The sequence below is a fragment of the Bacillus sp. SIMBA_008 genome, from assembly GCF_046535495.1.
Taxonomy (GTDB): domain Bacteria; phylum Bacillota; class Bacilli; order Bacillales; family Bacillaceae; genus Bacillus; species Bacillus subtilis.
Genome location: NZ_JAWRWL010000002.1, coordinates 57672 through 173014, shown reverse-complemented (window position 1 = coordinate 173014; position 115343 = coordinate 57672). Strand labels below are relative to the sequence as shown.

56 protein-coding genes and 1 pseudogene (2 of these 57 cut by a window edge) are annotated in these 115343 nt (G+C 44.7%); 48 read left to right on the top strand and 9 right to left on the bottom strand.

Translation table 11 applies throughout. The features are described from left to right. The 20 genes from yfmF to mutL form a co-directional block, all read left to right on the top strand. Positions 1-1256, top strand: the 3' portion of a protein-coding gene (gene yfmF / locus SB658_RS06305; protein ID WP_032725709.1) for an EF-P 5-aminopentanol modification-associated protein YfmF. It extends 25 nt beyond the left edge of the window; 1256 of the gene's 1281 nt are visible here — the last part of the coding sequence; its start codon lies beyond the left edge, outside the window; the stop codon is at positions 1254-1256. Further along, positions 1253-2539 carry an EF-P 5-aminopentanol modification-associated protein YfmH gene (gene yfmH, locus SB658_RS06300; RefSeq protein ID WP_003244823.1) on the top strand — a complete coding sequence of 429 codons (1287 nt, stop codon included), beginning with the start codon at positions 1253-1255 and terminating at the stop codon, positions 2537-2539. Before yfmF ends, yfmH begins: the two co-directional genes overlap by 4 nt. A 54-nt stretch (positions 2540-2593) precedes the next feature. Further along, positions 2594-3322: an elongation factor P 5-aminopentanone reductase gene (ymfI, locus tag SB658_RS06295; RefSeq protein WP_038828260.1), complete on the top strand. Its 729-nt coding sequence runs from the start codon at positions 2594-2596 to the stop codon at positions 3320-3322. A gap of 80 nt (positions 3323-3402) precedes the next feature. After that, entirely contained in the window at positions 3403-3660 is a 258-nt protein-coding gene (locus tag SB658_RS06290; RefSeq protein WP_003245199.1) for a DUF3243 domain-containing protein, read from the top strand. A 129-nt stretch (positions 3661-3789) separates the two neighbouring features. Then, a complete protein-coding gene (locus SB658_RS06285) occupies positions 3790-4581 on the top strand; it encodes a DUF3388 domain-containing protein (protein ID WP_003220998.1) in 792 nt (263 codons plus the stop codon). Positions 4582-4599: 18 nt separating this feature from the next. Continuing rightward, positions 4600-5514: a cell shape determination protein RodZ gene (gene rodZ / locus SB658_RS06280; protein WP_144500769.1), complete on the top strand. Its 915-nt coding sequence runs from the start codon at positions 4600-4602 to the stop codon at positions 5512-5514. Between the two features lie 49 nt (positions 5515-5563). Continuing rightward, the gene (gene pgsA, locus SB658_RS06275) at positions 5564-6145 is read left to right on the top strand and encodes a CDP-diacylglycerol--glycerol-3-phosphate 3-phosphatidyltransferase (protein ID WP_003244753.1); all 582 of its coding nucleotides are present in this window, start codon (positions 5564-5566) and stop codon (positions 6143-6145) included. Between the two features lie 17 nt (positions 6146-6162). Further along, a complete protein-coding gene (locus SB658_RS06270; protein ID WP_003231847.1) occupies positions 6163-7413 on the top strand; it encodes a competence/damage-inducible protein A in 1251 nt (416 codons plus the stop codon). Between the two features lie 172 nt (positions 7414-7585). Next, a complete protein-coding gene (recA, locus tag SB658_RS06265) occupies positions 7586-8632 on the top strand; it encodes a recombinase RecA (protein ID WP_003245789.1) in 1047 nt (348 codons plus the stop codon). Between the two features lie 167 nt (positions 8633-8799). Continuing rightward, positions 8800-9975 carry a serine hydrolase domain-containing protein gene (locus SB658_RS06260; RefSeq protein WP_032725712.1) on the top strand — a complete coding sequence of 392 codons (1176 nt, stop codon included), beginning with the start codon at positions 8800-8802 and terminating at the stop codon, positions 9973-9975. A 275-nt stretch (positions 9976-10250) separates the two neighbouring features. Next, positions 10251-11813, top strand: a complete 1563-nt coding sequence (rny, locus tag SB658_RS06255) for a ribonuclease Y (RefSeq protein ID WP_003221010.1) — start codon at positions 10251-10253, stop codon at positions 11811-11813. A gap of 68 nt (positions 11814-11881) precedes the next feature. Then, complete coding sequence (gene ymdB / locus SB658_RS06250) at positions 11882-12676, top strand: 2',3'-cyclic-nucleotide 2'-phosphodiesterase (RefSeq protein WP_029726483.1); 795 nt, start codon at positions 11882-11884, stop codon at positions 12674-12676. Positions 12677-12875: 199 nt separating this feature from the next. Next, on the top strand, positions 12876-13136 hold the full coding sequence (gene spoVS, locus SB658_RS06245; RefSeq protein WP_003154135.1) for a stage V sporulation protein SpoVS: 261 nt from the start codon (positions 12876-12878) through the stop codon (positions 13134-13136). 265 nt (positions 13137-13401) lie between these two features. Next, the gene (gene tdh, locus SB658_RS06240) at positions 13402-14445 is read left to right on the top strand and encodes an L-threonine 3-dehydrogenase (RefSeq protein ID WP_029726482.1); all 1044 of its coding nucleotides are present in this window, start codon (positions 13402-13404) and stop codon (positions 14443-14445) included. Between the two features lie 12 nt (positions 14446-14457). After that, complete coding sequence (locus SB658_RS06235) at positions 14458-15636, top strand: glycine C-acetyltransferase (RefSeq protein WP_015715903.1); 1179 nt, start codon at positions 14458-14460, stop codon at positions 15634-15636. Between the two features lie 147 nt (positions 15637-15783). Continuing rightward, entirely contained in the window at positions 15784-17313 is a 1530-nt protein-coding gene (miaB, locus tag SB658_RS06230; RefSeq protein ID WP_014664026.1) for a tRNA (N6-isopentenyl adenosine(37)-C2)-methylthiotransferase MiaB, read from the top strand. Position 17314: 1 nt separating this feature from the next. Then, positions 17315-17746, top strand: coding sequence for a regulatory iron-sulfur-containing complex subunit RicA (gene ricA, locus SB658_RS06225; RefSeq protein ID WP_003231834.1), 432 nt, complete (start codon positions 17315-17317; stop codon positions 17744-17746). 261 nt (positions 17747-18007) lie between these two features. Next, on the top strand, positions 18008-18553 hold the full coding sequence (gene cotE / locus SB658_RS06220) for an outer spore coat protein CotE (RefSeq protein WP_003231833.1): 546 nt from the start codon (positions 18008-18010) through the stop codon (positions 18551-18553). A 132-nt stretch (positions 18554-18685) separates the two neighbouring features. Further along, positions 18686-21262, top strand: a complete 2577-nt coding sequence (gene mutS / locus SB658_RS06215; protein ID WP_064671396.1) for a DNA mismatch repair protein MutS — start codon at positions 18686-18688, stop codon at positions 21260-21262. A gap of 15 nt (positions 21263-21277) precedes the next feature. After that, entirely contained in the window at positions 21278-23161 is a 1884-nt protein-coding gene (mutL, locus tag SB658_RS06210) for a DNA mismatch repair endonuclease MutL (protein ID WP_144500768.1), read from the top strand. A gap of 396 nt (positions 23162-23557) precedes the next feature. Here mutL and SB658_RS06205 read toward each other — a convergent pair whose 3' ends face one another. Continuing rightward, positions 23558-24013 (bottom strand): regulatory YrvL family protein, encoded by a 456-nt coding sequence (locus SB658_RS06205; RefSeq protein WP_080332252.1) that lies wholly within the window; start codon positions 24011-24013, stop codon positions 23558-23560. Positions 24014-24167: 154 nt separating this feature from the next. Continuing rightward, positions 24168-24725, bottom strand: coding sequence for a hypothetical protein (locus SB658_RS06200; RefSeq protein ID WP_144500767.1), 558 nt, complete (start codon positions 24723-24725; stop codon positions 24168-24170). Positions 24726-24845: 120 nt separating this feature from the next. On the opposite strand from SB658_RS06200, the gene SB658_RS06195 reads away from it, so the two are divergent. The 16 genes from SB658_RS06195 to SB658_RS06120 all read left to right on the top strand — a co-directional run bounded on the left by SB658_RS06195 (position 24846) and on the right by SB658_RS06120 (position 101452). Beyond that, the gene (locus SB658_RS06195) at positions 24846-25463 is read left to right on the top strand and encodes a TetR/AcrR family transcriptional regulator (protein ID WP_015715907.1); all 618 of its coding nucleotides are present in this window, start codon (positions 24846-24848) and stop codon (positions 25461-25463) included. Positions 25464-25652: 189 nt separating this feature from the next. Next, the gene (locus SB658_RS06190) at positions 25653-26330 is read left to right on the top strand and encodes an MBL fold metallo-hydrolase (RefSeq protein WP_015715908.1); all 678 of its coding nucleotides are present in this window, start codon (positions 25653-25655) and stop codon (positions 26328-26330) included. 110 nt (positions 26331-26440) lie between these two features. Further along, complete coding sequence (locus SB658_RS06185) at positions 26441-26707, top strand: hypothetical protein (RefSeq protein WP_120363368.1); 267 nt, start codon at positions 26441-26443, stop codon at positions 26705-26707. Then, the gene (fabD, locus tag SB658_RS06180) at positions 26704-27570 is read left to right on the top strand and encodes an ACP S-malonyltransferase (protein WP_015715909.1); all 867 of its coding nucleotides are present in this window, start codon (positions 26704-26706) and stop codon (positions 27568-27570) included. Before SB658_RS06185 ends, fabD (SB658_RS06180) begins: the two co-directional genes overlap by 4 nt. Before the next feature lie 502 nt (positions 27571-28072). Then, the gene (locus SB658_RS06175) at positions 28073-29047 is read left to right on the top strand and encodes an acyltransferase domain-containing protein (protein ID WP_015715911.1); all 975 of its coding nucleotides are present in this window, start codon (positions 28073-28075) and stop codon (positions 29045-29047) included. Then, positions 29044-31347, top strand: a complete 2304-nt coding sequence (gene fabD / locus SB658_RS06170; protein ID WP_015715912.1) for an ACP S-malonyltransferase — start codon at positions 29044-29046, stop codon at positions 31345-31347. Before SB658_RS06175 ends, fabD (SB658_RS06170) begins: the two co-directional genes overlap by 4 nt. Before the next feature lie 61 nt (positions 31348-31408). Beyond that, entirely contained in the window at positions 31409-31657 is a 249-nt protein-coding gene (locus tag SB658_RS06165) for an acyl carrier protein (protein WP_003231809.1), read from the top strand. Then, positions 31635-32882 carry a polyketide biosynthesis malonyl-ACP decarboxylase PksF gene (gene pksF, locus SB658_RS06160; protein ID WP_003245287.1) on the top strand — a complete coding sequence of 416 codons (1248 nt, stop codon included), beginning with the start codon at positions 31635-31637 and terminating at the stop codon, positions 32880-32882. Before SB658_RS06165 ends, pksF begins: the two co-directional genes overlap by 23 nt. Next, entirely contained in the window at positions 32883-34145 is a 1263-nt protein-coding gene (gene pksG, locus SB658_RS06155) for a polyketide biosynthesis 3-hydroxy-3-methylglutaryl-ACP synthase PksG (RefSeq protein ID WP_015715913.1), read from the top strand. After that, a complete protein-coding gene (locus tag SB658_RS06150) occupies positions 34133-34912 on the top strand; it encodes an enoyl-CoA hydratase/isomerase (RefSeq protein ID WP_074794251.1) in 780 nt (259 codons plus the stop codon). Before pksG ends, SB658_RS06150 begins: the two co-directional genes overlap by 13 nt. Positions 34913-34943: 31 nt before the next feature. Further along, entirely contained in the window at positions 34944-35693 is a 750-nt protein-coding gene (locus tag SB658_RS06145; protein WP_015715915.1) for a polyketide synthase, read from the top strand. Between the two features lie 46 nt (positions 35694-35739). After that, on the top strand, positions 35740-50865 hold the full coding sequence (pksJ, locus tag SB658_RS06140; RefSeq protein ID WP_144500765.1) for a polyketide synthase PksJ: 15126 nt from the start codon (positions 35740-35742) through the stop codon (positions 50863-50865). Then, a complete protein-coding gene (gene pksL, locus SB658_RS06135) occupies positions 50849-64459 on the top strand; it encodes a polyketide synthase PksL (protein ID WP_144500764.1) in 13611 nt (4536 codons plus the stop codon). The genes pksJ and pksL overlap by 17 nt, the downstream gene beginning before the upstream one ends. Positions 64460-64474: 15 nt before the next feature. Beyond that, on the top strand, positions 64475-77272 hold the full coding sequence (pksM, locus tag SB658_RS06130; protein ID WP_410601357.1) for a polyketide synthase PksM: 12798 nt from the start codon (positions 64475-64477) through the stop codon (positions 77270-77272). Positions 77273-77339: 67 nt separating this feature from the next. Next, positions 77340-93761 (top strand): non-ribosomal peptide synthetase, encoded by a 16422-nt coding sequence (locus SB658_RS06125; RefSeq protein ID WP_144500804.1) that lies wholly within the window; start codon positions 77340-77342, stop codon positions 93759-93761. 59 nt (positions 93762-93820) lie between these two features. Further along, entirely contained in the window at positions 93821-101452 is a 7632-nt protein-coding gene (locus SB658_RS06120; protein WP_144500762.1) for a beta-ketoacyl synthase N-terminal-like domain-containing protein, read from the top strand. 44 nt (positions 101453-101496) lie between these two features. On the opposite strand, the gene SB658_RS06115 is transcribed toward SB658_RS06120, so the two are convergent. The 4 genes from SB658_RS06115 to aprX form a co-directional block, all read right to left on the bottom strand. Further along, positions 101497-102714, bottom strand: a complete 1218-nt coding sequence (locus SB658_RS06115) for a cytochrome P450 family protein (protein WP_144500761.1) — start codon at positions 102712-102714, stop codon at positions 101497-101499. Between the two features lie 229 nt (positions 102715-102943). Beyond that, a complete protein-coding gene (gene ymzB / locus SB658_RS06110; RefSeq protein WP_003231786.1) occupies positions 102944-103300 on the bottom strand; it encodes a protein YmzB in 357 nt (118 codons plus the stop codon). A 78-nt stretch (positions 103301-103378) separates the two neighbouring features. After that, positions 103379-104203 (bottom strand): MBL fold metallo-hydrolase, encoded by an 825-nt coding sequence (locus SB658_RS06105; protein ID WP_029317822.1) that lies wholly within the window; start codon positions 104201-104203, stop codon positions 103379-103381. A gap of 111 nt (positions 104204-104314) precedes the next feature. Continuing rightward, positions 104315-105643: a serine protease AprX gene (gene aprX / locus SB658_RS06100; RefSeq protein ID WP_144500760.1), complete on the bottom strand. Its 1329-nt coding sequence runs from the start codon at positions 105641-105643 to the stop codon at positions 104315-104317. Positions 105644-105867: 224 nt separating this feature from the next. Here aprX and SB658_RS06095 point away from each other — a divergent pair, with 224 nt between their 5' ends. From SB658_RS06095 to SB658_RS06085, 3 genes are all read left to right on the top strand, one after another. Next, positions 105868-106101, top strand: a complete 234-nt coding sequence (locus tag SB658_RS06095; RefSeq protein WP_014476869.1) for a hypothetical protein — start codon at positions 105868-105870, stop codon at positions 106099-106101. Positions 106102-106380: 279 nt separating this feature from the next. Further along, positions 106381-107088: a poly-gamma-glutamate hydrolase family protein gene (locus tag SB658_RS06090; RefSeq protein WP_003245758.1), complete on the top strand. Its 708-nt coding sequence runs from the start codon at positions 106381-106383 to the stop codon at positions 107086-107088. Between the two features lie 69 nt (positions 107089-107157). Then, on the top strand, positions 107158-107610 hold the full coding sequence (locus SB658_RS06085) for an OsmC family protein (protein WP_003231775.1): 453 nt from the start codon (positions 107158-107160) through the stop codon (positions 107608-107610). A gap of 13 nt (positions 107611-107623) precedes the next feature. Here the strand turns inward: SB658_RS06085 and ebrB are convergent, their stop codons facing one another. The 3 genes from ebrB to SB658_RS06070 form a co-directional block, all read right to left on the bottom strand. Then, the gene (gene ebrB / locus SB658_RS06080; protein ID WP_014476870.1) at positions 107624-107977 is read right to left on the bottom strand and encodes a multidrug efflux SMR transporter subunit EbrB; all 354 of its coding nucleotides are present in this window, start codon (positions 107975-107977) and stop codon (positions 107624-107626) included. A 13-nt stretch (positions 107978-107990) separates the two neighbouring features. Beyond that, complete coding sequence (ebrA, locus tag SB658_RS06075; protein ID WP_015483253.1) at positions 107991-108308, bottom strand: multidrug efflux SMR transporter subunit EbrA; 318 nt, start codon at positions 108306-108308, stop codon at positions 107991-107993. 134 nt (positions 108309-108442) lie between these two features. Next, a complete protein-coding gene (locus tag SB658_RS06070) occupies positions 108443-108724 on the bottom strand; it encodes a hypothetical protein (protein ID WP_015715926.1) in 282 nt (93 codons plus the stop codon). Between the two features lie 88 nt (positions 108725-108812). On the opposite strand from SB658_RS06070, the gene SB658_RS06065 reads away from it, so the two are divergent. The 9 genes and pseudogenes from SB658_RS06065 to SB658_RS06025 form a co-directional block, all read left to right on the top strand. After that, on the top strand, positions 108813-109226 hold the full coding sequence (locus SB658_RS06065) for a YmaF family protein (protein WP_080332238.1): 414 nt from the start codon (positions 108813-108815) through the stop codon (positions 109224-109226). A 99-nt stretch (positions 109227-109325) separates the two neighbouring features. Further along, complete coding sequence (gene miaA / locus SB658_RS06060; protein WP_124059880.1) at positions 109326-110270, top strand: tRNA (adenosine(37)-N6)-dimethylallyltransferase MiaA; 945 nt, start codon at positions 109326-109328, stop codon at positions 110268-110270. Positions 110271-110309: 39 nt separating this feature from the next. Further along, positions 110310-110531 (top strand): RNA chaperone Hfq, encoded by a 222-nt coding sequence (gene hfq / locus SB658_RS06055; protein ID WP_003221097.1) that lies wholly within the window; start codon positions 110310-110312, stop codon positions 110529-110531. Between the two features lie 195 nt (positions 110532-110726). Next, positions 110727-111000, top strand: a pseudogene (locus SB658_RS06050) (YmzC family protein). Between the two features lie 81 nt (positions 111001-111081). Further along, the gene (locus SB658_RS06045; RefSeq protein ID WP_003245262.1) at positions 111082-111312 is read left to right on the top strand and encodes a hypothetical protein; all 231 of its coding nucleotides are present in this window, start codon (positions 111082-111084) and stop codon (positions 111310-111312) included. Positions 111313-111555: 243 nt separating this feature from the next. Continuing rightward, on the top strand, positions 111556-111948 hold the full coding sequence (nrdI, locus tag SB658_RS06040) for a class Ib ribonucleoside-diphosphate reductase assembly flavoprotein NrdI (protein ID WP_124059881.1): 393 nt from the start codon (positions 111556-111558) through the stop codon (positions 111946-111948). Beyond that, a complete protein-coding gene (nrdE, locus tag SB658_RS06035; protein ID WP_014479842.1) occupies positions 111908-114010 on the top strand; it encodes a class 1b ribonucleoside-diphosphate reductase subunit alpha in 2103 nt (700 codons plus the stop codon). The genes nrdI and nrdE overlap by 41 nt, the downstream gene beginning before the upstream one ends. A gap of 17 nt (positions 114011-114027) precedes the next feature. Beyond that, positions 114028-115017 carry a class 1b ribonucleoside-diphosphate reductase subunit beta gene (nrdF, locus tag SB658_RS06030; protein WP_003231754.1) on the top strand — a complete coding sequence of 330 codons (990 nt, stop codon included), beginning with the start codon at positions 114028-114030 and terminating at the stop codon, positions 115015-115017. Between the two features lie 49 nt (positions 115018-115066). Next, positions 115067-115343, top strand: partial view of a hypothetical protein gene (locus SB658_RS06025; RefSeq protein ID WP_003245105.1) — the start only. 344 nt of this gene lie beyond the right edge of the window; only the first 277 of its 621 coding nucleotides appear in the window; it begins with the start codon at positions 115067-115069; its stop codon lies off the right edge, out of view.

Here is a 115343-nt window from a genome sequence, read left to right as displayed (position 1 = left end):
CAAAGCACGGCGGTTTAACCGCACACATTGTAGAAACAGAAAAATTCAAAACCGTCTCGCTTATTTTTAAGATGCTTGCGCCGCTGACAAAGGATCAAGTCACCAAAAGAGCGCTGCTCCCGCATGTGCTTCTTCGCGGAACGAAAAGCCATCCGAAAACCGCAGAATTGCGTTCATACCTGGATGAGCTGTACGGCACGTCAGTATCGGCTGATCTTACGAAAAAAGGAGAGCGGCACGTCATTACGTTCAGGCTTGAAATCCCAAATGAAAAATATTTAAAAGACCAAACGCCGCTACTTGAGAAAGGGCTCCAGCTTCTTGCAGAAATCGTCTTTTCACCTGCTTTGGAGGGAGACGCTTTTCAGTCACAATATGTGGCTCAAGAAAAACGGACGCTTAAGCAAAGAATCCAAGCCGTCTATGATGATAAAATGCGCTATTCGAATTTAAGGCTGATACAGGAAATGTGCAAAAATGAGCCTTACGCGCTTCATGTCAATGGTGAAATCGACGATGTCGATGACATTACGGCAGAGCAATTATACGAAACATACCAAAGCGCTATCCAAAAAGACCAGCTTGATTTATATGTAGTTGGCGATGTGGACAGTAACCAGGTACATTCGGCAATTGATAAGTATTTCAAAACAGAAGAGCGAACTCTTGGCACGATTGAAAACAATCACGCTGATGAAAAAGTTCAGCCAAAAGAAGTAATTGATGAAGAGGATGTCAAGCAAGGAAAACTGAATATCGGCTACCGCACCAGCATCACTTATACAGATCAGGATTATCCTGCTTTACAAGTGTTTAACGGATTGTTCGGCGGATTCTCTCATTCTAAACTTTTCATTAATGTTCGGGAAAAAGCCAGTCTTGCTTACTACGCGGCTTCGCGTATAGAAAGTTTTAAAGGCTTGTTAATGGTGATGTCAGGCATTGAAGTGAAAAATTATGAACAGGCGGTTTCGATTATTGCTGAGCAATTCCAGGCAATGAAAAATGGCGATTTCAGTGAGCAGGATATAGCACAGACAAAGGCTGTCATTCGAAATCAAGTGCTGGAAACGATTGATACAGCATACGGTTTATCTGAGTTTTTATATCAGCAGGCCGCTGCTCAAGTCGAGATTCCTATCGAAGACTTTCTTGCCAATATTGAGAATGTCACAAAAGAGGATATCATTAAAGCCGGCGAAAAGATTCAGCTTGATACGACTTATTTCTTAAAAGGGACGGAGGGTGCATCTTGATCAAACCAATCGAATATGAACAGCTTCAGGAGACGCTGTATCATGAAAAAATGTCCAACGGCCTTGATGTTTACGTTTTGCCGAAAAAAGGCTTCAACAAGACATATGCGGTCTTTACAACAAAGTACGGCTCGATAGATAACCGGTTTGTCCCTTTAGGTAAAAACGAGATGGTTCACGTGCCGGACGGGATTGCTCACTTTCTTGAGCACAAGCTGTTTGAGAAAGCGGACGGAGACGTTTTTCAAGATTTCAGCAAACAGGGGGCTTCTGCCAATGCGTTTACGTCATTTACAAGAACGGCTTACCTTTTCTCAAGCACATCAAATGTTGAACGCAATTTAGAGACGCTTATCGATTTCGTACAGGACCCATATTTTACTGAAAAAACGGTTGAAAAGGAAAAAGGGATTATCGGGCAGGAGATTAATATGTACGACGATAACCCTGATTGGAGGCTTTACTTCGGGGTCATTGAAAACATGTACAAAGAGCATCCTGTCAGAATTGACATAGCGGGAACAGTGGAAAGCATTTCACATATTACAAAAGACCTTCTTTATGAATGCTATGAAACGTTTTATCACCCGAGTAACATGCTCCTTTTCATTGTCGGACCTGTAGATCCTGAAGCGATTATTTCTCAGGTAAGAGAAAACCAGGGGAAAAAGCCGTATACTGATCAGCCGGAGATCAAACGGGAAGAAGTGAAAGAGCAAGAAGCGGTTTTCCGAAAAGAAAAAGAGATCAAAATGAACGTGCAGGGACCGAAATGCCTTGTTGGGCTGAAATCCAAAAATCCGTTTAAATTAGGCAAAGAGCTCTTAAAGCATGAACTTTCAATGAACTTATTGCTTGAAGCTCTTTTTGGCAAAAGCTCTGCCCAGTATGAATCACTTTATGAAAAAGGATATATTGACGAAACGTTTAGCTTTGATTTTACTGCTGAATATGGGTTTGGTTTTGCGGCGATCGGCGGAGATACGCCTGAGCCTGATCAGTTAGCTGAAGACATTTCAAGCATGCTTTTGCGCGCCGGTGAACTGATTACTGCTGAAAAGATTGAACTTGCCAGAAAGAAAAAGATCGGCACATTCTTAAAAGCGCTGAATTCCCCTGAATACATCGCCAATCAATTTACCCGTTATGCGTTCTTGGATATGAGCCTGTTTGACGTTGTAACGGTACTCGAGCAGATTACCCTCGAGGATGTCCAGAACGTAATACAAGAGGAAATTGCTGCAGACAGACTGACTGTCTGCAAGGTTGTTCCTAAATCATAAACAAAACATCCCTCCAGTGTGAGGGGTGTTTTTCTGCGGAAAGAAGGAAAGAGGATGAACAAAACAGCACTAATCACCGGAGCAAGCGGCGGCATTGGCAAAAGCATCAGCGAAACCCTTGCGGCTAAGGGATACAATCTGCTGCTGCATTACAATACAAATCAATACGCGGCAGCGGAGCTTGCTGAAAAACTAAGTCAGATGTTTGGCGTAAATGCGGAGATATTACAAGCTGATCTGTCCGCGCAAGATGGAGCAGATAAGCTGACAAGTTCAATTGTTCAGCCGATTGATGCGATTGTTTTAAACAGTGGAAGAAGCCATTTTGGGCTGATTACGGATGTAGATAACGCAACAGTCCAGGAAATGGTTCAGCTTCATGTGGCGAGTCCGTATATGCTGACGAGAAACCTTCTGCCAGGCATGATTCGGAATAAATCGGGAGCGATTGTGGCTGTCAGCTCGATTTGGGGAGAGACTGGAGCATCCTGTGAAGTACTGTACAGCATGGCAAAAGGAGCTCAGCATTCATTTGTAAAAGGATTGGCTAAGGAGCTGGCGCCAAGCGGAATCAGAGTAAACGCAGTAGCGCCAGGTGCAGTTGATACAAATATGATGAATCAATTCACCGCGGCTGAAAAAGAAGAGATCGCTGATGAGATTCCGATCGGCCGGCTGGCCCGGCCGCAAGAAATTGCTGATGCAACAGCTTTTCTCCTGTCTGAAAAAGCGTCATATATCACCGGCCAAATTCTGTCGGTGAATGGCGGCTGGCACTGCTGACACGAAAATATTCGGTGTATAGTTTCTTTTGTGAAGGACACAATAATCTTGTAACTTCACATGAAATGGAGGAAACAAGCATGTCAGTATTAGAAAACTGGGATAGCTGGAAAAACTTCCTTGGCGACCGTCTGAACTATGCGCAAGATAAAGGTATGAGCCAGGATACGATTACAGATCTTGCGACAGAAATCGGCAGCTACTTGGCTAATGAAGTGGAATCTAAGAACGAGCAGGAAAAAGTGCTGGCAGATCTTTGGAGTGTAGCATCAAAAGATGAACAGCACGCCATTGCCAATATGATGGTTAAGCTTGTTGAAAATAACAGCACTCACTAGGAAGAGAGGGGATTTTTCCTCTCTTTTTTATGTTTTCCTCATCACAGCAACATTCTTCTTTCTAATTAGAGAAAAATGCTTTATGATAAAGGAAGGTAAAATTTTGCCACAATGAAGGGGGTATATCATTTGGCAAAGCTCGAATGGTATTTTGAATATGAAATTCAAGTGAACCGCCCCGGACTGCTCGGGGATATTTCATCTCTTCTTGGGATGCTTTCTATCAACATCGTAACGATAAACGGCGTCGATCTTTCCAGAAGGGGAATGCTCCTCAGGTGCCGCCATATAGATCAAATTAAACGATTAGAATCAATCTTAAAAACGATGGAAACAATTAAAGTAACGAAGCTTAGAGAACCGAGGCTTCGCGACCGACTTGCCGTACGCCACGGCCGTTATATTCAACGGGATGCCGATGACAAGAAAACGTTCCGCTTTGAACGGGACGAGCTTGGCTTATTAGTCGATTTTATGGCCGAATTGTTCAAAAAAGAAGGCCATAAATTAATCGGAATCAGAGGTATGCCGCGTGTCGGGAAAACGGAATCGATTGTAGCCTCTAGTGTGTGTGCAAGCAAAAGGTGGCTGTTTGTGTCATCAACCTTGCTGAAGCAGACCATAAGAAGCCAGCTGATTGCCGATGAATACAGCACTGAAAATGTCTTTATCGTTGACGGAATTGTGTCAACACGAAGAGGATCGGAACGCCATCTCCAGCTGGTCCGAGAAATCATGCGGCTGCCTGCAACAAAAGTGGTGGAGCATCCGGACATATTCGTTCAAAATACAGAGTATACACTAGATGACTTTGATTATATTATTGAACTGAGAAATGACCCTGATGAGGTTATTACATATGAACATGCCGAGGAACCCCAAATGTTTGATCAATCCGGGTTTTCAAGCTTTGATTTTTAAAATTGGAAGGTGTTTGTTGTGACTGAACTAGGAATCCGGCTCAAAGAAGCCAGAGAGGAAAAAGCAATGTCATTGGATGATCTCCAAGCGGCAACAAAGATTCAAAAAAGGTATTTAACCGCCTTGGAGGAAGGAAACTATGACATTATTCCGGGGAAGTTTTATGTTCGGGCATTCATCAAGCAATATGCAGAAGCCGTTGGGCTTGATGCGGATCAGCTGTTTGAGGAGCATAAAAAAGATATCCCTAATACGTATCATGACGATGTGTCTGAAAAGATCTCCGGCATGAATCTTCAAAAGGAAATTCCGAAGCCAGCATCTAAGGCGCTGGAGCTGCTGCCAACGATACTTGTTATTCTCGGCGTGATTGTCGTGATTGCCATTGTGTACGCGATCATTCAGTTTGCCAATCACAAAAACAGTGATGATCACAATGCGGCATCAGAAAAAGCAATTACGCAAAGTGAGAGCAAGTACGAAATCCCTAAAGATTCAACGCTGAAAGAGAATCAAAATAACAGCTCTGAAAAAGAGACAGACACTAAAAAAGAAACGAAAGAAAACGAAGATAAGAAAAAAGAAAATGACAGTGATAAGCTGGAGATTAAAGCTGCTGGCACTGAAGGATCGTTAACGACTTATGAAGTGTCCGGCGCTGATAAAATCGAGCTGGAACTGAAGGCATCAGACAGCTCCTGGATTCGAGTGCGCGATGAAAACAGCAGCTCTTTAAAAGAAGGAACGCTGAAAAAAGACGAGACCTATAAAAAAGACATAACTGATCAGAAACAAGTTGATATCCGCACCGGATATGCACCTAATCTGAAAATAAAAATCAACGGTAAGGTTCTTTCATATGAACTTGATCCGAAAAAAGTGATGGCACAAACTATAAAGATTGTAAATAAAAAGGAAGAAAAGTCATCTTAATTACCAGATGACTTTTCTTCACGTCCGAGTATGAAATTGGAGGGGCTTTATGTTTAACTTACCAAATAAAATCACACTAGCTAGAATCGCATTAATCCCAATCTTCATGATTATCATGCTGGCGCCGTTTGACTGGGGCAGGCTCGAAGTTGGAGACGAATCGATCCCGGTCGCACATTTGGCGGGGGCCATTCTATTTATTATTGCATCTACAACAGACTGGGTGGACGGGTATTATGCCCGAAAATTGAATCTCGTAACAAACTTCGGGAAATTTCTTGATCCGCTTGCGGACAAACTGCTGGTATCCGCAGCGTTAATTATCCTTGTTCAATTTGATCTCGCTCCAGCTTGGATGGTCATTGTGATTATCAGCAGGGAGTTTGCCGTGACAGGTTTAAGGCTTGTCTTAGCCGGAACAGGAGAAGTCGTAGCTGCTAACATGCTTGGTAAAATCAAAACCTGGGCACAGATTATTGCGGTATCCGCATTGCTTCTTCATAATCTTCCATTTGAACTTGTGTCATTCCCGTTTGCAGACTTGGCACTGTGGGTAGCCGTCTTCTTTACTGTCGTCTCAGGATGGGAATATTTCTCTAAAAACTGGGAAGCGTTAAAAACATCTAACTAAGAAAGAAGGACTTCGTCATGGAATTTCCAAAAAAAGCAGAAATAATTGCAGTCGGTTCAGAGCTGCTGCTTGGCCAAATCGCCAATACAAATGCTCAATTTATCAGCAAACAGCTCGCTGAAATCGGGGTCAACGTATTTTATCATACAGCGGTCGGAGATAACCCGGAGCGGCTGAAGCAGGTCATCCGCATTGCTGAAGAACGCTCTGACTTCATTATTTTTTCAGGAGGGCTTGGACCCACAAAAGATGATCTGACGAAAGAAACGATTGCAAATACGCTGGGACGTCCGCTTGTGTTAAATGATGAGGCATTCCAATCCATTGAGGACTATTTCAAACGAACAAAACGCACGATGTCACCTAATAACCGAAAACAGGCGCTTGTGATCGAAGGCTCTGACGTGCTGGCGAATCACTTTGGAATGGCCCCGGGAATGCTCACAGAGCATGAATCGCGCTATTATATGCTTCTTCCTGGACCGCCGAGCGAATTGCGTCCAATGTTTGAAAACGAGGCAAAGCCTCTTCTGCTGAAAAAGATGGGTTCAAATGAAAAAATTGTGTCAACCGTTCTTCGCTTTTTCGGTATCGGTGAATCTCAGCTTGAAGCCGATTTGGAAGATATTATTGATGCGCAAACCAATCCGACAATTGCGCCTTTGGCGGCTGATGGAGAGGTGACGCTGCGTCTGACAGCCAAACACGCCGATGAAAAGGAAACAGAGCGTCTGTTAAAAGAAACAGAGGCCGTTATCTTAGAGCGTGTCGGTGAATTTTTCTATGGTTACGATGATACTTCTCTTGTAAAAGAGCTATCTATAGCGTGCAAGGAAAAAGGCATTACAATTTCTGCGGCAGAAAGTTTTACCGGAGGGCTGTTTTCTGAATGGCTGACGGATCATAGCGGTGCCTCAAAATTATTTGCCGGGGGCGTTGTTTGCTATACAAACGACGTGAAGCAGAATGTGCTTGGTGTCAAGAAGGAAACATTAGATCGTTTTGGGGCGGTCAGCAAGGAGTGCGCATCCGAACTGGCTAAGGGTGTTCAAAAACTCACTGGCAGCGATATCGGCATTAGCTTTACTGGTGTAGCAGGACCTGATGCTCAAGAAGGGCATGAGCCTGGGCATGTGTTTATCGGCATTTCCGCAAATGGTAAAGAAGAGGTTCACGAGTTTCACTTTGCGGGCTCCAGAACGGGGATCAGAAAACGCGGCGCTAAATACGGCTGCCATTTAATCTTAAAGCTTTTAGAGCAAAAATAATATTTTCAGCACATTATCCTCCTAAGAAAACATGATTTCTCTGATACATTATGATATTTTGATAGGAATCACGCCAAGAAAAAATCCGAATATGCGTTCGCTTTTTTCTTGGCAAATCCCTTCAAACAGGGTATAGTATATGTAGTGGTAACATAAAGGAGGAAAAAATAGAATGAGTGATCGTCAGGCAGCCTTAGATATGGCTCTTAAACAAATAGAAAAACAGTTCGGCAAAGGTTCCATTATGAAACTGGGAGAAAAGACAGATACAAGAATTTCTACTGTACCAAGCGGCTCCCTCGCTCTTGATACAGCACTGGGAATTGGCGGATATCCTCGCGGACGGATTATTGAAGTATACGGTCCTGAAAGCTCAGGTAAAACAACTGTGGCGCTTCATGCGATTGCTGAAGTTCAGCAGCAGGGCGGACAAGCCGCGTTTATCGATGCGGAGCATGCGTTAGATCCGGTATACGCGCAAAAGCTCGGTGTTAACATCGAGGAGCTTTTACTGTCTCAGCCTGACACAGGCGAGCAGGCGCTTGAAATTGCGGAAGCATTGGTTCGAAGCGGGGCAGTTGACATTGTCGTTGTCGACTCTGTAGCCGCTCTCGTTCCGAAAGCGGAAATTGAAGGCGACATGGGAGATTCTCATGTCGGTTTACAAGCACGCTTAATGTCTCAAGCGCTTCGTAAGCTTTCAGGGGCCATTAACAAATCGAAGACAATCGCGATTTTCATTAACCAAATTCGTGAAAAAGTCGGCGTTATGTTCGGGAACCCAGAAACAACTCCTGGCGGCCGTGCGTTGAAATTCTACTCTTCCGTGCGTCTTGAAGTGCGCCGTGCTGAACAGCTGAAACAAGGCAACGACGTAATGGGGAACAAAACGAAAATCAAAGTCGTGAAAAACAAGGTGGCTCCGCCGTTCCGTACAGCCGAGGTTGACATTATGTACGGAGAAGGCATTTCAAAAGAAGGCGAAATCATTGATCTAGGAACTGAACTTGATATCGTGCAAAAAAGCGGTTCATGGTACTCTTATGAAGAAGAGCGTCTTGGCCAAGGCCGTGAAAATGCAAAACAATTCCTGAAAGAAAATAAAGATATCATGCTGATGATCCAGGAGCAAATTCGCGAACATTACGGCTTGGATAATAACGGAGTAGTGCAACAGCAAGCTGAAGAGACACAAGAAGAACTCGAATTTGAAGAATAAAAATAAAATAAGTTTCAAATGATACAAAAGGCTGAGTGAAAAACTCAGCTTTTTTGTATTTTGCAAAAAAATGATAAAAATATTGCTTTTTTTGACAACTTTTTTATGGCTTTATTCGTCTAACAAAACGTGTGCAAAATGGAATTTATTTTGGGAGGAAAAAATGAATGACAAGCCCAACCCGCAGAAGAACTGCGAAACGCAGACGGAGAAAACTAAATAAAAGAGGAAAACTGTTGCTTGGTCTTTTAGCAGTGATGGTTTGCATTACGATTTGGAATGCTCTTCATCGGAATAGTGAAGAAAACGAACCATCTCAAGAAACTGCAGCGGTTTCAAATACCGATCAGAAAAAAGAGGTCAAAAAGAAAACTGCCAAAAAATCAGAGGAACAAATCAAAACAGTGGATCGAAATCAAAAAATCAGCAATTATTTAGAAGAAATCGGTTTCAGTGGAACAGCCATGATTGTCAGAAATGGAGAAATCGTAACAAATAAAGGTTTTGGCTATGCTGACCGTAAACACTACATTCAAAATAATCCATTGACATCTTTTTATGTCGGTTCATCACAAAAAGCGCTGATTGCAACTGCTATTTTGCAGCTAGAGGAAAAGGGGAAACTTCAGACAAGTGATCCGGTAAGTACGTATTTACCTCACTTTCCTAACGGACAAACGATTACTTTGAAGAATCTGCTTACACATACATCGGGGATAAACGGACATATTGAAGGAAACGGCGCCATTACGCCGGACGATTTAATAAAAGACATAGAACTGCAGGGAATCAAACGTCAGCCGGGCGTATGGGACTACAAGGATTCCAACTATTCTGTTCTCGCTTATATTATTGCTGAAGTAAGCGGTGAGTCCTATGAACAGTACATAAAGAATCATATTTTTAAACCTGCGGGAATGACGCATGCAGGCTTTTACAAAACATATGAAAAAGAACCTTATCCTGCTGTCGGGTATAAGATGAAGGGCGGCAAAACAGTTACACCGTATATACCTGATCTATCTCAGCTGTATGGAGCCGGTGATATTTATATGAGCGCTATAGATATGTACAAATTTGACCAAGCGCTGATAGACGGAAAACTGTATTCGCAAAATAGCTATGAAAAGATGTTTACGCCAGGGAGCAGCTCCACATACGGCATGGGATTTTATGTTGCTCCCGGAAGCTATTCAAACCATGGTGTTATGCCGGGCTTCAATATCTTGAACAGCTTTAGCAAATCTGGGCAAACCATTGTTATTTTGTTCTCAAACATTCAAAATAATGCTAAATTGGGCCAAGTGAACAATAAAATATACCAGCTTCTGAATCAAGAATGATTGGCGTTCTTCTTTTGGATGAATTGCATTCGGAACGTGAAAAGACGACTGGCCTGCAAACGTTAAGATGGCAAGCTTGACAAGTATTTCCGACACATTTACAATGAAGTTGTAACATTTGTTTTTTTAACATGATTGTTAAACCATTTAAACTTGACAAGGGCGATGAACACACTCATTCCCTGTGAAGGTTCTGTATGTTGAGAAAACTAGACAATGTACATGCCGACACTTTTTAAGCAACAACCAAGTTCATAGCAAGAGGAGGTGAAAGTATGACCCCAATTATGATGGTTCTCATCTCCATTTTGCTGATTCTACTCGGTTTAGTTGTTGGCTACTTTGTTCGTAAAACCATTGCCGAAGCGAAAATTGCGGGCGCACGCGGTGCAGCCGAGCAAATTCTTGAAGATGCGAAGCGTGATGCTGAAGCACTGAAAAAAGAAGCTCTGCTTGAAGCAAAGGATGAAATCCACAAACTTCGAATAGATGCTGAACAGGAAGTTCGTGAAAGACGAAATGAGCTTCAAAAACAAGAAAACCGTTTACTCCAAAAGGAGGAAAACCTTGATCGCAAACATGAGGGAATTGATAAACGGGAAGCGATGTTGGAGAAGAAAGATCATTCTCTGAATGAACGACAACAACATATTGAAGAGATGGAAAGCAAAGTGGATGAGATGATTCGTATGCAGCAGTCAGAGTTGGAACGAATTTCGAGTCTGACTCGTGATGAAGCAAAACAAATCATTCTTGAGCGGGTTGAAAACGAGCTTTCACATGACATCGCCATCATGACAAAAGAAACTGAAAACCGTGCGAAAGAAGAGGCGGATAAGAAAGCGAAAAACATTCTTTCACTCGCCTTACAGCGCTGCGCAGCGGACCACGTTGCCGAAACAACGGTATCAGTTGTCAATCTTCCAAATGATGAGATGAAAGGACGTATCATCGGACGGGAAGGGCGTAACATTCGTACGCTTGAAACGCTGACAGGAATTGACCTGATTATTGATGATACGCCTGAAGCTGTCATTCTTTCCGGATTTGATCCGATCAGACGTGAGACAGCCAGAATTGCTCTTGATAAACTCGTTCAGGATGGCCGTATTCATCCGGCACGGATTGAAGAAATGGTTGAAAAATCTCGCCGCGAGGTCGATGACTATATTCGTGAGATGGGTGAGCAAACGACATTTGAGGTTGGCGTTCACGGCCTCCACCCAGATCTCATCAAGATCCTCGGCCGCTTAAAGTTCCGTACAAGCTACGGTCAAAATGTGCTTAAGCATTCCATGGAAGTCGCATTCTTGGCCGGTCTAATGGCATCGGAGCTTGGTGAAGACGCAAAGCTTGCTAAACGTGCGGGTCTTCTTCACGACATCGGGAAAGCAATTGACCATGAAGTAGAAGGAAGCCACGTTGAAATCGGGGTAGAGCTTGCGACCAAATATAAAGAGCACCCAGTCGTGATTAACAGTATTGCATCACACCACGGGGATGAGGAGCCGACTTCCATTATCGCTGTGCTGGTAGCTGCAGCAGATGCGCTTTCCGCTGCAAGACCTGGCGCAAGAAGTGAGACGCTCGAGAATTATATTCGAAGACTTGAAAAACTCGAAGAAATTTCTGAGTCCTACGAAGGTGTTGAAAAATCATTTGCCATTCAGGCTGGACGCGAAGTGCGTATTATGGTGAAGCCGGATTCAATTAATGATCTTGAGGCTCATCGACTGGCGCGAGATATCCGCAAGCGAATTGAGGACGAGCTCGATTATCCAGGTCATATTAAGGTGACAGTAATCAGAGAGACTCGAGCCGTAGAGTATGCAAAATAAAGTGATGCGCTAAGCATCACTTTATTTTTTTGACGGCAAGGAATTTTCAAGAAGAAAGGATTTACAAAATGAGAATTTTATTTATCGGAGATGTTGTCGGTTCACCGGGCCGTGACATGGTCAAAGAATATGTACCAAAGCTAAAAACAAAATATAAGCCTCACTTTACCATTATTAATGGTGAAAACGCCGCACATGGAAAAGGCCTGACGGAAAAAATTTATCACAGCTTAATCCAGTCCGGCGCAGATGCAATCACAATGGGGAACCACACATGGGACAAAAAAGAAATATTTGATTTTATAGATGACGTTCCGAACTTGGTTCGCCCGGCAAACTTTCCTGAAGGAACACCGGGGAAAGGGATCACATATGTGAAAGCAAACGGCAAAGAACTAGCAGTCATTAATTTGCAGGGACGTACGTTTTTGCCGCCGCTTGATGACCCGTTTTTAAAAGCGGATGAATTGATCGCAGAAGCTGCGAAAAGAACACCGTACATTTTTATCGACTTTCATGCCGAAGCGACAAGTGAAAAGCTCGCACTTGGCTGGTATGCGGATGGAAGGGCGTCGGCTGTAGTAGGAACTCATACACATGTGCAAACAGCGGATAACCGCATTTTGCCGAAGGGAACGGCATATATTACTGATGTGGGAATGACTGGCCCGTATGACGGTATACTGGGGATGGACAGAGAGACGATTATTAAGCGATTCAAAACGAACCTTCCAGTCCGGTTTACTGTCGCTGAAGGAAAAACAACGCTCAGCGGAGTTGTCATTGACATTGACGATCAAACGAAAAAAGCCGTGAAAATTGAGCGTATTTTAATCAACGATGATCACATGTTCTTTGAATAGTTGAACATATGGTTATTTTATAAAAATATTAAAAAGAAAAGCAGGAATATAGCAACTCCTTAGTGAATATAGTAAAAATGGAAGGTAGCCCGCTATTTTTGAAAAGCATTGTGGGGATGGCTTTTTGGATAGCAACATCTAATAATGATTGTTCTAATGAACACTCACTTATCCATTGTAAAACTAAGGGGGAGCAGAAATGGAAATCTTAAAAGTTTCAGCAAAATCGAGTCCAAATTCAGTGGCAGGTGCGCTTGCAGGCGTGTTGAGAGAGCGAGGAGCCGCCGAGATTCAAGCGATCGGAGCGGGTGCATTAAACCAGGCTGTAAAAGCTGTGGCGATTGCCAGGGGATTTGTGGCGCCTAGCGGCGTTGATTTGATTTGTATTCCGGCTTTTACAGATATTCAAATCGATGGGGAAGAAAGAACAGCGATTAAATTAATCGTGGAGCCTCGCTAAAAACAAATAAAGCATTCTCAACCTGTTTGCGTAATGCAAACAGGTTGTTTTTCATTTATTGTGATATTTTCTCCCGATAGTATTTTTAGCACATAAATGAGCGAATATACAAAATCAGAAATGAGCTAAAACGTTTCAAAAAAAATTTCCGCCCATTTTTCAAGACAGATACTTTTGTCCTTCTGGAAAAGACAGTGCTGTTTACGCTTATTCCATATCATGGTACAATCCGAATATAACAAGAATTTTTCAAGGAGGATTGTACATGCAGAGTGGAAAGATGAAAGCTCTAATGAAAAAGGACGGGGCGTTCGGTGCTGTGCTTACTGAAGTTCCCATTCCTGAGATTGATAAACATGAAGTCCTCATAAAAGTGAAAGCCGCTTCCATATGCGGCACGGATGTCCACATTTATAATTGGGATCAATGGGCACGTCAGAGAATCAAAACACCCTATGTTTTCGGCCATGAGTTCAGCGGCATCGTAGAGGGCGTGGGAGAGAATGTCAGCAGTGTAAAAGTGGGAGAGTATGTGTCTGCGGAAACACACATTGTCTGTGGTGAATGTGTCCCTTGCCTAACAGGAAAATCTCATGTGTGTACCAATACTGCTATAATCGGAGTGGACACGGCAGGCTGTTTTGCGGAGTATGTAAAAGTTCCAGCTGATAATATTTGGAGAAATCCCGCTGATATGGACCCGTCGATTGCTTCCATTCAAGAGCCTTTAGGAAATGCAGTTCATACCGTACTCGAGAGCCAGCCTGCAGGAGGAACGACTGCAGTCATTGGATGCGGACCGATTGGTCTTATGGCTGTTGCGGTTGCAAAAGCAGCAGGAGCTTCTCAGGTGATAGCAATTGATAAGAATGAATACAGGCTGAGGCTTGCAAAACAAATGGGAGCGACTTGTACTGTTTCTATTGAAAAAGAAGACCCGCTCAAAATTGTAAGCGCTTTAACTAGTGGGGAAGGAGCAGATCTTGTTTGTGAGATGTCGGGTCATCCCTCAGCGATTGCCCAAGGTCTTGCGATGGCTGCGAATGGCGGAAGATTTCATATTCTCAGCTTGCCGGAACATCCGGTGACAATTGATTTGACGAATAAAGTGGTATTTAAAGGGCTTACCATCCAAGGAATAACAGGAAGAAAAATGTTTTCAACATGGCGCCAGGTGTCTCAGTTGATCAGTTCAAACGTGATCGATCTTGAACCTGTTATTACCCATCAGTTTCCGTTAGAGGAGTTTGAAAAAGGTTTCGAACTGATGAGAAGCGGCCAGTGCGGAAAAGTAATTTTAATTCCATAAAGGGGGATAAACATGACGAAGGAATTTGATTTTTTAAAAGCAGAGCTTGATAGTATGAAAGAAAACCATACATGGCAAGACATAAAACAGCTTGAATCTATGCAGGGTCCATCTGTCACAGTGAATCACCAAAAAGTCATTCAGCTATCTTCTAATAATTACCTCGGATTCACTTCACATCCTAGACTCATCAATGCCGCACAGGAGGCCGTTCAGCAGTATGGAGCCGGCACCGGATCAGTGAGAACGATTGCCGGTACATTTACAATGCATCAAGAGCTTGAGAAAAAGCTGGCAGCCTTTAAAAAAACGGAGGCGGCACTTGTATTCCAATCAGGCTTCACAACAAACCAAGGCGTACTTTCAAGTATTCTATCAAAAGAGGACATTGTCATCTCAGATGAATTGAACCATGCCTCTATTATTGACGGAATTCGACTGACAAAGGCGGATAAAAAGGTGTATCAGCACGTCAATATGAGTGATTTAGAGCGGGTGCTGAGAAAGTCAATGAATTATCGGATGCGTCTGATTGTGACAGACGGCGTATTTTCCATGGATGGCAACATAGCTCCTCTGCCTGATATTGTAGAGCTCGCTGAGAAATATGACGCATTTGTGATGGTGGATGACGCCCATGCATCCGGAGTACTTGGCGAAAACGGCAGGGGAACGGTGAATCACTTCGGCCTTGACGGCAGAGTTCATATTCAGGTCGGAACATTAAGCAAGGCAATCGGAGTGCTTGGCGGCTACGCTGCAGGTTCAAAGGTGCTGATCGATTATTTGCGCCATAAAGGCCGTCCATTTTTATTCAGCACATCTCATCCGCCGGCTGTCACTGCAGCTTGTATGGAAGCAATTGATGTCTTGCTTGAAGAGCCGGAGCATATGGAGCGCTTGTGGGAGAATACTGCCTATTTTAAAGCAATGCTTGTGAAAATGGGCCTGACTCTCACGAAGAGTGAAACGCCGATTCTTCCTATTTTAATAGGTGATGAAGGTGTGGCAAAGCAATTTTCAGATCAGCTCCTTTCCCACGGTGTTTTTGCCCAAAGTATCGTTTTCCCGACTGTAGCAAAGGGAAAAGCCAGAATTCGCACGATTATAACAGCAGAGCACACCAAAGATGAACTGGATCAGGCGCTTGATGTCATCGAAAAGACGGCAAAGGAGCTCCAGCTATTGTAACAAGAGGAAGAGTTTACTCTTCCTCTTTTGATTCCTTATTGATTATTATTCTCAATGAGTGTACAATGATAGGTTGCCAGTTGTGCAGAGCTTCAATAACCTTTATACTGAAGGGTGGAAGTTTGGTTTGAAAGGAGAAAATATGACATGAATGAAAAACAAAAATTAGAGAGCGGACAAGTTAATCCATCGGACAAAAAATCCGAGAAGGATTACAGCAAGTACTTTGAAGCTGTTTACATTCCGCCTTCTTTAAAAGACGCGAAAAAACGAGGCAAGGAAGCCGTTACTTATCATAATGACTTTAAAATTTCTGAACAATTTAAAGGATTGGGAGACGGAAGAAAGTTCTATATCCGTACGTACGGCTGCCAAATGAATGAACACGATACAGAGGTTATGGCAGGGATCTTTATGGCGCTCGGTTACGAAGCGACAAACTCTGTTGACGATGCCAATGTCATTTTGTTAAATACATGTGCAATCCGTGAAAATGCTGAAAACAAGGTGTTTGGTGAGCTCGGGCACTTAAAAGCACTGAAAAAAAACAATCCCGATCTGATTTTAGGCGTGTGCGGCTGTATGTCCCAAGAGGAATCAGTCGTGAACCGTATTTTGAAAAAACATCCGTTTGTCGATATGATTTTCGGAACGCATAACATTCATCGCCTGCCGGAGCTTTTGTCAGAAGCATACCTTTCAAAAGAAATGGTTGTAGAAGTTTGGTCTAAGGAAGGGGACGTTATTGAAAACCTTCCGAAAGTCCGAAATGGAAAAATTAAGGGCTGGGTCAATATCATGTACGGCTGTGACAAATTCTGTACGTATTGCATTGTGCCTTACACACGCGGGAAAGAAAGAAGCCGCCGCCCTGAAGATATCATTCAGGAAGTGAGAAGGCTCGCAAGTGAAGGCTATAAGGAAATTACTCTGTTAGGCCAAAACGTAAACGCGTATGGAAAAGACTTTGAAGATATGACGTACGGACTTGGTGATTTGATGGATGAACTGAGAAAAATCGATATCCCGAGAATCCGTTTTACAACGAGTCATCCGCGCGACTTTGACGACCGCCTCATTGAAGTGCTGGCAAAAGGCGGAAATCTGCTTGATCACATTCATCTTCCGGTTCAATCAGGAAGCTCAGAAGTTCTGAAGCTGATGGCCCGCAAATATGACAGAGAGCGTTACATGGAGCTGGTGCGAAAAATTAAAGAAGCAATGCCAAACGCTTCATTGACAACGGACATTATCGTCGGATTTCCAAATGAAACGGACGAACAGTTTGAAGAAACGCTTTCTCTATACCGTGAAGTGGAGTTTGACAGCGCCTATACGTTCATTTACTCTCCGCGTGAGGGCACTCCGGCTGCTAAGATGAAAGATAATGTACCGATGCGTGTGAAAAAAGAACGCCTGCAGCGTCTGAACGCGCTGGTGAATGAAATTTCTGCTAAAAAAATGAAGGAATACGAAGGCAAGGTTGTCGAAGTATTAGTTGAGGGTGAAAGCAAAAATAACCCTGATATTCTTGCCGGCTATACGGAAAAAAGCAAGCTTGTCAATTTCAAAGGGCCGAAGGAAGCCATCGGCAAAATCGTCCGCGTGAAAATCCAGCAAGCGAAAACATGGTCGCTTGACGGAGAAATGGTAGGAGAAGCAATCGAGGTGAAATAAGATGACGCTCTACTCAAAAAAAGACATTGTGCAGCAGGCACGAAACCTTGCAAAAATGATCTCTGAAACAGAAGAGGTTGATTTTTTCAAACGGGCTGAAGCGCAAATCAATGAGAATGACAAAGTGTCCACAATCGTTAATCAGATTAAAGCCCTGCAAAAGCAGGCTGTCAATCTGAAGCATTATGAAAAGCATGAAGCGCTCAAACAAGTAGAAGCAAAAATTGACGCGCTGCAAGAAGAGCTTGAAGAGATTCCTGTTATCCAGGAATTCAGAGACTCGCAGATGGAAGTAAATGACCTATTGCAGCTCGTTGCACACACCATTTCCAACCAAGTCACAAATGAAATCATCACATCAACCGGAGGCGACCTGCTGAAAGGGGAAACCGGTTCAAAGGTGAAGCATTCAAATAACAGTTGTTCTCTCTAAACACGGTGCCTTTACAGGCCCGTGTTTTTTTATCATTTGTGCGGTTAAAAATAAACTAAATAATCTATGTACCAAATGTTCAATTGGTTTTTCTGTGCTCAGCCGCGTATAAACTTTATCGCACTTATAAGTAAAGTTTCTAGGCACCCCTGCATACAATGGAACAGAAACTTTGTATTTTTATATTTTATTTATAAAAATGCACACTAGACAAATGCCCAGCATAAGATAACACGAAGAAGAACAAGGAGGCATGCCGGAATGTCTGAATACAGGGAAATTATTACGAAGGCAGTAGTAGCGAAAGGCCGAAAATTCACCCAATGCACCAACACCATCTCGCCTGAGAAAAAACCGAGCAGCATTTTGGGTGGTTGGATTATTAACCACAAGTATGACGCTGAAAAAATTGGAAAAACGGTAGAAATTGAAGGGTATTATGATATAAACGTATGGTACTCTTATGCGGACAACACAAAGACAGAGGTTGTCACAGAACGGGTAAAATATGTAGATGTCATTAAACTCAGATACAGAGACAATAATTACTTAGATGATGAGCATGAAGTGATTGCCAAAGTGCTTCAGCAGCCAAACTGCCTTGAAGTGACCATTTCGCCGAATGGAAATAAAATCGTTGTGCAGGCAGAAAGAGAATTTTTGGCGGAAGTGGTAGGGGAAACAAAGGTAGTTGTTGAGGTCAATCCTGACTGGGAAGAGGATGACGAGGAAGATTGGGAAGATGAGCTTGATGAAGAGCTTGAAGACATCAACCCGGAGTTTTTAGTGGGAGATCCTGAAGAATAAAAAAGGGACTAGGGGAGACAGTACCCCCAAGTCTCTTTTTTATATTGATATATCATTCTTTTATCACTTTTTGTTTATGTTATAATGAAGGTTGGAAAATAGAAACGTTGATACATAGTGAGGGATTAAACAATGGCCGGTTATACGCCTATGATACAGCAATATTTAAAAATAAAGGCAGAGCACCAGGATGCCTTTTTATTTTTTCGCCTGGGTGATTTTTATGAAATGTTTTTTGAGGACGCCAAAAAAGCGTCACAAGAGCTGGAAATTACGTTAACGAGCAGAGATGGCGGTGCGGCTGAAAAAATACCGATGTGCGGTGTGCCGTATCATTCTGCTTCCGCGTATATCGAACAGCTTATTAAAAAAGGATACAAAGTGGCGATCTGTGAACAGACGGAAGATCCGAAAGCCGCAAAGGGCGTTGTGAAAAGAGAAGTGGTTCAGCTGATTACGCCCGGAACTGTAATGGACGGCAAAGGCATCCATGAATCGGAAAATAACTTTATCGCATCTGTTTCAGCCTGCTCGAACGGATACGGACTTGCGCTGTCTGATTTAACAACGGGAGAAAATTTGGCTGTTTTGATTGAACGGCTTGAAGACGTCATATCAGAAATTTATTCAGTCGGCGCACGGGAAATCGTGGTTTCAGGAAGCTTGGATGCCGATACAGTGGCACAGCTGAGAGAGCGGTGCGGTGCAACGATTTCAATTGAAGACGGAGAAACAGACGAACACGTAACGATCATTGAGCACTTAAATAATGAAGATATAACAAAAACATTTATGCGCTTATATACGTATCTGAAAAGAACCCAAAAGCGCAGCCTTGATCATCTTCAGCCCTTGCAGGTGTATGAGCTTGAGGAAGCGATGAAAATTGACTTGTACTCAAAGCGTAATCTGGAGCTGACCGAAACAATCCGTTCAAAAAATAAAAAAGGCTCCCTTTTGTGGCTGCTGGATGAAACAAAAACGGCAATGGGAGGCCGGCTGCTTAAACAGTGGATTGACCGGCCGCTTATCAGAGTCAATCAAATCGAAGAGCGCCAAGAAATGGTGGAAACATTGATGTCCCATTTCTTTGAACGGGAAGATCTGCGTGAACGTTTAAAAGAAGTATATGACTTAGAACGCCTTGCCGGCCGCGTTGCATTCGGAAATGTCAATGCCCGGGATTTGATTCAGCTGAAGGAATCGTTAAAGCAAGTTCCTGGCATCAAACAGCTGGTTGCTTCACTGGCTCATGACAAGGCCAAGGAACGTGCAAAGCGCATTGACCCTTGCGGGGATGTACTTGAACTGCTGGAAGAAGCGCTGTACGAAAACCCTCCTTTATCGGTAAAAGAAGGGAACCTGATTAAAGATGGTTATAATCAAAAGCTTGATGAATATCGTGATGCAAGCAGAAACGGAAAAGACTGGATTGCCCGCTTGGAACAGCAGGAGCGGGAATACACAGGCATTCGCTCTTTAAAGGTCGGCTTTAATAAAGTTTTCGGTTATTACATTGAAGTGACTAAAGCAAACTTGCATTTGCTTGAGGAAGGGCGTTATGAGCGGAAGCAGACGTTAACCAATGCAGAGCGCTACATTACACCTGAATTAAAAGAAAAAGAAGCGCTCATTTTAGAGGCGGAAAATAACATCTGTGAGCTGGAGTACGAGCTGTTTACCGAGCTGCGCGAGAAAGTGAAGCAGTATATTCCGCGGCTGCAGTTGCTTGCAAAACAGATGAGCGAGCTGGACGCACTGCAATGCTTTGCGACAATCAGTGAAAATCGCCACTACACGAAACCAGAGTTCTCTAAAGATGAAGTCGAAGTGATTGAAGGCAGACACCCGGTTGTTGAAAAAGTCATGGACAGCCAGGAATATGTCCCGAACAACTGTATGATGGGCGATAACAGACAAATGCTTCTCATTACAGGTCCAAACATGTCAGGGAAAAGCACGTATATGAGACAAATCGCGCTCATTTCCATTATGGCGCAAATCGGCTGCTTTGTACCCGCGAAAAAAGCGGTGCTTCCGATTTTTGATCAAATTTTTACGCGAATCGGCGCTGCAGATGATTTGATTTCCGGACAAAGTACATTTATGGTAGAAATGCTTGAAGCGAAAAATGCGATTGTCAACGCGACGAAAAACAGCCTCATTCTGTTTGATGAAATCGGGCGGGGAACGTCCACTTATGACGGCATGGCGCTGGCACAGGCGATTATTGAATATGTTCACGATCATATCGGCGCCAAGACGCTGTTCAGCACACACTATCACGAGCTGACCGTTCTTGAGGACAAGCTGCCCCAGCTGAAAAACGTTCATGTTCGCGCTGAAGAATATAACGGAACGGTTGTCTTTCTTCATCAAATTAAAGAAGGTGCCGCTGATAAAAGCTATGGTATCCATGTAGCTCAGCTTGCCGAACTGCCGGGAGATCTGATTGCGCGCGCTCAAGATATTTTAAAAGAGCTTGAGCATTCAGGAAACAAACCGGAAGTGCCGGTGCAGAAACCTCAGGTGAAAGAAGAGCCGGCACAGCTGTCCTTTTTTGACGAAGCGGAAAAGCCGGCTGAAACACCAAAGCTTTCAAAAAAAGAAAAGCAAGTGATCGATGCTTTCAAATCACTTAATATACTGGATATGACACCGCTTGAAGCGATGAATGAAATGTACAAGCTGCAAAAGAAATTACATTAAAACGGGGTGATGAATGTGGCAAAAGTCATCCAACTGTCAGATGAGCTTTCAAATAAAATAGCGGCGGGCGAGGTTGTGGAACGGCCCGCCTCAGTCGTCAAAGAATTGGTGGAAAATGCGATCGACGCTGACAGCACAGTCATTGAAATCGATATTGAGGAAGCAGGCCTTGCATCCATTCGGGTCTTGGATAACGGCGAAGGAATGGAGAATGAAGATTGCAAGCGAGCTTTCCGCCGCCACGCAACGAGTAAAATAAAAGATGAAAATGATTTATTCAGGGTGAGAACGCTCGGTTTCAGGGGAGAAGCTCTGCCGAGTATCGCGTCAGTCTCTCATCTGGAGATTACAACAAGCACTGGTGAAGGAGCTGGGACGAAGCTCGTCCTCCAAGGAGGAAACATCATTTCCGAATCGCGTTCCTCAAGCAGGAAGGGAACTGAAATTGTCGTTTCCAACCTGTTTTTTAACACACCGGCCCGTTTGAAATATATGAAAACCGTTCATACAGAGCTTGGAAACATTACGGATGTGGTTAACCGTATTGCTCTGGCGCATCCAGAGGTATCGATCCGCCTGCGCCATCATGGGAAAAACCTGCTTCAAACGAACGGAAACGGAGATGTGCGCCATGTACTGGCAGCGATTTACGGCACGGCTGTCGCCAAAAAAATGCTTCCGCTGCATGCGAGCTCCTTGGATTTTGAAGTAAAGGGATATATCGCCCTCCCAGAGATTACACGGGCGTCGAGAAACTATATGTCGTCTGTGGTCAATGGCCGTTACATTAAAAATTTCCCGCTCGTCAAAGCGGTTCATGAAGGCTATCATACGCTTCTGCCGATCGGACGCCATCCGATTACTTTTATAGAAATTACGATGGACCCGATTTTAGTCGATGTCAACGTGCATCCATCGAAGCTTGAGGTCCGGCTCAGCAAGGAAACAGAGCTTCATGACTTAATTCGTGACGGAATTAAAGATGTATTTAAACAGCAGCAGCTGATTCCGAGTGCCCAGCTCCCGAAAAAATCGGCACCTGTAATCAAAAATGAGCAGCAGTTCATAACCTTTGATGAAAAGCCTCCGGAAAAAAAAGTTCCGGAAAAATCGACTGCGTCATCTTATTCACCAATGAAGCTCAGCTCAGTCGTGAAAGAGCCGTTTGATGCGGAGGAAGAATTGCCTCCTCTCCAATTTGATGCTCCTCCTATCGTTGATCAGGAACAAACCCTTGAGGTGTCCGATGTTTCAGAAGAACTGCCTGAAACATTTGAGCAGGAATGCCATGAGGAACAGCAGCAGCCAGCGTCTGAGCGGGTTCCGATTATGTACCCGATCGGCCAGATGCACGGGACTTATATATTGGCACAAAACGAAAACGGCCTATATATTATCGACCAGCACGCCGCCCAAGAACGTATTAAATATGAGTACTTCCGTGAAAAGGTGGGGGAGGTTGAGCCTGAGGTGCAGGAGATGATTGTACCGCTGACGTTCCACTACTCCACAAATGAGGCTTTGATTATTGAACAGCACAAAGAAGAGCTCGAAAGCGTCGGTGTCTTTTTAGAGTCATTCGGCTCTAACAGTTACATCGTCCGCTGCCACCCAGCCTGGTTTCCAAAGGGAGAAGAAGCAGAGCTTATAGAAGAAATCATTCAGCAGGTGCTCGACTCCAAAAATATAGATATTAAAAAACTCCGCGAGGAAGCGGCGATTATGATGAGCTGCAAAGGCTCCATCAAAGCAAATCGCCACCTCAGAAACGATGAAATCAAAGCGCTTCTGGACGACCTCCGAAGCACATCAGACCCATTTACATGCCCGCACGGCCGCCCGATCATCATACACCATTCCACTTATGAGATGGAAAAGATGTTCAAACGCGTGATGTAGCGGGGGTGGTAAGCATTGATCCATTCTCTGAATGGATCAATGCTTTTTTTGTACTCCTTCGAGTGTCAGATTATAAGAAACGGTTGTAAACGTGTGAGCAGTGTTAACGCATTATACTTCATGGTTCCTCTGTATAACAAAATTTCCATTTACAGACAATTGGGATTAATGTATATTTTGGGTGAGGGGGTGGAAGCACATGGCATGTGGTCCGAAGATCATTATCTTTTTGGATGAACTTGATGATCCGAATGTAAGAATCATTTTAGAATGCAGAATTTAATTACAACATTGTGTTTTGCTCCCTGTTCGTGTGAACAGGGAGTTTTTTCGTTTATATAACTGGTGATGTCCAAATATAAGGTGTTATGAATTCTCCATATCTGCCATCGCATTTTAAGCTGCTTCTCTATTAGGCTGGTCATCAAAAGCAAGTTCAGTGAAAGCCATCACTGCTGATATCACAACAAGCAAGATATCTGGAATATAAATAGACTGCATAAAGTAATCTGCAAAACAGATCGTTATAAGATTGCTGATAAAATACAGTATAAAAGCAAAAAGTGCAGTCTTTTTCAATGAAAGTGATTTTGCCAAAATGATAGAGATAATCTTTGTGAGTGGGTCTATGATTAAACCTACAGCAAAGCAGGCTAAAATAAATAAAGCTAATGTTTGATTGGAAGCGTATGTGATGCCCAGTATGGAGAATAAGCCTTTCATCCCGAAGAAAAAGCCGCCGAAGATGACTGCAAGCGCCATGGCCGCGATAAAAGTGATAGATACAATTCCGATTAATTTTGATCTGAGGTTAAAATCTTTAGAGTGCTCGTTCTGTTCTTTATGGTTCAAGTATGACACTCCCTTCACCTGCTTACTCATACAAACAGCACCCTTGAATCAGCCCAAAATATCTATAAGTCTATTTTCTGACGAAAATAGTATAGCATATTTTAACAAAACCAAAAAAGGCCCTTTCCACTGGGGAAGGGCCTTTTTCATCATGTTAACTCTTGAGATTCGCCGAAGCTTTCTCTTTTTTTGGCCAAATAAAATAGCTGGCTGTAATGAGAAAGTCAATGCCTATAATGACAGTCCACAGTTTAAGAATGCCGCTCAATGCCTCGGTTCGGGCAGAGTCATTGATAAAATAGATCATCCCTCCCAATAGTCCCGCACCAATTAAGTAGGCCAGCACATGTCTTAGCCAGCCTTTCGCACCGTGCTTGGCATGGTCCATTCCAAAACGTTTCAGCGGTTTTGTTCCTTTTTTTGTCACATAATATTGAAACTTTTCATCTGCCCATTGAATCATTTGTTTCCCATAAGCGATCGATATACCGATGTAAACAGCTGCAATCCCATGGGCTGCGGTCGCTGAGGCTCCGCGGTAAAGGTCCACACCAGTTACCGCTAACAAGATCAAATCGATAACTGGAGTTAAGGCAAGGAATAGCAGTCCTAATGTATGTCGTTTGAATACGTAGCGTACAGCAAGCCCCAAAACAATGACAACCCAAAACGCAATTTCACAGAAAACAATCATCCATGCGATACCGTTCAATCCATCCCCCTCTTTTCAATACAGTTGTATTATTTAAATAATATGTTACCATCTTTGTTTTTGCAACACAACTGTATTATAAAAATTGCCCTCTCATTTTTTTCTTGTTACAATAAAGCTATGCCAAAACAAATTGACCATGAGAAAAGAAGAAAACAAATTGCAGAAGCAACGTGGCGCGTCATTTTAGAACGAGGGATGGAGGGAGCATCAGCCAGAAATATTGCAAAGGAAGCAGGATTGTCATTAGGTGCGCTGCGCCATTATTTCTCTACACAGGATGAATTGCTTGCTTTTGCAATGAAACTTGTCCAAGAAAAGGTGACGGCCCGAATTAAGGACATTGCAGTGAGGGATTTGCTCCCTAAGAAAAAAGTGTTGCAAATTTTGCTTGAAATGGTCCCAACGAATGAAGAAACGATTAGAGAGATGGAGGTTTGGTTTGCTTTTACTGCTTATGCCAGACATAAAAAGGATATGTTTGATGCGAATCATGACGGGATTTTCAGCGGCATGCGGAATCTGATTGCCTATTTAGATGAATCCGATTTACTGAAGCAGAATGCTGATAAAGACATTGAAGCTGAGAGACTTTACGCGCTTGTTGACGGCTTGGCTTTACATGCCATGCTTGACCCTGTGCGCGTGAATAAAGACCGAATCAAGCGGGTCATTATGCAGCATGTAGAGTCAATTTGCGTGGAAGATACACGTGAGACACAAAAACGACATCCTTAAGGCACTAGTGCGAAATGCGATTCTTGTTGGGCATGCGTCCAAAAGAGTCGCTTTTTTATATTCAAAGAACAAGGATCTCTGAAAAAAATGGAAAACAAGCATGCTGTTTGGTAAAGTGGAATGAAAGACGGACTGAGGGGTGAACACTGGTCCATCGTTTAAGAACTTTACATGATAGGGATGGTATAAATGAATCTTACTTACAAGGTGCATCCAATTAAAACAAGGTATCAGGGCTGGACGAATTATTGCTATATCATTGAAGATATTGTAAGCAGATCTGCAATTGTTGTTGATCCCTCATGGGAATTGAGTAAGATAACCACTACACTTTCTGAAATCGAAGCGGAATTAAAGGCAGTCGCATTGACACACTCTCATTATGATCATGTAAATCTGGTAGACCCGCTGACGAAGATGTTTAACGCTCAAGTTTATATGTCAAAAAAAGAAATTGATTATTATCAATTCCGATGCAGAAATTTAATTAGCCTAGATGATCATCAGACAATCAGCATAGGAAACACAAGAGCACAATGCCTTCTCACACCGGGGCATACAGCCGGCGGAATGTGTTATTTGTTTTCTGAGAGTATTTTTACCGGAGATACGGTGTTTACAGAAGGGTGCGGCATATGTGAGGATGATGGCAGCTCTGCGGAAGAGATGTTTGATAGTATTCAAAGAATAAAGTCGGAGGTTTCACCCCATGTACGGGTGTATCCTGGTCACTCATTTGGCAAATTGCCCGGCCATTCGATAAAGGATCTTTATCAGCATAATATTTACTTTCAAATTGATAAGAAAGAATATTTTGTGAAATTTCGCACTCGTAAAAACCAAAAAGGTATTTTTGATTTTAAATAATCCTTCTGAATCTATTATCCTATTTTTCTTCGAATATCTAAATGATTTTTATTTTCGAAAATGATTACATAGATGGGTGTTATTTATTTTGAAAACTCATTTGAAAGAAAATGAAGCGCATTATCATGATATGGCGCCCTATACGTAATCCGGGTCTTTTTTCTTATGTTCTGTTATATCTCCTGATCCTTTATTCCTCAATGGAAAAAAGCAGAAAAACAATCGAGCAAACTGTAGGAAAAATTAACTTGACGGATAATATTTACAGAGGTTACCATCAACATGAACATGCTACTATTTATCCGGTCATCACTATTATAAAGTCATACAGAAGTGAAACACATCTACTAATCGGAAGGGTGGCTTTGAGAGAATGATCACATATGTTTTTCCAGGTCAGGGTTCACAGAAACAGGGAATGGGCAGCGGCCTATTCGATGAATTTAAAGAACTGACGGATCAGGCAGATGAGATCTTAGGATATTCAATCAAACGTCTTTGCCTGGAAAATCCTTATTCCAATTTAAACAAAACGCAATTTACTCAGCCGGCGTTATATGTGGTAAACGCACTAAGCTATCTGAAAAAAATCAAGGATGAAGAAGTTAAACCTGACTTTGTCGCCGGGCACAGCTTGGGTGAATACAATGCGTTATTTGCAGCTGAAGCCTTTGATTTTAAGACAGGTTTACAGCTTGTCAGAAAAAGAGGCGAACTGATGAGTCAGATAAGCAACGGCGGTATGGCAGCTGTTATGGGACTAAATGAAGAGCAGGTTGCAAAGGCTCTGAAAGAATATCATTTACATGATGTTGATATCGCTAATGTGAATGCCCCATATCAAATTGTAATTTCAGGAAAAAAAGATGAGATTGAAAAAGCCGCATCTCTTTTTAAAACGATGACTGAAGTTACAATGGTACTCCCCTTAAACGTAAGCGGCGCGTTTCATTCCAGATACATGAATAAAGCAAAAGAAGAATTCGAGGAATTCCTTCATGCCTTTTATTTTTCGCCTCCGTCTATCCCGGTTATTTCTAATGTGTATGCCAAACCGTATACATACGAATTCATGAAACAGACGCTGGCTGATCAAATTAATCACTCAGTGAAATGGACTGACAGCATAAGATACTTAATGAAAAAAGGCCATATGGAGTTTGAGGAGGTAGGGCCTGGAAATGTTTTAACTGGGTTAATTCATCGCATAAAGAAAGATGCGGAAGCAATGCCCCGCTAAAGCATTTGCCCCTATGGCCGTGTACCTCATCAATCAGGTCTAAACACAGATTTCCTTTCATTTAAGGTATAAAGTTTTAAAGATTCAATCGTTCGATTGACACTGTTTCTAATTGAATAACTTTATATACTGTTACATAAAGAGGCTGATAAATTAAGTTAGACATTTGAACTATGTCAGCCGGTCTGTCAAACCATCGCTCCCACATCTAGATGGTCCATTTTTTAACCTCACCCACCAATCATAGAGTCGATGTTCTTTGCTGATCCTGTTATCATGTTACATCAATTTTGAGATATCAACATACATCTACGATCACATCATAAATGAACCGCATCCAGAGCACCAATAGCAATCCTTCCAAGTTGAATCTCCTTTACTTTTTCACATATGTCTTTTCCATTTATTAATTTCATTTCAATCGCTGCTATGTGCTTTACAACATACATGGAAATAAGAAATCCAATAGCCGTCATAAATATAAAAAAAGAAGGTTATACACATGAATGAACCGCTTGTTTTTATGTTTTCCGGGCAAGGTTCCCAATACTATCACATGGGGAAAGAACTATTTAAGGAAAATACCGTGTTTCGCCAATCTATGCTTGAAATGGATGACATTGCAGCACGGCGAATTGGCACATCCATTGTTGAAGAAATCTACCATCCAGGTAAACGTATGTCAGATCCGTTTGACAGTATTTTTTTTTCCCACCCCGCCATTTTTATGATTGAGTATTCCTTATATAAGGTTTTGGAAGACAGGGGAATCTCTCCTGATTACGTATTGGGATCAAGTCTGGGAGAATTCGCAGCAGCGGCAGTTTCTGGTGTGTCAGACGCAGAGGATATACTGGATTGCATACTTGAACAGGCTATTATCATCCAGAATTCCTGCGATAAAGGAAAAATGGTTGCCATTCTTGACAAACCGCAATTGCTGAATGATCATCCGCAACTGTTTGGAAATAGTGAACTCATTTCTATCAATTATGATTCGCACTTCGTCATTTCTGGTGAAGAAGATCATATAAGGAAGATTATGGAGGATTTAAAGGAGAAGCAGATTCTTTGCCAGCTGCTTCCTGTGTCCTATGCCTTTCATTCTTCGCTTATTGATCCGGCAGAGAGTGCCTATGCAGAATTTTTAAGATCAAAATCTTTTAAAAAACCGTCAATACCGATTGTATCGAGCTTAACGGGAAGCTGCCTTCACGTAATGGACGAGAATTTCTTTTGGAATGCGGTCAGAAAGCCAATGATGTTTCGTGAAGCGATTCGATATTTGGAAAGCCAGCATACATGCAAGTTTATCGATTTAGGGCCATCCGGCACCTTAGCTGCTTTTGTGAAACAGCTGATTCCGGGTGATTCAGCTGACCGTTGCTGCTCAATCATAACACCATTTCATCAGGAGCTGAAAAATCTGAATACGGTTGAGTATTTCCGTACACCAGAAAGGAAGTTTACAAGATGATTACATATGTCTTTCCAGGGCAAGGCTCCCAGCAAAAGGGGATGGGACAAGGGCTATTTGAACAGTATCAGCATTTGACAGATCAAGCAGATCAAATATTGGGCTATTCAATAGAGAAGCTATGTACCGAAAAATCATATCTGGATTTAAATCATACTGAATACACGCAGCCGGCTTTGTATGTTGTTAATGCACTCAGTTACTTGAAGAGAGTGGAGGAGACCGGCAGAAAACCTGATTTTGCGGCAGGACACAGCTTAGGAGAATACAATGCGCTGATGGCAGCCGGTGCATTTGATTTTGAAACCGGATTAAGGCTCGTCAAAAAAAGAGGAGAATTGATGGGACGAATTACAGGGGGCGGAATGGCTGCTGTGATCGGCCTGAGTAAGGAACAAGTTACAGCCGTTTTAGAAGAGCACCGTCTTTATGACATTGATGTGGCAAATGAAAATACGCCCCGGCAAATTGTGATTTCTGGCCCGAAAAACGAGATTGAGAAAGCTCGGGCTGTTTTTGAAAACACCAAGGATGTAAAGCTGTTTCATCCATTAAATGTGAGCGGAGCTTTTCATTCCAGATATATGAATGAAGCCAAACAGGTATTTAAGCAATATATTGACTCATTCCAGTTTGCACCTTTGGCGATCCCGGTTATCTCCAATGTCTACGCAGAGCCATACCATCAAGACAGATTAAAAGATACATTATCTGAACAAATGGACAACACAGTGAAATGGACGGACAGCATTCGTTTTCTGATGGGAAGAGGAGAAATGGAGTTTGAAGAGATTGGGCCTGGAACTGTTTTAACTGGTCTCATTCATCGGATTAAAAATGAAGCTGAACCATTGACATATATACCGAAAAAAAACCCCGCGATCAGTGCGCATCTAAAGGAGCAACGCAATGTTCAAGCTGGGATTACGGCAGAATCTTTAGGAAGTGCTGAATTTAAACAAGATTATCATCTTACATATGCTTATCTTGCAGGGGGAATGTACCGCGGCATTGCTTCGAAAGAAATGGTAGTAAAGCTGTCAAGAGCGGGAATTATGGGGTTCTTTGGCACAGGAGGTCTGAGCCTGAAAGAGGTTGAAGATGCGATCCATGCTATACAAGGTGAATTAGGGAAAGGACAAGCCTATGGCATCAATCTAGTCCACAATATGAAACATACTGAATCAGAAGAAAAAATGATCGATCTTTTATTGAGGAATCAAGTGAGCATTGTGGAGGCTTCAGCATTTTTAAGTGTCACTCCTGCATTAGTAAGGTACCGCGCAAAAGGAGTGAAACGAAATCAAAATGGTGACGTTATATGCTCAAATCGTCTCATAGCAAAAATATCACGGCCGGAAGTTGCAGAATCATTTCTGAGTCCTGCGCCTGAGAATATGCTGCAAAAGCTTTTAGGAGAAAATAAAATCACTATGAACGAAGCTGAGTTGTTGCGGTGTATTCCGATGGCTGACGATATTTGTGTAGAAGCTGATTCAGGTGGTCATACAGATGGCGGTGTAGCATACAGCCTGATGCCGGCGATGACATCTTTAAGAGATGAAATGATGAAAAAATATCAATACCGGAAAAAAATAAGAGTTGGTGCAGCTGGAGGAATTGGAACACCTGAGGCAGCGATGGCGGCTTTTATGCTAGGAGCTGATTTTATTCTAACAGGCTCAATCAATCAATGTACGGTTGAGGCGGCAACAAGTGATAAAGTAAAGGATTTGCTTCAGCAGATGAATGTACAAGATACAGCCTATGCGCCTGCAGGTGATATGTTTGAATCGGGCAGTAAAGTGCAGGTGCTAAAGAAAGGCGTGTTCTTTCCCGCACGGGCAAACAAGTTATATGAACTGTACCAGCGGTATGGGTCTATACGTGAGCTGGATGCAAAGATGCTGGCCCAGCTTGAGGAGAAATACTTTAAACGCAGTATAGAAGACATATATAAAGATATTGCATTGCATTATCCCGCTGCAGACATTGAGAAGGCTGAACAAAATCCGAAGCATAAAATGGCTTTGATTTTTCGATGGTATTTCAGATACAGCTCAAAATTGGCAATCAGCGGAAGCGAACATTCGAAGGTCGATTATCAAATTCACTGCGGTCCCGCGCTGGGAGCCTTTAATCAATGGGTCAAAGGATCGCAATTAGAAAATTGGCGAAACCGCCATGTGGATGAAATCGGGAAAAAATTAATGACAGAAACGGCAGTATTGCTTCATGAACGGATGCAATCGATGTATCAGCCGTCGCATGAAACAGACAACATAAAAATAAAAGTTTGAATATTATGAAAATATACCTATAAAAATCATTAAAATAATCCCTTGAAGGAGAGAGCGCATTATGGATAAACAGAGAATCTTTGAAGTACTAATCACCAATATTTGCGAGGTGCTTCCTGAATTAGACGGACACAGATTTGAGCCTGAAGATCAGTTAGTTGAGCTAGGAGCTGACTCTGTAGACAGAGCTGAAATTATCACGATGGTGCTAGAGGATTTATCGCTAAAAATCCCTCGCATTGAGCTATCCGGGGTGAAAAACATCGGTGAATTAGCTGAGGTGCTTTATGACAAAGTGCAATCTGCCTGAGGTGGTGGTGACCGGTGTAGGCGTTACGGCCTCTATCGGTCAAGGGAAAGAGGACTTTGCTTCCTCGCTGCTGTCCGGCAGACATGCCTTTGATGTCATGAAGCGTTCAGGCAGACAAAAAGACAGCCGGTTTATCGGAGCCGAAATTGCGTCATTGTCTTATCCTGACCGACTCTCTAAAAAAATGTTGCGAAAAGCATCATTCTCCAGCCGCGCTGCATTGGTAACTCTCACAGAGGCTTGGGAGGAGGCTGAATTGGACGATGCAGATTCCTCACGTATCGGACTGGTTGTTGGCGGATCAAATTTTCAACAGAGAGAAAACTTTGAAGTTTATGAAAGGTATCAAGACCGCTCCGGTTTTATTTCTCCGGCGTATGGTCTGTCTTTCATGGACAGCGATCTTTGCGGGATATGTACAGATCAGTTTGGCATCACGGGATTAGCATATACGGTGGGAGGAGCTTCGGCCAGCGGCCAGTTAGCAGTCATTCATGCGATTCAGCAAGTCCTGTCAGGCGAAGTTGATACTTGCATAGCACTTGGTGCTTTAATGGATCTTTCTTATATGGAATGCGAGGCGCTAAGGGCTTTAGGCGCTATGGGGACGGACAAATATGCTGATGAACCTGAAAATGCGTGCCGTCCTTTCGATCAAAACAGAGACGGGTTTATCTATGGAGAATCGTGCGGTGCATTGGTAATAGAACGAAAGGAGACGGCTTTACGAAGAGGTCTAAAACCTTATGCAGCATTGTCTGGCTGGTCAATCAAACTGGACGGAAACCGGAATCCTGATCCTTCATTAGAAGGAGAGATTCATGTCATCCAGAAGGCACTGGAGCGTGCCAGGCTTTTACCAGAAGATATTGATTATATTAATCCTCATGGAACAGGCTCTTTTATTGGAGATGAAATAGAATTAAAGGCGCTCCGTGCATGCCGGCTTTCCCATGCTTATATCAATGCAACAAAATCGATAACCGGACACGGGCTTAGTGCGGCGGGCATCGTAGAGATTATTTCTGTTTTGCTGCAAATGAAAAAATCTGCCCTGCATCCGAGCAGGAATTTGGATCATCCAATCGATGATTCCTTTCATTGGGTAAATGAGAAATCGATTTCATACCGCATCAAAAATGCGCTGAGCTTAAGCATGGGGTTTGGCGGAATGAACACCGCGGTTTGTATACAAAACATTGAGAAATGTGGAGGCGAATCATAAATGGTTTCAGCCGGAATAGAAGCGATGAATGTCTTTGGCGGAACGGCATACCTTGATGTCATGGAGCTGGCCAAATACAGACACTTAGATACTGCGAGATTTGAAAACTTATTAATGAAAGAAAAAGCGGTAGCACTGCCTTATGAAGATCCCGTGACCTTCGGAGTCAATGCAGCTAAGCCGATTATTGATGCTTTATCTGAAGCAGAGAAGGACCGGATTGAATTGCTGATCACTTGCTCTGAATCCGGGATCGACTTTGGGAAATCGTTAAGTACATATATCCATGAATATTTAGGTCTCAACCGCAACTGCCGTTTGTTTGAGGTTAAACAGGCGTGTTATTCAGGGACAGCGGGATTTCAGATGGCGGTGAATTTTATATTATCCCAGACTTCTCCGGGTGCCAAAGCACTGGTTATCTCCAGTGATATTTCACGTTTTTTAATCGCTGAGGGCGGAGACGCTTTAAGCGAAGATTGGTCTTATGCGGAACCGAGCGCCGGAGCGGGAGCGGTGGCCGTTTTAGTTGGCGAAAATCCCGAGGTGTTTCAGATAGATCCCGGAGCAAATGGTTATTACGGCTATGAAGTGATGGACACGTGCCGCCCCATTCCCGACAGTGAAGCGGGAGATTCTGATCTGTCTTTAATGTCATATTTGGATTGCTGCGAACAGACCTTTCTGGAATATCAAAAGCGTGTACCGGGTGCCAATTATCAGGACACGTTTCAATATCTTGCTTACCATACGCCCTTTGGCGGGATGGTGAAAGGCGCGCACCGGACAATGATGCGTAGGGTAGCGAAGGTGAAAACATCCGGGATTGAGACGGATTTTTTAACTCGGGTAAAACCAGGGTTAAACTACTGTCAACGAGTTGGAAATATTATGGGGGCAGCCTTGTTTCTGGCATTGGCCAGCACGATAGACCAAGGGAGGTTTGATTCGCCTAAACGAATTGGCTGTTTTTCCTATGGATCCGGCTGCTGTTCTGAATTCTACAGCGGAATTACAACTCCGCAAGGCCAGGAGCGTCAGCGAACATTTGGTATTGAGAAGCATTTGGATCACCGGTATCAGCTCTCCATGGAAGAGTATGAGCTATTGTTTAAGGGGAGCGGGATGGTGCGGTTTGGGACGCGCAATGTAAAGCTGGACTTTGAGATGATACCGGGCATCATGCAGTCCACTCAAGAGAAGCCGCGCTTGTTTTTAGAAGAAATTTCTGAGTTTCATCGGAAGTACAGGTGGATCTCGTGACCTATCAAACGATAAAGGTCCGCTTTCAAGCGTCGGTTTGCTATATTACCTTTCACCGTCCTGAAGCGAATAATACGATTAATGACACGCTGATAGAAGAATGCTTGCAAGTGTTAAATCAATGTGAAACATCAACGGTGACGGTTGTCGTTTTAGAGGGGCTTCCCGAGGTGTTTTGTTTTGGAGCTGATTTTCAAGAAATCTATCAGGAAATGAAAAGGAGCAGAAAACAGGCAAGCTCCCAAGAGCCTCTCTATGATTTGTGGCTGAAATTGCAGACCGGCCCTTATGTCACGATTTCGCATGTCAGGGGAAAAGTGAATGCCGGCGGTATTGGATTTGTATCTGCCACAGATATTGCCATTGCTGATCAGACGGCGTCATTCAGTCTCTCTGAGCTGCTATTCGGCCTGTACCCTGCTTGTGTTTTACCGTTTCTGATCCACCGTATCGGCCGGCAGAAAGCGCATTATATGACGCTTATGACAAAGCCGATTTCCGTTCAGGAAGCCAGTGAATGGGGGTTAATAGATGCTTATGATGCTGAAAGTGACGTGCTGCTGAGAAAGCATTTATTGCGTTTGCGGAGGCTGAATAAAAAAGGAATCGCACATTATAAACAGTTTATGAGCTCACTTGATCATCAAGTCAGTCGTGCGAAAGCCACCGCTTTAACTGCAAATCAAAACATGTTTTCTGATCCTCAAAACCAAATGGGAATCATCAGGTATGTTGAAACAGGACAATTCCCATGGGAGGATCAGTAACCGTTTCAATCAGAACCGTTAGGAGGACATCATGACGCATTCTGTTGTAGAGCTTATCGAAATTGAATCCGCCATTATTCAGGTCAAGATGCAAGATCGCACTCATAAAAACGCGTTTTCACAAGAACTTACAGACGGTTTAATTCAAGCGTTTGAATACATACGGCAGAACCCCAAATACAAAGCGGTTATTTTGACAGGATATGATAATTATTTTGCTTCAGGAGGAACGCAAGAAGGACTGCTTCGAATTCAGCAGGGATTGACCAAGTTCACTGATGACAATCTTTATTCTCTGGCGCTGGATTGTGAGATTCCAGTTATTGCGGCAATGCAGGGCCATGGAATTGGAGGCGGCTTTGTCATGGGGCTCTTTGCTGACATTGTCATTTTGAGCAGAGAAAGCGTGTATACGGCTAATTTTATGAAATACGGATTTACGCCTGGAATGGGCGCTACCTTTATCGTTCCTAAAAAATTGGGTTTCAGCCTGGCCCAAGAAATATTATTGAATGCGGGCAGCTACCGCGGAGCTGATCTTGAAAAAAGAGGGGTTCCCTTTAAGGTGCTGCCCCGTGCAGAAGTGTTAGATTATGCAGTGGAGCTGGCGCAAGAACTGGCGGAAAAGCCGAGAAATTCACTGGTTACACTGAAAGATCATTTGGTTGCCCCGCTTCGCGATCAGCTGCCACGCGTCATTGAACAGGAATTGATGATGCATGAGAAAACATTTCATCATGAAGAAGTCAAAAGTAGAATCAAAGGTTTATATGGTAATTAACTGAAAATATATATAAAAATTTTGCAGGTGAAATGGAGGCAGCGTGATGAGAAATAATGATAATATCCGCATATTAGCTAATCCTTCTGTCAGTCATGGTGAGCCTTTACATATATCTGAAAAGCAGCCGGCAACAATACCTGAAGTTTTATACAGAACTGCGGCGGAGCTTGGGGATACAAAGGGAATCATTTATTTGCAGCCGGATGGAACTGAAGTTTACCAATCATACAGACGATTATGGGATGATGGACTGCGCATTGCAAAAGGGCTTCGCCAATCAGGCCTGAAAGCAAAAAAAAGCGTGATTTTGCAGCTTGGTGACAATTCACAGCTTCTCCCTGCGTTCTGGGGGTGTGTGTTAACAGGGGTTGTTCCGGCTCCATTAGCCGTTCCGCCAACGTATGCTGAATCGAGCAGCGGCACTCAAAAGCTGAAAGACGCATGGACGCTTCTTGACAAGCCAGCGGTGATTACGGATCGGGGGATGCACCAGGAAATGCTCGATTGGGCAAAAGAACAAGGGCTTGAAGGGTTCAGGGCAATTGCTGTAGAGGATCTGCTCAGCGCTGAAGCGGACACAGATTGGCATCAATCCAGTCCTGAAGACTTAGCGCTTTTATTGCTGACTTCAGGCAGTACGGGAACGCCCAAAGCAGTTATGCTTAATCATCGTAACATTATGAGCATGGTGAAAGGGATTATTCAAATGCAAGGCTTCACCAGAGAGGATATTACGTTTAACTGGATGCCGTTTGACCATGTCGGAGGGATCGGAATGCTGCATTTGCGGGATGTTTATCTTGGCTGTCAGGAAATTAACGTCTCAAGCGAAACAATCTTAATGGAGCCGTTAAAATGGCTGGATTGGATTGATCATTACCGAGCTTCTGTTACGTGGGCGCCGAATTTTGCGTTTGGTCTGGTTACTGATTTTGTAGAAGAAATAAAAGATAGGAAATGGGATCTGTCTTCAATGCGATACATGCTCAATGGCGGTGAAGCAATGGTAGCCAAGGTAGGGCGCAGAATACTTGAGCTTTTAGAACCACATGGACTGCCTGCTGACGCCATCCGACCTGCATGGGGAATGTCCGAAACTTCATCGGGTGTTATTTTTTCTCATGAATTTACCCGGGCTGGAACAAGTGATGATGATCATTTTGTTGAAATAGGCTCTCCAATCCCCGGCTTCTCTATGAGAATTGTGAATGACCATAATGAATTGGTTGAAGAGGGCGAGATCGGCCGTTTTCAAGTCTCGGGTCTTTCTGTTACTAGCGGTTATTACCAGCGGCCTGATTTGAATGAGAGTGTGTTTACAGAAGACGGCTGGTTTGAAACCGGAGATCTTGGCTTTTTGCGAAACGGGCGCTTAACCATAACAGGACGTACGAAAGATGCAATTATCATTAACGGCATTAATTATTACAGTCATGCAATTGAGTCTGCAGTTGAAGAATTATCTGAAATTGAAACTTCTTATACTGCTGCTTGCGCTGTCCGTCTGGGCCAGAATTCAACAGATCAGCTGGCTATCTTCTTTGTTACTTCCGCAAAATTAAATGATGAGCAGATGTCTCAGCTTCTTAGAAACATACAATCCCATGTCTCACAGGTGATCGGAGTCACCCCGGAATATTTGCTGCCTGTACAAAAAGAAGAGATTCCAAAAACGGCTATCGGTAAGATCCAGCGCACCCAGCTAAAAACTTCATTTGAAAATGGAGAGTTCGATCACTTGCTACATAAACCCAATCGGATGAACGATGCGGTCCAGGATGAGGAGATACAGCAAGCAGACCATGTGAAAAGAGTAAGGGAAGAAATACAGAAGCATCTGCTCACCTGTTTGACTGAGGAGCTGCATGTTTCCCGCGATTGGGTGGAGCCAAATGCAAATATCCAAAGTCTTGGTGTGAATTCTATCAAGATGATGAAGCTCATTCGATCGATCGAGAAAAACTATCATATCAAACTAACAGCCAGAGAGATACATCAATATCCTACAATTGAACGCTTAGCCAGCTATCTATCAGAACATGAAGACCTCAGCAGCTTGTCTGCTGACAAAAAGGGCACGGACACATATAAAACCGAACCGGAAAGGAGTCAGGCAACTTTTCAGCCTCTCTCTGAGGTTCAAAAAGGATTATGGACATTGCAAAAAATGTCACCCGAAAAAAGTGCATATCACGTACCTCTCTGTTTTAAATTTTCGTCAGGGCTTCACCTTGAAACATTACAGCAGGCTTTCGGCCTTGTATTGACTCAGCACCCAATCTTAAAGCACGTCATCCAAGAGAAAGACGGAGTGCCATTTCTTAAAAATGAGCCAGCACTTTCAATTGAAATCAAGACAGAAAACATCTCAAGTATGAAAGAGTCTGATATTCCTGCTTTTCTTAGAAAGAAAGTAAAGGAACCGTATGTAAAGGAAAACAGCCCGTTAGTGCGTGTCATGAGCTTTTCCAGATCTGAACAAGAGCATTTTTTATTAGTTGTCATTCACCATTTGATTTTTGACGGAGTTTCGTCTGTCACATTTATACGCAGTCTGTTTGATACCTATCAGCTTCTTTTAAAAGGACAGCAGCCGGAAAAAGCTGTTTCTCCTGCCATTTATCATGATTTTGCGGCATGGGAGAAAAACATGCTTGCCGGCAAAGACGGTGTGAAGCATCGTACATATTGGCAGAAACAGCTATCGGGAACTTTGCCGAATCTTCAGCTGCCTAAGGTCAGCGCAAGTTCAGTCTCTGAGTTTAGAGAGGATACATACACCAGGCGGCTGTCCAGCGGCTTCATGAATCAGGTCAGAACGTTTGCGAAAGAGCATTCTGTAAATGTCACGACGGTATTCTTAAGCTGCTATATGATGCTGCTTGGCCGTTACACAGGCCAAAAAGAACAGATCGTCGGCATGCCGGCCATGGTGAGGCCGGAAGAAAGATTTGATGATGCCATTGGACATTTTCTCAATATGCTCCCGATTCGGAGTGAGCTGAACCCGGCAGACACTTTTTCTAGCTTTATTTCAAAATTGCAATTAACGATATTGGATGGACTTGATCATGCAGCATATCCTTTTCCAAAAATGGTGAGGGATCTGAATATTCCTCGCAGTCAAGCAGGTTCACCGGTATTTCAAACCGCTTTTTTCTATCAGAATTTTCTTCAATCCGGAAGCTATCAAAGCTTGCTGAGCCGCTATGCTGACTTCTTTTCTGTCGATTTCGTTGAGTATATTCACCAAGAGGGCGAATACGAATTAGTATTTGAACTGTGGGAAACAGAAGAAAAAATGGAGCTGAACATCAAGTACAATACTGGGCTGTTTGATGCGGCTTCTATATCCGCCATGTTCGACCATTTTGTTTATGTAACAGAGCAGGCGATGTTGAATCCTTCTCAGCCTTTAAAAGAGTATTCTTTATTACCTGAGGCAGAGAAGCAGATGATTCTCAAAACATGGAACGCCACAGGAAAAACGTATCCATATATAACTTTTCATGATTTGTTTGAGCAGCAGGCGAAAAAGACGCCTGATAGAGCGGCTGTCAGCTATGAAGGTCAAACATTGACGTATCGGGAGCTTGATGAAAGAAGCACACAGCTGGCCATTTATTTGCAGGCGCATGGAGTGGGTCCTGACCGTCTGGCGGGGATCTATGTGGATCGATCGCTGGACATGCTAGTGGGTTTATTAGCGATCCTCAAGGCTGGGGGAGCGTATGTGCCGCTAGACCCGTCCTATCCGGCTGAACGATTAGAATACATGCTTGAGGACAGTGAAGTTTTCATTACACTGACGACATCGGAATTAGTAAATACGTTGAGTTGGAACGGTGTCACAACAGCTCTTTTAGATCAAGATTGGGATGAAATTGCTCAAACAGCCTCTGATCGAAAAGTGCTTACACGCACTGTCACGCCGGAGAACTTGGCATATTGCATTTATACATCCGGCAGCACAGGAAAGCCAAAAGGTGTCATGATACCGCATAAAGCTTTGACAAACTTTCTCGTTTCGATGGGGGAAACACCAGGTCTTACGGCAGAGGATAAAATGCTTGCTGTCACAACCTACTGTTTTGATATCGCAGCTCTGGAATTATTTTTGCCTTTAATAAAGGGCGCACACTGCTATATTTGTCAAACGGAGCATACAAAAGACGTTGAAAAGCTGAAACGGGACATCCGCACGATCAAACCGACAGTGATGCAGGCAACCCCCGCTACGTTGAAGATGCTCTTTTATTCAGGCTGGGAAAATGAAGAGAGCGTGAAAATTTTATGCGGAGGCGAAGCATTGCCTGAGACATTAAAACGATATTTCTTAGATACGGGCAGCGAAGCCTGGAATATGTTCGGGCCAACCGAAACAACTATCTGGTCAGCGGTTCAGCGCATTAACGATGAATGCTCTCATGCCACGATAGGAAGGCCAATCGCCAATACACAAATCTATATTACGGATTCTCAGCTCGCGCCAGTGCCGGCAGGTGTCCCGGGTGAGCTATGCATTGCAGGAGACGGTGTGGCGAAGGGCTACTACAAAAAGGAAGAATTAACGGATTCGAGATTCATTGACAACCCTTTTGAGCCTGGGTCTAAGCTTTATAGAACGGGAGACATGGCCCGCTGGCTTCCGGGAGGGCGAATTGAATATATAGGCCGCATCGATAATCAAGTAAAAATCCGCGGATTCCGTATTGAACTTGGTGATATTGAAAGCAGGCTTAGTGAGCATCCCGGCATTCTGGAATGCGTTGTGGTCGCAGATATGGATAACCTGGCTGCCTATTATACAGCTAAACATGCAAATGCTTCTCTCACAGCGAGAGAACTGCGTCATTTTGTGAAAAACGCTTTGCCTGCCTATATGGTGCCTTCTTATTTTATTCAGCTTGATCATATGCCGTTAACCCCGAACGGAAAGATAGATAGAAACAGCCTTAAGAATATCGATTTATCAGGGGAGCAGCTAAAGCAAAGGCAGACCTCTCCTAAGAACATTCAGGATACTGTTTTTACCATTTGGCAGGAAGTGCTGAAAACGGGTGACATTGAATGGGATGACGGATTTTTCGATGTGGGCGGGGATTCGCTTCTCGCGGTCACTGTGGCTGATCGCATCAAACATGAACTATCCTGTGAGTTTTCTGTCACAGACCTGTTTGAGTATTCAACGATTAATAATATCAGCCAGTACATCACTGAACAGCGAATGAGCGCAAGTGACCATGTGCCGATAGAACCGCCAGCTCATATAGAAGATCAGTCTACCGAGATGAGTGATCTCCCGGACTATTATGACGATAGTGTGGCGATTATTGGCATATCGTGTGAATTTCCAGGGGCAAAAAATCATGATGAATTTTGGGAGAACCTCAGAGACGGCAAGGAGAGCATTACGTTTTTCAGTAAAAAAGAGCTTCAGCGCTTTGGCATTTCAAAGGAGATAGCGGAGAATGCCGACTATGTCCCGGCTAAAGCTTCAATTGAGGGGAAAGACAGATTTGATCCAAGCTTCTTTCAAATCTCTCCTAAAGACGCTGAATTTATGGACCCTCAGCTTCGGATGCTGCTGACTCATTCGTGGAAAGCAATAGAAGATGCCGGTTATGCTGCGGGACAGATTCCGCAAACCAGTGTCTTTATGTCGGCAAGCAATAATTCTTATCGCGCGCTGTTACCGTCAGATACAACAGAGAGCCTGGAGACGCCGGACGGCTATGTTTCGTGGGTGCTTGCACAGAGTGGGACGATTCCGACAATGATTTCTCATAAGCTCGGGCTGAGAGGGCCAAGCTATTTCGTTCATGCCAACTGCTCATCATCTCTGATTGGATTGCATTCTGCCTATAAAAGCCTGCTGTCGGGTGAATCTGATTATGCTTTAGTTGGCGGTGCAACGCTGCATACCGAGTCAAATATCGGATATGTGCATCAGCCGGGGCTGAACTTTTCGAGTGATGGACATATTAAAGCTTTTGACGCTTCAGCTGACGGAATGATAGGCGGTGAGGGTGTTGCTGTTGTATTGCTGAAAAAAGCAGCTGATGCTGTAAAGGACGGGGATCATATCTATGCCTTGCTGAGAGGCATTGGTGTAAATAACGACGGCGCTGACAAAGTCGGCTTTTATGCTCCAAGCGTTAAAGGCCAGGCTGACGTGGTCCAACAGGTCATGAATCAAACGAAGATACAGCCTGAATCCATCTGCTATGTAGAAGCACACGGGACCGGAACGAAGCTGGGGGACCCGATCGAGCTGGCGGCTTTAACAAACGTTTACAGGCAATATACAAATAAAACGCAATTTTGCGGCATTGGGTCGGTGAAAACCAATATCGGACATTTAGATACAGCCGCCGGTCTTGCGGGCTGCATTAAGGTCGTGATGAGTCTTTATCATCAAGAGCTTGCACCGAGTATCAATTATAAGGAGCCGAATCCAAATACAGACTTAGCCAGCTCTCCTTTTTACGTCGTCGATCAAAAGAAAACGTTAAGCCGTGAGATCAAAACGCACAGGGCTGCACTTAGCTCGTTCGGGCTTGGCGGGACAAATACCCATGCCATTTTTGAACAATTCAAAAGGGATTCAGATAAGAGAAAGATAGACGGAACCTGCATCGTCCCGATCTCGGCGAAAAATAAAGAGAGGCTGCAAGAGTATGCAGAAGACATTCTGGCCTATTTGGAAAGAAGAGGGCTTGAGAACAGCCAGCTGCCTGATTTTGCGTATACCCTTCAGGTGGGGCGCGAAGCGATGGAGCATCGCGTTGTCTTTATTGCCGATCATGTAAATGAGTTAAAACAGAGGCTCACAGATTTTATCAATGGAAAAACAGCGATTGAAGGCTGTTTTCAAGGAAGTAAGCACAATGCCAGGGAGGTTTCATGGCTGACGGAGGATGAGGACAGCGCTGAACTCATACGTAAGTGGATGGCCAAAGGAAAGGTAAACAAGCTTGCAGAAATGTGGAGCAAGGGAGCACATATAGATTGGATGCAGCTTTACAAGGGTGAGCGCCCAAACAGAATGAGTCTGCCGACTTATCCATTTGCAAAGGAACGATACTGGCCGTCGCAGGATGACCGCAAACCGGTGGCGCAGATATCCGGAAATCAGACAGGGATCGGCTCTATTCATCCATTGCTTCATCAGAATACATCTGATTTTTCTGAACAGAAATTCAGTTCGGTTTTCACTGGTGACGAATTTTTCCTGAGAGACCATGTGGTAAGAGGAAAGCCTGTGCTTCCTGGTGTTGCGTACCTTGAAATGGCGTACGCGGCTATAAACCAGGCGGCAGGAAGTGAATTTGGCCAAGATGTCAGAATCAGATTGAATCATACAGTCTGGGTTCAGCCTGTTGTGGTTGACAGACATTCAGCTCAAGTGGATATCAGTCTCTTTCCTGAAGAAGATGGAAAAATCACCTTTGACATTTACAGTACACAGGAAGACGGGGACGACCCTGTTATTCATAGTCAAGGCAGTGCGGAGCTGGCATCTTCCGCCGAAACGCCAGTCGCAGATCTCGCTGAAATGTCACGCCGCTGCGGCAAAGGAAAGATATCGCCTGATCAATTTTACGAAGAAGGCAGAAGCAGAGGAATGTTCCATGGTCCGGCCTTTCAAGGAATTAAGAATGTGAATATAGGAAACAGAGAGGTTTTGGCGCAGCTGCAGCTTCCAGAAATCGTTTCTGGAACGAATGAACAGTTTGTGCTGCACCCAAGTATCATGGACTCCGCCTTGCAGACAGCAACAATATGCATCATGAAGGAATTGACGGATCAAAAGCTGATTTTGCCATTTGCGCTTGAGGAGCTTGAGGTGATCAAAGGCTGTTCTTCTTCTATGTGGGCTTATGCTCGCTTAAGTGACAGCGACCGCTCCGGAGGGGTTGTCCAGAAAGCGGATATTGATGTCATTGACGAGAGTGGAAGCGTATGTGTCAGGATCAAAGGATTCTCAACGAGAGTATTAGAAGGAGAGGTTCATCCTTCAAAGCCTTCATCACGGCACGAACGCTTAATGCTTGAACCGGTGTGGGAAAAACAGAATGAAGAACGAGAGGACGAAGATCCTTCGTACACGGAGCATATCATTGTTCTCTTCGAAACTGAACGAAGTGTCACAGACAGCATAGCCTCCCACATGAAAGATGTCCGTGTGATTACTCTGAATGAAGCTGAAGGACATATTGCTGAACGTTATCAATGTTACACGCAGAACATTTTTGAACTCCTGCAAAGCAAGGTCCGTGAGCTTTCTGCAGGCCGTATCATCATTCAAGCGATTGTTCCGCTGGAAAAAGAGAAGCAATTGTTTGCCGGCGTTTCTGGTCTGTTTAAAACAGCAGAAATAGAGTTCAGCAAACTGACTGCTCAGGTCATCGAAATTGAGAAACCTGAAGAGATGATAGACCTTCACCTCAAGCTGAAAGACGACAGCCGGAGACCATTTGACAAACAGATTCGATATGAGGCTGGACACCGTTTTGTGAAAGGCTGGAGGGAAATGATGCTTCCTTCAGCTGATACGCTTCACATGCCGTGGAGAGACGAGGGTGTTTATCTAATCACAGGCGGAGCAGGAAGCTTAGGCCTTCTGTTTGCAAAGGACATTGCCAATCGAACTGGCCGGTCTACTATTGTGCTGACGGGACGATCTGTTTTAAGTGAGGATAAGGAAAACGAGCTGGAGGCTCTTCGAAGCATCGGAGCGGAGGTTGTCTATCGAGAGGCTGATGTAAGTGATCAGCATGCGGTTCATCATCTTTTTGAGGAAATCAAAGAAAGATATGGCACTCTCAATGGAATTATTCACGGTGCAGGCAGCATTAAAGATCACTTCATCATTCATAAAACGAATGAAGAGTTTCAAGAAGTATTGCAGCCAAAAGTGAGCGGGTTGTTACATGTAGACGAATGCAGCAAGGATTTCCCATTGGACTTTTTCATTTTCTTCTCATCTGTTTCGGGATGTTTAGGAAACGCTGGACAAGCCGATTATGCGGCAGCCAATTCGTTTATGGATGCATTTGCTGAATACCGCCGTTCTCTTGCGGCATCAAAAAAGAGATTCGGCTCCACCATTTCCTTCAATTGGCCGTTATGGGAAGAAGGCGGTATGCAAGTCGGCGCTGAAGATGAAAAGAGAATGCTGAAAACGACGGGAATGGTCCCGATGCCGACAGATAGTGGCTTGAAAGCATTTTATCAAGGGATAGTATCTGATAAGCCGCAAGTTTTTGTGATGGAAGGACAGCTTCAGAAAATGAAACAAAAACTGCTTTCCGCAGGATCGAAAGCCAAGCGGAACGATCAGAGAAAGGCGGATCAGGATCAAGGACAAACTAGAAAGTTGGAAGCAGCCTTAATCCAGATGGTTGGCGCAATTTTGAAAGTAAACACAGACGATATCGATGTCAACACAGAGCTGAGTGAGTACGGATTCGACTCAGTTACATTCACTGTCTTTACAAACAAGATCAACGAAAAATTTCAGTTGGAGCTAACACCGACCATTTTCTTTGAATATGGTAGCGTCCAAAGCCTGGCTGAATATGTAGTTGCTGCGTATCAGGGCGAATGGAATCAAGATGCTACTGCTAAAGGCATAGATGAAAGAACAAACTCATTGCACAGTTTAAACAGCCTGGAGGCATCATTAAGCAACATGGTCAGTGCAATTTTAAAAGTAAATAGTGAAGATATTGATGTCAATACAGAGCTGAGTGAATACGGATTTGATTCCGTTACATTTACGGTCTTTACAAACAAGATTAACGAAGAATTTCAGTTGGAGCTAACGCCGACCATTTTCTTTGAATATGGAAGCATCCAAAGCCTGGCTGAGTATTTGACTGCTGAACATGAGGACACCCTGGTTCAGGAGCGCGAAAAACCAGAGGGGCAGGAAGAGTTACAGACAAAATCCCCTGAAGCGCCGAAAATCACATCACGTAGAAAGCGCCGCTTTACACAGCCTGTTATTGCAAAAGCAGAAAGAAACAAAAAGCAGGCTGCCGATTTTGAGCCGGTTGCAATTGTCGGCATCAGCGGCCGATTCCCTGGCGCTATGGATATAGACGAATTTTGGGAAAACCTAGAAGAAGGAAAAGACAGCATCACAGAAGTTCCAAAAGATCGATGGGATTGGCGGGAGCATTATGGAAACCCAGACACTGACGTCAATAAAACCGACATCAAATGGGGCGGGTTTATTGATGGTGTCGCAGAGTTTGATCCGTTGTTTTTTGGTATTTCGCCGCGAGAAGCTGATTATGTAGACCCTCAGCAGCGCTTGTTAATGACATACGTGTGGAAGGCACTGGAAGATGCGGGTTGCTCGCCGCAAAGCCTTTCGGGTACAGGGACCGGTATCTTTATCGGTACGGGAAACACCGGTTATAAAGATCTATTCCATAGAGCGAATCTTCCAATTGAAGGCCATGCTGCTACAGGTCATATGATTCCTTCGGTAGGCCCGAATAGAATGAGTTATTTTTTAAATATTCATGGTCCGAGCGAACCAGTAGAGACGGCTTGTTCCAGTTCTCTTGTAGCCATTCACCGTGCTGTGACTGCGATGCAAAACGGTGATTGTGAGATGGCGATCGCTGGAGGCGTGAATACGATCTTAACCGAGGAGGCGCATATTAGCTACAGCAAGGCGGGGATGCTCAGCAAAGACGGCAGGTGTAAAACCTTCTCTGCCGATGCGAATGGCTATGTCAGAGGTGAAGGGGTCGGAATGGTCATGTTGAAAAAGCTGGAAGATGCCGAGCGCGACGGAAATCATATTTACGGCGTTATTCGGGGGACAGCGGAAAATCACGGCGGAAGAGCCAATACCCTGACATCGCCTAATCCGAAAGCACAAGCTGATTTGTTGGTGCGTGCATATCGCCAAGCAGGCATAGATCCAAGCACTGTCACATATATCGAAGCACATGGAACAGGGACGGAATTGGGCGATCCGATTGAAATAAATGGGCTGAAAGCCGCGTTTAAGGAATTATCCAATATGAGAGGCGAGAGCCAGCCGGATGTTCCGGATCACCGTTGCGGCATCGGCTCAGTTAAAAGCAATATCGGTCATTTAGAGCTAGCAGCAGGTATTTCGGGTTTGATCAAGGTGCTTTTGCAAATGAAGCATAAAACGTTAGTGAAAAGCTTGCATTGCGAGACGCTTAACCCTTATCTTCAGCTGACTGACAGTCCGTTTTATATCGTTCAGGAAAAACAGGAATGGAAGTCTGTCACAGATCGTGACGGAAACGAGCTTCCACGCCGTGCGGGAATCAGTTCGTTTGGGATTGGCGGAGTAAACGCGCATATTGTGGTTGAAGAATATATGCCAAAAGCCAATTCAGAACACACGGCTACAGAACAGCCAAACGTAATGGTGCTGTCGGCTAAAAATAAAAGCAGGCTGATGGATCGTGCTTCGCAATTGCTTGAGGCGATTCGCAATAAAAAATATACAGATCAGGATTTGCACCGCATCGCTTACACCCTGCAGGTCGGGCGCGAGGAAATGGATGAGCGTCTGGCGTGTGTTGCGGGGACGATGCAGGAACTTGAAGAGAAACTGCAGGCGTTTGTTGACGGTAAGGAAGAAACAGACGAATTTTTCCGGGGACAGTCTCATCGAAATAAAGAGACCCAGACTATTTTTACAGCAGATGAAGATATGGCGTTGGCACTTGATGCTTGGATCAGAAAAAGAAAATACGCCAAACTTGCTGATTTATGGGTCAAAGGGGTCTCAATCCATTGGAACACATTATACAGAGAGACCAAACCACGCCTGATCAGCCTCCCTTCATATCCGTTTGCGAAGGATCACTATTGGGTGCCGGCAAAGGAACATTCAGAAAGAGACAAAAAAGAACTGGTTAATGCGATTGAAGATCGGGATGCATGTTTTTTGACGAAACAATGGAGTTTGAGTCCAATTGGCTCAGCAGTGCCGGGGACAAGAACTGTTGCCATTCTGAGCAATCAAGAGACAGCAGATTTAGCAGCAGAAGTGTCTTCGTATTTTCCGAATCATGTCTTATTAGATGTGAGCCGGATAGAAAATGATCAGTCAGACATTGATTGGAAAGAGTTTGACGGCCTAGTGGATGTCATCGGATGCGGTAAGGATGATGAGGGCCGACTGGATTGGATTGAATGGGTGCAAAGACTGGTTGAATTCGGGCATAAAGAGGGGCTCAGGCTGCTTTGTGTGACGAAGGGGCTCGAATCGTTTCAAAACACATCTGTCCGGATGGCTGGCGCCTCACGGGCTGGGTTGTATCGAATGCTCCAATGCGAGTACAGCCATCTTATATCAAGGCATATGGATGCTGAGGAGGTTACTGATCATCGCCGTCTCGCGAAGTTGATCGCTGATGAGTTTTATTCCGATTCTCATGATGCCGAGGTTTGCTACAGAGATGGTTTACGGTATCAAGCTTTTTTAAAAGCTCATCCGGAAACAGGTAAGGCCACGGAACAGAGCGCGGTCTTCCCGAAAGATCATGTGCTTCTCATTACAGGCGGCACACGAGGCATCGGACTATTATGCGCCCGTCATTTTGCAGAGTGCTATGGGGTGAAAAAACTGGTGCTGACCGGACGAGAACAGCTTCCTCCGCGAGAGGAATGGACTCGTTTTGACACCTCGAACACATCAGTTGCCCAGAAAATCCAGGCAGTGCGGGAGCTGGAAGCGAAGGGTGTACAGGTGGAGATGCTGTCGCTGACGTTATCTGATGATGCTCAGGTTGAGCAAACGCTGCAACATATCAAGCGAACATTAGGACCGATTGGCGGTGTCATTCATTGTGCAGGTCTGACGGATATGGATACGCTGGCATTTATCCGAAAAACTTCAGATGATATTCAGCGGGTGCTGGAACCTAAGGTGTCAGGTCTTACAACGTTATATCGCCATGTGTGTAACGAGCCTTTACAGTTTTTTGTCTTATTTTCTTCTGTTTCAGCCATTATTCCGGAGCTTTCGGCGGGACAAGCTGACTATGCGATGGCCAATAGCTATATGGATTATTTTGCAGAAGCACATCAGAAACATGCGCCGATCATCAGTGTTCAGTGGCCGAACTGGAAAGAAACCGGTATGGGTGAAGTGACAAATCAAGCGTATCGGGAAAGCGGCTTGTTGAGCATTACGAATTCAGAAGGCTTACGTTTTCTAGATCAAATTTTATCGAAAATGTTCGGACCGGTTGTTCTCCCTGCGATGGCGAATCAAACAAACTGGGAGCCGGAACTGCTGATGAAGAGGAGGAAACCGCATGAGGGCGGTTTGCAGGAAGCTGCTTTACAGAGCCCGCCAGCCAGAGACATTGAAGAGGCCGATGAAGTTTCCAAATGTGATGGGTTATTATCTGAAACACAGTCCTGGCTTGTTGATCTGTTTACCGAAGAGCTGAGAATAGATCGTGAAGACTTCGAGATTGACGGGGTGTTTCAGGATTATGGCGTGGATTCGATCATTTTGGCACAAGTGCTCCAGCGTATAAACCGCAAATTAGAAGCAGCACTCGATCCATCGATTCTATATGAATACCCGACAATTCAAAGGTTCGCAGATTGGCTGATCGGTTCTTATTCCGAAAGGCTGTCCGCTTTATTCGGAGGCAGGATATCGGATGCATCAGCACCTTTGGAGAACAAAATAGAGGCGGAGGCAGCTGTTCCTGCGGAGGATCGAGCTCTTACACCTCAGATTCAGGCGCCAGCGATTTTGTCACCGGACTCTCATGCAGAAGGTATTGCCGTTGTCGGACTCTCTTGCCGATTCCCTGGGGCAGATACATTGGAGTCATATTGGTCGTTACTATCCGAGGGGCGTTCGTCAATCGGCCCGATTCCGGCAGAGCGTTGGGGCTGTAAGACGCCATATTATGCCGGCGTGATTGATGACGTCAGCTATTTTGATCCTGATTTCTTTTTGCTTCATGAAGAAGACGTAAGGGCGATGGATCCGCAAGCACTACTCGTATTGGAAGAGTGTCTGAAACTCTTGTATCACGCCGGTTATACACCTGAGGAAATAAAGGGCAAGCCCGTCGGTGTTTATATCGGAGGCAGAAGCCAGCACAAACCTGATGAAGACAGCCTTGATCATGCCAAGAATCCGATCGTGACAGTCGGCCAAAATTATTTAGCGGCTAATCTTTCACAATTTTTTGATGTCCGCGGCCCGAGTGTTGTAGTTGACTCCGCATGCTCGTCAGCTTTGGTCGGCATGAATATGGCCATTCAGGCGCTGCGTAGCGGAGATATTCAATCCGCCATAGTCGGCGGTGTCAGCTTACTGAGCTCAGATGCCTCTCACAGGCTGTTTGACCGGCGCGGCATTTTAAGCAAGCATTCATCCTTCCATGTGTTTGATGAGCGTGCTGACGGAGTTGTGTTAGGTGAAGGCGTCGGAATGGTCATGCTAAAAACGGTAAAACAGGCGCTGGAAGACGGAGATACCATATATGCTGTTGTGAAAGCGGCCTCGGTCAATAATGACGGAAGAACGGCGGGGCCTGCAACACCTAATCTGGAGGCGCAAAAGGAAGTCATGAAAGATGCGCTTTCCAAAAGCGGAAAAAAACCAGAGGACATAAGCTATCTTGAGGCAAACGGGTCAGGTTCAATCGTAACCGATCTCCTTGAGCTAAAAGCGATCCAATCAGTGTACCGTTCTGGGCACTCATCGCCTCTTTCTCTTGGCTCAATCAAGCCGAACATCGGGCATCCGCTATGTGCTGAAGGGATCGCCAGCTTCATTAAGGTTGTGCTGATGCTGAAAGAGCGCCGCTTTGTCCCATTTTTATCAGGTGAAAAAGAGATGGCGCATTTCGATCAACAGAAAGCGAACATCACGTTCAGCCGAGCCCTGGAAAAATGGACAGATTCGCAGCCTACTGCGGCTATTAACTGCTTTGCCGATGGGGGGACGAATGCCCATGTCATCGTAGAGGCGTGGGAAAAAGATGAAAAATACGCCATCAAGCGCAGTCCAATATCGCCTCCTCAATTAAAGAAACGAATGCTTTCGCCAGGCGAGCCAAAGCTGGAAGCGGAGACTTCAAAAATGACTGCGGCAAACATATGGGATACTTATGAGGTGGAGGTCTAACGTGAAAAAGATAACGAAACAACTCACATTATCGTTAAAAAATCCGTTTATTTATCACCATGTGGTTTACGGACAAAATGTCCTGCCGGGATTGGCTTATATCGATATAATCTACCAGATATTCAGAGAACACGGTTTCTCCTGCTCAGAGCTTCAGCTGCGGAATTTATCCATCTATCAGCCATTGACGGCGGAACAGGATGCAGTAATTGTTTTGAATATCCAATGCGCGGAGAAAAAAGAAGGACAGTGGCAAATCACAGCCAAGGGAATTGAAAAACGTGATGGGAAAGAAGCTTCAGAAGAAAAGCTCTATATGAAGGCTGACATGCACGCAGACTCCCCAGCCATATTTGAAGAAACACTGGATCTCAGTCAAATCAAAGCATCTGCACAGAACGTTGTTCAGCTTGATGATGTATATGAACAATGCAGACGTCAGGAATTGGTGCACAGCGAATATATGAAAGCAAGTGGCTGCATCTATGAAGAGGAAGACGGCGTCCTTCTTGAGCTTTCTCTCGGTTCGGAAGCTATGCTTCACGCAGAAGGCTTTATGTTTCACCCGACTCTCATAGACGGGAGCGGGGTGGGTGCCAATCATTTGCTCACATCTTTGCTTAAAGGAGAACAGAGGCTGTATTTGCCTCTGTTCTATGAATCCTTTTCAGCTTCTGCACTTTTGCAAACGGATTGCATGACAAGAATTAAGCGCTCCTCCGTCCGGCGGGAAAAAGAGCTGATTTATGTAACACTTGAATTTTTTAATGCGTCGGGAGAAAAAGTGGCTGAATTGAAAAACTTCACAAGCAAACTGGTGCGAGAAGCGGAGCTGATTAGCGGAAAACATCAAGATGCACAGGAGACACAGATGACAAGAGCGGACACTGCTGAGCGTGATAAACCTGCTGACATGGTATCTTCTCCCGTTAATTCCTTTAGTGGGGCTGAACAGTTCGTAAGTCAATTAATCGCAGAGAAAATCAATAAGCCGGTAGAACAAGTTGAAAAACAGGTCGGTTATTACCAAATGGGACTGAATTCATCGGGCTTGCTTGAGGTGGTAGAAACGATCAGCGATAAGATCGGTGAGAGTCTTTCGCCGACTCTTCTGTTTGAGCATACCACCATAGCGGAGCTGTCAGCGTTTCTTGCCGAGGAATATGCTGAGCATTTTAGTGCCGCTGGTTCTCTTGGCCAGAATGAAAGAGCACGGGTTTCCGACACAATAAACGATCGTAAGACTGTTGAAGCTTCTCGTCCTGCACCTATTGAGGCAGCAGGCGATATTGCGATTATCGGCTTGGCGGGCAGGTATCCTAAGGCAGCCAATATTCATGAATTTTGGAACAATCTGAAAGAGGGGAAGGACTGCGTTAGCGAGATTCCTGAGTCGCGCTGGGATTGGCAGAAACTTGAAGGAATCACATCTCCTTCGGGTAAGGACATTTCCAAATGGGGAGGATTTATTGATGATCCCGACTGCTTCGATCCCCAATTTTTCAGAATCACGCCAAGAGAAGCGGAGACAATGGACCCTCAAGAGCGGCTGTTTTTAGAAACATGCTGGGAAACGATTGAGGATGCGGGCTATACGCCAAAGACGTTGGCCAAGCCTAAAGGACGAAATAAAAGGCAGCATGTAGGAGTTTTTGCCGGTGTCATGCACAAGGATTATACATTAGTCGGAGCTGAAGAAGCATCAGCAGAAAATGCGTTTCCTCTTTCGCTCAACTATGCGCAAATCGCCAACCGTGTTTCTTACTTTTGTAATTTCCACGGTCCGAGTATGGCTGTCGATACGGTATGTTCATCCTCTTTGACCGCAGTGCACTTGGCGTTGGAAAGCATACGTCACGGTGAGTGCGATGTTGCGTTAGCAGGCGGAGTGAACCTGTCTTTGCACCCGAATAAATATATGACATACGGGGTCTGGGATATGTTTTCCACTGACGGACACTGCCGTACGTTTGGAAAGGATGGGGACGGTTATGTGCCTGCCGAGGGTATAGGCGCGGTTTTATTAAAGCCTTTGCGCCAGGCGGAGGAAGACGGAGATCGTATTTATGCAGTTATTAAAGGAAGTGCTGTGAATCATGTGGGCACTGTAAGCGGCATTTCAGTGCCGAGCCCTGTTTCTCAAGCTGATCTGATTGAGACATGCTTGGAGAAAACGGGGATCGATCCGCGGACGATCAGTTATGTGGAAGCCCATGGTACCGGCACGTCCTTAGGAGACCCTATCGAAATACAGGGATTAGTCAAAGCGTTCCGCCAATATACGCAGGATCGGCAGTTCTGTTCAATCGGTTCTGTAAAGTCAAACATTGGGCACGCCGAATCCGCCGCGGGGATCAGCGGTTTAAGCAAGGTTGTCCTTCAGCTTCACCATCAAAAACTTGTGCCTTCTTTGCATTCGGAAGAACTGAATCCTTACGTTGATTTTGAAAAGTCTCCATTTTATGTACAGCATAAAACAGAAACGTGGAAGCAGCCTGTTATCAAGGAGAATGGGGAAGAGGTCCCTTATCCGCGGCGGGCTGGTATTAGTTCCTTCGGAGCAACTGGTTCAAACGCACATATTATCCTTGAGGAATATATTCCTCAAGCAGCGGAGCAGGACGTTTCTTTGTCCTCAGATTCTGACATATCCGCAGTTATTCCGCTTTCTGCCCGTAATCAAGAACGTCTTCGTGTATATGTAAAACGTCTCTTGGATTTTCTTCATGATGGGATTCAGATTAAAGATTTGGCGTATACATTGCAGGTAGGCCGTGAACCAATGGAAGAACGGGTTTCTTTCTTAGCATCCGGAATTCAAGAATTAAGCGACCAATTGAAGGCTTTTATAGAAGGACAAAAAACCATTCAGCATTGCTGGAAGGGCCGCGTGTCAAGAGGAAGCGAACCATCGCGTCCCGCCGAATCGGTACATAAATTGCTGGAGCAAAGAAAACTCGATCAAATTGCGGAGCAGTGGGCGAACGGATCTGGGGTTGACTGGAAGCTGCTTTACGACGGAAACAAACCAAAGCGGATCAGCCTGCCGACTTACCCATTTGAGAGGGTGCGTTATTGGGTGCCGAAAGCGGAGAAAAAGACTGATCGTTTAAAGGAGGAGCGACACATCCTGCATCCTCTCCTGCATCAAAATGTGTCCGACATATCGGGTGTCCGCTTCCGTTCAGCGTTTACAGGACGTGAATTTTTCTTGAAGGATCATGTCATAAAGGGCGAACACGTTTTACCTGGCGCAGCTTTATTGGAGATGGTTCGGGCAGCTGTGGAAAGGGCAGCTGCGGATCAGTTCCCGACAGGATTCCGGCTCCGGAATATCGTCTGGGTCCGGCCGTTCACCGTCACAGAACAGCAGAAAGATATAGATGTACGTCTATATCCTGAGGAGAATGGTGAGATTACATTTGAAATCTGCCGGGACCCTGAAAGCGCAGAGGAGTCGCCGATTGTATATGGGCAAGGGAGTGCAGTGCTTTGTGAGGCTGGTGAAAATCCGGTTATCAACATTGAAGAACTGAAGGCAAGCTATAATGGCCGGACGCTGTCACCTTTTGATTGCTACGAGGCTTATACAGAAATGGGTATTCATTATGGTGACAGCCACAGAGCGATCGACAGCCTATATGCCGGCGAAAACGGAGTTCTAGTGAAATTGACGATGCCTCCTGTAATCTCTGATACAGAAGACCATTATATTCTGCATCCGAGCATGATAGATTCGGCATTTCAAGCATCTATCGGTTTGAGGCTGGGAGGAGCTACGAGTTTAGAAGACAGAAAGGCAATGCTGCCTTTTGCCATACAGGATGTCCACATCTTCAAAGGCTGCGAGGCATCTATGTGGGCGCGGATCACATATAGCGAGGGCAGTACAGCTGGGGATCGTATGCAGAAGCTTGATATCGATTTATGCAATGAAGAGGGGCAGGTTTGCGTGCGATTGACGGGCTATTCTGCAAGAGTGTTAGAAACAGATCAAGAAGGTCCTTCTGAAGCGACTGACACGCTACTGTTCGAACATATTTGGGAAGAACGTGCTGCAGAGAGGCAAGAGCTCATAGAGTACGACACGCATAAAGTCGTTGTCTGTGATGTTGTAGAACAAATGGAAAGCTTCCAAAATCATCTTGACTGTACAGTTCTGCAGCATGATACAGAGACAATTGATGAACGGTTTGAAGGTTATGCCATACAGTTATTTGAAGAAATCAAACAGCTAATGCACTCAAAAACAGGAGGACATACATTCATTCAAGTGGCGGTGCCTGCGTTGGACGAGCCTCAGCTATTAAGCGGCTTAACTGGATTGCTCAAAACGGCTGAACTGGAAAATCCAAAACTGACAGGACAGTTGATCGAAATAGAAACCGGGACGTCAGCTGGTGACCTATTCGAAATATTGGAGGAAAACAGACGCTATCCGCGTGACACGCATATCCGCCACTGGCAAGGGAAGCGATTTGTAAGCAAGTGGAAAGAAGTGTCTGGTGAGCACCTAAGTGCTGACATGCCATGGAAGGATAAAGGCGTGTATCTGATCACAGGCGGTGCAGGCGGTCTTGGATTCATCTTTGCAACTGAAATTGCAAACCAAACGAATGATGCGGTTGTGATCCTGACAGGACGCTCTCCGCTTGATGAAAGGAAGAAGAAGAAGCTTCAAGCCTTACAGAAACTTGGTATCCAAGCGATTTACAGACAAGCTGATCTGGCTGACAAACACACGGTTGATGCCTTATTAAAAGAAACCCAAAACGTTTACGGAGACTTAGATGGCATCATTCATAGCGCCGGTTTAATAAAAGATAATTTCATTATAAAGAAGAAGAAAGAAGAGGTTCAAACCGTACTTGCTCCAAAGGTAGCAGGACTGATTCACCTTGACGAAGCAACGAAAGATATTCCGCTCGATTTCTTTATCCTTTTTTCCTCAGGTGCCGGAGCAGTAGGAAGCGCGGGACAGGCTGATTACGCAATGGCCAATGCATTTATGAATGCATTCAGCGAATATCGAAATGGCCAAGCAGAGCTGCACAAGCGTTACGGAAAAACTCTTTCAGTGTGCTGGCCGCTGTGGAAAGACGGGGGCATGCAAATTGATGCGGAAACTGCAAGGATGCTGAAAAGAGAAACAGGCATGGTGGCCATGGAAACAGATCGTGGGATTCAGGCGCTATATCATGGCTGGACGTCAGGAAACCCGCAAGTGTTAGTTGCTTCTGGTGTTACTGATCGGATTCGTGCATTTTTACATGAAACGGGACATGGCAAAGGCCAATCTCACAATATCAAAAAAAGCAGTCTCAATCAGGAGGCAGAAAAAGCAGACATGATCGGGGAAATTGATGAAGAGATACTAAGAGAAAAAGCGGAGAACTATTTTAAACAGGTGCTTTCTTCGGTGATTAAGCTGCCAGCCGGCCAGATTGATGCTGAAGCTCCTCTCAAGGATTACGGGATCGATTCTATCATGATCATGCATGTAACGGGTCAATTAGAAAAAGTATTCGGTTCTTTGTCCAAGACGTTGTTCTTTGAATATCAGGATATTCGCTCATTAACACGGTATTTTATTGATTCCCGCAGAGAAAAACTGCTGGACATCATGGGAATTGAAACAGGAAAACCTTCTGTTGAAAGAAAATTAGAACCTGAAAAACAAGAAATACCAGTTACCCCAAGAAAGTCTGGATTTCTACCTTTACAAGATAAAGAGCAGAAGCAGTTAAGAGAGAAGGAAACGGAAGAAATCGCGATCATCGGTATCTCAGGTCGCTATCCGCAGGCAGACAACATTGATGAATTGTGGGAGAACCTGAGAGACGGTCGAGACTGTATTACTGAAATTCCTGCAGACCGCTGGGATCACAGTCTTTATTATGATGAAGATAAAGACAAGCCTGGAAAAACCTACAGCAAGTGGGGAGGCTTCTTGAAGGATGTAGACAAGTTTGATCCGCAGTTTTTCCATATATCGCCGCGTGAGGCAAAATTAATGGACCCGCAAGAGCGTTTATTTTTGCAGTGCGTGTATGAAACGATGGAAGACGCAGGCTATACAAGAGAGCACCTCGGCCGTAAGCGTGATGCTGAGCTTGGCGGAAGCGTCGGTGTTTACGTCGGTGTCATGTATGAAGAATATCAGCTGTACGGGGCACAAGAGCAGGTGCGGGGAAGGTCTCTGGCTTTAACGGGAAATCCATCATCCATCGCGAACCGGGTATCTTATTATTTTGATTTTCACGGACCGAGTATTGCATTAGACACCATGTGTTCTTCTTCTTTAACGGCTATCCACTTGGCCTGCCAAAGCCTGCAGCGCGGAGAGTGTGAGGCGGCATTCGCGGGCGGCGTGAATGTGTCAATCCATCCAAATAAATATTTGATGCTCGGGCAGAACAAATTTATGTCCAGCAAAGGCCGGTGTGAAAGCTTCGGACAGGGCGGAGACGGCTATGTGCCGGGAGAAGGCGTTGGAGCAGTGCTTCTGAAGCCATTGTCTAAAGCAGTTGAAGATGGTGATCACATTTATGGAATCATTAAGGGGACTGCCATTAACCACGGGGGAAAAACAAACGGGTATTCAGTGCCCAATCCGAATGCCCAAGCAGATGTCATCAAAAAGGCGTTTGTGGAAGCGAAGGTTGATCCGCGGACAGTCAGTTACATCGAAGCCCACGGCACGGGAACCTCTCTCGGTGATCCTATTGAAATCACAGGGCTGTCCAAAGTGTTTACGCAAGAAACCGATGACAAACAATTTTGTGCAATAGGGTCAGCCAAATCAAATATCGGGCACTGTGAGAGTGCGGCAGGTATCGCAGGAGTAACGAAGGTATTGCTCCAAATGAAATACAGGCAGCTTGCGCCTTCCCTGCATTCAAACGTGCTGAATCCGAATATTGATTTCCTTAACTCGCCGTTTAAAGTACAGCAAGAGCTAGAAGAGTGGAAGAGGCCGATCATCAATGGCAAAGACATCGAATTACCGAGAATCGCAGGAGTCTCTTCATTTGGTGCCGGGGGTGTGAACGCCCATATTTTAATAGAAGAGTATGCTCCGGAACCTGTGGAGGAACGTTTACCAGCGAGGAAACAGCCGGCTGTCATTGTGCTCTCAGCAAAAAATGAGGAAAGACTTCAGAAACGCGCGGAGCAATTGCTGCATGCCATTCGTGAACAAACATATGTTGAAGCAGATTTACACCGAATTGCCTATACGCTTCAAGTCGGACGGGAAGCGATGAACGAACGGCTGGCGTTCGTTGCGGAATCGATGCGGGAGCTTGAAGAAAAGCTGAATGAATGTATCTCCGGAACAGAAAATCGTGAATATGTCTATCGCGGACAAGTAAAGCGCGACAAAGAAGCCATTGCTGCTTTTACTGCTGATGAGGATATGTCAAAAACAATTGAGGCATGGCTGCAAAAAGGCAAATATGCGAAGGTTTTAGACCTATGGGTAAGAGGTTTGCGAATCGACTGGAGCACGCTATATCAGGATCAAAAACCGCGGCGCATCAGTTTACCTGTCTATCCTTTCGCAAGAGATCGCTATTGGATAGACGTACATGCAATGGCTGAGGAAAAAAGAACGGAGGAGCCATTCGCTCCGGTACAGCCCGTCCTTCCAAAGCCGTCTGTAGCCAGAGAAGCCAGCGGCAAGCCTGCCAATATTACGTTACAGCCTTTAATGACCAATCAGGATCGTTTAGAGCGTGTTCCATCAGATACAGAAACAGAGACGATCACGGCGGAAGCCTTGTGCGATGAACTGACAGCGGGCTTAGCGGAAGTGCTGTACATGGACCAAAACGAGATTGATCCAGACGAAGCATTCATAGATATCGGTATGGACTCGATTACCGGGCTCGAATGGATAAAAGCAATAAATAAACAGTATGGCACATCACTAAATGTCACAAAGGTATATGATTATCCGACAACACGTGATTTCGCTGTTTACTTATCACACGAGTTAAGCACACAAGCTGGGGAGAAAAAACAAACGGAGACGTACACGCCGATCAGACAAAAAACAGCGGTACCTGCTGCTAAACCGGCTAATATATCTCTGCAGCCGTTAGAACATCATCAGTCAGTGCAAGAGGAAGCTGAAGAAACGATTCAATATGCAGCGGCAGAAATATCTGCATCAAGACAATATACTGTAGCAATTGAAACGCTGCATGAAAACTTGAGGGAAAGCATAGCAGACGTGTTATACATGGAGCCATACGAGGTGGATATTGACGAAGCGTTCATAGATATCGGAATGGACTCGATTACCGGACTCGAATGGATAAAAGCGGTGAACAAGCAATACGGAACGTCTTTTACGGTAACCAGAGTATATGATTATCCAACGATACGTGATTTTGCCGAAATGCTAAAGTCCGAGCTTGGAACTCATCTTGATAGAAAGATAGAGCATACTGACTCTTTCGAAGCAGCCCAGCAAAAGCCAGCAGCATCATCTAATCCAAAGCCGGCAGAACGGCCCCTTCAGCCTGTTCAACATCCAATAAAGAAAGAACATGTGAAGAAAACGGTTCCTGTTCATCAAGACCGCCCGGAGGATGCGATAGCGATTGTCGGGATGTCGGGAAGATACCCGGGCGCTCGTAATGTAAGAGAGTACTGGGATAACCTGGTTCATGCGAGAAATGCCATTCGGGACATTCCAACATCACGGTGGGATGTAGACAAATACTATGATCCTGTCCTCAACAAAAAAGGGAAAGTCTACTGCAAATCAATGGGGATGCTGGATGATATTGAACATTTTGATCCATTGTTTTTTAATATTCCGCCATCAGAAGCGGAACTGATGGACCCGCAGCATCGAATCTTTTTGCAGGAAGGCTATAAAGCCTTTGAGGATGCCGGATATAATGCCCGAACATTAAATGAGAAAAAATGCGGCGTTTATCTTGGGATTATGAGCAATGAATATGGAGTTATGCTGAATCGGCAGGCAAGAGCAAATGCCACCGGGAACAGCTTTGCGATCGCTGCGGCGCGTATTCCGTATTTTCTTAATTTAAAAGGGCCAGCGATTCCTATTGATACCGCATGTTCATCTTCATTGGTCGGCACACATTTAGCGCGCCAGGCACTTATAAACAAAGAAATTGATATGGCGCTGGTCGGCGGGGTCAGCTTATACCTGACGCCGGAATCTTACATGAGTATGTGTGAGGCCGGCATGCTTTCACCTGATGGACAATGTAAAGCATTTGACAATAGCGCGAATGGTTTTGTGCCCGGCGAGGGTGCGGGTGCGCTGGTTCTGAAAAGGCTGAAAGATGCAGAAGCGGACCGTGACCATATTTATGGCATTATCATTGGCTCGGGTATTAATCAGGACGGGAAAACAAACGGAATCACGGCACCGAGTGCAAAAAGCCAAATGGATCTGGAAAGAGACATATATGAAACATACGGCATACATCCTGAGAGTATCAGTTATGTCGAGATGCACGGCACAGGAACAAAACAAGGCGATCCAATTGAATTAGAAGCTCTGTCCACCGTATTTCAAGAAAAAACAGACAAAAAGCAGTTTTGCGCAATCGGTTCCGTCAAAAGCAATATTGGCCATACATCCGCGGCGGCAGGAGTAGCCGGGGTTCAAAAAGTGTTATTGTGCATGAATCATAAAACACTTGTGCCGACATTGAACTTCACGACACCGAATGAGCATTTTGAATTTGAGCATTCTCCTTTATACGTAAATACGGAGCTTAAGCCTTGGGAAACGGCTGATGGAAAACCGCGGAGAGCATGTGTGAGCTCCTTCGGATATAGCGGAACGAATGCCCATATTGTGATAGAGGAATATCAGCCTGACAAGAGGAACGATCGATTAACAAAGCAGCACCGCTCAGCATTATTTGCACTCTCAGCGAAAAAAGAGAAGCAATTGAAGGCCTATGCGGAAGCAATGAAAGATTTCGTAACTTCCAATGAAGATATCGATCTGGAGGATATGGCATACACGCTTCAGACGGGCCGGGAAGCAATGGATTATCGCATGGCGTTTTTGGCGGATTCGAGAGAAATGCTGATCAAAGCTTTAGATGATTATTTGGCTGAAATGCCGAACGGCAGCATATTTGCTGCTCACGTGAAAACGAAGAAGAGCGAAATCAAGCTGTTTGAAACGGATCATGATGCCAAAGCATTGCTGCAAACATGGATAGAGAAAAAAAGGCTGGAGAAAGTAGCGGAACTATGGGTGAAAGGGCTGCAGATAGATTGGAACAAGCTTTATGGGGAATACACGCCTCGCCGAATCAGCCTGCCTGCTTATCCGTTCGCGGAAGAGTATTACTGGCTGCCAACTCAAGAAGGTGAACCCGAAACCATTGCTACAGCTCTGCCTCAATCCGAACTGATGCCAAAGCGCTGCTTTCTGCGTAAACAGTGGCAGCCTTGTCCGATTGAACCGGCAGAAATGACGAATCAAACCGTCGCCATTTTGGCAAATGAGGAAACAATGGCATTAGCGGAAGAGCTTTCGACGTATTTCTCGACATACCGTATATTTGACAGCCAAGAGCTGGATCGGGTATCTGCTGCTGACTATGAACACGTTGCTGGAGCAATCGATCTGATCGGGTGCGGAACGAGCCATGAGCATTCTATGGGCTGGATAAACTGGCTCCAAAAGCTGATCGAGAAAGGACGTGCAAGCAAGCATCATTTGACGGTCTTGGGTGTAACAAAGGGGCTGGAGGCCTACGCAAATGAGGGTGTTATTTTGTCTGGTGCTTCACGGGCCGGTTTATACCGCATGCTTCAAAGTGAGTACAGCCATCTTACTTCAAGACATGCAGATATGGAATGCGAAGCCTCTCATGAGGAGCTGGCCAGACTGATTGCAGTTGAATATTATGCCAAGAGCACAGAATCAGAAGTCTGTTATCGAAACGGACAGCGATATCGCGCATATTTGACAGAGCAGCCAGCAGAAGCCGCTCTAAGTCATAAGCAAGTATCGTTTTCAACAGACAAAGTCCTGCTCATTACAGGCGGGACAAGAGGTCTCGGCTTGCTGTGTGCGCGGCATTTTGTGAAAACATACGGTGTTAAGCGGCTGGTCCTTATCGGCCGTGAAGAGCTTCCACCGCGTGACCAGTGGAATTCGGTAAAAATTTCCTCGCTTGCCGAGAAAATAAAAGCCGTTCAAGAGCTAGAAGACATGGGTGCGCAAGTTCAGGTGCTGTCTCTGGATCTCACAGACAGGGTTGCTGTCGAACAGAGCCTGAAGACAATACACGAAACAATGGGGGCGATTGGCGGAGTCATCCATTGTGCCGGGATGGTGAACAAACAAAACCCGGCTTTTATCAGAAAATCACTAGAAGAGATCGGACAGGTGCTTGAACCGAAAGTCGAAGGTCTGCAAACGTTGTTTGACCTGCTTCAAGATGAACCATTGGCGTTTTTCACCTTGTTTTCATCAGTATCAGCGGCCATCCCTGCACTAGCAGCAGGACAAGCTGATTACGCGATGGCAAATGCTTTTATGGATTATTTTGCGGAGGCTCATCAAGATAAATGTCCCATTGTAAGCATTCAGTGGCCTAACTGGAAGGAGACCGGTTTAGGCGAGGTTCGAAGCAAAGCTTTAGAACAAACTGGATTGATCAGTTTGACAAACGACGAGGGATTACAGCTGCTTGACCAGATTCTATCAGACAGACAGTATGCTGTCGTGCTGCCGGCAGTACCAGATACAAACGTTTGGAAGCCGGATAAGCTGATGCAGCCGTCATTGCCTGTCGAAGCTCTCTCGCATCCTGAGACGAAAGAGCAAACCAGCACTCGCAACCTGTTCCCTGAAACAGTCGACTGGCTCGTAACTCTTTTTTCAGATGAACTGAAAATAGCTGCAGAAGACTTTGAAACGGATGTACCTTTCCAAGAATACGGAATCGACTCGATTATATTGGCCCAGCTGGTACAGCAGATGAACCAACAATTAAATGGAGATATTGATCCGTCAATTTTGTTTGAATACCCGACAATAGAATCCTTTGCACACTGGCTCATTTCGAAATATGACATATCAGCTGTTTTACAGCCATCTGTTCCTGAGAAACAGACACCTCTCAAGCCGCAATCAGCAATGAAACAGAAGCTGGTGCCAGAACAGCGGCCGCAACAGATAAGCCATGAAAAAACGGCACTTCTTGCTGAGGACATCGCTATCATCGGTCTTAGTTGCAGGTTCCCGGGAGCAGAAACCCTAGAGGAATACTGGGATTTAATACGTGATGGACGGTCTGCGATTGCGCCTGTTCCGCCTGAACGATTCGGGAACTCCAGCTCGAATTACGCGGGCCTCATTGATGAAATGAACCGATTTGATCATGATTTCTTCATGATGTCCGAAAGCGACGTCAGAGCGATGGACCCTCAAGCTTTGGCTGTATTGGAGGAAAGCTTGAAGCTATGGTATCACGCCGGTTATACAGAGAAAGAAGTGAAAGGCATGAGGGCTGGTGTTTATATAGGAGGCCGCAGCCAGCACAAGCCTGATCCGGCCAGTCTTTCAAAAGCAAAAAATCCGATAGTCGCTGGCGGACAAAACTATTTAGCGGCTAACATCTCACAATTTTTTGACTTGAAGGGACCGAGTATTGTCCTGGATACCGCTTGTTCCTCTGCACTGGTGGGGCTGAATATGGCCATTCAGGCTCTGCGAAGCGGAGATATTGAGGCAGCGGTTGTAGGCGGCGTCAGTTTGCTTGATGCTGATGCGCATCGAATGTTTCATGAGCGCGGACTTTTATGTGACAAACCGTCATTCCATATTTTTGATAAGCGGGCAGACGGTGTCATTTTAGGAGAAGGCGTGGGCATGGTTCTCGTCAAAACCGTCAGCCAAGCGCTTGAAGACGGAGATTCCATATATGCAGTCATTAAAGCCGCTGCGATTAATAATGACGGAAGAACGGCAGGCCCATCATCTCCGAATCTCGAGGCACAAAAGGACGTCATGCTGTCAGCGCTTGAAAAAAGCGGCAAAAAGACTGAAGAGATCAGCTATCTCGAAGCGAACGGATCGGGGTCGGCAGTAACAGATTTACTTGAATTAAAGGCAATCCAGTCCATTTACCGTTCTGAATCAAAGGCTCCGTTAGGGCTGGGATCGGTGAAACCTAACATCGGCCATCCATTATGTGCAGAGGGGATTGCGAGCCTGATTAAAGTAGCTTTAATGCTGAAGCATAGACAATTGGTTCCGTTCCTGTCAGGTAATGAAAATATGCCGTATTTTGATATAGAAAAAACAGATTTGTATTTCAGCAGATCGCAAGCCGAGTGGAAGGAGACAACGCCGGCTGCGGCAATTAATTGTTTTGCAGATGGCGGAACGAACGCCCATCTCATTATAGAAGCCTGGAATGAATCGGTTGCTCGTCCAATTAGAAGAAAACCTCTACCTTTGCCGGAATTAAATAGGCAGCCCGTTTTAATCAAACCATCAGCTCAAAACGTGCAGGAAAAAGTGCATTCAGACACAGGGGCTTCTAAAGATATGTTTTGGAAAACTTTCAAATAAGAGAGGAGTGGGAAAATGATAACTGAACAACTGCACATTTCATTAAATAATCCAATCATGTCCAACCACAAGGTATATGGACAAGCGTTATTACCCGGCCTTGCTTATATAGATTTAATCTACCAAGTATTCCAGGAACATGGTTATGCATACCAAGAGCTTGAATTAAAAAACCTGACCATTTTTTACCCTTTGATCGCAGATGAGTCATATGACATTGCCCTGACCATTCACGTGTCTGAAAGAAAGGAAGGGACATGGTCCATCATCATCGACGGACAAAAACAGCATGGAGAATCACTATCTGACAAGAGACAATATGTGACTGCTGACATGCATCGTAAAGAGCAAACCGCTTTTGCCGAATCAATAGACCTTAATCAGTGGAAAAGTACAGCTGACAGGATTCTGAATTTAGATGAAATCTATGAACAATGCCGTTCTCAGGAGTTAGTCCATACCGGCATGATGAAGGCAAAAGGGCGGATTTATGAAACCAAAGAGGGTGCTTTAATTGATTTAGCAGTTGGACAGGACGCCCTGCGCCATTCTGAAGCTTTTCTGTTTCATCCGACGCTTATTGACGGCAGCGGCATAGGTTCAAGCTGCCTGATCTCAGATCAAACGATGTACCTGCCATTGTATTATGAATCGTTTTCTGCTTCAGAACGATTGCAAAAAGGATGTACAGCACGGATCCTCTCCTCATCTGTGCGCCAAAAGAAAGAGCTCACTTATATGACGATTGAATATTTTAATTCAGCAGGACAAAAAGTGGCCGAGCTGAAACAATTTGCAGGCAAATCTGTACGGAATGGGTCAGCCTTTCATTCCGCAAAAGAAATTCAAGAAGAAAGAGCTGCTGTCTCTCAGAACATCAGTCAGGACTATCCCGCATTTGAAATGTATTTGCGTCAGTTGCTTGCTAAGCAGCTTGAAAGGCCGGCAGAACAAATGGATATCCACGCTGGGTACTATGAGCTTGGTCTGGATTCTCCGTCATTGCTTACCGTGGTTCAGGAAATTGGAGATAAGGTTGGAGCGGATCTTGCTCCGACACTGCTGTTTGAATTTACAACAATTGCAGAACTAGCTGCTCATCTTGCTGATCACTATTCAATTGGAGAGGCGGACGATGCTGTCCGCCAATCTCCTTCACCAATGAAGGATTCTCCTGATGGTGTTACCTCTTTACCAGAGATCGGTGAGGACATTGCCATTATCGGAATGGCGGGACGCTATCCTAAGGCAAAAAACATACAGGAATTTTGGGAACATCTTAAAGCGGGTACCGACTGCATCACAGAGATTCCAAACTCACGCTGGGAGTGGAAAGAAAACAATGGACTGGATTCACCTGCAGGCAAGCCACTCTCGAAATGGGGCGGGTTTATCGAGGAGGCTGATTGCTTTGATCCTCAATTTTTCAGAATCTCTCCGCGTGAAGCGGAAATGATGGACCCTCAGGAACGGTTATTTTTAGAGACATGCTGGGAAGCTATTGAAGATGCGGGTTATACACCAGAGACAATTGCTTCACCGCAGGGAGAAAATAAAAGACAGCATGTCGGTGTGTTTGCCGGCGTAATGCATAAGGACTATTCCCTTATAGGGGCTGAAGCTCTATCAGAACATAATCCATTTCCTTTATCGCTGAATTATGCGCAAATCGCCAACAGGGTCTCTTACTATTGTAATTTCCACGGCCCAAGCATGGCGGTGGACACGGTCTGCTCTTCCTCATTAACTGCGGTTCATCTGGCAATAGAGAGCATCCGGAATGGAGAATGCGAGGCCGCGCTTGCCGGAGGCGTCAATTTGTCACTGCATCCGGCTAAATATATCAGCTATGGCAGTGTAGGGATGCACTCAAGTGACGGCTATTGCCATACTTTCGGCAAAGGCGGGGATGGCTACGTATCTGGAGAAGGTGTCGGCACAGTATTGCTAAAACCGCTGCGAAAAGCTGAACAGGACGGTGACCGAATCTATGCTGTCATCAAAGGCAGTGCGATAAATCATGTAGGAAAAGTAAGCGGAATTACAGTACCGAGCCCGGTAGCTCAAGCTGATGTTATCGAAGCGTGTCTAGAAAAAACAGGAATTGATCCGCGCACCATCAGCTATGTTGAAGCCCATGGCACTGGCACCTCATTGGGAGATCCGATTGAAGTACAGGGGTTAGTAAAAGCTTTCAGCCGCAATACGCAGGACAAGCAATTCTGTTCAATCGGTTCTGTGAAATCAAATATTGGCCATGCTGAAGCTGCAGCCGGCATTAGCGGCTTAACGAAGACTGTCCTGCAGCTGCATCATAAAACCTTGGTGCCGTCATTACATTCAGAAGAGCTGAATCCTTATTTGAAGCTTGATCAAACCCCATTTTTTGTCCAGCATGAAACAAAGGAATGGAAGCAGCCATCTTTTACAGAAAACGGGGTGGACGTCACATATCCCCGCCGTGCCGGTTTAAGTTCGTTTGGCGCTTCAGGATCAAATGCGCATCTTATTTTGGAAGAATATATTCCGGCAGAGAGCCATTCAGAGACGATTTTAACGAAAAATGAAGAAATAGTGATACCTTTGTCTGCGAGAAACAAAGATCGTCTGCAGGCTTACGCTCTTAAACTTCTTGATTTTCTTAGCGAGGACGTCAATCTTTTAGCGTTAGCTTATACCATGCAGGCAGGGCGGGTTGAAATGGAGGAGCGTGCGGCCTTCATCGTAAAAGACATAAAAGATTTAACGGCTAAACTTCGGGCGTTTGCCAATGGAGAAGAAGAGATCGAGGGCTGCTGGACCGGACGAGCCAAGGAGAATCAGGAGGCGGCTGGGCTAGCATCGGTAAATGCGCTGAATAACCATTTGACAAAAGACAGTGAAATGATGGAAATGGCGAAAGCATGGGTTCAAGGAAAGCGGGTCACCTGGGACGACCTATACGGCGATCGCAAGCCGCTTAAAATCAGTGTTCCGACCTATCCGTTTGCAAGGGAGCGCTACTGGATCCCGGTTCCTGAAATGAAAACCAGCACTGTGAATCATATCTTACATCCGCTGGTGCACCGCAATACATCAGACTTTACTGAGCAGCGCTTTAGCTCTGTATTTACAGGCACGGAATTTTTCCTTTCAGATCATGTTGTACAGGGACAGAAGATTTTGCCGGGCGTTGCCTATTTAGAAATGGCAAGGGAAGCAGCGGAAAAAGCTGCAGGCGATCTGGACGGCGAACAAAGAGTGGTGTCGCTTAAAGACATTGTGTGGGTGCGGCCTATCACGATAGAAAGTGAACCAAAAGAAATACATATTGGCCTTTTTCCTGAGGATAACGGGGACATTTCCTTTGACATTTATAGCAGCTCTGAACATAAAGAAGAAGCCCTGACGATACACTGCCAAGGCCGCGCTGTCATTTCAGATGAAGCGGACACTTCCATTTTAAACCTTTCATCAATACAGACAGAATGCAGCCTGGACACAGTGACGTCAGAACAATGCTATGCAGCGTTTCGAAAGATTGGGCTTGACTATGGAGAGGGCTATCAAGGGATTGAAAAAGTCTATGTCGGCAAAGATCAATTGCTTGCAAAAATCTCGTTACCCGCTTTTCTAAAAAACGACAAGCAGCATTTTGCGCTCCACCCGAGTTTGATGGATTCCGCGTTCCATGCCACAGTCGGTTTTATCGTTAGCTCAGTCAATGCCGCTGGACAAGCTCAGACGCTGTCTCTTCCATTTGCGTTACAGGAGGTTGATATTTTCAGCCCATGTCCAGAGAAGATATGGTCTTATATTCGATACAGTTCAGACAGTAAAGCGGAGGACAAAGTCAGAAAGTATGATATTGATTTATGTGATGAGAACGGACATGTTTGTGTGCGAATGAAGGGTGCCTCGATGCGGGCACTTGATGGAGAGCAGCATTCAAAGCCGCAACTATTAACTGATTCTCAGCTGACCGGGCATACGATGATGATCCCTGTCTGGGAACCAGTCTCTTCAGATACGGAGGATAATGCTTCGTTTGCTGGTACACGAGTTGTTTTATGCGGTGCTGCTGAAGCTGATCGGGCATTAATAAAGCATCATTATCCGCAAGTATCCTTTATCGATATCCGGCCTGCAGATGACATTGAGGGAATAGCGGACAAACTGCAAGCGTACGGAAGCATTGACCATGTTTTGTGGATTGCCCCGTCACACCGGGGAAGTATAGGTAGTGATGGACAAGAAGAAGCTGTTCTTCACTTATTTAAGCTTGTGAAAGCATGCCTGCAATTAGGCTATGGCGAGAAACAACTTGAATGGTCTCTTGTGACCGTCCAAGCGCAGCCGGTTACGCAACATGAGGCAGTACAACCCGCTCATGCAAGCATTCATGGGCTTGCCGGCACAATGGCAAAGGAATATCCACACTGGAAAATCCGTCTTCTCGATCTTGAAAAAGGCTGCACATGGCCGGTAAATCACATGTTTGCGCTCCCAGCTGACCGCCTTGGCCATGCTTGGGCCTATCGTAATCAGCAATGGCATCAGCAGCAATTGATCCCATATCGGCACTCACTGTCAGGCGACACGCTATATCGGAAAGGCGGAGTCTATGTGGTCATCGGAGGAGCCGGGTATATCGGAGAGGCGTGGAGTGAGTACATGATCCGCCGCTACCAGGCGCAAATCGTTTGGATTGGGCGAAGTCAACTTAATGCTGCCATCCAGTCAAAAATAGACCGACTTTCGGCGCTTGGCCCTGAGCCTTTCTACATTGCAGCCGATGCAGCCGATAAGCATTCATTGCAGCAGGCTTATGAACAAGTGAAAAAACGTCATCCTCATATTCACGGGATTGTTCACTCTGCGATGGTTTTATTTGAGCAAAGCCTGGAAAAAATGAAGCCGGAAGAATTCACCGCTGGACTGGCGGCGAAGATCGATGTCAGTATTCGGATGGCCCAAGTGTTCCGTCAGGAGAATGTAGATTTTGTTTTATTCTTCTCTTCGCTTGTAGCCCATATCAAAAATGTGAAGCAAAGCCATTATGCCTCTGGCTGTACATTTGCTGATGCTTTTGCTCACCAGCTTTCTCAGAGCTGGGCATGCCCTGTAAAAGTCATGAACTGGGGATATTGGGGGAATAGTGAAGCGGCTGAGGATGAACATTATGTACAGCTCATGAATCAAATCGGCTTAGGTTTAATTGAGCCTGCGGAGGCTATGAAGGCGCTGGAAGCCCTGCTTTCTGGGCCAGTCAGCCAAACAGCTTTCATTCATACGACAAAGCCTGTAGCAGTCGAAGGCGTGAATCAGAATGAATTCATCACTCTTTATCCAGAGCAACCTTCAGCAGATGCAGAGAGCCTGATGGAGCGTCTGCCGACTACGGGACGATTTCAAAGAGTGACACATGAAGAGCTTGATGATCTTCTTTACAGGCTGTTGTTAGGACAGCTTCAAACAGCCGGGCTGTTTGATGGTTATACATTATCGGTTGAACGTCTTCAACAATATAAGACTCGTGAATTTTATGGAAAATGGATTCGGCAAAGCAGCGAATTTCTCTTGCAGCATGGCTATCTTAAGAAAGTTGGAGATTCATTGGTGAGGAAGGACCAAGCAGAGGATATCGAGCTGCTTTGGCAAGAATGGAATGCGAAAAAAGAAAAGTGGCTTAAAGACAGCGAGACAAAGGCGATGGTTGTATTAGCAGAGGCCATGCTGAAAGCATTACCGGATATTTTGACAGGGAAAGTCCCTGCAACAGATATCATGTTCCCGCATTCCTCGATGGAACTGGTGGAAGGCATTTATAAGCATAACCAAGTGGCAGATTATTTTAATAAAGTGCTTGCCGATACATTATTAGCTTATCTGGATGAACGTCTGAAGCACGACCCTGAGGCATCGATTCGCATTATGGAAATAGGCGCAGGCACAGGCGGCACGAGTGCCGGAATCTTTGAAAAACTGAAACCATATCAAAAGCACATCAATGAATATTGCTATACAGATCTGTCTAAAGCATTTTTGCTGCATGCACAAAAGGAATATGGGGCGGAAAATCCGTACCTGACATATCAGCTTTTTGATGTGGAAAAACCGATTGACCAGCAGGAATTTGAAGCGGGAGGCTATGATGTCGTCATTGCCGCTAATGTCCTTCACGCAACAAAAAATATCCGTCAAACACTGCGGCATACAAAAGCGGTAATGAAAAACAACGGAATGCTGCTGCTGAATGAAATGGCGGGAAACAGCCTGTTCCCTCACATCACCTTTGGTCTTTTGGAAGGCTGGTGGCTGTATGAAGATCCTGCAGTGCGGATTCCCGGCTGTCCAGGCTTACATCCTGACAGCTGGAAAGCGGCACTTGAAAGCGAAGGCTTTGAATCTGTCTTTTTCCCGGCTGAGGCGGCACATGATCTGAGTCACCAAATCGTCGCAGCCTCAAGCAACGGGCTGGTTCGCCGTATGATGAAAAATGTGATCTTGCCGGAGAAGGTTGTTTCACAAGCGTCTAATCAGAAGCCAGCCTACATTCATACCATAGATTCAGAGGAAGCTGGACAATCAAAACATGCTCTCCTAAGAGAAAAAAGCACAGAATATATGAAAAAACTAATCGGGGAAACGTTGAAAATTCCTGCAAGCAAAATTGAGTCATCTGAACCGCTTGAAAAGTACGGGATTGATTCTATCGTTGTTGTCCAGCTGACGAATACATTGCGCAAAGAATTTGACCATGTAAGCAGCACTTTATTTTTCGAGTACCAGACCATTGACGCATTAGTGGATCATTTCATCAAAACAAAAACAGAAGCGCTGATGAAATTAACAGGTCTTGACCGTCAAGTTCAACAACAGACACCGGCCGAAAGCAGAACCCAATCCTCACAGAAACTTGATCAGGCCGCTAAAAGAACACGGCGCTATCGCAAGCTTGGCTTCAGCGGGGAGAAAGAAACACCGACAAACACTCTTGCAAGCCGTGACGTTGCCATTATCGGCATTTCTGGACGCTATCCTCAGGCGGAAACAGCAGAAGACTTTTGGAACAACCTAAAAGAAGGAAGAAATTGTATTGAGGAAATTCCGAAAGATCGCTGGGATTGGAAAGCTTATTACGATAAAGAAAAAGGAAAAGAAGGATCAATTTATACGAAATGGGGCGGATTTATCAAGGATATGGACAAGTTTGACCCATTATTCTTTCAGATTTCTCCGCTTGAGGCAGAAAGAATGGACCCTCAGGAGCGATTATTTCTGCAAACCGCTTATGCAAGTATTGAAGACGCGGGATACACGCCTGACTCGCTCTGTTCAAGCAGAAAAATCGGCGTCTTTGCCGGAGTCATGAACAAAAATTATCCGACCGGCTACGGCTACTGGTCTATCGCCAACAGAATATCCTATTTACTGAATTTCCAAGGCCCGAGTCTTGCAGTCGATACAGCCTGCTCATCCTCCCTGACAGCGATTCATTTAGCGCTGGAAAGCATCTATAGCGGATCGAGTGATTGTGCCATTGCCGGCGGTGTCAATTTAGTTGTCGACCCGGTTCACTATCAGAATTTATCTGTCATGAATATGCTCTCTGCTAGTGATACATGTAAATCATTCGGCGATGATGCAGATGGATTTGTCGACGGTGAAGGCGTAGGCGCCATTGTGTTAAAGCCGCTGCAGCAAGCAATAGCAGACGGTGACCATATTTACGGTGTGATAAAGGCAAGTGCCATTAATAGCGGAGGAAAAACAAATGGATACACGGTTCCAAATCCTCATGCACAGGCACAGGTAATTAAAGAAGCAATGGAGCGCGCCGACATTCCTGCCCGAACCATCAGTTATTTAGAGGCGCATGGAACAGGCACTGCATTAGGAGATCCGATTGAGATAGCGGGGTTAACAAAAGCATTTGAGAAAGATACGCAGGAGAAACAGTTTTGTGCGATCGGCTCCAGCAAATCAAATATCGGTCATTGTGAAAGTGCAGCCGGAATTGCAGGGCTGACAAAAATACTTTTTCAGTTTAAATATAGCCAAATTGCACCATCATTGCATGCTCAGCGGTTGAATCCGAACATCGAGTTCAGCCATACGCCATTTGTCGTTCAGCAGCAACTTGGTGAATGGAAACGCCCGGTGATTGGCGGGCAAGAGGTGCCTAGGCGCGCTGGCTTGAGCAGTTTTGGCGCCGGAGGGTCCAATGCCCATATCATCCTGGAAGAATATATTCCAAGAACGGGGACGCAAACGCCGAAAGACCATCCTCCAGCGCTGATTGTGCTGTCGGCCAAAAACATGGAACGCTTGCAAGAAAAAGTGAAACAGCTGCTTACAGCCATCAAACAAAAAAGGTACCGCGAAACAGACCTGATCAGGATTGCCTATACCTTGCAAACAGGCCGTGAAGCAATGGAGGAACGGCTGGCCTTTATAGCGGAATCACTAGAGGATCTTGAGAGAAAGCTGAACGATTTTATCGAAAACAAAGCAGACAGCCTGTATCTGGATCGCATCGATGATAACAAAAAAGCGTTAGCAGTCTTATCAGCGGATGAGGATACGGAAAAAATCATAGAAGCATGGATGAGCAAAGGGAAATACACGAAACTGCTGGATCTTTGGGTGAAAGGCTTGTCTTTCGACTGGGGCATGCTGTACGGCACCCAAACGCCTGTCCGGATCAGTCTTCCGGCATATCCATTTGCAAAAGAACGTTACTGGGCACCAGGCGCGGCAAAGGCTCCGGCGTCTATAGAACAGGATCATGATCAGCAAACAGAAGAACCTTTCAAGGTTATGACTTTTCAAGAAGTGTGGAAAGAAGAGCCGGCGACTCTCACATCGAAACGTATCAAAACGCTCATCTGTTTTCTGACTGAAAGAGAAAAGCAAAACGCATTTGCTTCAGCCCTGAAAAACGTTGATCAAGACACTAAGGTCATTTTTATATCACAGGGCGAAGTGTACAGCAAACAGTCTGAATATAGCTACCAGATTGTGCGGCAAGAACCCGTTACTTTTGAAAAGGCCTTCCAGAGCATTAAAGAAGAACTTGGAGAACCAGATGCAATCCTCTATATGTGGCCTATGGAAGACAAGCGCTGTATAAAGGACCATTCCTGTATTGTTTACCTATTACAAGGTATGTCCGCAGCAAAGCTTCATCCTTCACGGCTGCTGCTGGCAGGATGTTTTGAAGATGGTCTTGACAGAAGCTATCTGGAATCATGGATTGGCTTCGAACGTTCACTCGGGCTTGTCCTTCCGCACACAAAAGTGACTGGAATCTTTCAGCCGGCGGAACAAGGATCGATGGATGATTGGACACGTAATATATGGGCAGAATTACAGGCTTCAGCTGAACAAACGGTTTTGTATCAGAATGCGAAACGATATGTAAATCACATTGAACAGACAACGTTACAACCGGACGACAGCAAATTGAAGTCTGGCGGTACTTACCTGATTACAGGCGGTGTAGGAGGGCTTGGTTATTTATTTGCCAAGCATTTGGCCAAAAACTATGCCGCAAACCTGATTTTGACAGGGCGGTCGCCTTTTAATGATGAGAAGCAAAAGCAAATAAAAGAATTAAAGGATCTAGGCGGCGAAGCGATGTATGCAGAAGCCGATGTGTCTGATCCTATCGCAATGGGAGACTGCGTAAAGAGAGGGAAAGACCGATTCGGTGCCATCAACGGTGTCATTCATGCAGCCGGAATCGAAAGCGACTCTGCTATTTTTGACAAAAAGATCGAAAGCTTCCAGCGCATCATTGAACCGAAAATCAACGGCACGATAGCGCTTGATGAATGGCTTAAAAATGAAGTCCTTGATTTTATGTGTTATTTTTCTTCTTCTTCTGCGGTTTTAGGGGATTTTGGATGTTGTGATTATGCGATTGGCAACAGGTTTCAGATGGCTTACGCACAATACAGAAATGAGCTGCATAACGGTAAAACGTTTGTCATCAACTGGCCTGTATGGAAGGATGGCGGAATGAAGATCGGTGATGAGGAAACAACGGATATGTACCTGAAATCAAGCGGCCAACGCTTCCTAGAAGCCGAGGAAGGCATCCGTATGTTTGAGCACATCCTAGCTCAGCAGGATGCTCAGCATCTCGTCATAGCCGGTCAGCCCAGCCGTGTCAGCCGATTTTTAGGAATGACTGAACCAGCTATTCCAGAACCGGCCACTCAAGCCCCTCTAGCGCAAGAAAACAAGGATGAGGTAAAAACGTTAAGCGTTGAAAAGCGTTTAGAATACGACTTGAAAGAGCATATTCACACATTGCTTAAGATTTCAAAGGACAAGCTGAATTTGAACAAAAATTGGGCCGACTTCGGATTTGATTCAATCTATTTGGCTAAATTTTCGAATGTGTTATCAAAGCATTTCAACATCGAAGTGACACCGGCTTTATTTTTCGGCTATTCGACTTTACAAGAATTGATCGGCTTTTTCTTAACCGATCATAAAGAGCTGATTGAAGCATTTTACCGGGATGATGCATCAGAAGCGCAAAAGCCCCCTGAAGCTTATGCAGCAATTCCTGTAGCTTTAGAACCAGAAACCAGTAAAAAAAGCATTCGGCAGGTTCACGATGAGCCTATTGCCATTATCGGCATGAGCGGCAGGTTCCCTCAAGCTGATTCGGTCCATGAGCTGTGGGATAATCTGAAAAACGGTAAATCGTGTATCTCTGACATCCCGGGCGAACGCCGGGACTGGGGGAGAGCTAACAGAGATCCAGAAAAAGCAGTGCCAAGGTGGGGTGCATTTTTGAAGGACATAGACCGGTTTGATCCGCTGTTTTTTCAAATATCGCCTAAAGAAGCTGAAAGCATGGATCCGCGCCAGCGTATTTTTCTAGAGGAAGCATGGCACACGTTTGAAGACGCCGGCTATATGGGAGATCGGATAAAAGGAAAATCCTGCGGTGTTTATGTAGGTGTGGAAGAAGGGGAATATGCGCATCTAACCGGAGATACGGATTACATTAACGGAACACAAAACGCCACATTGTCTGCGAGAATCGCATACGCATTGGATTTAAAAGGGCCTAATATGGCTTTGACAGCAGCATGTTCATCTGGACTGGTGGCGATTCACCAGGCATGTTCAGCTCTGCGTCAGGGGGATTGTGAAATGGCTTTAGCGGGCGGCGTCAGCTTGAATATTTCTCACATGTCTTTTGAGGCGCTGACAAGGGCCGAAATGCTGTCTCCGAACGGACAATGCAAAGTGTTTGACCAGGATGCCAATGGTCTTGTGCCAGGTGAAGCGGTGGCTGCTGTTCTCTTGAAACCATTATCAAAGGCAATTGAAGATAAAGATCATATTTATGGCTGCATCAAAGCCAGCGGCGTGAATTACGATGGCAAAACCAACGGCATTACTGCGCCAAATCCTTTTAGCCAGGCAGAATTGATCGAAAACATTTATGAAAAAAATGAAATCAATCCGCTCGATATTCAATATGTGATGGCGCACAGTACCGGCTCGAATCTTGGTGATCCGCTTGAGGTCCAAGCGTTAACGAGCGTGTTCAGCAAATATACGAAGCAGAAGCAATTCTGTATGATCAGCTCAATTAAACCTTTAATCGGACATACATTTGCAGCGTCAGGAACGGTTGCTTTAATCAGTATGCTGATGGCTATGAAAAACCAGATCATTCCGGCCACTCATCACTGTGAATCGGAAAACCCGTATATTCCGTTTAAAGAAAGCCCATTTGTGCTTTGCAAAGAAAACCGTTCGTGGATCAGGAAAAATCAGAAGCCGAGGATGGGAACGATCAGCACGACTGGAATCAGCGGCACCAATGCACATGCAGTCATTGAAGAATACATTCCGGATGATCAGCCGTCCACACAGCGGCATCAAGGGTCACCGCAGATCATTGTGATTTCAGCCCAAAATGACGATCGGCTTCAGGATGCTGCCTGCCGCATGATTGCGTATCTGGAGCAGAATCATAACCTTTCTTTACCTGATGTGGCATATACGCTTCAGGTTGGGAGAAAAGCCATGGAAGCAAGGCTCGCGATCGTTGCAAACAATCAGAAGCAATTGGTGCGAAAATTGAAGGAATATGTGGAAGCAATGAAGAATGGTGGGGTATCAGGCCAACAGAGATCCCTTTATACAGGATATACAGAAGGGATTTTAGAAGAACAAGATGAAGCAGTTCTGCAAGCTCTCGCAAAAGAAAGAAATTTGGAAAACATCGCGGAATGCTGGGTGAAAGGATATCAGATTCCTTGGGAACTCCTTCATGATGGCGATCACGTTCGGATGGTTTCTTTACCTGGTTATCCATTTGCAAGGGAACGGTATTGGATTTCGTCAGCTCAGCAATCAGAGGCCGTTAAACAGCATTCACAAGATATGAAAACAGAGATTGACGAGCCGAATGGCAAAACCCATATTCAAAAGATCATTGTTCAATTTTTAGCACGAGAATTGGGCATATCTGAGGATCGAATCAATTTCAAAAGAAACTTCCTGGATTATGGGATGGATTCAATTCTTGGCCGAAAATTGATGCGGCATATCGAAAAAACCACGCAGCTGAAGATGGCCGGCCGGGAAATCCTTGAATGTCAGACAGTCCAAGCTCTATCTGACCATTTGGCCTTAAAAGCGGAAAAACAAAATCATAGCGCAGCAGCACATCACATAAAGGGCACGTATACAGACGAGCAAATCATCGGATTGATGCAAGAGGTGGCGCTAGGGAAATTGGATTTTAAGAGTGTGCAAAACATCATAGAAGGGAGTAAATCGTATGAATCATAAAGAAATTCTCGATGCCTTCAGATCAGGAGAATTAACCATTTCTGAGGTGGAAGAACATCTTAAAGGCATGAAGCGGCAGTTGAAAAGCCCGCTTTCAGAAGGGCAAAAAGGGCTGTGGATGCTTCAAAAAATGTCTCCTGGGATGAGTGCATATAACATTCCTTTATGCTTTCGCTTCAGCAAACCAATACATGCAGTGACGTTCAAGAAAGCCCTTCTGTTTGTACAGAGACAATATCCGGTCTTAGCCAGTGTGATTCAAGAAGAAAATGGCATTCCATTTCAATCGGTTCAGTTATCAAAGGATCTTTATTTTGTGGAAGAGGATATATCAGCAATGAAATCAGCAGATATTTTGCCTTTTCTAAAAGAAAAAGCAAAAGAACCTTTCCAGTTGGAAGCTGGTCCGTTATGGCGCACACACCTTTTTCATCGGTTAGAAGAATGCATTGTTCTTATAACAATTCACCATATCATATTTGATGGTGTGTCGATGCTGACATTGATATCGGCGCTATTCGAAGCGTATCAACAATTGCTGAATGGGATTGAACCCTTGCAGCAGCCATCAACAGCTGATTATTACGATTTTGTCGATTGGGAAAAACGGATGCTGACTGGCAGAGAAGGGGAAGAGCATCTCGCTTACTGGAAAGAACAGTTGTCTGGGAGTCTGCCAGTTCTTGATTTGCCTGCTGACCGTCCGCGGTCTTCAGCACGAAAATTCAAGGGGCAAGCTTATAAAAGCTTGCTCCCCCATCACCTGAGAAATCAAATTAAATCGTTTGCCCGCACCAATCATGTGAATGAATCGGTTGTGTTTCTCTCCATTTACAAAGTACTGCTGCATCATTATACAAAACAAAAGGATATCATTGTTGGCGTTCCGACAATGGGTCGGCAAGAAGACAGATTTGAAACCCTAATCGGTTATTTTATCAATATGATGGCTGTTCGGAGCAAGAATATCGGATCTCAGCCATTAACAGCATTTATTCGGGAACTGCAGCTGACAGTGGCTGACGGTCTGGATCATGCGGCGTTTCCGTTCCCTGCATTGGTAAGAGAGCTGAATGTAGACCGCTCGGCCGCGGATTCTCCGGTTTTTCAAACAGCCTTTCTGTACCAAAATTTTTTTCAGGCAACAGGTTTGCAAAAAGTGCTCGAACCGTATCAAACGCTTGGCATCGAATATATTGAAGACATTCGGCAAGAGGGTGAATTTGAGCTGGCGCTCGAAATATATGAGCAAGAAAATGAAACAGTGCTTCATCTTCTGTACAACCCTGATTTGTACGAACTGTCCTCCATTGAAAGCATGATGGAGAACTATATGAAGCTCGCGCAGCACATGATGGAGGACCCGTCTTTGCCGCTTGAAGCTTACTCTTTGCAATTAAATCAAGAACAAACTAGTTTGCTGGAACAATGGAATGCGACAGGGACAAACATCGCAAATGACAAGTGTATACATGAGGTGTTTGAGGAAAAAGCGAAACAAATCCCTGATGCGGTTGCTGTCATGTTTGAAGACAGATCACTTACATATAAAGAAGTAGATGAAAAAAGCACATCTGTGGCAGTCTACCTTCAACATCAGGGTGTTGGACCTGAACAGCCCGTTGGCATTTGTGCAGAGCGTTCGTTTGATATGATCATCGGAATTTTAGGAATACTGAAAGCTGGCGGAGCGTATGTGCCGTTAGATCCAAGTTTTCCGCAAGAACGATTAGAGTACATGCTCAAAGACAGTCAGGCATCCATTGTCCTCACCCAACCTAACGTTCATGATAGGATCAGCGGATTAACTGGCAGCCATGTAAAAGCGATCAATATCGAGTTAGCTTGCCGAAACGGTTATACAGACCAGCAAAGCAGCGGTTTAAAGCGGGAAGTAAAACCGGAACACCTCGCTTATATTATTTATACATCGGGAAGCACTGGAGAGCCTAAAGGGGTTATGGTAGAGCATCGGAGCATTATGAATACCCTGAATTTTCTTGAATCTCACTATCCTGTAACGGCTGAGGATGCATATTTATTGAAGACGAACTATGTGTTTGATGTATCGATCTCAGAATTATTCGGATGGTTTATTGGAGACGGCCGTCTTGTGATTCTTCCGCCTAATGGGGAGAAATCACCGCAGCTTTGCATGGATTATATTGAAACATATAAAGTGACTCACATTAATTTTGTGCCGGCCATGCTGCATGTTTTTTTAGAAATGGCGAAAGACAACAAACGATTCACAGAGGATGGTCCGCTGAAGTATATGATGGTTGCAGGTGAAGCCTTCCCTAAAGAATTAGTGAAAAAGGCGGTATCACTCTTTACAAACTGCCGTGTTGAAAATATATACGGACCGACGGAAGCCTCCATTTACGCTGCGTATTTCGGATGCGGAAAAGGAGATATCGCAAGTCACCATACACCGATTGGAAAGCCTGTCTCCAACACGAAAATTTACATTGTGGACCAGCATTTAAAGCCTGTCCCGATCGGAAATCCTGGTGAGCTTTGCATCGCTGGAGCCGGTTTGGCAAGAGGCTACTTTAAAAAGCCGGGGCTTACGGCTGAAAAATTTATTGATAATCCCTTTGAACCAGGGACGAAGCTATATCAATCGGGTGATTCAGCAAGGTGGCTTCCTGACGGCAACTTAGAATACTTGGGACGGATTGATAGCCAAGTCAAAATACGCGGTTTTCGCGTCGAGCTGGGCGCAATAGAAACAAAGCTGAGTGAATTTCCGGGCATTTTAGATCAGGCGGTAGTGGTGAAGCAGCTGGAGGGCCATCAACAGCTCGCTGCTTATTATACAGAGGAAAGCGGACATGCCTCTGCCAATCCAAAAGATTTGCGCCTTCATCTTAAATCGAGTCTGCCGGAATATATGATACCTTCACACTTTATCCGCTTAGATGAGCTTCCATTATCGCCCAGCGGAAAAGTGAACCGTAAAGAATTAGAAAAACGCGAAATCGTGTTCAACAGAAGGAAACCAAATCACTTGCAATTAACGGAAATAGAGGATCAGGTGCTGCGCATTTGGGAGGAAACGCTCAAGGTCAGCGGATTTGGGCCGGAAGACGGATTTTTCGATGCGGGCGGCGATTCGCTTCTGGCTGTAGCTGTGGCTGAACGAATCAAAAAAGAATTCGATTGTGAGTTTCATGTTACTGAGCTGTTTGAGTATTCCACGATCCGTGCAATCAGTGAATACATTTTGGAGATGAAAAACTCAGATCTAGCCGGGACACAAAATGAAGATCATTATGATATCAAAAAAGATAGAAAACACCTAGAACAGAAGATTCCTCCTTATTTTGACGACAGTGTTGCGATTGTGGGGATATCTTGCCAGTTCCCGGGTGCGAAAAATCATCATGACTTCTGGAACCACATCAAAGAAGGCAAAGAAAGCATACGATTCTTTTCTGAAGAAGAGCTTCGCGCAAATGGAGTTCCCGAAGAATTGATACAGCATCCTGACTATGTGCCGGTGCAATCTGTGATCGAAGGGAAAGACTTATTCGATCCCGGTTTCTTTCAAATTTCGCCAAAAGATGCTGAGTATATGGACCCTCAGCTCCGCCTCTTATTGCTGCACTCCTGGAAAGCGATTGAAGATGCAGGATATGTGGCTAAGGAGATTCCGGCAACAAGTGTATATATGTCTGCAAGCAGCAATTCATATAGAACGTTATTGCCGAAGGAGACAACAGAAGGACATGAATCACCGGATGGCTATGTCTCATGGGTTTTAGCCCAAAGCGGAACCATTCCCACAATGATCTCACATAAGCTCGGATTAAAAGGGCCAAGCTATTTTGTTCATTCTAACTGTTCTTCATCACTAGTCGGTTTATATCAAGCATACAAAAGCCTGACATCGGGCGAATCACAATATGCGCTTGTCGGAGGCGCAACATTGCACGCACAATCAGCGATCGGCTACGTGCACCAAAACGGGTTGAATTTTTCAAGCGACGGGCATGTAAAGGCGTTCGATGCTTCGGCGGACGGAATGGCCGGAGGTGAAGGCGTAGCAGTCATCCTGCTGAAAAAAGCTGTGGATGCCGTAAAAGACGGAGACCATATTTATGCCATTATGCGCGGAATAGGCATCAATAATGATGGGGCAGAGAAGGCAGGCTTCTATGCGCCTAGTGTAAAAGGCCAAACAGAAGTGATACAGCATGTATTGGATACAACCAAGATCCATCCTGAAACGGTCAGTTATATTGAAGCACACGGTACGGGAACGAAATTAGGCGATCCTATTGAGATGTCTGCGCTAAATAAAGTGTACAAGCAATACACCGACAAAACACAATTTTGCGGAATTGGTTCAGTAAAAACGAATATCGGCCATTTGGATACAGCTGCGGGGTTAGCCGGATGCATTAAAGTTGCGATGAGTTTATACCATAATGAACTTGCACCGACCATCAATTGTACGGAGCCGAATCCGGATATAAAGTTTGAAAGCTCTCCTTTTTATGTTGTCCGTGAACGAAAATCGTTAGAGAAACACGCAGGTGTCCATCGGGCGGCTCTGAGCTCATTCGGCCTTGGCGGAACTAACGCCCATGCAATATTTGAGCAATATGAAAACATTTCTGATGCAGGTACCGAAAACGAAGGCAATCAGCCTTACATCATTCCTATATCAGCTAAAAATAGTGAACGGCTCCAAGTATACGCGAAGGAAATGCTGTCCTATATCAGACAAGACGAGCAAAGGCATTTCTCTTTAAGAGATATTGCATATACCTTCCAAGTCGGCCGTGAAGCAATGGATAACAGGATCGTTTTTATAGTGAACGATCTGGAAGAGTGGAAACATCAGCTGGAAGCTTTTGTGACTGGAAAGCCGCTCGCAGAAGGCTGTATTCAAGGAGAAAAAACGAGAATGACATCCGCTGAACAGCTGCTTGGAAATGCTGAAGCAGATGATATGGCTTCATCGCGGATATCAAAAGAAGAATTGAGAAAGCTTGCCGAGATGTGGGCAAATGGCTTTCACGTTGAATGGCGCAGGCTCTATCCAAATATAAAGCCACGCCGCATCAGCTTGCCGACATACCCTTTTGCCGAAGAACGATACTGGCCTGAAAGCAGCACCGGCGCTATCACAACAATTGAACCATCTCGTTTGCATCCTTTGGTGCACCATAATACATCGGTTCTGTCAGAGCAGCGTTTCAGCTCCATTTTCACAGGACAAGAGTATTTTATTGCCGAGCATATCATTAAAGGCATGGCGATTTTGCCGGCGGCGGTCACGCTTGAAATGGCAAGAGCCGCTATAGAACAAGGAATTGGCGGATTGGAGGATCATGAAACTGGAATCAGGCTGAAAAATGTCGTGTGGGTTCGCCCGGTTGTAGCAGGAAGTGAGCCGGTTCAGGTAAATATCGGACTTTACGATGAAGATGGCGGACATATTGCTTATCGGATGTATGGTGATCCGGAATCCGCTGATGCAGAACCAGTTGTATATAACCAAGGTAAAGCGGAATTGATTCAGTTAAAGCGAGAAAAAGCACTGGATCTTTCTAAGATCAAGAAACAATGTGATCAAAGCAAAATGGATGCTGCCTCGTTTTATGAAGGGATGATCGGCGCCGATTACGGTCCAGGTTACAAGAGTGTAGAGGCCGTATATAAAGGCGACGGCCAGCTGCTTGCCAAATTATCACTGCCAGAATCTGTTGCACATACGTTGGGCGATTATGTTCTTCATCCAAGTGTAATGGACGGGGCGTTACAGGCGGCTGAATATTTGCAAAATGTCGTCAGAGCGGAACTTTCAGACACTGAAGACTTTAAGGCAGCACTGCCATTTGCCCTGGAGGAACTTGAGGTCTTTCGTCAGTGCGTTTCTGACATGTGGGTTTATGTTCAATTCAACTCGAAAAACAAACCAGGAGATTTGATACAGAAAGTCGATATTCACCTATGTGATGAGCATGGCATGATCTGCGTGCGGCTGAAAGGATTTTCGACGAGAGTGATGGAGGCAGATATACAAACCGAACCATCAAAAATCAACACTGAAACTTTATTGCTTCAGCCCGTTTGGCAAGAACAAAAGGCTGCTGACAGCTTAGCTGCAAAAAAATATGCAGAGCATCTCGTGTTCCTCTGTGAATATGACAATGAGACGAGAAAACAAATTGAAGCAGCCATCGAGGATGTCCATGTATACAGCCTGGAAGCAAGGCCTTCTTCAGTAGATGGGCGTTTCCATTCTTATGCAGAACAAGTGTTTAAAAAGGTACAAGAGATCATTCGTACGAAACCGGAAGACGGCATTCTCGTTCAGGTCGTAACCTCTACAGAAGGAGAACAGCAGTTGTTTTCAGGATTGACAGGACTGCTGAAAACTGCTGAGCAGGAGAATGCCAAACTAACCGGCCAAATGATTGAAGTCAGCAGTGAAGAAAGTGGAGAAAGCATTGCTGGCAAACTGTTAGAAAATCAAATGAGCGGCGATTCATATGTCAAATATCAAAACGGGACACGGTATATTGCTGATTGGCGTGAAATCAAACAGGCAAAAGGAGACGGCAGCAAACCGTGGAAAGACAATGGCGTTTATCTCATTACAGGAGGTGCCGGCGGACTAGGTCATATTTTTGCAAAGGAAATTGCGGAACAAACGAAAAATGCGACAGTCATTCTGGCGGGCCGCTCACCTCTTAGCGAAAGCAAAAGCAAAAAGCTGAAAGAGCTTCATAGCAAGGGGGCTGACATCACCTACCGGCAAACAGATGTTACCAATAAAATTGAAGTCTATCAGCTCATTGACGACATTCAAAAAAGATATGGCCGTCTGAACGGTATTCTTCATAGTGCCGGAATCATCAAGGACAGCTACCTGGTTAATAAACAGGCAAAAGATCTGCACGATGTACTGGCGCCTAAAGTAAAAGGGCTTGTTTATCTAGACGAAGCGAGTAAGGATTTGCCTTTAGACTTCTTTATTCTCTTTTCATCTCTTTCAGGAAGTTTAGGGAGCATTGGTCAGTCTGACTATGCGGCAGCCAATGTATTTATGGATATGTATGCAGGCTATCGAAATAGGCTTGCCGACCTCAGCCAGCGGCATGGGCAGACGCTTTCTGTAAACTGGCCTTTATGGAGAGATGGAGGCATGCAGGTCGATCAAGAAACTGAGAAAAGGCTTGTGCAACTTGCCGGTATTGTTCCTATGAGGGCGGAAAAAGGAATTCAGGCATTATATCAAGCACTTCATTCAGAGGCAAACCAAGTAATGGTGATCGAAGGCGATGTGCAGAAAATAAAACAAAACATGCTGGCCAAAAACGCCTCAGCACCTATGGAAAAGAAGGAAGCAGAACACATGACTGAACAAATAAATAGCATTGATGCAGACAGTTTGCTGGATAAAGTAAAGGCGATGTTAAAGCGAGAGATCGCCAAGCTGTTAAAGGTCAAGCTTGAAACGATTGATGATCATGCCGAGATGACGGTGTATGGTTTTGATTCTATCTCCATGACTGAATTCACCAACCATATCAATCGCGCCTATCAGTTAGAGCTGACGCCAACCGTATTTTTTGACCACCCGACGATTCATGCGTTTGGCAAGCATTTGTCAGAAGAATATCAATCGGTATTTGCGAAGACATTTGCTGTGCGCGCTGCATCGGCTCAGCTTCAGCCTGCTGCGAAACAGGAACAAGTCGTGCGTGCCAAAGCTAAAAGACGCAGAAAGCAGCAAGTCACGCTGCCAAACGCCATACAGAGCGATGCTGGGCCTGAGCCAATTGCCATTGTGGGCATAAGCGGGATTTTCCCTATGGCGAAAGACGTTGAGGCGTACTGGAACATCTTAAAAGAGGGCAAAGACTGCATGACGGAAATCCCGAAAGATCGCTGGGATTGGCGTGAATATGAAGGTGATCCGGCGAAGGAAGTCAATAAAACGAACGTGAAATGGGGCGGTTTTATTGACGGTATTGCAGATTTTGATCCATTATTCTTTGGCATTTCCCCGCGTGAAGCTGAACAAATGGAACCTCAGCAGCGCTTACTGCTGACTTACGCCTGGAAAGCGATCGAAGATGCAGGATATTCGGCGAAAAGGTTGTCAGGCACAAAGACCGGCGTCTTCATCGGAACGGGAAATACAGGATACAGCTCTCTTCTATTTAAAGCGAATTCGGCAATAGAAGGATCAGCGGCAGCCAATACGAGCCCATCGGTCGGTCCGAACCGGGTCAGTTATTTCCTTAATCTGCACGGGCCGAGCGAATCGATTGATACAGCGTGCTCAAGTTCACTGGTGGCGATCCACCATGCCATCTCTTCAATTGAGGAAGGCACTTGTGACATGGCATTAGCCGGCGGTGTAAATACGATTATCCTTCCTGAGGTGTATATCAGCTTTGATAAGGCGGGAGCACTGAGCAAAGAAGGAAAATGCAAGACGTTTTCAGATCAAGCCGATGGTTTTGCGCATGGGGAAGGTGCCGGCATACTGTTCCTGAAAAAATTAAAAGCGGCTGAAGAAGCGGGAGACCACATTTACGGAGTCATAAAAGGCAGTGCAATCAATCACGGCGGCCGTGCAGCCTCTTTAACGACTCCCAATCCGAAGGCGCAGGCAGATGTTATTCAATCGGCATATCAAAAAGCGGGAATCGATCCGAAAACCGTGACCTACATTGAAGCCCACGGAACCGGGACGGAGCTTGGAGACCCGGTTGAAATTAACGGTTTGAAATCAGCTTTTAAAGCATTGGGTGTAAATGAAGGAGACACATCAGCCAATCCTTACTGCGGATTAGGGTCTGTAAAGACAAACATCGGCCACTTATCGCTGGCAGCCGGTGCAGCAGGAGTTATTAAAATATTATTGCAGCTTAAGCATAAAACCTTAGTGAAAAGTCTGCATTGCGAAAACGTGAATCCATACATTCAGCTGAAAAACAGTCCGTTCTATATCGTACGGGAAACGGAAGAATGGAAAGCGCTGAAAAATGAACGGGGAGAAGAGCTTCCTCGACGGGCAGGTATCAGTTCATTTGGAATCGGCGGGGTAAACGCCCACGTGATTATCGAGGAATATATTCCGGAAGCATCCGATGAGAATATACCATCCATCACGCCGGAACATCCGGGTATCTTCGTTTTATCGGCTAAAAATGAAGCGCGGCTAAAAGAACATGCACAGCAGCTGGCAGATGCGCTTGATAAACAAACATATAGTGACGTAAATCTCGCCCGAATCGCTTATACACTGCAAGCCGGACGGGATGCGATGGAAGAACGTCTCGGGATTATTTCCGGTTCCATTGAGGATGTACAGCAAAAGTTAAAAGACTTTGCAGCAGGCAAAAGCGGTGTGGAGGATGTATTTAAAGGCAGGATTGATAAAGGCACACTCCAAATGCTGACAGAGGACGAAGAGATTCAAGAAGCCATCGAGAAATGGATGGAACGGGGAAAGTATGCAAAATTGCTTGAATTATGGGTAAAGGGGCTTGATGTAGACTGGACGAAATTGTATGGCGAGAATCTGCCAAAGCGCATCAGCTTGCCGACGTATCCTTTCGCAAAAGACCGTTATTGGATCTCTGATCATATTGAAAAAAGTAGCAGCATTGAAGCAAATCAAGCAGCCTCCCGCCTTGGCGGAGCCGTGCTGCATCCATTAATGCATCAAAACACATCGAATCTTTCGGAACAAAGGTTTAGCTCTATTTATACGGGAGAAGAGTTTTTCCTTGCTGATCATGTTGTGAAAGGCCAACGGATTTTGCCGGGAGTGGCTCATCTTGAATTGGCGCGGGCAGCTGTTGAGCAGGCCGCAGAGGTACAAGGTGTACCGCGCACCATAAAGCTAAAGAATGCGGTGTGGGTGCGGCCTATTGTTGTAGAGGATCAGCCGCAGCAAGTACACATTAGGCTTTTACCGGGAAAAAATGGTGAGATCTCTTATGAAATCTATGGTCATTCAGACGTTACTGGCGAACAGTCAATCGTCTACAGTCAAGGCAGCGCGGTATTGAATCCTGCTGGAAATCTGCCGGCGGTTGATTTGCAATCTCTGCGGGAGCAGTGTCAGGAAAGCCATTTCAGCGTAAACGAAGTATACGACACCTATCGAATGATTGGATTTGAATATGGTCCTGCTTATCGCGGAGTGAAAAAAATCTATACAGCTGAACAATTTGTTTTGGCAAAATTGTCATTGCATCCGTCAGCTGCAGATACGCTCAGCCAATACAAAATGCACCCTGGGCTGATGGATTCTGCTTTGCAAGCGTCAAGCATTTTGACAGGCGCCGGGGATAACCAGCTGACACTGCCTTTTGCGGTCCAGGAGCTTGAAGTCTTCGGAGCATGTTCGTCAGAAATGTGGGTCTACGCAAGATACAGCCAAGGCAGCAAGGCAACTGATAAGGTGCAAAAGCGCGATATTGATGTTTTAGATGAGAGCGGCAATGTTTGCGTACGGATGAAAGGATTATCTTTCAGAGCAGCGGAAGGCGGCTCTGGATCGGCGGAATCTGATCAAACGCTGGAAACCCTGATGTTTGAAGAAAAATGGGTGCCTAAGGATTTTAAAAAAGAAAGTCCTGAGCCTCATTACGAACGGCACATTGTCATGCTTTGCGACATGAATGGCCTCTCAAAAGATCGCATTGAATCAAGATTGACAGGAGCGGAATGCATCGTTTTGGAGTCATTCCGCGAAGGACTTGCAGAGAGGTTCCAAGATTATGCCGAACAAGCGCTTGAGACGGTCCAGGGTCTTCTCAAAAGCAGACCTCAGGGCAATGTTCTGATCCAGCTGCTTACCTCTGCACAAAGAAAGCAGTACTCATTCTCAGGGCTATCGGCGCTCCTTAAAACCGCCGGTATGGAGAATAAAAAACTAATCGGCCAGACGATTGAAATCGATTCACATGAAAATATTGAAAGTGTAATAGAAAAACTGAAAGAGAATAAAAGGCACACAGAAGATCAGCACATCAAATATGAAAAAGGCAAACGGTACATCAATGATCTGGATGAAATGCAAATAGATGATCGGGAAATAAGCATGCCGTGGAGAGATAAAGGTGTTTACCTCATCACGGGCGGCGCAGGAGGACTTGGGTTTATTTTTGCAAAAGAGATTGCTCGCCAAGCCGAACAGCCTGTGCTCATTCTGACAGGCAGATCCGCGTTGAATGCGGATCAGCAGGCGGAGCTTAACGAACTTCAGCAATTAGGGGCTCGCGCAGAATACAGGCAGGTTGACGTGACACAAACGGAAGCAGCCTCCAAGCTTATCACAAGCATTACGTCTGATTACGAAGACTTGAATGGTGTCATTCACAGCGCTGGGCTGATTAAAGATAACTATCTTATGAGCAAAACCAATGAAGAGCTGACACAAGTTCTCGCTCCTAAGGTGAAAGGGCTTGTGAATGTGGATGAGGCAACCGAGCATCTTGCGTTAGATTTCTTTATCCTCTTTTCTTCAATATCAAGTGTTGCCGGCAGCGCGGGACAGGCCGATTATGCAATGGCTAATGCATTTATGGACAGTTATGCTGCTTATCGAAATGCGCTTGTAACCGCCATGTACAGGCACGGACAAACGTTGTCAATCAATTGGCCGCTCTGGAAAGAAGGCGGCATGCGCGCGAATAAAGAAATTGAAAACATGACGTTGAAAAACACAGGTGTGACTCCAATGCGGACCGAGACCGGCATTCAAGCGCTGTATAAAGGTTTGGCATTTGGCAAAGATCAAGTCATCGTCATGGAAGGATTCAAAGACATGATGAGGGAAAAGCTGACTCAAAAGCCGTCTTCTGATGATGTACCAATGAAAACAGTGCAAGTACCGGTGACATCTGAAGCAAGAATGGATCAAGGGAATATGTTCGATCACATTCAAGAAGTTTTAAAGCAAACAATCTCTCAATTGCTCAAAATCAAACCTGAAGAGATTGACCCGGACATGGAGTTTAATCAATATGGATTTGATTCGATTACGTTAACTGAATTCGCAAATACACTGAATGAGAAGTACAAGCTGGATCTTACGCCTACGATCTTCTTTGAGCACGCAACTGTTTATGCATTTGCAGGGTATCTGTCAGAAGAATATCCAAATGCTTTTACAGCTCAAACGCCTGCCAAAGCTGGGGTGCTGATGCAGCCTGTCGAACAGAATATAAAAAATATGACGTTTTCGACTGAAAACCGCTTTGTAAAACCTTCGGTAACACCAATGCAAAAGGAAGCTGATCACAAGCCTGAGCCTATTGCGATTGTTGGGATGAGCGGCGTTTTCCCAAAGGCAAAAGACGTTGAGGAATATTGGAAGAACCTGTCATCGGGCGCAGATTGTATTACAGAGGTTCCAAAAGACCGCTGGGATTGGCAGGAGTATTACGGAGACCCTCTGAAAGAAGCGAATAAAACAAACGTCAAATGGGGCGGTTTTATTGATGAAGTAGCTGACTTTGATCCATTGTTCTTCGGCATATCTCCGCTGGAGGCTGAGCAGATGGAGCCTCAGCAGCGCCTGTTAATGACCTATGCGTGGAAGGCGGTAGAAGAAGCGGGACACTCAGCGAGAAGCCTGGCAGGAACCAAAACGGGCATCTTCATCGGGACAGGAAACACAGGGTATAGTTCACTTCTGTCAAATGTAGACATCGAAGGCTCAGTTGCTGCGAATATGAGTCCTTCTGCAGGACCGAATAGAGTCAGTTATTTCCTGAACATTCATGGACCGAGTGAACCGATCGACACTGCGTGCTCAAGCTCTTTGGTCGCCATTCATCATGCGGTTTGCGCCATTGAAAATGGAAACTGTGAAATGGCGATTGCGGGAGGGGTCAACACGGTCGTAACTCCGCAAGGCCATATCGCCTATGATAAGGCCGGGGCGCTGAGCAAAGAAGGAAGATGCAAAACATTTTCTGACAAAGCCGATGGATTCGCAGTCAGTGAAGGTGCCGGCATTCTCTTTCTGAAAAAGCTGACAGCGGCTGAACGAGACGGTGATCATATTTACGGTGTCATTAAAGGAAGTGCGGTAAACCACGGTGGCCGCGCAAATTCTCTAACGACTCCTAATCCGAAAGCTCAGGCGGATGTCGTAAAAACAGCATATGAAAAAGCGGGAATTGATCCAAGAACCGTAACTTATATTGAAGCGCATGGGACTGGAACCGAGCTGGGCGATCCAGTAGAAATCAACGGCTTAAAAGCGGCATTTAAAGAGCTGTATGAAAAAACGGGGGACCCGGCTGTTCATGGCAGCCATTGCGGACTTGGATCAGCGAAAACAAACATCGGTCACTTATCGCTGGCGGCCGGTGTGGCGGGTGTCATTAAAGTGTTATTGCAGCTCAAGCATAAAACGCTTGTCAAAAGTCTGTACAGTGAAACTGTTAATCCATATATCAGACTGGATGACAGCCCGTTTTATATTGTGCAGGAATCGAGAGAGTGGCAGGCGCTTCGGGATGAAGCCGGCCGAGAGCTGCCGCGCCGCGCAGGCATCAGTTCGTTCGGGATAGGCGGCGTCAATGCCCACGTGGTCATCGAGGAATATATTCCGAAAGAAACAACCCATCCTGCAACAGCACCAGCTGTGACAGCACAGCACCCGGGCATCTTTATTTTGTCGGCAAAGGATGAAGATCGTCTGAAAGACCAAGCCCGGCAATTAGCAGACTTTATCAGCAAGCGATCTATCACTGCTCGTGAACTCACTGATATTGCTTATACACTCCAAGAGGGGCGTGATGCAATGGAGGAGAGATTAGGGATCATCGCTGTCTCGACTGGGGACTTGCTGGAAAAACTGAACCTCTTTATAGAAGGGGGCACCAATGCGAAATACATGTACAGAGGCAGAGCGGAAAAAGGTATCGCACAAACATTGAGATCAGATGACGAAGTACAGAATACGCTCAACAATAGCTGGGAGCCTCACATATATGAAAGACTGCTTGATTTATGGGTAAAAGGCATGGAAATAGGCTGGAGTAAACTGTATGACGGCAAACAGCCGAAACGCATCAGCCTCCCTACCTATCCATTTGCGAAAGAACGATACTGGATAACGGATACGAAAGAGGAGGCAGCCGCCCATCAAACAGCTTTAAAAACAGTCGAATCAGCAGCTTTGCATCCATTGATACATGTCAACACATCTGATTTGTCAGAGCAGCGTTTCAGCTCGGCCTTTACAGGTGCTGAGTTCTTTTTCGCCGATCATAAGGTGAAGGGAAAACCGGTTATGCCGGGCGTGGCATATCTTGAGATGGTTCATGCTGCCGTTACAAGAGCAGTGAGAAGAACCGAAGATCAACAATCTGTTATTCACATCAAAAATGTTGTGTGGGTGCAGCCGATTGTGGCGGACGGCCAGCCTGTGCAAGTGGATATCAGTCTAAATCCCCAGCAGGACGGCGAGATTGCTTTTAACGTCTATACAGAGGCTGCACACAATGATCGAAAGATACATTGTCAAGGCAGTGCTTCAATCCGTGGGGCAGGAGACATTCCAGTCCAGGATATCAGCGTGCTTCAAGATCAATGCAGTTTAAGCACACTCTCACACGACCAGTGTTATGAATTGTTTAAGGCGATCGGCATTGACTACGGACCTGGTTTTCAAGGGATAGATCGGCTTTACATCGGCCGCAATCAAGCCTTGGCAGAGCTTTCTCTGCCTGCTGGTGTAACTCACACACTGAATGAATTCGTTCTTCATCCAAGTATGGCCGATTCTGCTTTACAAGCGTCGATCGGGCTAAAGCTGAATTCCGGTGACGAGCAGCTTTCTCTGCCTTTTGCGCTGCAAGAGCTAGAAATATTCAGCCCGTGTACAAATAAAATGTGGGTGTCTGTGACATCTCGTCCTAATGAGGACAAAATACAGAGACTGGATATTGATTTGTGTGATGAACAAGGCCGAGTGTGTGTAAGAATCAAGGGGATTACCTCAAGGCTGCTGGAAGAAGGCATACAACCGCCAGACGGGCCGACATCACTAGGAAACTCCAAAGCAACTCTTAACGGAGCGCTTCTTATGGCGCCGATATGGGATCGAGTGCAGCTGGAGAAGAGGATCATTTCGCCTGCTGATGAGCGTGTTGTCATCCTCGGAGGGGATGACAACAGCAGAAAAGCTGTTCAAAGGCAGATCCCGTTTGCCAAGGAGCTGTCCATTGAGCCGAACGCATCAATTCATAGAATTGCAGGCCAGCTTGAAGCACTCGGATCGTTTGACCACATCGTGTGGATGTCTCCTTCTCGTGTGACAGAGTGCGAAGTCGGCGATGAAATGATTGAAGCCCAAGATCAAGGCGTCATTCAAATGTATAGGCTCATTAAGGCAATGCTCTCTTTAGGCTATGGACAGAAGGAGATAAGCTGGACGGTCGTGACGGTGAATACACAATATGTTGATCAGCATGATATTGTCGACCCGGTCGATGCCGGGGTACACGGCCTGATCGGTTCAATGTCAAAAGAATATCCAAATTGGCAGACAAAGCTGATCGATGTTAAAAAATACGAAGATCTGCCGTTATCTCAACTCCTTTCCTTGCCTGCCGATCAAGAAGGGAATACGTGGGCCTATCGAGACAAGGTCTGGCATAAGCTTCGTCTAATTCCAGTACACAACAATCAACCGGTGCACACGAAGTATAAGCACGGAGGCGTTTATGTTGTCATAGGCGGAGCTGGAGGTATTGGTGAGGCGTGGAGTGAATATATGATCAGAACATATCAGGCGCAGATCGTTTGGATTGGCAGAAGGAAAAAGGATGCAGCCATTCAAAGCAAGCTGGACAGACTTGCACGTCTAGGGCCAGCCCCGTATTACATTCAAGCAGATGCGGCTAACCGAGAGGAATTTGAACGCGCGTATGAAACAATGAAACAAACGCATCGAGAAATCAACGGTGTCATTCATTCTGCGATTGTCTTACAAGACCGAAGCCTGATGAATATGAGTGAGGAATGTTTCAGAAACGTTCTTGCTGCAAAAGTTGATGTAAGCGTGCGAATGGCCCAAGTTTTCCGGCATGAACCACTGGATTTTGTTTTGTTTTTCTCTTCCGTACAATCGTTTGCAAGAGCTTCCGGACAAAGCAACTACGCTGCGGGCTGCAGTTTTAAGGATGCTTTTGCACAACGGCTTTCTCAAGTATGGCCTTGTACAGTAGCCGTGATGAATTGGAGTTATTGGGGAAGCATTGGTGTTGTTTCATCACCGGATTACCAGAAGAGAATGGCTCAGGCAGGCATAGGCTCAATTGAAGCCCCTGAAGCAATGGAAGCTTTGGAATTGCTGCTCGGGGGACCGCTGAAGCAGCTAGTGATGATGAAAATGGCAAACGAAACGAATGATGAAGCGGAACAGACAGAAGAAACGATTGAAGTGTACCCGGAAACTCACGGCTCAGCCATTCAAAAGCTGTGAAGCTATCACCCGGGTGACAGCACAAAGATTCAACAACTGTTATAGGAGGGGGAGCGCCAATGCTGAACACAGAAGACATTCTCTGTAAAATGCTTTTCGCACAATTACAGTCCATAGGGTTTTTCACAGAAAGTAAATCCCAGCCGGTATTGGAGAATTTCTATGGCAGATGGTTTGAAGAAAGCCAATCGATTTTAGAACGGCATCAATTTCTCAAGCGAACGGAGAACGGATATGTTCCAACACGTTCAATAGGCACCATGAGCGAGCTGTGGAAAGAATGGAATGAACAAAAATCTGACCTGCTTCAAGATCATAATATGAAAGCCATGGTGACATTGGTGGAGACAGCACTTAAAGCCTTGCCGGAGATTCTGACCGGCAAGGCGTCAGCCACCGATATCCTGTTTCCGAATTCATCTATGGATTTAGTAGAAGGGGTCTATAAAAACAATCAAGTCGCAGACTATTTTAATGATGTTCTTGCAGATACGTTAACAGCCTATCTGCAAGAACGCCTGAAGCAAGAGCCTGAGGCGAAGATTCGAATATTAGAAATCGGAGCTGGGACCGGCGGGACAAGCGCGGCTGTTTTTCAAAAATTGAAAGCATGGCAGACACATATAAAAGAATATTGTTATACAGATCTGTCTAAAGCTTTTTTAATGCATGCAGAAAATAAGTATGGTCCTGACAATCCATATTTGACATATAAACGATTTAATGTCGAGGAGCCGGCGTCTGAACAGCATATTGATGCGGGAGGCTACGACGCGGTCATCGCGGCAAATGTGCTTCATGCCACAAAAAATATCCGGCAGACATTGCGAAATGCAAAAGCAGTTTTGAAAAAAAACGGGCTGCTCCTTTTAAATGAAATAAGTGATCATAATATATATTCGCATTTGACGTTCGGCCTTTTAGAGGGCTGGTGGCTGTATGAGGATCCTGATCTCCGCATTCCGGGCTGCCCGGGCCTGTATCCGGATACTTGGAAAACGGTGCTTGAGAGTGAAGGATTTCGCTATGTTTCCTTTATGGCTGAACAATCGCATCAGCTCGGCCAGCAGATCATTGCCGCTGAAAGTAACGGAGTCGTCCGTCAAAAGAAGAGAACGGGGGCAGAAGAAGATCCAAGCCATATACAAATGAATGCTGAAATCGATCATTCACAGGAAAGCGATTCTCTCATCGAACAAACGGCACAATTTGTGAAGCATACGCTGGCAAAATCAATCAAACTATCACCAGAACGTATTCACGAAGATACGACATTTGAGAAGTATGGAATTGATTCGATTTTGCAGGTGAATTTCATTCGTGAATTAGAAAAAGTGACGGGAGAGCTTCCAAAAACCATTTTATTTGAACATAACAACACAAAAGAACTCGTCGAATATTTAGTAAAGGGGCATGAAAATAAGCTCCGGACAGCATTGTTAAAGGAAAAAACGAAGCCTGCAAAAAATGAAGCTCCACTTCAAACAGAGCGTACAGATCCTAATAAGCCATTTACTTTTCATACACGCCGCTTTGTTACAGAGCAGGAAGTCACTGAAACTCAGCTAGCAAATACCGAACCACCAAAAAAAGAAAAGACAAGTAATTTGCAAGGAACACATTTTAATGATTCTATTACAGAAGATATCGCAATAATCGGGGTAAGCGGGCGCTATCCGATGTCTAACAGTTTAGAAGAGCTTTGGGGGCATTTAATCGCCGGAGACAATTGTATTACAGAGGCACCGGAATCAAGATGGCGCACATCTTTATTGAAAACATTATCAAAAGATCCAAAAAAGCCGGCAAATAAGAAACGCTATGGCGGATTTTTACAAGATATAGAGGCATTTGACCATCAGCTTTTTGAGGTGGAGCAAAACCGGGTGATGGAAATGACACCGGAACTCCGTTTATGTTTAGAAACCGTCTGGGAAACGTTTGAGGACGGCGGCTATACGCGAACCCGGCTGGATAAATTGCGGGATGATGACGGAGTAGGTATTTTTATAGGGAATATGTATAACCAGTATTTTTGGAATATCCCATCTTTAGAGCAGGCAGTCCTCAGCTCAAATGGGGGAGACTGGCACATTGCAAATCGCGTTTCCCACTTTTTTAACCTGACCGGACCGAGTATCGCTGTCAGCTCAGCATGCTCTAGTTCATTAAACGCCATACATCTTGCGTGTGAAAGCCTGAAATTGAAAAACTGCTCAATGGCGATTGCTGGGGGTGTCAATTTAACACTCGATCTTTCTAAATATGATTCTTTGGAGCGTGCCAATCTGCTGGGAAGCGGCAATCAAAGCAAAAGTTTTGGCACAGGAAACGGGCTTATTCCCGGGGAAGGCATTGGAGCTGTCCTGTTAAAACCGCTTTCGAAGGCAATGGAAGATCAGGATCATATTTACGCTGTGATCAAAAGCAGTTTTGCCAACCATAGCGGCGGAAGACAGATGTATACAGCTCCGGACCCGAAACAGCAAGCAAAGTTAATTGTCAAGTCGATTCAGAAGTCGGGCATTGATCCAGAGACTATCGGCTATATTGAATCGGCGGCAAATGGTTCGGCGCTGGGCGATCCTATTGAAGTAATTGCCTTAACAAACGCGTTTCAACAATATACAAACAAGAAACAGTTTTGTGCGATAGGCTCTGTCAAATCCAATCTGGGGCATTTAGAGGCGGCTTCCGGTATTTCTCAGCTGACAAAAGTGCTGCTGCAGATGAAGAAAGGGACGCTGGTGCCGACAATTAATGCGATGCCTGTCAATCCAAATATTAAGCTGGAACACACGGCTTTCTATCTTCAGGAAGAAACAGAGCCATGGCATCGCTTGAATGATCCTGAAACTGGAAAACAATTGCCACGCAGAAGCATGATCAATTCCTTCGGAGCGGGGGGAGCCTATGCCAATCTTATTATAGAAGAATATATGGAGACGGCCCCTGAGAAAGAACATATCGCTCCCCGCCAGCAGGAATTCACTGCCGTTTTTTCAGCCAAAACAAAATGGAGCCTGCTTAGCTATCTAGAAAATATGCAATTGTTTTTAGAGAAGGAAGCTTCTCTGGATATTGAACCCGTTGTACAGGCTTTACACAGGAGAAACCATAATTTAGAGCATAGGGCTGCATTTACAGTGACATCGACTCAAGAGCTGTTCGAAAAACTAAAGGTGTTCCGAACATCAAGAGAAAGCTCACTCCAGCAAGGCATCTATACATCATTCGATTTACAGCCATGTGCGGAATCAGCATCTAGGGATAGAGAAATAAACGCAGCAGAGCAATGGGCACAAGGGGCATCGATTGCTTTTAAAGAAGCTGATATAGGGAACCGAACAGGCTGGGTTCATCTGCCTCACTATGCATTTGACCATAATACATCATTTCATTTCGATGTATCGTCTATCAATGAGAAATCGTCAGATGTTGAAGACAATATTAATCAGCCGGTCATTCAAGATCAATTCACTTATGATGAGCCTTACGTTCAAGGACACGTCTTCAACAATGAACGGGTGCTTGTCGGTGCCACATATGGCAGTCTGGCCATTGAAGCATTTTTTAACCTGTTCCCTGAGGAAAACAGCGGCCGTATCAGCAAATTAAGTTATATCAGTCCAATTGTCATCAAACAAGGCGAGACCATTGAACTTCAGGCAAAGCCGCTGCAAAAAGATCAAGTCATAGAACTGCAAATCATGTATCGCGAGCCGTCCTCTGGTTTGTGGAAGCCTGCCGCAATCGGACAATGCGGAATCGGTTCTTTTGAGCCAAAAAAAGTCAATATCGAGAACGTTAAGCATTCATTAACTAAGCTTCATCACATCGATCAGATGTATAAAACCGGAAACGGTCCTGAATGGGGAGAGTTATTTAAGACAATTACTCATCTCTACAGAGATCACAAGTCTATACTGGCAAAAATTCGCCTGCCCCAAAGCGGGCTGGCAAACGGGCACCATTACATTGTAAGCCCATTGATGACAAACAGCGCGTACTTGGCTATCCTCAGTTTCTTAGAGCAGTTTGACATGACAGGCGGCTTCCTGCCGTTTGGAATCAATGATATCCAGTTTACAAAGCAAACGATAAAAGGGGATTGCTGGCTTTTGATTACATTGGTTAAGAATACAGGTGACATGCTGCTGTTTGATGTAGATGTGATCAATGAGTCGTCAGAAACAGTGCTGCACTACTCGGGCTACTCGCTTAAACAGCTTCGTATTTCGAATCAAAGAGGAAATCAAAATAAGGCCATCAAAGCCAGCAATCTGAAAGATCGTATCAGAAGCTATGTAACAGATAAACTGGCAGTAAACATGGCCGATCCGTCAAAATTGTCTCTTGCAAAAGCGCATATCATGGATTTTGGAATCGATTCTTCTCAATTGGTTGCACTGACAAGGGAGATGGAAGCAGAGACAAAGATCGAATTAAATCCGACTCTGTTTTTTGAGTATCCGACTATTCAAGAGCTAATCGGCTTTTTTGCGGACAAACATGAAGCATCTTTTGCTCAGCTGTTTGGTGAAGATCATCAGCAGGAAGAACGCCCAGCTCAAATCGAAAACCAAATGAAACAGATTCCGGCATACGAGACGAACACGGATAAAACAATCGAACACGCGGCAGACGGCATAGCCATTATCGGCATGTCGGGACAGTTTCCGAAAGCAAACAGCGTAACGGAATTTTGGGATAACCTTATCCAAGGAAACAACTGTGTCTCTGAAGTGCCGAAAGACCGCTGGGACTGGCGCAAATATGCCGCAGCCGATAAGGAAGGGCAATCAAGCCTTCAATGGGGCGGTTTTATAGAAGGAATAGGTGAGTTTGATCCCCTGTTTTTTGGCATATCGCCTAAAGAAGCGGCGCATATGGACCCACAGGAGTTTCTGCTCTTGATACATGCATGGAAGGCGATGGAAGATGCAGGCTTAACAGGGCAGGTTGTATCCAGCCGCCCGACAGGAGTATTTGTCGCAGCCGGCAATACGGATACAGCTGTGGTTCCTTCCCTAATTCCAAACCGTATATCCTATGCACTTGATGTAAAAGGGCCAAGTGAATATTATGAAGCTGCCTGTTCCTCAGCTCTCGTGGCTTTGCACAGAGCTATACAATCCATTCGAAACGGCGAATGTGAGCAAGCCATTGTCGGGGCTGTGAATTTGCTGCTTTCACCAAAAGGCTTTATTGGCTTTGACTCAATGGGCTATTTGAGTGAGAAAGGACAGGCCAAATCCTTTCAAGCAGATGCAAATGGCTTTGTCAGAAGTGAAGGAGCAGGAGTTCTCATCATTAAACCATTGCAAAAAGCCATTGAAGATTCTGACCATATTTATTCGGTTATTAAAGGTTCAGGTGTATCGCATGGCGGCAGGGGAATGTCACTTCACGCGCCAAATCCGGCCGGCATGAAGGATGCAATGCTGAAGGCTTATCAAGGAGCGCAAATTGATCCCAAAACGGTGACCTATATAGAAGCACATGGGATCGCCTCTCCATTGGCAGACGCGATAGAAATAGAGGCGTTAAAGTCAGGCTGCAGTCAGCTCGAATTGGAACTTCCACAGGAAGTACGGGAGGAAGCGCCATGTTATATCAGCAGCTTAAAGCCGAGCATCGGACACGGTGAACTCGTATCAGGCATGGCTGCTCTTATGAAGGTCAGCATGGCGATGAAGCATCAAACAATACCAGGCATAACCGGATTTTCGTCTTTGAATGACCAGGTGTCATTAAAGGGCACCCGTTTCCGAGTGACTGCCAAGAATCAGCAATGGGGGGATTTAAGTGACGCTGCAGGCAAAAAAGTTCCGCGCAGAGCGAGTATCAACAGCTATAGCTTTGGAGGCGTAAATGCGCACGTCATTTTAGAAGAATATATTCCTTTACCAAAACCACCTGTTAGTATGAGTGAGAATGGTGCCCACATTGTGGTTCTTTCTGCAAAGAATCAAGACGGGCTAAAAGCAATTGTTCAACAGCAGCTTGACTATGTGAATAAACAACAAGCACTGTCATTACAAGATTATACTTATACACTCCAAACCGGCCGAGAGGAAATGGAAGATCGCCTGGCGCTCGTCGTCCGCAGTAAAGAAGAACTGGTAATCGGCTTGCAAGCCTGCTTAGCAGAAAAAGGCGATAAGCCGAAGAGTTCTGTACCTGTCTTTAGCGGAAATGCAGAAAATGGCTCGTCAGATATCGAAGCCTTGCTGGATGGTCCATTAAGAGAAATGGTGATCGAGACTTTGTTGTCTGAAAACAACCTTGAAAAGATCGCGTTTTGCTGGACAAAAGGGGTGCAAATCCCATGGGAAAAGCTTTATCAAGGAAAAGGTGCCCGCAGAATACCGTTGCCAACCTATCCATTTGAAAAGAGAAGCTGCTGGAACGGCTTTCAAGCAGTAGAGAATACGCCTTCTGTTTCACAGGATGAGCGTATCAACAACAGCAGCGATCATCACATATTAGCAAATGTACTAGGGATGGCTCCGGATGAACTGCAGCCTCATAAGCCATTGCAGGAGTATGGATTTGATTCAATTTCTTGCATACAGTTATTACAGCAATTGCAATCAAAGGTGGACCCTCTCATTGCCTTGACGGAGCTTCAAGCATGCCATACTGTTCAGGACATGATGGACTTGATCGCAAAGAAACAGGAGGATACATCCTTACAAAATGATCAAGCTCGCACGTTTCCGGAATTAATACCGTTAAATGACGGCAAGCGGGGGCGCCCTGTCTTTTGGTTCCATGGCGGAGTAGGAGGAGTTGAAATCTATCAGCAATTTGCACAAAAGAGCCAGCGCCCTTTTTACGGCATTCAAGCCAGAGGATTCATGACTGATTCTGCTCCTTTGCACGGAATTGAACAAATGGCTTCCTATTATATAGAGATCATTCGATCCATACAGCCTGAAGGTCCTTATGATGTAGGCGGATATTCCTTAGGCGGGATGATTGCATATGAAGTCACTCGTCAGCTGCAAAGCCAAGGCCTTGCTGTCAAAAGCATGATGATGATTGACTCCCCATATCGTTCTGAGACAAAAGAGAATGAGGCATCTATGAAAACGTCAATGCTGCAAACAATTAATACGATGCTGGCATCGATTGTGAAACGGGAAAAGCTTACGGATGTTCTCATCAGCCGTGAAGAGGTGGACATAAGCTTAGAGGATGAAGAATTCCTGTCTGAGTTGATTGACTTGGCAAAAGAACGAGGGCTAAACAAACCAAATAAGCAAATACGTGCGCAGGCTCAGCAAATGATGAAAACACAGCTCGCCTATGATTTGGAGTCGTACACTGTTAAGCCTCTCCCTGATCCTGAGACGGTAAAATGTTATTATTTCCGCAACAAAAGCAGGTCTTTCTTTGGTGATTTAGACACTTATTTCACTTTATCAAATGAAAAAGGACCGTTTGATCAAGCTGCTTATTGGGAGGAATGGGAGCGGCAAATTCCCCATTTCCACCTGGTGGATGTCGATTCTAGCAACCACTTCATGATATTAACCGAACCGAAAGCGTCAACAGCCATGTTAGAATTTTGTGAAAAGCTTTATTCAAACAGGGGAGTAGTGAATGCGAATTTCCTTAAGGCTTTCCGGAAGAAACATGAAGCGAGGGAAGAAAAAGAAACAGATGAATTGGTGAAGCGCTGAGAAAACACAAACGCCCCCTCTTTTAAAAGGGGGCGTTTTGAATGTTATTTTGAAAGTGAAACAGGGAGACTTTCTAATCCTCTTAAAAAGACATTTTTTCTCCATTGAATGTCTTCAGGTGCAACCGCAAGTTCAATATCAGGAAATCTCTTCAGAAGTGCGTTAAATGCAATGTGGCCTTCCAGCCTGGCAAGAGGCGCTCCTAAGCAGAAATGAATGCCAAAACCGAAAGAAATATGTCTGTTAGGCGACCGATTTATATTTAATATTTCGGGGTTCTCAAAAAAATTCGGGTCGCGATTGGCAGATCCAATGCCTATAAAAATCATGTCTCCTCGTTTGATCGAATGCCCCTTATATGTAAAGTCTTCGATGACCCACCGATTTGCCATCATAACGACAGGTGAGGTGTATCGCAGCAATTCTTCAACCGCTCTAGCGATCATTTCAGGATGCTGCTTGAGCTTCTCACATTCCTTCATGTGCTGCAGCAATGCGAGGGTGCCTGAGCCGAGTAAGTTAACAGTCGTCTCAAGGCCGGCTACAACGAGCAAGAACAGCATCGAATAGAGCTCTTTTTCGCTTAACTTGCTGCCGTTTTCCTCAGCATGCACAAGTTTGCTGATTAAATCGTCTTTTGGCTTTATCCTTCTGTCATGGATCAGCTTGGCGATATAATCTTTAAATTCACGAAGGGCCTGATTTGTCAGCTCTCTATTACCTTCAGAGGTATCAACCATCGCATTGGTCCAGATTTGAAACTGTGACCGATCTTCTTTTGGGATTCCCATCAATTCAGATATAACAATAAAAGGCAAAGGGGAAGCGAAGGATTTCATAATATCCGCTTTATTTTCTTTTTCCATTTCATCTAAAAGCTGTTCAGCAATTTGTTCAATGCTGCCGCGCAGATTTTCAATGGTTCGGGGAGTAAATGCTTGATGAACAAGTGATCTCAGGCGGGTATGGTCAGGTGTGTCTTTTGCCAGCATATGATCGGATACAAAATCGATATCTTCACTAACGTTGAGCATTTTGATTTGTTCTTGGTTCATCACATTTTTTACGTCTCTTGTAATTCGATTGTCTTTTAAAAAGGCCATACAATCATCGTATCGGGTAATTAACCAGGCCGGATATGTGGCTCCGAACCGTTTTAATTCAAATCGGTGAATGGGCTCTTTCTCTCTAAATCGCCCTAAAACTGAAAAAGGATTGTGATGAAACTCTTTACCATGCGGATGAAACATCAATTTTTCCATTTGCATTCTCCTCGCCTAATAGGGTAAATAGATGAATCAAATTGCTGAATTAGTTTACAAAAAACAGAATGATTTGAAATGTAATCCTGTCTCTAAAACTATATATCTATTTTAGGAGTCATTCAATAGGGTGAAGAACGAAAAAAGTGAAAAACGGCTCGATATAAAGCAGCGCCTTTGAACGAAAGCTCAAAGGCGCTACGCTGTATTATTTTGATGAAAGTGACTGTCAGCTGTGCTGGATATCAATTGTATATACTGCACGATCTGTTACGACCTTCAACCCTTCGTTTTCTTGGTGAATATGAATGTCACCTAATAAAGGAATCTCATAGGCATTTTGCGGAAGCGGTACGTTTCCGTCCTCAGTGAATGTTGTTCCTTCGCCTTCTAAAACCAGCTCTTCTTTCGCAACATAATCATCAGGATGATTCGTACTGCGTATAGCCACTTTTTGAAGGTGGAGAACAATCTGATCCAAGTCTGATATCTCTTCATCATGGGTCAATTCACCTTTTCTAATATCAAGCGTCTGGCCGACTTTTGATTCCAGCCATTGAGAAAGCTGTGTATTCGTGTGTGCCATCAATATTCCTCCTTTTGATTTACACGATACTATTCCCAATTGCTGCATCTTTTACACGGAAAAGAGCCGCCTCACTCTTTATGTATGAAACAATTCGCTGTTGAGAGCCTTGATATAGCGTACGGCAGAACGCTGGACCGCTTCACTGGCATTTTCTTTGACAACTTTAGAAAAAGCATTGTAAAGCCGGTTGAATTGAAGCGGTTTTACTTTGGCTGCTATTTCTTCAACTTTGGAGGCGGGAAGGGGAATGAGATTTGGGTAGCTGTACATAAAGCTGACCCAGTTTCGGTCCGCCGCAACCGTAATGATATCTCCGGTCAATAGACACCCTTTCCCTTCATTGCCCTTGCTCCAATGCAAAACAGCACCGCCTTTAAAATGTCCGCCTAGTCGGTAAAGGTCCAGTCCCGGCTTTACGTTGAGCGTTTCCCCTGACCAGAAGTGAATGTGATTGCTTGGCCTTGTCACCCATTCTTTATCATCCTCATGGATATAGATCGGCGCCTGAAACGCTTCAGCCCACTCAACCTGAGTAGAGTAATAATGCGGATGAGACAAGGCGATGGCTTGAATACCGCCTAATTCGTTGATTTGGTCAATTGTCTTTTGGTCAAGATATGTCATGCAATCCCACAGCACATTGAAGCCCTTATGCTGGATAAGATGGGCTGTTTGTCCAATCGCAAACTCTGGTTCAGTTTTGATGCTGTAAAGATGCTCTTCTTCCTTTTGGAGGATGTTTTGAAGGTTTCCTTTCTCACGCATGTCTTCAAGAGTTGTCCAAGTTTGTCCATCGGGATGAATATACTGCCTTTCATCCTCGCAAATCAGACACGAGTTGGGCGGATCTACAGTCTGTGCATGTTGCACACCGCATGTATTGCAGATATAATATGGCACTTTCTTCACTTCCTTCATCTATTTTCCATTATTTTACCTTATGATTATGAATATTCAAACGAAAAAACCGGCAGTTCTGCTGAGAGAGAATTGCCGGCTTTTTGGTGCTTTTTATTGGCCGGGGACGGAATTTTCTGCGTTGACAGCGCCCGCTCCGTAGATATTCGGATCTTCATCTTTCCATTTGTCCGTGCCGTTTTTCAAAAGCTCTTTTACTTCATCGGGGGTAAGATCCGGGTTTTGCTGAAGAATTAAAGCTGCGATTCCTGCGCAAATCGGTGTTGCCATCGAGGTTCCTGACATTGTAAAGTACTGAGACCCTACACGGCTTGACTTTTGGAGCTTATCAATATAAGAATTCGGAGAGCGAAGGGAAATAATATTAACACCCGGCGCTAAAATATCAGGCTTTTCTTTCCCATATACTGTCGGGCCGCGGCTTGAGAAGGAAGCGACAGTATCATCATTGCTGCTTGCAGTATTGTTATCGTCAAGCGCACCTACTGTAATCACCTTTTCGCTCACGCCCGGGCTTGCAATGGTCTGCGAATCAGGGCCTGAGTTTCCGGCAGCGACACAGACGACAATCCCTGCGTTCCACGCTTCTTCAACCGCTCTGACTAACGGATCTTCCTGTTCATGATCATATCTAAGGGCATCGCCCCCGAGCGACATGCTAATAATATCAATCGGTTCATCTGGGTTGTCCTCATTGTATTGAATACACCACTCAACACCCTCTATAATATCTGCTAACGTTCCTGAACCCTGTTTGTTTAATACCTTTACGCCGATGAGATTGGCTTCCGGTGCAGGTCCGCGGTATTGACCGGAAGAGGATGCACCGCTGCTTGCGACATCACCTGCACAGTGTGTGCCATGACCATTATCATCGTATGGCTCTGTTTTTTGATTGACCATGTCCGCGAATCCGATAATTCTGCCTTCTAGATCAGGATGCGGGTAGATTCCTGTATCGACAACAGCGACAGTAACACCTTTTCCTGTCAGGGTTTGCCCGTTTCTGACGACTTCCTTCGCATGGCTTGCTTCGGTTGCCGTGTCTAAAAGCGCTTTGACTTCGCGGTTTAAATACACTTTACGGATATTGCTGCATTCAGAGAGAAGGGAATGTAATGCTGAAGGAGTAACCTCCGCGCTGCAGCAGTTGATTTTGTTGAAGCGGCTTTTTAGCTTGCTGCGTTTTTCTTTTTGCAGCACCTCTCCAGCCATTTGAAAGCCGGTCTCGTGACAGCCTTCCTCAAATTCGATAATGACTGACATTTTTTTTCTGTTTTGCAATTTGGTTTCGAAAAATTTATGCAAGAAGCAAGGAGTCCATTTGAAGGGCTTGTAAAGCTGCAATACGGTTTCCCGTAACGGCCAATCTAGCTTGTGAGCATTTGCTCTCACCATTTGTACCATAGAGTACCCAAACATGTATTTTCCTCCTATTATAAGGTTCTCTGTATACTCTATGAACAGATGATAGGTTTGGTAAGTTTGTTTGTCTTCTATAAGAGACAGACAAGAGTTTGTTTTTCTGAATCTTTCGCATTAGATACAATAGATTCAGAAGTTGAGGAAATCATTGGGGATTGAAAAAGAACGTTTGTTCGTATTATAATGTGATCATATCAAACTGGGAAGGGGAGAGCAACCGTATGAATTTCTACTTGCACCGATCTTTGGAAAGCCAAATGCCAATCAGCATTATATATATGAAGAAAGACGGAACGATTAGTAAAAGAACGATTATTGTGAGACAGAAAAGCAAAACGAAAATCAAAGCATTTTGTTTTTCGAAACAACAGATCAGAACATTTTTATTGGACTCTATCCTCTCCTGTGATTTTGTGAGAACAAATAAGCAAAATCTCTATTCTGCAGGCCGGTAACAGCTGTCCGTCTCAGCAACCGGGCAGCCTGTTACTAAAACCCTCCTTAAACCTATATACATTTATTTGCCAAGTGAGGTTGTTCCTACCTTTTTTGTCTTTCCTCTCAACCTTTTTTCACTCTTATTTGAAATGAACCGCTAATAACCGTGACAATCAATTGATTTTTTGAAACCGGGAACTTTTTCACTGATGATATTGTGTATACAATGGTAAGATAAAACCTATTGGCTAAACCTCATATAATGAACCGCGCCATTCTTATGAAAGGAGTTAAACATGAGAAGATTTTTACTAAATGTCATATTAGTCTTAGCCATTGTCTTGTTCTTGAGATATGTTCATTACTCATTGGAACCTGAACCATCAAATCAGCCAGATACATATTCAAATTTCAGCAGCTTGGCAGAGAATGAGAGCCCAGCCGATTACGATATTTCATATAATGAGAAAAAAGGAAGCAAAGTCTTAATTATGTCTCCGCATGGCGGAAGAATTGAAGGCGGAGTAAGTGAGCTTGTTCGTTATTTCAATAATGAATACTCTACATACCTGTTTGAAGGGTTGAAGTCCCACGATAACCAAACGCTGCACATTACAAGCACCAACTTTGATGAGCCATTGGCAAAAAAGAAAATCAAGGAGCATCAATATGTGGTGGCTTTTCACGGATATAAAGGAGAGAACAAGAATACGCTTGTAGGGGGAACAGACCGAAAGCGGGCTAAAATGATTGTGAGAGCCCTTGAGCGGAGAGGGTTTTCCGCTGAGTTAGCGTCGTCTAAAAGCGGTCTTGCTGGATTGAATGCCGAAAACATTAATAATCAAGGGGAAACGGGGCTAAGTATCCAGCTGGAAATCAGCCGTGAGCAGAGAGAAGCATTTTTTGATGATTTTTATTATAAAAATAGAAAATACACAAAGAACAGTGAATTTTATGCTTATGTCAGTGCGATCAAAGGTGTCCTGGAAAAAGAGTATTCGTAACAAGCAGATCAGAAGACAAAATAAGAGAAGATCAGTAGACTGAAATAGGATAAAAAAGGAGGCAAAACAATGGCAGATCATCATTTTTATTTAAAAGCGAATTGGCCGGGTAACCGCAATGATGTCGGTACGATTGAAAGCGGAAACCTGATCACATCGATTTCCATTCCTAAAGAAATGGATGGCCCGGGAGAAGGGACCAACCCAGATGAAATGCTTCTCGGGGCGGCAGCGACCTGTTACATTATTACACTTGCAGCGATGATGGAGAGAAGCGGGCTGGAAAAAGAAGACTTACAGATGGAGTCAGAAGGCATTGTCGACGTCACAAAAGGAGTCTTTACATACAAAAAGATCATTCACCGTCCCTCTGTCGTGCTTAAACATGATGCTTCACAAGACGACGTCGCATTGGCGCACAAGCTTTGTAAAAAAGCGGAGTCGTCATGCATGATTTCGCGTGCAATTCAAGGAAATGTCGAGCTGCAGCTTGAAGCCTCTGTGAAACTGGGTGGAGAATAAAGAAAACAGACGGTCACTCACAGACCGTCTGTTTTTTATCTTCAGCGTGGGCTTTCGATTGATTTAGCACGACCACGCCTGCAATGACAAGCGTGAGACCAAATACACCTTTTAAACTGATGGTTTCGCCAAAAAGCAAAAACCCGACAATTGCTGTAAGCGCGGTACCGACGCCCGACCATGTTGCATACGCGCTTGATAAGTCAATTGTTTTTAAAGAAAAGCTTAGAAACGTAAAAGCAGAAAGAAATCCGACTATGACTCCGGCAATGGGCCAGGCTTGTGTAAATCCTTCTGAAAGCTTCAGCATCGTGCTCCCAAACACTTCAGATACAATGGCGAGAGCCAAATAAAGCAATCCTCTCATCTTCATCACTCCTTTACTGCCAATTAAGTAACACGACCCCTGATAGTAATAAAAGAATCCCGATAAGCCCTTTGGCATTCAGATCTTCCTTGAACCATTTTACTCCGATCACTGTCGTCAGCACCGTGCCCGCCCCGCTCCAAGTCGCATAGGAGAGGCTCAGGGGAATATGGTTTAAAGTCAGGGACAGCATATAAAAGGCGAGGGAATAGCCAATAACGACCAAAGCACTTGGCTTCCACTTTTTGAAGCCATCAGATACCTTCAGCATGGCTGCTCCTATCGATTCCGAACATATGGCAATCGTGAGGAATATATATCCTATCAACATCATGAATTCTCCTCACTATATTTTTAGATTAGAAAAAACTTCAGCTAGAAAAATATTAGTGTATGCCTATGTATGAGTCAAGAGATTCATTTTCACACACTTAAAAAGACCCCTTTTTAAGGGGTCTTTTGCGTTTAATAATAATAAGGGAACGGGGCATACGGATAATAGGGGTATCCGCCATACAAATAAGGATTAAATAAAGCGCTTCCTATAAGCCCGCCTGCAAGGCCGCCGATAAACGGTCCTCCAAAAAATCCGAATGGCCGGCCAAACCCAAATCCATAGCCAAATCCGGGTCTTCCAAACCCGTAACCGAATCCGAACGGTCTTCCAAACCCAAATGGTCTCCCGAATCCGAAAGGTCTTCCAAATATTCTTGTATCTTCAGGGCTGAAATGCTCTAACTCGTTCATGTTTTCTTTCCTCCTGTAATAAAGTGTAGATGATGCAGTGTATTCACCCTGCCCGGATTTGATTGGGCGAATCGAGGAAAAGGAGGATGTGAACACATTGGGCCTGTATCAGTCTGACTGGTCAAAAGCACCGCCCCACGCACATGCTTATCATGTCAAAACAACGAGAGAACAGGGCCATTATCATCTCATTGAAGGGTTTACTCAGCCGGCAAACGGATCAAATACCGATCAGCATACACATTACTATACAGGGATCACTTCATTTGAAAACGGCCATTTTCATCGGTATTACGGAATCTCAGGACCGGCGATTCCTTTAGCAGATGGCACACATTATCATGAAATCGAAGAAAAGACGTATCTGGCCTATAACGAGCCGATTGAGATCCAGTACGGAGGGGTTGTGTACGATCCCGGAGATGACAGAAGAAAAACGCATCGTCATACCCTGAAAGGAAAGACAAGGGAAATTGTCGGCAATGAGCCGCTCGGCTGGTAGAAGGATGTTTACCGATGCAAAAAAAGGGCAAAATGGATAGGTGGTTGTCCATGTTGAATGCTATAATGGGGGGAGATTTATAAAAGAGAGTGATACATATTGAATAATACGAAGCAGCCCGTTGTCATTTTAGTCGGACCGACGGCAGTGGGAAAAACCAATTTAAGTATTCAGCTAGCCAAATCCTTAAACGCGGAAATTATCAGCGGAGATTCGATGCAGATTTATAAAGGGATGGATATTGGAACAGCTAAAATTACCGAACAGGAGATGGAGGGAGTGCCCCATCATCTGATTGACATTTTAGATCCCCAAGACTCTTTCTCTACTGCCGATTATCAAAGCTTAGTAAGAAATAAAATCAGCGAGATTGCAAATAGAGGAAAGCTTCCGATGATTGTCGGCGGTACAGGGCTTTATATACAATCTGTGCTTTACGATTATACATTTACGGAAGAGGCAAATGATCCCGTGTTTCGAGAGAGCATGCAAATGGCCGCTGAGCGGGAAGGCGCTGACTTTCTTCATGCCAAACTTGCTGCAGCAGATCCCGAGGCAGCAGCTGCGATTCATCCGAATAATACAAGAAGAGTCATTCGCGCACTGGAAATTTTACATACGTCCGGAAAAACGATGTCCCAGCATTTGAAGGAACAAAAACGAGAACTTCTGTACAATGCAGTGTTAATTGGCCTAACAATGGATAGAGACACGCTTTACGAAAGAATTAATCAGCGGGTCGATTTGATGATGCAGTCAGGCCTTCTTTCCGAAGTGAAACGCTTATACGACAAGAACGTGAGAGACTGTCAATCAATACAGGCGATAGGCTATAAAGAGCTGTATGCATATTTTGACGGTTTTGTGACACTTTCCGATGCTGTCGAACAGCTAAAGCAGAACTCGAGGCGGTATGCGAAACGCCAGCTGACGTGGTTTCGCAACAAAATGCAGGTCACATGGTTCGATATGACACCGCCTGTTGATATGGAGCTGAAAAAAAAGGAAATTTTCACACATATAGCAGGAAAACTCGAACTTTAATCGAAACTGTATGATATAGAGAATCAAGGAGGACGAAACATGAAACCGATTAATATTCAGGATCAGTTTTTGAATCAAATCCGGAAAGAAAATACGTATGTCACTGTTTTTTTGCTGAACGGCTTTCAGTTGCGGGGCCAGGTGAAAGGCTTTGATAACTTTACCGTATTGTTGGAATCGGAAGGTAAGCAGCAGCTTATATATAAACATGCGATCTCAACGTTTGCGCCGCAAAAAAACGTCCAGCTTGAACTCGAATAGATCAAAAAATGCCATGTCAAGACATGAGGAAAGGCTGCCGGGGGTTCCCGGCGGCCATTTTTAACATGAATCCACTTTTGCTCCAAGCTTTTTGTGTAAGCTGACCATGCCAAGGCACGGTCTTTTTTTATGAGAACAACATACGGAAGTGAAAATGGTATATTATGTATAAAATGAATTTGGGAGTGATCGACCTTGTTTGAAAGTGAAGCAGAACTGAGACGAATCAGGATTGCACTTGTATGGATAGCTGTCTTTTTACTGTTCGGGGCGTGCGGGAATCAAGATACCATTATTGAAACAGACAGCGGCAATTCAGAATATGAAACGCCTCAGCCCACCTCGTTTCCACTTGAACATAACCATTTTGGCGTTATGGAGGACGGCTATATCAAAAATTTATGAGTATAATGAGTCCCGCAATGAGGTAAAGCTGAAGAAAGAATACGCGGATGATGAGCTTGAATAAAATTCACAAGCATTCGAATTTACAAAGCGGATTCCAGCCGCTAAACTAAATACAGACACAGATCAAACAGAGGGTGAAAACATGAAGCATAAAGTGATCGTGAATCATTGGGAAGAAATTTGCGAAGATGATTCTTGCTATGAATACGGAACAAGTATCATTGTGAACGGAAAAGAATTAATCAGAGAAGCGTCAATTATCACTGCTTTGAAGGCGGTTTTAGAAGAGATCGGCGCGGATGTTGAAATAGAAGAAACAGTAGAGAGCGAAAAATGCTGTGATAGCTTAAGAAAAAAAAATCTAGACTACTAAGCAGTTTTTTTTCATGTTATGATAAACATCGGCTAAAAAACGACACCCCGAGTAGGACGAGAGATGATTCTCGTTCTGCTCTCTTTTTTGGGCCCTAATGAGTCTGCCCATTTGCCTGATTTGATCAAAATATGAATTTTTCATAAAAACGAATCTATATATTGTGTTTTTGCTAGAGGGTAGTATACTATATATAGTGTTAGTGATGAGAGATTCATATTTTTTGATAGGTCGTGATAAAACGTGGTACAAATCATATTTGATTCGAAAACAGGGAATGTTCAGCGGTTTGTGAATAAAACAGGCTTTCAGCAGATACGCAAGGTGGACGAAATGGACCACGTGGACATTCCGTTTGTTTTGGTCACCTACACGACAAACTTCGGCCAGGTACCGGCATCAACACAATCATTTCTCGAAAAATACGCCCATCTCTTATTAGGAGTCGCTGCGAGCGGCAACAAAGTATGGGGCGATAACTTTGCAAAAAGCGCCGATACCATTTCAAGACAATATCAGGTGCCGATCTTGCACAAATTTGAACTCAGCGGCACATCTAAAGACGTTGAATTGTTTACTCAGGAGGTAGAAAGAGTTGTCACAAAATCAAGTGCCAAAATGGATCCAGTTAAATAACGAAATCATGATCCAAAAAGATGGAAAATTCCAGTTTGATAAGGATAAAGAGGCTGTACATAGCTATTTTGTAGATTATATCAATCAAAACACAGTCTTCTTTCACGATTTAAAAGAGAAGCTGGATTATTTGGTTGAAAACCAATACTACGAAGAGGAATTCTTAAGCCTTTATTCTTTTGAAGACATTAAAGAAGTGTTTAAGACAGCTTACGCTAAGAAGTTTCGTTTTCCTTCCTTCATGAGTGCGTTTAAATTCTATAATGACTATGCTTTGAAAACGAATGACAAGAAAAAAATCCTCGAGCGTTATGAGGACCGGATCTCAATTGTTGCGCTGTTCTTCGCTAACGGCGACACTGAGAAAGCAAAAGAATATGTAAACCTGATGATCAATCAAGAATATCAGCCGAGCACACCGACATTTTTGAACGCCGGCAGAAAACGCCGCGGTGAACTTGTGAGCTGCTTCTTGCTCGAAGTTAATGATTCTTTAAATGACATTTCAAGAGCGATCGATATCTCCATGCAGCTTTCTAAGCTTGGCGGCGGGGTTTCTCTTAACCTGTCCAAGCTTCGCGCGAAAGGTGAAGCCATTAAAGATGTTGAGAATGCGACAAAAGGCGTTGTAGGCGTCATGAAGCTTCTTGATAACGCGTTCCGTTACGCTGACCAAATGGGACAAAGACAAGGATCCGGCGCGGCGTATTTAAACATTTTCCACCGCGATATCAATGATTTTCTTGATACGAAAAAGATTTCTGCGGATGAAGATGTGCGTGTCAAAACGCTTTCGATCGGTGTTGTCATTCCGGATAAGTTCGTTGAGCTTGCACGCGAGGACAAAGCGGCTTATGTATTCTACCCGCACACGATTTATAAAGAGTACGGCCAGCACATGGATGAGATGGACATGAACGAAATGTACGACAAGTTTGTCGACAACCCTCGGGTGAAAAAGGAAAAAATCAACCCGCGGAAACTGCTTGAAAAATTGGCGATGCTTCGTTCTGAATCAGGCTATCCATACATCATGTTCCAAGATAACGTCAATAAAGTGCATGCGAATAACCATATTTCCAAGGTCAAATTTTCTAACCTTTGCTCTGAAGTGCTGCAGGCATCTCAAGTTTCTTCATACACAGACTATGATGAAGAAGATGAAATCGGTCTGGATATTTCCTGCAACCTGGGTTCGCTTAACATTCTCAATGTCATGGAGCATAAATCAATCGAAAAGACAGTCAAGCTTGCGACAGACTCTTTAACACACGTTTCTGAAACAACTGACATCCGTAATGCGCCTGCTGTAAGACGGGCAAACAAAGCGATGAAATCAATCGGCCTCGGTGCTATGAACCTTCACGGCTACCTTGCGCAAAACGGCATTGCGTATGAAAGTCCGGAAGCGCGTGACTTTGCAAACACGTTCTTTATGATGGTGAACTTCTACTCCATCCAGCGTTCTGCGGAAATCGCAAAAGAGAAGGGTGAAACGTTTGATCAATATGAAGGCTCAACCTATGCGACAGGTGAATACTTTGACAAATACGTTTCTACTGATTTCTCACCGAAATATGAAAAAATCGCCAACCTGTTTGAGGGTATGCATATCCCGACGACAGAGGACTGGAAAAAGCTAAAAGCATTTGTGGCTGAACACGGTATGTATCACAGCTACAGATTATGCATTGCGCCGACAGGCTCTATCTCATACGTCCAATCAAGTACGGCGTCTGTTATGCCGATTATGGAACGCATTGAAGAACGAACATACGGCAACTCAAAAACGTACTACCCAATGCCTGGGCTTGCATCTAATAACTGGTTCTTCTATAAAGAAGCCTACGATATGGACATGTTCAAGGTTGTGGATATGATCGCCACTATCCAGCAGCACATTGATCAGGGAATCAGCTTTACATTGTTCTTAAAAGACACAATGACGACCCGTGATTTAAACCGAATCGATCTGTATGCACATCATAGAGGAATTAAAACCATTTACTATGCAAGAACGAAAGATACTGGGCAAGACAGCTGCCTTTCTTGTGTTGTTTGATTAAAGGAGAGTTTATAGTGACAAAAATTTATGACGCAGCAAACTGGTCAAAGCATGAAGACGATTTTACCCAAATGTTCTATAACCAAAACGTGAAACAGTTCTGGCTTCCGGAAGAGATTGCTTTAAACGGCGATCTCCTCACATGGAAGTACCTCGGAAAAAATGAGCAGGACACTTATATGAAGGTACTGGCCGGACTTACGCTTCTTGATACAGAGCAGGGGAATACGGGGATGCCGATTGTGGCTGAACACGTAGACGGCCACCAGCGAAAAGCGGTGCTGAACTTTATGGCGATGATGGAGAACGCTGTCCATGCGAAGTCGTACTCTAATATTTTCATGACCCTTGCACCGACTGAAACGATTAATGAAGTATTTGAATGGGTTAAACAAAATAAATATTTGCAGAAAAAAGCGCAAATGATTGTCGGGCTTTACAAAGCCATTCAAAAAGATGATGAAATTTCACTGTTCAAAGCGATGGTTGCTTCCGTCTATCTGGAAAGCTTCCTTTTCTACAGCGGTTTCTATTATCCGTTATATTTCTACGGACAAGGAAAACTGATGCAAAGCGGTGAGATCATTAACCTGATCCTTCGTGACGAAGCGATTCACGGCGTGTATGTCGGTCTCCTTGCTCAGGAAATTTATAATAAACAGACAGAAGAGAAAAAAGCAGAGCTTCGTGAATTTGCGATCGACCTTCTGAATCAGTTATATGAAAATGAGCTTGAGTATACAGAGGACTTGTACGATCAAGTCGGACTCTCACACGATGTAAAGAAATTCATCCGCTATAATGCGAATAAAGCGCTGATGAATCTTGGATTTGATCCATACTTCGAAGAGGAAGATATTAATCCGATCGTATTAAACGGATTAAACACAAAAACAAAATCGCATGACTTCTTCTCTATGAAGGGGAATGGTTATAAAAAAGCGACAGTTGAGCCGCTCAAAGATGATGACTTTTATTTTGAAGATGAAAAAGAGCAGATATAATATCTGCTCTTTTCGGCTTGAAGGTTCAAATGAGGAGGACGCAGTACCCATGGGAAAAATGGACGAAATGATTTTAGTTGCCCCGCGCGATGATGTGTTTAAGAAAGAAAGCTTAACCTTCCAGGGCGTGTACAGTGAAGATAGCAGAGTAGCCGAAATCATGGCTCAGATTGAAGCGGCCTATCGTGAAATGAGAAGAGGGGACGCAGAAGAAGATCCGCGTTTCAAGCAGCCGATACCTTATGTCGTCATTAAGCGTGAAGATGAAGTTTTTCTTTACGAGCGGCTGGCTGGCGGCGGTGAATCACGACTGCACAACAAGCTTT

What these genes read in the sequence shown, in the direction of transcription:
- ymfI (WP_038828260.1), top strand. Translation starts at nt 2,594, where the DNA reads ATGAACAAAACAGCACTAATCACCGGAGCAAGCGGCGGCATTGGCAAA.
- SB658_RS06290 (WP_003245199.1), top strand. Translation starts at nt 3,403, where the DNA reads ATGTCAGTATTAGAAAACTGGGATAGCTGGAAAAACTTCCTTGGCGAC.
- pgsA (WP_003244753.1), top strand. Translation starts at nt 5,564, where the DNA reads ATGTTTAACTTACCAAATAAAATCACACTAGCTAGAATCGCATTAATC.
- SB658_RS06270 (WP_003231847.1), top strand. Translation starts at nt 6,163, where the DNA reads ATGGAATTTCCAAAAAAAGCAGAAATAATTGCAGTCGGTTCAGAGCTG.
- recA (WP_003245789.1), top strand. Translation starts at nt 7,586, where the DNA reads ATGAGTGATCGTCAGGCAGCCTTAGATATGGCTCTTAAACAAATAGAA.
- SB658_RS06260 (WP_032725712.1), top strand. Translation starts at nt 8,800, where the DNA reads ATGACAAGCCCAACCCGCAGAAGAACTGCGAAACGCAGACGGAGAAAA.
- rny (WP_003221010.1), top strand. Translation starts at nt 10,251, where the DNA reads ATGACCCCAATTATGATGGTTCTCATCTCCATTTTGCTGATTCTACTC.
- ymdB (WP_029726483.1), top strand. Translation starts at nt 11,882, where the DNA reads ATGAGAATTTTATTTATCGGAGATGTTGTCGGTTCACCGGGCCGTGAC.
- spoVS (WP_003154135.1), top strand. Translation starts at nt 12,876, where the DNA reads ATGGAAATCTTAAAAGTTTCAGCAAAATCGAGTCCAAATTCAGTGGCA.
- tdh (WP_029726482.1), top strand. Translation starts at nt 13,402, where the DNA reads ATGCAGAGTGGAAAGATGAAAGCTCTAATGAAAAAGGACGGGGCGTTC.
- SB658_RS06235 (WP_015715903.1), top strand. Translation starts at nt 14,458, where the DNA reads ATGACGAAGGAATTTGATTTTTTAAAAGCAGAGCTTGATAGTATGAAA.
- miaB (WP_014664026.1), top strand. Translation starts at nt 15,784, where the DNA reads ATGAATGAAAAACAAAAATTAGAGAGCGGACAAGTTAATCCATCGGAC.
- ricA (WP_003231834.1), top strand. Translation starts at nt 17,315, where the DNA reads ATGACGCTCTACTCAAAAAAAGACATTGTGCAGCAGGCACGAAACCTT.
- cotE (WP_003231833.1), top strand. Translation starts at nt 18,008, where the DNA reads ATGTCTGAATACAGGGAAATTATTACGAAGGCAGTAGTAGCGAAAGGC.
- mutS (WP_064671396.1), top strand. Translation starts at nt 18,686, where the DNA reads ATGGCCGGTTATACGCCTATGATACAGCAATATTTAAAAATAAAGGCA.
- SB658_RS06195 (WP_015715907.1), top strand. Translation starts at nt 24,846, where the DNA reads ATGCCAAAACAAATTGACCATGAGAAAAGAAGAAAACAAATTGCAGAA.
- SB658_RS06190 (WP_015715908.1), top strand. Translation starts at nt 25,653, where the DNA reads ATGAATCTTACTTACAAGGTGCATCCAATTAAAACAAGGTATCAGGGC.
- SB658_RS06185 (WP_120363368.1), top strand. Translation starts at nt 26,441, where the DNA reads ATGAAGCGCATTATCATGATATGGCGCCCTATACGTAATCCGGGTCTT.
- fabD (WP_015715909.1), top strand. Translation starts at nt 26,704, where the DNA reads ATGATCACATATGTTTTTCCAGGTCAGGGTTCACAGAAACAGGGAATG.
- SB658_RS06175 (WP_015715911.1), top strand. Translation starts at nt 28,073, where the DNA reads ATGAATGAACCGCTTGTTTTTATGTTTTCCGGGCAAGGTTCCCAATAC.
- fabD (WP_015715912.1), top strand. Translation starts at nt 29,044, where the DNA reads ATGATTACATATGTCTTTCCAGGGCAAGGCTCCCAGCAAAAGGGGATG.
- SB658_RS06165 (WP_003231809.1), top strand. Translation starts at nt 31,409, where the DNA reads ATGGATAAACAGAGAATCTTTGAAGTACTAATCACCAATATTTGCGAG.
- pksF (WP_003245287.1), top strand. Translation starts at nt 31,635, where the DNA reads ATGACAAAGTGCAATCTGCCTGAGGTGGTGGTGACCGGTGTAGGCGTT.
- pksG (WP_015715913.1), top strand. Translation starts at nt 32,883, where the DNA reads ATGGTTTCAGCCGGAATAGAAGCGATGAATGTCTTTGGCGGAACGGCA.
- SB658_RS06145 (WP_015715915.1), top strand. Translation starts at nt 34,944, where the DNA reads ATGACGCATTCTGTTGTAGAGCTTATCGAAATTGAATCCGCCATTATT.
- pksJ (WP_144500765.1), top strand. Translation starts at nt 35,740, where the DNA reads ATGAGAAATAATGATAATATCCGCATATTAGCTAATCCTTCTGTCAGT.
- pksL (WP_144500764.1), top strand. Translation starts at nt 50,849, where the DNA reads ATGAGGTGGAGGTCTAACGTGAAAAAGATAACGAAACAACTCACATTA.
- pksM (WP_410601357.1), top strand. Translation starts at nt 64,475, where the DNA reads ATGATAACTGAACAACTGCACATTTCATTAAATAATCCAATCATGTCC.
- SB658_RS06125 (WP_144500804.1), top strand. Translation starts at nt 77,340, where the DNA reads ATGAAGCGGCAGTTGAAAAGCCCGCTTTCAGAAGGGCAAAAAGGGCTG.
- SB658_RS06120 (WP_144500762.1), top strand. Translation starts at nt 93,821, where the DNA reads ATGCTGAACACAGAAGACATTCTCTGTAAAATGCTTTTCGCACAATTA.
- SB658_RS06115 (WP_144500761.1), bottom strand. Translation starts at nt 102,714, where the DNA reads ATGGAAAAATTGATGTTTCATCCGCATGGTAAAGAGTTTCATCACAAT.
- ymzB (WP_003231786.1), bottom strand. Translation starts at nt 103,300, where the DNA reads ATGGCACACACGAATACACAGCTTTCTCAATGGCTGGAATCAAAAGTC.
- aprX (WP_144500760.1), bottom strand. Translation starts at nt 105,643, where the DNA reads ATGTTTGGGTACTCTATGGTACAAATGGTGAGAGCAAATGCTCACAAG.
- SB658_RS06095 (WP_014476869.1), top strand. Translation starts at nt 105,868, where the DNA reads ATGAATTTCTACTTGCACCGATCTTTGGAAAGCCAAATGCCAATCAGC.
- SB658_RS06090 (WP_003245758.1), top strand. Translation starts at nt 106,381, where the DNA reads ATGAGAAGATTTTTACTAAATGTCATATTAGTCTTAGCCATTGTCTTG.
- SB658_RS06085 (WP_003231775.1), top strand. Translation starts at nt 107,158, where the DNA reads ATGGCAGATCATCATTTTTATTTAAAAGCGAATTGGCCGGGTAACCGC.
- ebrB (WP_014476870.1), bottom strand. Translation starts at nt 107,977, where the DNA reads ATGAGAGGATTGCTTTATTTGGCTCTCGCCATTGTATCTGAAGTGTTT.
- ebrA (WP_015483253.1), bottom strand. Translation starts at nt 108,308, where the DNA reads ATGTTGATAGGATATATATTCCTCACGATTGCCATATGTTCGGAATCG.
- SB658_RS06070 (WP_015715926.1), bottom strand. Translation starts at nt 108,724, where the DNA reads ATGAACGAGTTAGAGCATTTCAGCCCTGAAGATACAAGAATATTTGGA.
- hfq (WP_003221097.1), top strand. Translation starts at nt 110,310, where the DNA reads ATGAAACCGATTAATATTCAGGATCAGTTTTTGAATCAAATCCGGAAA.
- SB658_RS06045 (WP_003245262.1), top strand. Translation starts at nt 111,082, where the DNA reads ATGAAGCATAAAGTGATCGTGAATCATTGGGAAGAAATTTGCGAAGAT.